Raw genomic sequence first — 113,497 nt, 5'->3', positions numbered from 1 at the left:
TGATGATCTTCTGGCCTTCGTGCATCACGTCGTGGATGGTGAGCAGCGACACGAGGGCCGAGTTCTTGATCAGCGCAATGAATTCGTTGCCAAGCGGCGGGATCATGCGCACGACGGCCTGGGGCAGAATCACCGAGCGCATGGCCATGCCATAGGGCATGCCGAGCGAGCGGGCGGCTTCCATCTGGCCGCGCTCGATCGACTGGATGGCCCCGCGCACGATCTCCGAGACGTAGGCGCCGCTGTAGATGCCCAGGCCCAGCACACCGCACATGAATGCCGGCAGCAGGATGTTGAACTGAGGCAGGCCGAAGAACAGGATGAACAGTTGCACCAGCAGCGGCGTGCCCCGAATGAACGTGACATAGGCGGTGCAGATGCCGTACCGGATGCGGTGCGCCGGGTTCAGGCGCCCCATGCCGACCAGCAGGCCCAGCACACAGCCGAGCGCCAGCGCACAGGCGGTTACCTCGATGGTAACGAGCGCTCCGCGCGCGAGGTCTTGCCAGTTCGCCCACACCGGCGAAAAATCGAGTTCCATGCGTACTCCGTCAGTTGCTCTACTGCCTTGTTGCGTCGGCGGGCGCCGTCACCCCGCATTCTGGGTGACGGAGCGCCCGCCCGGTATTGCGTGTCGAACCGCTCGGCCTTACTTGGCGCTGCCGAAATACTTCGTCACCAGCGCGGTGTAGGTGCCGTCGGCGCGAACCTTCTCCAGCGCCTTGTTGAGTTCGTTGGTCAGTTCGGTGTCGCCCTTGCGCACGGCGAAGCCATAGCGCTCGACGGTCAGCGTCTTGTCGAGCACCTTCACGCTCGGGTTGGCCTTGGCGTACAGCAGCGCGGCCGGCTTGCCGGTCACGGCGGCGTCGGAGCGGCCGATCTTCACGAGCTCGAACATCTGATCGTTCTTCTCGACTTCCACGCGCTCGACCTTCGGATAGCTGTCCTTGAGGAACTGCACCGACTTCGTGCCGACCTGCACCGACACCTTCTTGCCGTTCAGGTCTGCCGGCTCCTTGATCGAGGTGTTGTCCGCCTTGACCATGATCGCCAGACCGCCGGTGTAGTACGGGTGCGTGAAGTTCACGACCTTCAGGCGCTCGTCGGTGATGTAGATGGCCGATGCGGCGACGTCCACGCGCTTGGACAGCACGGCCGGAATCAGGCCCTTGAAGTCGATGTCGGTCCACTCGACCTTCTTGCCCATCGCCTTGCCCAGCGCTTCGATCAGTTCCACGTCGAAGCCGGTGCGCTTGCCGTTTTCCACGTATTCGAACGGCGCGAAGGTGGCATCGGTGGCCACGCGCAGCACGTCGTCGGCGGCGAAAACCTTGCTCGAGCAGGTGACGGCCAGCGCCATCGTGAAGAGGATGTGACGCAATTTCATCTGGGTACTCCTTCGTGTAGTCTCGGTCGGATAACCGGTTAAAAGTACTGCAAGCGATTTGAAATACGTTCTGCTGCCGCCACCGTGAGGCGGATCAGCTCTTCGTGGCGCTGCGCCACGCGCACAGCCGGCGCCATCAGCGTGATGGTGCCTTCCAGACGCTCCTTGGCGGCGAACACCGGGGCCGACACGCCCCAGACGCCGAAGTCGACTTCGCTCTCGGACACCGCATACCGCTGCTTGCGAATCTCCTCGATCTGCGCGGCAAGGCGCTCCTGCGCTACCGGCTGGCCAGCGAGCTGGCGCCCGATCAGCGCTTCGCGCGTGGCCTGCGGAAGGAATGAGAGCAAGGCCTTGGCCGAGGCGCCGTGCACCAGCGGATGCGCACGCCCCTTGGCAAACGAGCAGCGCAGCGACTGCTCGCTCTCGTGCATGTCGAGGCAAACGACCTGGCCGTTGGCCGCGACGAGCAGACCCACGGTCTCGCCGGTGCGTTGCACCAGCGCCTCGATTTCCTCGCGGGCCTGGGTGACGAGATGCGAGTTGTGGTCGAAACCCCACGCCAGTTGCACGCCGACCGGCCCTGGCTCGTAGAGCGCCTCATGGGCGTGCTCCTGCACCAGCCCCCACTTCTTGAGCGGCACGAGGTGGCGATAAACCGTGGAGAGCGGCAGGCTCGTTTGCGCGGCGATCTCGCGTGCCGCGATCGGCCGTCCGTGACGCGCAACGGTCACAAGGACCTGCAGCACGCGCTCGGAGACCGAATGCGCTTCGGTGGTGTCCATCGTCTGAGAAAAACGGAAGAAAGCAGAAAGATCAGCGGAATCAGGGAACTGCGCCGCCGATCACGGCATGGGCGCTATCTTGCTGCGCAATTTCCCAAAACAAAAAATCAAATTCTCACTTAATGATAACAAAGACGAGCTTTACGCATAGGGATTTTCCCTTATGCATCGCGGAAAACGAGGATAAAAAAACGCCGAAGCCATTTCAAATCAATGACTTCGGCGTGTTCCGGGAAAATTGGAATGTCGCTTCCGATTAGCGATTGTCGGTCGACGTTGGGGGGTCCGTGAACGACGATAGCCAGCCGATGAGAATCGGTTTCTGGACTTTCCCAAGGGCGCTCTTCGGCAGCGTCTCGCGAAGGACGACGCGACGAGGCAGTTTGAACCGGGCGATGCGCGTGGACAGGAAGTCGAGCACCGCCTGCTGCGTAACGGGCGAGCCGTCCGACGACGATGAAGCCGGCACGATCACGGCGACGGGCACTTCGCCCCAGCGCTCGTCCGGCACGCCGACGACGGCCGCCTCGAGCACGCCCGGACAGTCGGCCAGCGCGTTCTCGATTTCCGCCGGATAGATGTTCTCGCCGCCGGAGATGATCATGTCCTTGCTGCGACCCACGACCTCGAAGCAGCCGTCCTCGCGCAGCCGGGCCAGATCGCCCGAGCGGAACCAGCCGGCCTCGAAGGACGGATGTGCCGGTGCGCGCCAATATTCGCGCATGACATTGGGCGCGCGAATCACGATCTCGCCCACCTCGCCGGGCGCCGCGTCGGCGCCCGCGACGTCCACGAGTCGCACCTCGACACCGGGGCATGCGCGCCCTACCGCGCCGGGGTGGGCCTTCGCCTCGCCAAAGCGCAACGCGATCGACACCGGCCCGGTCTCCGTCGCGCCATACACCTGGCCGAGCGGGATGCCGCGCGCGTGGAAAGCCTCGATGGCCGACATCGGCACCACCGACGAGCCGGCCATCACCCCACGCAGCGACGAGAGATCGGTCGCCGCCCACTGTGGATGCAGTTGCACCGCGCGCATCGTCGCCGGCACCATCAGCGAGAGCGTCGGCCGATGCGCGGCGACGTCGGCCAGCCAGGCCGCCGGATCGAAACGCGGGTGCAGCGTCACGCTCGCACCGCGCAACAGTGCGGGCAGCGTCTGGATGCACAGGCCGCCGACGTGGAACATCGGCAGCGTGGAGAGCACGTGGTCGGCGGCGCTCATGTCGTGCGCCCACCAGCTGGCATGCGCGTTCGCGAGCAAGCCGGCCTGGGTATGCAGCGCCCCCTTCGGCTCGCCTGTCGTGCCGGACGTGTAAGCGAGCAGCACCGGCGCATCGGCGGCGACCTCGGGATACTCGACCGGCTTGGCCGACGGCACCGCGATCAGACCTTCGATCGGCGCGATGGCCGGCGGCGGCAGATCGGCGATCGGGGTCTGCTCCAGGGCGTGACGGATCTGGCGGGCGGCGGCGCGGTGCATGGCGTCGAACCACAGCACGCGCACGCCGGCGTGGCGCACGATGGCGGCCAGTTCCGGGACGGCCAGACGGAAGTTCAGCGGCAAGAAAATCGCGCCGGCGCGCGCGCAGGCGAACAGCAGCGCGATTTGCAGCTCGTCGTTCAGGCCCAGGCAGGCAACGCGGTCGCCCGGCGCGATGCGCCACGTCTCACGCAAATGCCCGCCCACGCGCTCGATGCGCCGCCACAGCGCGGCGTAGTCCGTCTGCTGCGCGTCATTGCCGGTGCCGCAACGCAACGCCAGCCGTCCGGGCGTGGCACGCGCGTGAGCGGCAAGCGCTTCTACAAAAGGCGTCAACTTGTTCTCCGTGACAAGAGAGGCGGACGAGCGGATTACTCGTCGCGCTCGCCCGGTTCGTAGAGCGCCTCGCGGCCGATGCGGTCGAGACAAAGCTCGGCCGTCCACGGCAGCATCAGCGCGCCGCAGCGCGAATCGCGGTACATGCGCTCGAGCGGCAAGGTCTTGAGCATCGACTGCCCGCCGCAGGTGCGAATTGCGAGGCGGCACAGCTCGTTGGCATTTTCCATGATCGTGTACTGCGCCGCGTAAGCACGCAGCCGCGCTTCCTTTCCGGGGTCGGCGCGGCCGTCCTGCAGCGCGCGCAGGAACAGTGCGCGCGTCTGCTCGAGCATGATGTGCATCTGCGCCACCGCGATCTGCTTGGTCGGGTACATGCGGCGCTTGACCGGCGCGCCCATGCCCTCGGCTTCGCCGCGCAGATAGCGAACGGTGAAGTCATACGCGGCTTGCGCAATGCCCATGTAGGTTGGCGCCAGCGTCATGAACATGTGCGGCCAGCGGCTCGCGGCCTGATAGTAGACGCCGCGCGGCATGAGCTGCAACTCGTCGGGCACGAAAACGTCCTTGAACAGCAGCGTGCGCGAGACCGTGCCGCGCATGCCGAGCGGGTCCCAGTCGCCCGTGACGGTCACGCCCGGGGCGTCGCCCGGCACGGCGATGTAGAACGTGTCTTTCATCGACAGCTCGGGCTTGTCCTCGGTACACAACACGCCGTAATAGTTCGCCGCGCCCGAGAGCGACGCGAAGATCTTGCGGCCGTTGATCTTCCAGCCGCCCGCCACTTTCGTGGCGGTCGTGCCGAACGGCGCCTTGCCCGCTGCCGCCGCGCTTCCTTCCGAGAACGGCTGCGCATAGATCGCACCGTCCTGGATCACGCGGGCGAAGTGATGCTCACGATATTTCTGATGCTCGGCGCGCTGCTCGGGCGTCATGTCGAGATCGTCGGCGAGAATGCCGGTCCACATCATCGAGCAGGTGTGCATGTTGAACGTGAGCGCGGTCGCGCCGCAGTGGCGGCCCAGCTCGGCGGAGACCATCATGTACGTGGCAAAGTCAGCCCCGAGGCCGCCGTGCGACTCGGGAATGCACAGCTTGAGCAAGCCTGCCGCGCGCATGTCGTCGTAGTTCTCGAACGGGAACGACGCTTCGCGATCCCAGCGCGCGGCGCGCGGCGCGAGCGACTCGCGTCCGACCTGCTCCGCGAGCGCCAGCAGGCGCCGCTGCTTGTCCGTGAGCGGATAGTGCTCGCCGACGATCGAAGGGGGCTGATAGGCCACGATAGTCTCCTAGAGTGTTGCGAGAAAAGCGCGCACCTCGGCGTTGAATGCGCCCGGGTGCGTCAGATTCATGAGATGGCCCGCACCCGCCAGGCATACGTAGCGCGCATCGGGAATCGCTTCGGCCATGCGCGCCATCACCTTCGGCGGCGCGTTCTTGTCGTGTTCGCCTGCAATCAACAGCACCGGTACGGCCAGGCGCGCGAGCGCCGCACGTTGATCGAAGCCGACGAGCGCATGGAGCGCCGCGCGATACGCGTGCGGCGTGAGCGCACCCATCGCCTCAACGGCAATCGCATGCGCGTGCCCACGCGCGTCGTCGTCCGGCTCGTCCGGCTCGTCCGGCTCGCCCAGCATGCCCGGCACGATGGCTTGCGCCATCTCGCGAAGTGTCTTGCCCGCGTCGAGCGGCGCAGTGCGCTGGCGCACGAATTCACGCTGGAAGTCGCCGTCCGGCTTGCCGAAGGCGGGCGAGGTGCCGCACAGCACGAGTGCCGCGATGTCACGCGTGAAGGGTTCGCCGCGCGCCATGAGCTCCTGCGCGACCATGCCGCCCATGCTGTGGCCGACGAGCACGAAGCGCGCCGGCGACGCGCGGCGCCCGTCGGACTTGCCAAGCGCATCGAGCAGCGCACGCAGGCTGTCGGCCAGCGCCGCCATCGTCGGTTCGGCCGGCATGGCGCTCTCGCCGTAGCCTGGCATGTCCCATGCGGCAACGCGGTGGCCGGCCGCGGCAAAGGCGTCGAACTGCGCCGGCCACACGCAGCGGTTGCCGCCGATGCCGTGCAGCAGCACGAGCGTGAGCGGCCCCTCCCCCGCAATGCGGCACGCAGGTACGGGAGACGCCATCACGCGAACTCGCCTTGAAGCCGACCGTCGCGCACCACCGCGTCGCCGTCCAGCGCGACCGTGCAGCCGCGCAACGGAAGGTCGAAATGCCCGAGCGTGTGGCGGCCCGCCACTTCGTTGGCGCCCGTCGAGTACAGGAAGTTGCCCGCGAAGGCGCGCTGCTCGGTGCCATTGCAGTCGCGCTTGTCGTAGCAGGCGAGCGCGTCCCAGCGCGCGCGCTGATTGAGCCCGAAGCCGACGTGCGAGACCGCGTAGGCCTCGCGGTCGCCCCAGGCGGCGAAATACTCGCGCATGAGCTCGACGTCCACGCCCTGGCCGTCGATCGCCACAACGTAGTCGTCTTCGATGGTGAGCGCGATGCGATCGCGCACGTACTGCTTGAAAGTGAGATTGATGTCGCCGGGCGCGAGCACGAGCTGGCCGCTCACGCTATGGGCGGCGGGGAACGCCAGCGCGAGGCCGCCCGGCCAATGCGCCACCTGACCGGGCTTCGCGCACCAGCCCCAGACGCCGCCCACGCGTGCGTCGCGCAAGGAGATACGCAGGTCGGTGCCGGCCGCCGAGCTCACGTGCATCTGTGCGGCACTGCGCAATCGCTTGATCGCGGCGCGCACCTTGGGCTCCAGGGCGGGATCGGTGGCGCAGCGCTCCAGAATTTCGGGGTGTTCGTTCGAGACCATCAGCACGCGCGCCCCGCCGCCGAGAATTTCAGGCAGTTCGGGGGCGTGCAGCAGGCCTTCGACCGTACAGTCGACCACGAGGGTGGCGGCCTTGAGCGCCGCGACGACGGGGGCCGACCGGCCCAGCGCGTCGCTCGCGCCGGTCGAGCGCACAGGCACCGGCGCACTCACGCGCGGGCTCGGCACGACCAGCCGGAATGGCCGCGCGCCGAGCGATTCGGCGGCAAGCTGCGCTAATTCCACGTTGACAGGCCGGGATTGCGTTTCGGCTACAATCGCCACCACATCACCGGGTTGTATGTCGCAGCGCCGCAAGGTCTCGGCAAATACGTCGATCCACTTATGCTCGATTCGCTCGATCAGCATATCGTCTCCTGAACGTCTGACCTTTCCGCCAGCCGGGGGCCTTGCCCCGTGGCACACCGTCGGCCGTCACGCGTCTTGTCGATCTGTTGTTCGTGCCATAGTATATGAATATTCATACAAATCAACCCGATCAAATTTGCCGGACGGGAGTGCAGGGACAGTGAACGCCAAACACGCCGCAGCGCCAGACTTCGACAGCGCAGCTTTTCGCCATGCACTCGGCCAGTTCGCCACCGGGGTCACGGTCATTACGACGCGCGCCGACGACGGCTCGCTCATCGGCATCACGGCCAGTTCATTCAATTCCGTCTCGCTCACGCCGCCGCTCATTCTGTGGAGTCTGGCCACGCGTGCGGGCAGCATGCCCGTGTTTCGCGAGAACTCGCATTACGTGGTGAACGTGCTCGCCGCGGATCAGCTCGACATCTGCAAGCGCTTCGCCACGATGAAGGGCGACCGTTTCGCAGGCGTGCCGTATACGCTCAGCGCTTCCGGCACGCCAGTGCTCGATGGTGCGCTGGCGTGGTTCGAGTGCCATAACCGCAGCCGTTACGATGAAGGCGACCATGTCATCTTCGTGGGCGAAGTCGAGCGTTGCGGCATTCACGCGGAAGCGGCCGAGCGCATGCCGCTGATCTTCCATTCGGGCGGCTTCCACAAGCCGCAATCGCTCGGCTAAGCCTTCGGTAGACGCCCGCCATGCCCGCCGCCGCGCCTTTCGTCGACGACTATCTCGCGTATCTGCTCGCGCGAGCCAGCACCTTGGTATCCGACGAGTTCCATCGCGAAGTGGCGGCCGCAGGGCTCGGCGTTTCCGAGTGGCGCGTGCTCGCGACGCTGTCGGACGGGCGGGCGCGCACCATCAATCAGTTGGCGGCCATCGTGCTCGCCAAGCAACCGACGCTCACCAAGGTCGTGGACCGGCTCGAAGCGGCGGGCGACGTGGTGCGCGGCGAAAGCGCAACGGACCGGCGCCAGTCGCTCGTCTCGCTGACCGAAGCGGGGCAGGCGCGAGTGGCGCCGCTGCTCGCCAGTGCGCGACGCCATGAAGCCGGCATCCTGGCGCGCTTTGGCGCCGAGCAGTCGTCGCTGCTCAAGGCGACGCTGCGCAGCCTGATCGACGAGATGGTGGAAGGCTCGGCGCACGGAACGCAAAACCGGAAATAGGCACGTTCCGAACCGTTGGCCGGCGCTTCCCAATTTCCGCCGAGCCGGGCGCGGCAAATCGTCAAAAATTCGATGACTTTGCCATGTCGTCGAATTTTCCTTCAACAAACTCGAAGAATTCACACGTCGATTTCAATTTCGCGCGTCCCAGCCCGCGAATACGCAAGCACTTGCCACGCGAATTCTTCTAAGATGCGCATATCGATTCACGCATTTGCGCCTCTTCATGACCGCACCCCATAAAGCGTTTGCACAAGCGCGCGACGAGCGCCGCATCTGGGACATCAGCGCCCCGCTGTCGAGCGACACGCCTGTCTGGCCGGGTGACACGCCGTTCTCGGAGGAAGCCGTGTGGCAGATCGGCCCGGGCTGTCCCGTCAACGTGGGCCGTATCACGCTCTCGCCGCATACGGGCGCGCATGCCGATGCGCCGCGTCACTACGACGACGATGGCGCGTGCATTGGCGATGTCGCGCTCGAGACGTATCTGGGGCCGTGCCGCGTCATTCATTGTCTGGGCGCCTCGCCGGTCGTGACGCCCGAGATGGTCGCGCCGCATCTGTCCGGCGTTCCGCCGCGCGTGTTGCTGCGCACATATGAGCGTGCACCGCTTGCTCGCTGGGATAGCGGATTCTGCGCGGTGGCACCGCAGACCATCGACCTGCTGGCCTCGCACGGCGTGACGCTGGTGGGCATCGACACGCCGTCGCTCGATCCGCAGGAGAGCAAGACGATGGACGCTCACCATCGCATTCGTGCGCACCGCATGGCGATTCTGGAGGGGCTGGTGCTCGACGAGATCGCACCGGCCGATTACGAACTCATCGCGCTGCCGCTCAAGTTCATGCGGCTCGACGCCAGTCCGGTGCGGGCGGTGCTGCGCGCGCTTTGACGGCGCAGCAGGGGGCGCCTGGCGCGCACGGTCGGCCGGCACGCTTGCCGTTTTTTCGATTCTGTTTCGTATTTTTCGTATTGCTTTTCACGCTACAACGCAAACCATGACGTCTTCTCGCAACGATTGTCTGGCCCTCGACGCGGCCGATCCGCTCGCCCCGCTGCGGGCGCAATTCGACCTGCCTCCGGGCGTGATCTATCTCGACGGCAACTCCCTGGGCGCGCGTCCGATAGCGTCGCTCAAGCGCGCGCAGGAGGTGATCGCCGCCGAGTGGGGCCAGGGGCTCATCCGTAGTTGGAACGATGCCGACTGGTTCACGCTGCCGCGCACCCTTGGCGACGCGCTCGCGCCGATCATCGGCGCCGGCAAGGGCGAGGTCGTGGTCACGGACACCACGTCGAGCAATCTCTTCAAGGTGATGGCCGCGGCCCTCGACGCGCAGCGCTCGCGGGCTCCGAATCGCAAGGTGGTGGTCTCCGAGCGCAGCAACTTCCCGACCGATCTGTACATCGTGCAGGGTCTCACGCGCCTGCTGGACGACGGCTATTCGCTGCGTCTGATCGACTCGCCGGAGGAATTGCCGAGCGCGCTCGGCGAGGACGTGGCCGTGGTGTTGCTCACGCACGTGAACTATCGTACCGGCGCGATGTACGACATGGCGGCGCGCACCGCGCAGATCCATGCGGCGGGCGCGTTGGCGGTGTGGGATCTGTGCCACTCGGCGGGCGCCGTGCCGGTGGACCTCAATGGCGCCGGCGCGGACTACGCGGTGGGCTGCACCTACAAGTACCTGAACGGCGGGCCGGGCGCGCCGGCTTTCGTGTGGGTCCACAAGCGTCACCAGGACACGTTCTGGCAGCCGCTCTCCGGGTGGTGGGGGCATCGCACGCCGTTCGCGATGACGCCCGAGTACACGCCGGACGATGGCATTGGGCGATACCTGTGCGGCACTCAGCCGATCGTGTCGTTGTCGCTGGTGCAGTGCGGGCTGGACATTTTTGCGCAGACGTCGATGCAAGCGCTGCGGCACAAGTCGCTCGCGCTGACCGATCTGTTCATCAAGCTGGTGGAGGAGCGTTGCGCAGAGTTCCCGTTGACGCTGGTGACGCCGCGCGAGCACGCGGCGCGCGGCTCGCAGGTGAGCTTCGAGCATCCGGAAGGGTTCGCGGTGGTTCAGGCGTTGATTGCGCGCGGCGTGATCGGGGACTATCGCGAGCCGCGCATCATGCGCTTCGGCATGACGCCGTTGTACACGAGCTTTGCCGACGTATGGGACTCGGTGGAAATTCTGCGCGACGTGCTGAGCACCGGCGCGTGGGACAAGCCGGAGTTTCATCGTCGCGGTGCGGTGACCTGAACGGGGGTTCTCGGCAATGCGCAAGACATCCTCTTCGGCACACGGTCTACAGGGTCCACACACTCCGGACAATAAGGACAACAGCGACAATAAGGGCGCGAAGCCAGACATGAGAGACGAGTCGATCGCGGGCGGATGCCCGTTCGGGCATCAGGGCGGCGAGGTGGCGGCGGCAGCGTCGGAAGCAGGCGACGCGGCGCGAGCGGCGGGCGCGCGTTCGGACGCGCCGGCCAACGCCACGCAGTGGCATGACGCCAAGCTGGACTTCTCGAAGAGCATGAGCTACGGCGACTATCTGTCGCTCGATCCGATTCTGAATGCGCAGCATCCGCGCTCCACCGATCACAACGAGATGCTGTTCATCATCCAGCATCAGACGAGCGAGTTGTGGATGAAGCTGGCGTTGTACGAGTTGCAGGCCGCGCGCACGGCGGTGCACAACGACGAGCTGCCGCCGGCGTTCAAGATGCTGGCCCGCGTCTCGCGCATCCTGGAGCAGTTGGTGCAGGCGTGGAGCGTACTGGCGACCATGACGCCGTCGGAGTATTCGTCGATGCGGCCGTCGCTGGGCAGCTCGTCGGGGTTCCAGTCGTACCAATATCGCATTCTGGAGTTCATGCTGGGCAACAAGAATCCGGCGATGCTCAAGCCGCATGCGCACCGCCCGGATCTGTTCCGTCAGGTCGAGGCGGCGTTGAATGCGCCGTCGTTCTATGACGAGGTGGTTCGTTTGCTGGCGCGCCGCGGGTTCTCGATTGCGCCCGAGCGTCTGGAGCGCGACTGGACGAAGCCGACGCCGCACGACAAGACGGTGGAGGCCGCATGGCTGGAGGTGTATCGCAACCCGTCGCAACATTGGGAGCTGTACGAGATGGCCGAAGAGCTGGTCGATCTCGAGGATGCATTCCGCCAGTGGCGCTTCCGCCACGTGACCACCGTCGAGCGAATCATCGGCTTCAAGCAGGGGACGGGCGGCACCAACGGCGCGCCGTACCTGCGCAAGATGCTCGACGTCGTGCTGTTCCCCGAGCTGTGGCACGTGCGAACGTTGCTGTGACGCGTGTTGCGGTGATCGTCGGCGCATCGAAATGATCGACGCCACTGCGCATTGCTCGCCAACGCCCGGCTAGCGATGCCAGCCCGGCCCCGACCCGGCCCCGGCCCGGCCCCGGACGCCGCGCCAAGCCAGGGGCCGGGGCGTCGCCCCCCCTTCAGGCCTGCCCGCTCAACCGGGCCGCCAACTGCTTGAGTCTTGGCCCGATTTCCTCCCGAAAGACGGTGTCGGGAATCGACGACGACGGTCCGCTGCAACTGATCGCGAGCCATCGATTCTGGCGCACGTCCCGCAATGGCACGGCGACCGCATTCACGCCTTCATGCCACTCGCGAAACGAATAGCAGCACCCTTCTCGCCTGTACGACTCGATCGCCCTGTCGACCCCCGCCTGCAACGCGTCCCATCCCACGCTGCGCAGCACCGCCGGATTCGCGTCGTAAGCGTCATGCAGATCGGAGAGCAGCGTCTCGCGTTCGGTCGGTGTCATCGCCGCGAGATAGACGCGCCCCATCGAACTCGTCAGCATCGACAGCCGCGAGCCCGCCGTCAGCCCCAGCGTGAGATGCGCGGCATCGCTGCGGATCGTCTCGAGATACATCATGTCGATCCCCTCGCGGCATCCCAGCGAAATCGAGCACCCCATCTCCCTGGCCAATGCCCGCATATGCGGACGCGCCAAAGTCAGCATGTCCGTGCCGTTCAGAAACGCATAGCCCAATGCGAGCACCCCGGCATCGAGCGCGTACTTGCCCAACTCGGCGTCATACCGCAAATACCCAAGCTCGGTGAGCGTGTAGGCGAGCCGGCTCACGGTCGCCTTGGGCAGCCCGGTGCGCGCCGCAAAATCGCGATTGCCGAGCAAGGTGTCATCAGGGCCGAACGCCCGCAACAACTCGAGGCCCCGCGCCAGCGCCGTGACGAACTTGCGCTCGTCGTGCGACGGCGGCACACCATGCGCCGGCGCACCGGCAAAGGCAGACAAGGACGTTTTGACCACAACCATCGCGCTCTCCGGTTCGTAGGGGGCGACCACGGCACCTCGCGCACATCAAGGCCCACAATGCCGTTGCCGGGCAAAAAAGTTTAGTGTTAAACTAACTTCGATTTCAGAACATTGTTCCGCATTGCGGAACTTTCGTCAAGCGTTCGGGCGCCGGTAAAAAGGCAGGAGCCGGCGGGCACGGATCGCGTCACTGCGTGGTTGTGAGTTTTCGAGGACATCGGAGGAGATAGGTCATGGCAGGCAATGCACAGTTCAATTGGGAAGATCCGCTGTTGCTCGACGCGCAGCTCACCAGCGACGAGCGCATGATTCGCGACGCCGCCGCCGCTTACGCGAACGACAAGCTCGCGCCGCGCGTGCTCGAAGCGTTCCGCCATGAGCGCACCGACGCCGCGATCTTCCGCGAAATGGGCGAGATCGGCCTGCTCGGCCCGACGATTCCCGAACAGTACGGCGGCCCCGGCCTGAACTATGTCGCTTACGGTCTGATCGCCCGCGAAGTCGAACGCGTGGACTCGGGCTACCGTTCGATGATGTCGGTGCAGTCGTCGCTCGTCATGGTGCCGATCTACGAATTCGGCAGCGAAGCGCAGAAGCAGAAATATCTGCCGAAACTCGCCAGCGGCGAATGGATCGGCTGCTTCGGCCTGACCGAGCCGAACCACGGCTCGGATCCGGCCGGCATGACCACGCGCGCCAGGAAAGTCCCCGGTGGCTATGAACTGACCGGCGGCAAGATGTGGATTACCAACTCGCCGATCGCCGACGTGTTCGTCGTCTGGGCCAAACTCGCCGACGACGACGGCGAAGAGAAAATCCGCGGCTTTATTCTGGAAAAGGGTTGGAAGGGGCTGTCGGCGCCCGCCATTCACGGCAAGGTGGGCCTGCGCGCGTCGATCACCGGCGAGATCGTGATGGACCAGGTGTTCGTGCCGGAAGACAACCTGATGCCGGGCGTCTCGGGCCTCAAAGGTCCGTTCACCTGCCTGAACTCCGCACGCTACGGTATCGCCTGGGGCGCGCTCGGCGCCGCCGAGTTCTGCTGGCACACGGCGCGCCAGTACGTACTTGACCGTCATCAGTTCGGCCGCCCGCTCGCGGCGAACCAGCTCATTCAGAAGAAGCTCGCCGACATGCAGACCGAAATCACGCTGGGCCTGCAAGGCTGTCTGCGTCTGGGCCGCATGAAGGACGAAGGCACCGCGGCCGTCGAAATCACGTCGATCATGAAGCGCAATTCGTGCGGCAAGGCACTGGATGTCGCGCGTCTGGCCCGCGACATGCTGGGCGGCAACGGTATTTCGGACGAGTTCGGCATCGCGCGTCACCTCGTGAACCTCGAAGTGGTCAACACCTACGAGGGCACGCACGACATCCACGCGCTGATCCTGGGCCGCGCGCAAACGGGCATTCAGGCATTTTTCTGAGAGGCCCGTCTCGCGTTGGATGGCGGGCTCGGCGCATTGCCCGCCTGCCCGTCACGTCTGCCCGGCACGCCTCGCATCAATCGGCAGCATGATGCGAGGCCGCGCGCGGCGCCGAGCCCTGCCGACTTGTCTGGTACGCGTCGTTTCTCAGGCCGCACTCCGCGGGCCGTCAATCCCCCGGGCGACGGCGCGTACCAAACAAAAAGCCAGCGTTTTCACGCTGGCTTTCTCGTCTGCGATGCTGCGCCGGATTACTTGTTCGGCTGCGGCGTGAGACGCAGATACGGGCGCACGGCCTTGTAGCCCTTCGGGAATTTTTCCTTGAGCACGGCCTCGTCCTTGAGCGACGGAACGATCACGACATCGTCGCCGTCCTTCCAGTTGCCCGGCGTGGCCACCGAGTAGTTGTCGGTCAGTTGCAGCGAGTCGATGACGCGCAGCACTTCGTCGAAGTTGCGGCCCGTGCTGGCCGGATACGTGATGATCAGACGCACCTTCTTCTTCGGATCGATCACGAACAGCGAACGCACTGTCAGCGTCTCGTTGGCGTTCGGGTGGATCATGTCGTAGAGCTGCGAAACCTTGCGGTCGCCGTCGGCCAGAATCGGGAAGTTGACCGAGGTATTCTGCGTCTCGTTGATGTCGTTGATCCAGCCCTTGTGCGACTCGACGTCGTCGACCGACAGTGCGATGGCCTTCACGTTACGTTTTTCGAACTCGCCCTTGAGTTTGGCGGTCAGACCCAGTTCGGTCGTGCACACCGGCGTATAGTCGGCCGGGTGCGAGAACAGCACACCCCAGCTGTCGCCGAGAAATTCGTGAAACTTGATCTTGCCGACGGACGAATCCTGTTCGAAGTCGGGAGCGATGTCACCCAAACGCAGAGTCATTTACGGTCTCCTTGAGATCCTTCAACTGAGTGGGTAAAGACTAAAGGATGCTAAGCTTAGCCAGAACGAATAAAAAATTTGTTGCAAATAATTATTGGAAATATAGCCTCGGCGCGGTGTTGTTTTATGGCAACGACACGTCGAAAGGGTTACGATAACAGTCATTCCCCTTCGCATTCTCTTCCCCCAGGAACACGGGCAACGACCATGTCGCAATCGCACACCAACAAGGAGAAGTTCATGACCGATATCAAAACCGTCTTGGCCGACGCCGAAGATTTGCTCAAACAAGCCGCCAACACGACCGGTGAGCGCGCCTCCGAACTGAGCGACAAGGCCCTGGCATTGCTCAAGCAAGCCAAGGAAAAAGCGTCCGACGTGCAAGTCGTCGTCGTGGAAAAGAGCAAGCAAGCCGCTCGCGCCACCGATGACTACGTGCACGACCACCCGTGGCAGGCCGTGGGCATTGCGGCCGGCATCGGCGTGGTGATCGGCTTGCTGCTCAATCGCAAGTAAGCGTGCGCCGGCGTAAGTCTGTCTTCGCCCACTCCGCCCGGGGTGGCGTCCGCCTGATCGGAGCGACGGATCGGGCGGCCACCCGAGCTCAGCTCAAGACCCGCCCATGACCGACAATGATCGCACGAACCCGCCGCGGCCCTCGCTGCGGCGACTTGCCGGTGCGATGCTCGAGATCGTGCAGTCGCGCATCGAACTCATCGGCATCGAACTGACCGAAGAAAAGGAACGCCTGATGGGCGTGGCTTTCCTCGGCCTGACCGCGATGCTCTTTGGCGTGCTCGCCCTCGTGTCCCTGACCGCGCTGGTGATCGTGATTTTCTGGGACACCTACCGCCTGCAGGCCATGACGGGCGTCTTCGTCGTGTATCTGTTGCTCGCCGCGTGGTGTGCCCTGCGCGCCCGCAACATTCTGCGCGATGCTCCGATGCCCTTCGAGGCCACACTGGCCGAGTTCGAAAAGGACCGCGACGCACTGCGTCCGGACTGAAGGAGATCTGCCCGTGCCGCTGGAATCGAATCGCCGCCGCCGCCCCCGGCCGTCGCGACGCTCACGTCACGAACTGCTTGCGATTCGCAAGGAGCTTGTTCTCACGCGTATTGCCGTCGAACGCGCCGAGTTGATTCAAGCCTCGCACGTCACGCGCGAGCGCCTGCGCAATTTCCGCTGGATCCGTTATCTGCTCCCAGGTGGCTTTGCAAAGCTCTCGGGCATTAGCGGCCTCGCCAATTCCGGCCTGAAGCTCGGGGGGCTGCTCGAACGTTATCCGCTCGTGAGCTCGGTCGCCTCCCTGGCTCTCACCGGCCTCTCGCATACGCCCGTCGGGCGCGTGGTACGCCGGACGCTGAAGTGGGGCGGGCTGGGCGTGCTGGCCTGGCAGGGCATCAAGCTATGGCAGGAATCGACGAAGTCCTCGGCGCGCACACCCCAGGATGAGGCCACGGAGGAACAGCCCGGCGGTCCACGCGCTCCCCGAGCCGAAACCCATGGCGGCGGCACACCACCCATGATGTAACGCCATGCCGCCCGGCGCATCCGAGCATCCGGACTAGGGGGCGCAACGCCGGGCGATGCGCGGCCGGCCATAGGCATTGATCGTGATACAGATGCGCCGGCCGTGCCCGGTCACCCGCACAGTGCCCGACACCCAGTTGCGGTGTTCCGTCCGGATAAAGCCATCCTCCGCAAACGCTAGTCCCGGCGTTCCGTACAGTCCCCATCGCGCTTCGATCTGGACGCCCTGCGGCAGCGGCGCGTATCGTCCCAGCAGTCGCTCGCCCGCGTCGAGGCGATCGTTGCGGTTGCTGTCGACGAACGTCATCCATCCGCTGCTCAGCGTTCGCCCGTCGTTCGGCGCCATCGCCACGCGCTGGTGCCTGCCGAGCGCCTCGGCACGGGCGGCCTGCATGGATGCAAGCAACGCGCGCGCGGTGATGTCCACCGACACCCGACGGCGCGCAGACTCGATGGAAGGCGACGCCGCCAGCAGCGCTATGGCCAGCAGGAGTACGACGATGACGCATTCGAGCAGCGTGAGGCCGCGCGCCCCTTGAAGGCGTTGCGATGCGCGCGCCGATCGTGCCGCGCGCTCACGGAACCGTTGGCCTTCACCGGCCCGCTCACGCGTCATCGCAACGCCCGCGATGCTCGGTCCCTGTCGACGATTTGACCGCGCTGTCGTCCCACGACACCACCTCTCGCCAACTGAGCGGGCGCAGCGCAAACGATGGCCCCGCACTGTCGTGCCGCTGCGGCTGGCGGCGACGAACTTCATAGATCGCCTGGAGATAGACGCGTGTGCCCGGCATGTCGCCGCAACCCATTGCACTTACCCGGTAGCGGCGCACGGGGACGTTACGCGCGCCGTCATCCGCCTCGTATGCGGTGAACGCGATTCGCTCGATGAAGTAACGAGCCTTGTGGACCCGCACGACCGCGTCGGCGCGCTCCCAATCGACCGTCTGCCATCGGGACCGCCAGTGCCTCGACCAGTCGGCGTCGCGCTGCTGTGCGGGCAACACGCCGTTCGGCCCGGCCTGGAAGGTCGGCACTCGCGAAATCTCGCTCGCTTCCGGGCCGTCGGTGAGCCGATGACGCGCTTGCGCCAGCGCTCGATCCGCCGCGTCGAAGGCCTTCACGCGATCGCTCGCGAACGCCATGAAACGATTTGCCAACTGCCGATGCTGCATGCCCGACGCCGCCAACGCCATGAGTGCCGCCAGCCACATCACCATGAAGACGCCAACCATGCTGCCGCCTCGCCGATGCCGCCGTCATTGCGACGAGGGATCACCACGTTGAATACATGCAGATGCACGTCGCCGACGCCGTTCATCTGCCGGAAGGTGCGACCACCGGACGACGCGTCAAAGACCTCCACGACGCGCACGGCGCGCACGTTGCCGCCCCGTCGCGGCGCGCCTCGCATGACCAGCGATATCGCCACCGCCGCCACGTTCTCCCAGCCGCCCTCGCCGCGCGGCGCGACCGGTGGCTTGCCGCGCGCGCTCTTGATCGGGTCCGTCCAGCGTAAGGCATCCGACGCGCCCGACCGAAACCCCAGGCGGACGTACATCGCTTCGACCCCGCCCACGAGCACCTGCGCGGGATGCAACCTCGGCGGCAACGTCCGCTCGTCTCCATAACGGCAAAAGAGTGAAGGGACGCCGTCCTCGCCCTTGTCGACATAGAAATGGCTGCGATGACGTTCGCTGGTTCGGGCGATGCCGATGGCACGATGTCCGGCGCAATTCTGAACCGCCCCGTTGCCCTTGATGAAGCCCGCACCGTGGTATTGCACCTCGAGCAGCGAACTGCCTTGCCAGCCGCGACGAGGACAGTTTTCGACCGTGCCGGCGCACTCCGCGCTCGCTCGTATCGATGGCCACTCCCGTCTGCCGCCCTCCGGCGGTGCAACGCCACCTTCGATCGGATCCCAATTCCGGTAGCCCGCCATCGCCACCGCGCGCGAGAGCTGTGTCAGCGCGAAGACTGCACGTTCGTTGACATCGTATCGTTCGGCCTGCGTGCGCCAGAATCGCAGCCCAGCGAGATACACCGCGGTCGCGGCCATCACGATCAACAGCCCCAGCGGCATGGCAACGACGCACTCCAGCAGCGTGAAGCCTGCCGTGCGCCGCCGGCGCGGCATGGCCGGCACGGGTGGCATGGGAAATCTTGGCGAGGCGCGACCGCCCGGGTTCTCGCGTGCCGGCGGCGCCGCCTTGCGGCCTGCCGCGTCAAGTACGAGCGCGCTTCCGGCGAGCATTTGGATGACGCTCACCATGCGCGCCTCGCGCTGCCGTGCGCCAGTGCACCGGCGACCGGTACGGCGCGTGCCGGGCCGATGGCTGCGCTCCCGCCGGGAGGTCCCGTGCGTGACGGCGAAGCCAGTGTCGTCGGCGACGTCGCGCCCGCCGCTTGCCATCGGGAAAAGCCCTCGACGCCGGCCATGAACGCCCCCAGCGTTACCGTGACTTCGAGTAACGCTGCGCCGCGTGCGAGCCGCCCCGATCGCCGCGATCGCCGCGATCGCCCCGGTCGCCCTGATCGCGCGGATCGATCATTGGCACGCTCGCACTGCCCCGTGGCGGCAACCGGTGGCCTCTCGGGCCAAGGCGTGCCTGCCCGGCGGTGCCCGGCGTCTCGCGCCGGCGCGCGCCGCCGACGTTTGGCCAACGCCCCCAGGCACACACCGAGCCGGTCGCGCAAGGTCTGCCGGTCTACACGGCGCTGCTGATGTCGTCGATCCTGTTGCATGGTGCGATTCCTCGTCTCGTTGATGACGAGTCCATCGTCGCGCACCGCCCCTCGCACGCCAATCGGACGACACCGCGAAACCCACCCCTCCATGAGCCACCACACTTCCCGCACGCAGCGCTCCGAAGGTCTTCAGTACCCTCAATGCCCTCACCGCCCGCAGCCCCTCGTCGCCACGACGATTTCTGCACGCGCCAACCGAGCGGGCATGAAAAACGGCGACCGAAGTCGCCGTCCTGGCTTGCCACAGGGCGCGGTCACCGCGTTCCTCACTGGTGCCCGATCCCGCCTCTCAACCCTTGAGCGAATTGATGAGCTCGATGTAACGCTGCTGCACTTCCTCTTTGGGCTGCCCCTTGAGCATCTCCCAGGCGTCGTACTTGGCGCGGCCGACGAAGTCGGTCATGCCGGGGCGCGCACCGCTCACGTCGCCCTCGGTGCCTTGCTTGTAGAGCGCGTAAATGCGCAGCAGCGTGAAATTGTCGGGGCGCTCGGGCAGCGTCTTCGACTGGGCTACCGCCTCGTCGAAGCGGGCTTGCAGATCGCTCATGATGTCTCTCCCTGGAAAAACCGTCAGCTTGTATGTGCCTCGTGCGACACCTCGCCGACGCATCGAAAAGCATGCGAAAGCGTGCAGGAAAGCACGCGCGGCGACGCTCGAGGTGTTGCGAATACAACGCGATCAGGATAGCGACGAAGCGCCGCACGAGGTAGGGGAGAGCGTAGAAGCGTGCATCTAAACCTCTCGGGAACCGAGAGGATCGAAGGCCTTTTGCTGCGCGAGAATGCAAAACGCCCGGGCTCGGCCGGGCGTCTTGATTTTTTTGGACGATCGAGATTTGCGTCACGGCGAGGGCGAACGGGCGGCTCACACCGCCCGCGCACCTCGTGCACTAGCGCACCTCTCGCACTTCTCGCACTTCTCGTACTTCGCCCGCCCCACGTCAACGATCACGACGCAGCGGCGGCCGGCGCCGACGCCGCCTCGGCGTTCGCCGGCGCCGTGCGCTCTTCCCAACCGCCGCCGAGCGCCTTGTACAGCGTGACGAGGTTGGTCCAGCGAGCAAGGCGCGTGGCGATCAGCGTCTGTTGCGCCGAGTACAGCGAGCGTTGCGAGACCAGCGCATTGAGGTAGCTGTCCACGCCGTTGCGGTAGCGCAGCTCCGAGAGCTTGTAGCTCTCCTCGCTCGCCTTGACGAGGGACTCCTGCGCCGCGATCTGGTCGTCGAGCGTGCCGCGGGCGGCAAGTCCGTCGGACACCTCGCGAAACGCCGTCTGAATCGCCTTCTCGTAGTTGGCGATCTCGATGCGCTTTTGCACCTTGGCCAGATCGAGGTTGGCGATGTTCTGCCCGCCCGCGAAGATCGGCAGCGTGATGGTCGGTGCGAACGACCATGCCCCCTGCCCGCCCTTGAACAGGTTGCTCAGCGATGCGCTTGCCGTGCCGGCACTCGCCGTGAGCGAGATCGACGGGAAGAACGCCGCACGCGCTGCGCCAATATTGGCGTTGGCGCCCTTGAGCGTGTGCTCGGCCGCCGTCACGTCCGGACGGCGCAGCAGCAGGTCGGACGGCAGCCCGGCAGGCAGATCGGCCAGCAGGCCCTGCCCGTCGAGCGGACGGCCCGGCGGCAGATCGGCCGGCAGCGGCTGGCCGATGAGCAGCGCGAGCGCATTTTCGTCCTGTGCGACCTGGCGCGTGTACTGCGCGAAATTCGCGCGCGCCGTATCGACCGGCGTCTGCGCCTGGCGCAGGTCCAGCCGGGAAACCGTACCCACGTCGAAACTGCGCCTGGTCAGGTCATACGACGATTGCTGGCTCTTGAGCGTATCGGCCGTGAGCCGCAGCAGTTCCTGATCGGCAAGCCACGTCAGATAGGCCGTCGCCACTTCCGAGACGAGCGTGATGTGCGCCGCCTTGGCCGTGTCCTCGGTCGCGAGGTACGTCTCCAACGCCTGGTCCTTCAGGCTCTGGATGCGGCCGAACAGATCGAGTTCGTATGACGTGAAGCCCACGCCCACCTGATAGCTGCGGCTGATACCCGCACGCCCCGACGCGGACAGGTCGGCCGGCGAGCGCTGCACCGACGCCTGCCCCGCCGCCCCGATCGAGGGCAGCAGCGCCGAGCGCTGGATCTGGTACTGCGCACGCGCGGCTTCGATGTTGAGCATCGAGACACGCAGATCGCGGTTGTTCTGCAACGCGATCTCGATCAGCTTCTGCAGACGAGGATCGGTGAAGAAGTCACGCCAGCCCAGGTCGGCGGCTGCCACCGCATTGGCGTTGGCGGTGCCGTTCTGGTTCGCCCCTGCGGGCGTCTTGTAGGCCGGGCCGTTGGGGTACGTCGTGGCGATCGGCGCCTCGGGCCGCTCATAGTGCGGCGCGAGGGTACATCCTGCCAGGAACGCTGCCGCCAAGGCCATCGGCAATGCTTTGTGCTTCATAGGTCAGTTTCCTTCCTTGGCGGGGCCGTCGGTTGCTTCCGGATTGTCGTGACGCGCTTCCGGATGCTCCACCGTGTCCAGATCCTCATGTGCGAAGCGCTTGCGCACCAGCACGAAGAAGAGCGGCACGTAGTAGATCGCGAGGAACGTCGCCGCGAGCATCCCGCCGATCACGCCGGTACCGATGGCGTGCTGCGAGGCCGAGCCGGCGCCGTTCGAAATCGCGAGCGGCAACACGCCGAGAATGAACGCCATCGACGTCATCAGAATCGGGCGCAGACGCAGGCGCACCGCTTCCATCGTCGCTTCCATCAGGGTGCGGCCCTGCTCCTGCAGATCCTTGGCGAACTCCACGATCAGAATCGCGTTCTTCGCCGACAGGCCCACGGTGGTCAACAGACCCACCTGGAAGTACACGTCGTTCGACAGCCCGCGCAGCGTGGCGGCCAGCAGCGCGCCCAACACGCCCAGCGGCACCACCAGAATCACCGAGAACGGGATCGACCAGCTTTCATACAACGCCGCCAGACACAGGAACACGATCAGGATGGAGATCGCATACAGCGCCGGGGCCTGTGCACCGGAGATGCGCTCTTCGAACGACAGCCCCGTCCACTCCAGGCCGATGCCCGGGGGCAGCTGCTTGGCGATTTCCTCGACCGCCCGCATGGCGTCGCCCGAGGACTTGCCCGGCGCCGGCACGCCCTGGATTTCCACGGCAGGCACCCCGTTGTAACGCTCCAGACGCGGCGAGCCGTAAATCCACTTGCCGGTCGCGAACGCCGAGAAGGGCACCATCGTTCCGCTCGAGTTACGCACGTACAGCTTGTTGATGTCCTGCGGCAACATGCGGTCCTTCGGCTCGGCCATCACGTAGACCTTCTTCACGCGACCGTGGTCGATGAAGTCGTTCACGTAAGACGAGCCCCACGACGCCGAGAGCGTCGTGTACACGTCGGCGATCGACAGACCGAGCGCCGAAGCCTTCTCCTCGTCGACGTCCACCTTGTACTGCGGCGTGTCTTCGAGGCCGTTCGGACGCATGTTCGCGAGGTTCGGGTTCTTCGCGGCCATGCCCAGGAACTGGTTGCGAGCGGCCATGAGCGCGTCGTGGCCCAGGCCGGCACGATCCTGCAGCTCGAAGTCGATACCGCCCGCGTTGCCGAGTTCGGGCACCGACGGGGGGTTGATCGCGAAGATCATCGCGTCCTTCACGCTCGCGAAAGCCTGATAGGAGCGGGCGATCACGGACTGCACCTTGAGGTCGGACGACTGGCGCTCATCCCACGGCCGCATCATCGTGAAGGCGATACCCACGTTCTGACCGCGGCCGTTGAAGCCGAAGCCCGTCACCGTGAAGATCGAACGCACGGCGTCCTTTTCCTGCTCGAGGTAGTGCTTCTCCACCTGCTTCATCACGCCGAGCGTGCGCTCCTGCGTGGCGCCCGGCGGCAACTGCACGATGTTGAAGAAGTAGCCCTGATCCTCGTCCGGCAGGAAGGCGGTCGGCATACGCACGAACAGAAAGCCCACGGCCGCCACGATGACCACGTAGACGATCACGAGCGGCGTGCCGCGCTTGAGAATGCGCTGGACCTGGCCCTGGTATTTCTTCGAACCGTTGTCGAAGGTGCGGTTGAACCAGCCGAAGAAGCCGCGCTTCTCGTGCACCTCGCCCTTCTTGATCGGCTTGAGAATCGTCGCGCACATGGCCGGCGTGAGCACGATGGCCACGAGTACCGACAGCGCCATGGCCGCCACGATGGTCAGTGAGAACTGGCGATAGATGGCGCCGGTCGAGCCGCCGAAGAACGCCATCGGCACGAACACCGCCGAGAGCACGAGCGCCACGCCCACCAGCGCGCCGACGATCTGCCCCATGGCCTTCTTCGTCGCTTCCTTCGGACTGAGCCCCTCCTCGGCCATCACCCGCTCGACGTTTTCCACCACCACGATGGCGTCGTCCACGAGCAGACCGATGGCCAGCACGAGACCGAACATCGACAGCGTGTTGATCGAGAAGCCCGCGGCGCCCATGATGCCGAACGTACCGAGCAGCACCACGGGCACGGCGATCGTCGGGATGATCGTCGCCCGCAGGTTCTGCAGGAACAGGTACATCACCAGGAACACCAGCACGATACCTTCGATGAGGGTCTTGATCACTTCCTCGATCGAGATCTTCACGAACGGCGTGGTGTCGTAGGGGTAGTCGACCTTCATGCCGGCCGGGAAGTACTGCTCGAGCTCGCTCACCTGCTGCTTGACGGCCGTGGCCGTTTGCAGCGCGTTCGCGCCGGTGGCCAGCGTAATGGCCAGACCCGCGGCGGGCTTGCCGTTGTATCGGGCCACGATCTGATACGACTCGCCGCCCAGCTCGACACGCGCCACGTCACCCAGGCGCACCTGCGAGCCGTCCTTGTTGACCTTGAGCAGAATCCGGCGGAACTGCTCAGGCGTCTGCAGACGGCTTTGCGCCATCACGGTCGCGTTGAGCTGCTGGCCCTTTACCGCCGGCGCACCGCCCAGCTCGCCGGCCGAGACCTGCACGTTCTGCGCCTGAATGGCGTTCGAGACGTCGATGACCGTGAGGTTATAGCCGTTGAGCTTCTGCGGATCGACCCAGATGCGCATTGCATACTGCGAGCCGAACAACTGCACCTGACCCACGCCGTTCACGCGGCTGATCGGATCCTGCACGTTGGCCGCGATGTAGTTCGCAAGGTCGATGTCGGACATCGAACCGTCTTCCGAATACGCGCCGATCACCAGCAGGAAGTTCTTGGTCGCCTTGGCGACCTTGATGCCCTGCTGCTGCACCTGCTGCGGCAGCAGCGGCGTGGCGAGCTGCAGCTTGTTCTGCACCTGCACCTGCGCAATGTCCGGGTCAGTGCCCTGGGCGAACGTCAGCGTGATCTGAGCGGTACCCGAGCCGTCGGACGTCGACGACATGTACTCGAGGTGATCGATACCGTTCATCTGCTGCTCGATCACCTGCGTGACCGTATCCTGCACGGTCTGCGCCGAAGCGCCCGGATAGGTCGCGGTGATCTGTACCGAGGGCGGCGCGATCGGCGGGTATTGCGAGACCGGCAGCTTCAGAATCGAAAGCGCACCGGCCAGCATGATGACAATGGCGATCACCCAAGCAAAGATCGGGCGATCGATAAAAAACTTTGCCATGAATGAGGCTCCGCGTTATTGGGCTTTGGCGCTCGAGGCGGCGTTCGCCTGCGATGCGGGGGCGGCGGCGGCCGGCGCGCTCGCACCTGCGGGCGATTGCGCCCCGCTACCCGGCAGTTGCGCCGGAACCGCCTTCACCGGCGCGCCCGGGCGCACCTTCTGTAGGCCGGACACGATGACCTGATCGCCGGCGGCCAGACCCGAGCTCACCAGCCACTTGTCGCCGATCGCGCGATCGGTGACCAGTTGACGCAGCTCGACCTTGCCTTCCTTGTTCACGATCAGGGCCGTCGGCTGACCCTTCTGGTCGCGCGTGACGCCCTGCTGCGGCACGAGCAGGCCGCCTTCCTTCACGCCTTCGGCGAGCCGTGCGTGCACGAACATGCCGGGCAGCAACTCGCGGTTCGGGTTCGGGAAGATGGCGCGCACCGTCACCGAGCCGGTCGCCTGATCGACGGTGATGTCCGAGAACTGCAGCTTGCCTTCGAGCGGATACGTCGTGCCGTCTTCAAGGGTCAGCTCCACGCGCGCGGCGTTCTTGCCCGCGCTCTGCAGCTTGCCCTCGGCCAGTGCGCGGCGCAGACGCAGACCGTCGGCGGCCGATTGCGTCACGTCCACGTACATCGGGTCGATCTGCTGCACGGTCGTCATGAGCGTGGCGGCGCCCGCCTGCACATACGCGCCCTCGGTCACCTGCGACAACCCCGTGCGGCCCGAGATCGGCGCCGGCACGTCGGTGTAGCCCAGATTGATCTTCGCGGTCTCGACCGCTGCCTTGCCGGCCTGGACGTCGGCGTCGGCCTGCAGTGCGGCGGCCACGGCGTTGTCGTAGTCCTGCTTCGACACCGCCTCCACCGCCACGAGCTGCTTGTAGCGATCGGCGAGCAGCTTGGCCGACGCCTGGTTCGCGACCGCCTTGGCGAGCGTGGCCTTGGCGTTCTCGTAAGCGGCCTGATACGTTGCCGGATCGATCTTGTACAGACGCTGGCCTGCCTTGACGTCACCGCCTTCGGTGAAATCGCGCTTGAGCACGATGCCGTCGACACGCGCGCGCACGTCCGCCACGCGGAAAGGCGAAGTACGTCCGGGCAGATCGGTCGTCAGTGTTACGTTCTGGGGTTGCAGCGTCACGACGCCGACTTCCGGCACCATGGCCTGCTGCTGCGGCGGCTTCTTGCCGCACGCGGCCAGGGTCACGACCGCGAGTGTTACGGCAGTGACCATCCCCAGTGAACTTCTCTTGACGTGCATATACGCCCCCGATAAATGGAATGCGGTCAAACAAAATGACAAGTGCTGCGACGATTGCGACGGCGAAGGCCGGTCCGCAATCCCGTCGCGCAAGGCGGGTCGGCGAGTGCCTGAGGCCCGGGTGAGCGGGCTGCCGGACAAAGGCCGCCAAGCGGCCATCAAGACGCCCCCGGGTGCGCGGCCATCGCCGCGCGCTCTGGCACTCGTATGAGATCGTCGAACAGGCTCCGGGACACCAGGGCGATGACGAGAGAGCGCCGCATGGCACTTCCCGGTCGATTCGCTCCTCAGATCATCTGAGGTGTTTCCCTTAGACGGAGGAGCTTAAATGTACCCTGTGCAATAGAGCAAGCGGCTGCTATTATAGATACATTCATGAATGTATGTAAATCATATTGCGTCGCACCAAAGTGCGGCCCGGTTTACATCGCATTTCCATCACATTTGCCTCGCATTTCGCGTAAATCCGGCTGTTTGAGCCGCCCTGTGACGAGAGATGGCCCGCAGAACCAAAGAGGAAGCGATCGAGACCCGCAATCTGTTGCTTGACACCGCCGAGACGGTGTTCGCGCAAAAGGGCGTGTCGCGCACGTCGCTCGCCGACATCGCCGAAGCCGCCGGCCTCACCCGCGGCGCCATTTACTGGCACTTCAAGAACAAGATCGATCTGTTCAACGCGATGACCGATCGCATCCGTCTGCCGATGGAGCGCATGATCGACGAAGAGTGCACCGAGCCCGAGGACGGTGATCCGATGCTGCGCATGCACGAAATCTGCAAGCTCGTGCTCAAGGAAACGGCGCGCAACGAGCGCCGCCGCCGCGTGCTGGACATTCTGTTCCACAAGTGTGAATACACGGAGGAAATGCTCTCGGTGCTCGAGCGCCAGCGCGAGGCCTGTGCCGACGGCAAGGCCCGCATCATGAAGGACATGGAGCGCGCCATCGAGCGAAAGCAACTTCCGGAAAGGCTCGACACCCGACGCGCGGCGATCATGCTGCATGCGCTGGTGGTCGGCATGATGTCGGACTGGTTGTTCCTGCCCGACTACGATCTGGGGCAGGAATGCGACGCCGTGGTCGACGGCTTTTTCGACATGCTGCGCACAAGCCCGGCCATGCTCAAGCCGGACGGCCCGGCGCGCTCGCCCGCCACGACGGCGCCCGGCCCCTCCTGAACTCGCCCGGCGCGGGAGTGGGTCGGCAGGCTCGCGAGTTACTACATATATTAATTAGCAGGCCCCGGCATCCGGCGCCTGTTTTTTCTTCTTCCCCTGGCCCTCCCGGGCAACGGCGGCCGGCCCGCCGAAGCGAAGAACGTCCCGATTTTTCCGCTTGTCCGCGCGCTTGCCCCGCATCCGGGGGTATTCGCGCGAGGTGATACCTCGTATATCTGTACAGTCCCATAGCGTTATATATAATCCTACACAACGCATTGCCGGCGGCCGCCGCCCGGGGCGACGCGCCCACAATGCCCGGTTCCCGACAGCCCTGCGCCGGACCCCGGCAGCCCGGCGGCCCCCGGCCGCCCTGTAGCCACCCTAGCCACCCTAGCCACCCTAGCCACCGTAGCCACCACACCACACGCTGGAGACCATGTCCGTGAAAGCCGCCGTAACCGCGAGTTCCGAATTCCCGTCCCGCGAGCTGCACAGCGCCCGCGCATCCCGCCGCCGTGCCGCGCCGCTGCGCCGCGCCCTGGTCACCGTCGCCACCCTCGCGAGTCTGTGCCTCGCCGGCCACGCTGGCGCGCAGCAGGTCTTCGCTGCCGCCAGCATGAAGGACGCGCTCGACGACCTCTGCGCGGCCTACGCCCGGCAAACCGGCAAGAAGCCGGTGCTGGTGTATGGCGCCAGCTCCACGCTCGCCCGCCAGATCGAAAAGGGCGCACCGGCCGACGTGTTCATTTCCGCCGACCAGGACTGGATGGACTACGCGCAGAAGCACGATCTGATCGACGCGTCCACGCGCCGCAATCTGCTCGGCAATGCACTGGTGCTGATCGCCCCGGCCACGACCACGGGCGAGATCGACCTGAGGCCGGGCACGGACCTCGATGCGAGGCTGGGCAACGGCCGGCTCGCGATGGGCGATCCGGCTCACGTGCCGGCGGGTCTGTACGGCAAGGCGGCGCTCGAGAAGCTCGGCGTCTGGCCGAAGGTGCAGGGCAAGGTCGCGGCCGCCGACAACGTGCGCAACGCGCTGCTGCTCGTCGCGCGTGGCGAGGCGCCTTACGGCATCGTCTACAAGACGGACGCGAACGCTGAAAAGCGCGTGCGCATCGCTGGCACGTTCCCGGCCGACAGTCACGCGCCGATCGTCTATCCGGTCGCGCTCACGAAGCAGGCCAATCGCACCGACGCCGAGCCGTTCTACCAATTCCTGCAGACGCCGGCGGCTCAGGCCACGTTCGAGCGCTACGGCTTCGGGCGTCCGTAATCACGTCGATCACGCCGATCACGTCGATCACATCGATCGCTTCGATCCCGTCAATCGCGTCGATCCCGTCAATCGCGTCGATCGCATCATCGTGCTCTCGGGGGGTGCGCACCACACGAGTCGGCGGCTGACGTACCGCCGCCGGCGTCGTCCGCCGCGATCCGGGCGCGATCCCCGGCGCGATCCCGAGGGAGATTTCGGCGCGACCGACGCTTTTCGGCGCTTTCGGAAGTGTTCCGACATTGCCATGTACCGCGTCGGTGCGTCCCCATGCGCCGATGCCGCAACTTCACTCACCCTGGTCCGTATGTCCATGAGTCTTACACCGGAAGAATGGGGCATCGTCGAACTTAGCCTGCGCGTCGGGCTGTGGGGCACGCTTTGCAGCCTGCCCTTCGCTTACGCCGCTGCCTGGGTGCTCGCCCGTCGACAATTCCCGGGCAAGGCGCTGCTCGACGCCGTCCTTCATTTGCCGCTCGTGCTGCCGCCGGTGGTAGTGGGCTTCGCGCTACTCGTGCTGTTCGGCGCGCAAGGCGCCATCGGCCGGTTGCTGCGCGAGTGGTTCCACTTCACCTTCGCATTCCGCTGGACGGGCGCCGCGCTGGCCGCCGGCGTGATGGGCTTCCCGCTGCTCGTGCGTGCGATCCGCCAGGCGCTCGAAGCCTCCGACACCCGGCTCGAGCAAGCTGCCCAGACACTCGGCGCGGGTCCCTGGCTTACGTTCCTCACGGTCACGCTGCCGCTCACGTCCACGGGCGTGCTGCATGGCTTCGTGCTGGCGTTCGCACGGGCGCTCGGCGAATTCGGCGCGACGATCACGTTCGTCTCGAACATTCCCGGCCAGACGCAGACGCTGCCGCTCGCGATCTACACCGCCACTCAGGTGCCCGACGGCGACGCGATGGTCTGGCGCCTATGCGCCATCTCGGTAGTGCTGGCCGTGGCCACACTCGTCTTCTCCGAAGTGATGATCCGCTTCGGCAATCGCAAGGCCCTCGGTTATGACGGTTGACGTTCGCATTCAGCACAGCTTCGGCGCATTTGCGCTCGACGCCGCTTTCGCGGCCGGCACGGGCGTCACGGCGCTGTTCGGCCCCTCGGGCAGCGGCAAGAGCACGGTCGTCAATGCGGTCTCGGGGCTGCTCAAGCCGGACGCGGGACGCATCGTCGTGGGCGACCAGGTACTGTTCGACAGCGCCGCCAGGGTTTGCCTGCCGGCCTGGCGCCGGCGCATCGGCTACGTGTTTCAGGACGCTCGCCTGCTGCCGCACCTGAGCGTGCGTCAGAACCTGCTGTTCGGGCGTTGGCTGCGACGCCGCGACGTGGCTGCTGCCGGCCCCGGTGCCATCGCGCTCGAGCACGTGGTCGAGGTGCTCGACCTCGGCCATCTGCTCGCGCGCCGCCCCGGGGCGCTCTCCGGCGGCGAGAGGCAGCGAGTGGGCATCGGCCGCGCCCTGCTCTCGTGCCCGCGCCTGCTGCTCATGGACGAGCCGCTCGCCTCGCTCGACCACGCGCGGCGCCTCGAAGTGCTCGACTACCTGAACCGCATTCGTCATGAGCTGAGGCTGCCGGTGCTGTACGTCACGCATTCGCTCGACGAAGTCATGCGGCTCGCCGACCAGGTCGTGCTGTTTCGCGAGGGCAGGACGATCATGCAGGGCGGGCCCGCCGACGTGCTCAACGTGCATCGCGACGCGCTCGACGGTACGGCCGAAGCCCCGGGCACCGTGCTGGAGACGCGCATCGTGGCGCACGACGCGCGGTATGGTCTGACGGAACTGGCCGTGAACGGCAACCCCGCTGTCCGGCTGCGGGTGCCGCACACGGGCGCCGCGGCGGGCGATGCGTGCCGCATTCTCGTGCGCGCGCGCGACGTGGCCGTGGCAAGCTCGCCGCCGGTAAACACCAGCGTGCTCAACGTGCTGCCCGCGCGTGTTGCCACGTTGCGCGAGCTCGGCGACGCAGTGGAAGTGGCCGCCACGCTCGCCGGCGATGCCGCCGGCACGGCGGTGCATGCGCGCATCACGCGCTACTCCGCCGACCAGTTGCAACTCGCTCCGGGGCGCGACGTGTATCTGCTGATCAAGTCGGTCGCGTTGACACGCTAATGCGTTCCTTCGCCGCGCATCGGCAGCATGGCTCAACGGCCAGACTCGACGGCCGGGCCCGACGGAGTAATTCGGCGACGCAACCCAGCGACGCAAGCCAGCGGCGCAAGCCAGCGGCAAAGGCGCCGCGACGGTCCCCCGCGGCGGCGCCTTTGTCGTTCCGCTGCGAGCGCTTACCGGCTTTTGCTCATCGCGTCGCCCTTGCCCATGGCATCGCCCTTGCCCATGGCGTCACCCTTGCCCATGGCGTCGTGCTTGCTCATGGCACCGCCTTTTGACATGGCGTCGTGCCCTCCCATGGCGTCGACCCCGGACATCTTGCCGCGCTTGTCCATGTCCTTGCTCATGGCACCGCCCCGGGACATGGCATCGCCCTTGCTCATGGCATCGCCCTTGCTCATGGCATCGCCCTTGCTCATGGCATCGCCCTTGCTCATGGCCTCCTGCGCGAATGCCGCGCCCGTACCGAGCGCCGCCGCCATCGTCATTGCCATTGCTGCCAGATATCGCGTCTTCATCGTCGTGAACCTCCAGGTGTGAGTGAGTGCAGCGCGAACGCATCGCAGGCGTTCCACTGCCATGCAGTCGTGCGTGCCGGCATTCCCGTGAATTCCGGCGACCGCCTCAACTGCCGCCGAACCAGTTGTAGCCCTGGTCCTCCCAATACCCGCCGGGAAACGTGTCGGTCACGAATATCGCGCGGATATGCTTGGGATTCTTGTAGCCGAGCTTCGTCGGGATACGCAGCTTCATCGGAAAGCCATAAGCCCCCGGCAGCGTCTGGCCGTCGTAGGTGAGCGCGAGCAGCGTCTGCGGATGCAGCGCCGTCGGCATGTCGATGCTCGTGTAGTAATCGTCGGCGCACTTGAAACCGACGTATCGCGCCGTCGTGTCCGCACCGACGCGGCGCAGGAAGTCTGCGAACGTCACCCCGCCCCAGCGCCCGATAGCACTCCACCCCTCCACGCACACATGACGCGTGATCTGGTCGACCATGCGCGGCGCGGCGAAGCGACGCAGACCGTCGAGCGTCCACGGCGCGCGATCGGCGATCCGCCCGGAGAGCTCGAGCCGGTAATCCGACTCGTCGACGACGGGCGCCTCGTCCACCGAGTAAAACGCGTTGAATGGAAACGGACGTGTGATGCGCGACGCGGGAAAGGTCGGTGCGAGCACGTCCTGCCGGAACAGCGCGGCCTGCACGCGATCGTTCCAGCGCGAGAACTTGTCGAGCGCCGATTCGACGCCCGCGTTGTCCTCCAGCGAGCACCCCGAGAGCAGGGCCACGCCGCCGAGCGTGAGGGTGCGCGACACAAACGCGCGGCGCGACGGTTCGGCAACGCGGCGTGTCACCAGGGCGCGGGCTTCGCGCAGGATCGCGTCGCCGTCGCGCACAATGGGTACGCCGGCCGGGGTAGCCGGCCCAGCGGGCTTTCGCTCGAGTGTCATGGCATTTCTCCTGATCGAATGCGCTCACCGGCCGGTAATCATGGTGCGCAGCGTGCGCGGCACGAGCGCCACCATCGCAACGTGGACGGCGACGAATGCGGCGAGAGCTGTCATCGCCAGAAAGTGAATCCATCGCGCTCCCTGAAAGCCGCCGAACAGCATGCACAGCCAGCCGAGCTGCACCGGCTTCCAGATCGCGAGGCCCGACGCCACGAGCAACGCGAGATCGAGCACCGCGAAGAGATAGGCCGCGCGTTGCACCTGGTTGTAGTGGCGCGGATCGTCGTGCGAGAGGCGGCCGTGCAGCGCGGCGAGTGCGTCGCGCAGCACGCCGCGGGCCGTTAGCGGGAAGAAGCGGCGGCCAAAGCGCCCGCTGCCGACGTTCATCAGCAGATAGACCGCGCCGTTCGCGGCGAGCAGCCACATGGCCGCGAAGTGCCAGCGCAGCGCGCCGCCGAGCCACCCGCCCAGCGTGATGCCGTTCGCGAAGCGAAAATCGAACAGCGGCGAGGCGTTATAGATGCGCCAGCCGCTCGTCGCCATCACGATGACGGCGAGTACGTTGAGCCAGTGGGTGATGCGCAGCCAGCCCGGCTGGACGCGGCGCGGCGGCACGCAAGGCGAGGAAGCGCCCGGCGCGGCCGGCGGCGCGGGCTTCGTGAGGGCGGACAGATCGGACATCGGGACCTCCATCGCCGGGTTGGCGTCGATGAAGCCAGTGTCGCGTCAGGCCGGTGACGAAGTCCTCACGGAAATTAAACGTTTTCGTGATAGCTCGGCGCCGCCCGGGATGGCGGGCGGTGCGGCGGTTGCATTGGCGAAAACGGGAGAGGAAAGAAAAGAGAAGGCGCGCGGCGAATGCGAACGGCGAACGGCAAACGGCAAACGGCAAACGGCTGGCACGATGCGTTCACGCGTCAGGATCGACGCTCTTGCCGTCCTTGAGATAGGCGTCGAAGATCGGCACGCGCGCGTCGAGCAGCGAGCGGATGTCTCCGAGCAGCATGTCGTAGTGCGCAGCGAGGTTTTGCGCGAACGGCGTGAGCGCGGCGCCGCCGCCCGACACGCCGCCGATGTGGCGCGTGACGAGGGGCTCGCGAAACTCGTGGTTCATCGCCTCGACGAGCAGCCACGCCCGCCGGTACGACATGCCCATGCGGCGCGCCGCCGCGGAAATCGACCCCGTCGCTTCAATCGCGCGCAGCAGCGCCACGCGCCCCGGCCCGAAGACGGGTGACTCGCCGTCCCGGATGCGAACGCGCAGGTCGTAGTCCGCCGCGCCCGCCGCGCCCGTCGCGGCCGCGAGCGCGTGTGCCGCAGGCTTGCGGCTGCGCCGGCGCTCAACTGGCATGGTTGCCCCACAGCACGATGAAGACGAGGATGAGCGCCGCCACCACCCACGGCCACCAGCGTGCCAACTTGCCCCGCGTGGACGGCACGTCGCGCATGGCGGCGTCGGCAGCGAGCGCCGCGGCCACTTCGCCGTCGGCCGCGACCGGGTCGTCGATCCTGTGGTTCGGTGCGATGAGCCCGACGAGGCGCGTGAAAAAGGTGTCGGCGAGCGCGTTGGCCGCGGCGTCGGCCTGCGGGCTGTCGAGATCGGCATATTCGCCGCCGAACCGCGCCTTCAGGTCATAGGTGAGCAATGTGTTCATCGGTCCTTGCGATAACAGCGCGACGGACGCGCGGCCGCGGGTGAGCCCGGCCGACGATCCCAGCCCGTCGAAATTCAGTGTGTACGACGCGGGCGGGACCACGTCGGTCAACGTGATGCGGGCGCGCCAGCGCCCGCCCACGGGCCCGAGCGTCGCCGCGATGACAATGTCCCAGGTGGTGTCGTCGATGCGCTCGATCGATTCGCACCCCGGAATGCACTGTCGCAACACGCCCGGGTCGTTCAGCGCGATCCACGCAACGTCTCTCGCGACCGGCAACCGCCGGCTGTTCCGTAGTTCCATTGCCCCTCCCTTGCCTTCCCCCGCCCCGGCATCCCGGGCATGGCGAATCCGTCTAGCGTCGAAATATTGTGACACGAGTTACCTCGCGCCACGCGCGCCCGCGACCGCGAGTCCGCTCCCGCGTGCGTGGTGCCAAGGAAAGCCGCGACCGCGACCATCGTCACGGTTTGAATTCGGCGGCCCCGACTTGCACCGAACGGCCGTCCGGCACCGCAGTATCGGGTGGAATACAGCGCACGCCAAGGCGCGATATACTCGGCGCATCACATCGAGCGGCGAAATCTCGGCATCGGCCGGTTCCTCGGCCCGCCTGCGAGCGCATGCCCCGGCGTCGCGAGCGCAGGCAAGGCTTCGCATGCACCGGATGGGCGAAGCGCCGGCCGGGCGCCTCGGCCGGACGGCGCCGCCGCTCACGTATTGGCGAAGGAACCGTGCTATGGACAGTGTCGACCTGGAAGTGCTGAAGTCCGCCGTGCAATGGACCCGCGCGGGCTTTTTCGTCACGCTGGGCACCGTCGTGCGCACCTGGGGGTCCGCGCCCCGCCCCGTGGGCTCGATGCTCGCGATTCGCGAAGACGGCCACATGGTCGGCTCCGTCTCAGGCGGCTGCGTCGAGGACGATCTGATTGCCCGCATCCGCGAAGGCGACTGGCCGCAAGACCGTCCGCAGCTCACGAGCTATGGTGTGAGCGCCGAGGAAGCCCACCGCTTCGGGCTGCCGTGCGGCGGCACGCTGCAACTGGTGCTGGAGCCCGTGCGCGAGGCCTCGCGCATTGCGGAACTGCTCGACGCGGTCGCGCAGTTCCGTCTGGTCGTGCGCGAACTCGACATGACGACCGGCGCAGTGCAGATCGCACCGGGTCACCGCACGCCCCCCGTCGAGTTCGACGGCAAGCGGCTCATCACGTCGCACGGGCCGCGTCATCGGCTCGTCGTCATCGGCGCGGGCCAACTCTCGAAATACGTGGCCGGCATGGCGTGCGCACTCGACTATCACGTGATCGTGTGCGACCCGCGCGAGGAATACGCCGAAGAATGGCAGGTGCCCGGCACCGAGCTCTCGCGCGAGATGCCTGACGACCTGATCGTGCGCCTGCAACTCGACTCGCACAGCGCGGTGCTCACGCTCACGCACGATCCCAAGCTCGACGACATGGCGCTGCTCGAAGCGCTCAAGTCACCCGCGTTCTACATCGGTGCGATCGGCTCGCGGGTGAACAACGCGCGTCGGCGTGAACGCCTGTCGTTGTTCGATCTGAGCACGGCGGAGATCGAGCGTCTGCACGGGCCGGTCGGCATGCACCTCGGCGCGCGCACGCCCGCCGAGATTGCCGTGGCGATTCTCGCGGAAATGACGGCCATCAAGAACGGCATCGCCGTGAAACAGACGTTTGCGATGCGCGGCGCCGAGGACAGTCTCGGCGAAGGCGCCAGACACGGCACGAGCGGCAGTCTGGCCGGTGTCGGCGAGGCGCTGCTGGCGGACGACGCGTCTCGCGCGGCCTGAGGCGGCGGCACACAAAAAAAAGCGCCGCCTTTCGGCGGCGCAACTCGCTCACTCCTTGCAGAGTGCTACTGCCTGGGTTACTTCACCGTACACGCTGCACACCGGTCGCCCAATCGACCGATCGACCGACCGATCGGCACATCAGTCGTGCGGCCACAGGAACGTTGCGGCGGCGTGCCCCTTGGCGGGGACCTGCACCTGTCGGGTCATCGGCCTGCCGTTATAGGTTGCCTTCACGGTGTAGCTGCCCGGCGGCAGCCTGACGAGCATGAAGGGACCCTTGGCACGCGTGTCGAGCACCGTGGTGCTGCCGCGCATGATCTGCACCTGCGCGTCCGCGACGTACTCGTTGGCGCCTTCGCCGCGCGCCGCCATCTCGATGGATAGCGGCCAGCGCGAGGCTTCGCGCTTGAAGGTGCCGGACTCGTCGCTGTCGATACCGCCCGACACATACGACACGTCGCCCTGCTGCATCGCGGGCGGCAGCGTGCCACCGCCCTGCGCATGCGCGACCGATACGGTCGACAGGCCGCCCATTGCCGCTACAGCGGCGGCCGTCGCGGCCGCTGCCGACCAGCGTTGCCATTGTTGCCACCGTTGCCGTCGTTGCTGTCGTTGCTGTCGTTGCTGTCGTTGCCACATATTCGACCTCCCGTTTCATCACGATGCCGGTTCGCGCCGGGCGCGCGAGGCGCTCGCCTGTCGGCCGCCGGCGCCCGGACACATCAGGTAGTGCGTGGCATCCCGTTCGGTACTGCGCTCGACTCAGCCGAGATCGACCGGGATGAAGATCTGCTGCCCGTCGCGCTGCACCAGCAGCGCAACGTTGTTGCCCGCCTTCTTGAGCTTCTCGCTCAGTTGCGCGGCGCTCGTCACCGGCGTGCCGTTGAGCGACAGGATGATGTCGCCCGCTTGCACCCCGGCCTGCTCGGCCGGACCGCCCGCGCGCGCCACCAGCAATCCGCCGGTGACCTGCGCGGCGCGCTTTTCCTGCGGCGAGAGCTCGCGCACCGCCAGCCCCAAGGGCCCGTGCGTGGCCGAGTCGTCGGCGCTCGCGACGTCCTGCTTCTCGTTGAGCGCCGCGACCGTCACGGTCACGTCCTGCTTGCCGCCGTTGCGCCAGACCGTGAGCGTGGCCTTTTGGCCGGGACGCATGTCGGCAATCTTCTCCGGCAACTGCACCGAGTCGTCGATGGTCGTGCCGTTGACCGCCAGAATCACGTCGCCCGGCTTCAGATTGGACTTCGCGGCCGGCCCGTTCTTGTCGATCGACGACACCAACGCGCCCGTGGGCTTGGGCAGGCCGAACGACTTCGCGAGCGACTGGTTGACCTCCTGGATCGCCACGCCGATGCGGCCGCGGCTCACCTTGCCGTACTGCTGGAGCTGCGCCTTGACCTTCATCGCCATGTCGATCGGAATCGCGAACGACAGCCCCTGGAAGCCGCCGGTGCGCGAGTAGATCATCGAGTTGATGCCGATGACCTCGCCGTTCAGATTGAACAGCGGCCCGCCCGAATTACCCGGATTGACCGGCACGTCCGTCTGAATGAACGGCGTGTAGTTCTCGTCGGGCAGGGCGCGCGCCTTCGCCGACACGATGCCCGCCGTCACGGTGTTGTCGAAGCCGTAGGGCGAGCCGATGGCCACCACCCATTCGCCGGCCTTCGATTTCGACGGGTCGCCGATTTTTACCGTCGGCAGGCTCGTCGCCGCGATCTTGAGCAGCGCCACGTCGCTCGCCTTGTCGCTGCCCACGACCTTCGCCTTGTACTCGCGCTTGTCGGTGAGCTTCACCGTGACCTGGCTCGCGCCGTCCACGACGTGAGCGTTGGTCAGGATGTAACCGTCCGGACTCACGATGAAACCCGAGCCGAGACTGCGCGTCGGCCCGCTCTCGCCGCCGTTGTCATCGTCGCCGCCGTCGTTGCCCGGCGCCCCGTAGAAACGACGGAAGAACTGGAACAGCGGATCGTTCTGGTCCATGCCGGGCGGCATGGGGATCGCGGCCGCGCCCCGGCCCGCCGAAGGTTTCCCATCGTGCGTCACACTAATGTTGACTACGGCCGGTCCGTATTGTTCCGCCAGTTGCGAGAAGTCCGGCACCAGCATGCGCGGTGCGGCATTCGGCGCGGTGTTCGACGTGTTGGCCGCCGCTGCCGTTGCCGTCGCCGGCCACGCCGCGTGGGCATCGCTGACCATTTCCGAGGCGAGCGGCGCTTGCCAGTGTTGGCGCCCGGCAACGTAGCCCCCCGTCAATGCGACGAGTACGGCACTGGCCACCAGCGTGCGAGTGAGCTTTGAGGTCCGCATGAGTCTCTCCTTACCGAAGACCACGTTTGAACATGCCTGTGATCGTAGAGAGGCTCCCTTAAGAGAACCTTAAGGCCTTGAGAACCTTAAGGCCTTGAGAACCTTAAGGCCTTGATACCCTTCAGACCCTTGATATCCTTCAGCCCCTTGAGATCTTCACGCGCAAAAGCGTGGTCCCGGCGACGGGCGAGCGTCGCCCGAGGAGGGAGAACGTCACACCTCACGTATGGCACGGAGTTTCGCGCCACGATGCGCGCTATGCGTTACAGCATCGCGCGTTTGAAGGAACTCGACGTGCGGTGTGTCTTGCCCGTCAATGGCCCGCTGTCTACGGTGACTAGGCAGTGCAATCCCGCACCGCACGACCGCTTCACGAGGAGGTTCATGATGCAAACGTTTCGCATGATCCGCACGGCCCACCCGCGCGGCACATTGCTTCGCCACGCCGCACACGCGCTTGGAAGCGCCGCCGCCGTGCTCGGTCTCGTACTGGCCTTCGGCGCGCACGCCGCGCCTGGCGACGGCTCGCCCGGCACGCAGGGGCCCGCCGATTCGTCGATCCCGGGGCAGACGCAACAGCCCCCGTCGGACCAGACTGCGGACCGGACGTCGGGACAAGCTTCGGGACAAGCTTCGGGACATGTGCAGGCGCCCGCGAATTGCACGCCCGATACGCCGACCGATCAGGCCATTCTCGGCAAGTCGCTCGATGAAGTGAAGACGATGCTGCAGGGCTGCCCGTGGCGCATCGGCATGCAGGACGGCAGGGTCCTGCCATCGACGCGCGACTATCGCCCCGATCGCCGCACCCTCACGATCGAGCACGACAAGGTCACGGGCGTGACGCGCGGATGAATCGCGCCCACCGCAGCGTGCCGCCACGGCCGGGCGCGCGACGGCGCGCACGGCACGATGGCGTGGCCGCCGCGCACTGAGCCACGGCGTCGCCCGCTGCCGGACGAGGCGGCGTGACGTGTCAGATCGGCGGTGGCGGGGACTGGGCCGCGCCGCCGAAGCTCACGCGCACGCGCAATCCGCGCCCGCTGCGGGTATCGAGCAGTTCCACGCGCGCACCATGCGCCCGCGCAACATTGCGCACGATGGCAAGGCCGAGCCCGCTGCCTTGGGCGCGCGGCGCTTGCGGATCCTCGTCCTGCCCCGAGAGCGAGCCCGGCCCCGGTGCATCGCCCGGCGCCTGCCCGTCTGCCCCCCGTTCGGGAGCGCCCGCCTCGCCTGACGCCGGCGCCTGCGCCGCGCCGCCACGGAAAAAGCGATCGAACACGCGTTCCCGTTCGGCCACCGCGATCCCGGGCCCGTTGTCCTCGACCTCCACCACGGCCGCGGGCGTCGCCGCCACCAGACGCACGTCGACGTGCCCGCCGCGCGGCGTGTACTTCAACGCGTTATCCACGAGATTGCCGAAGAGCGTTTGCAGCGCATCGGCATCGCCGCGCACATGTGCGATGTCGGCGAGCGCCTCGGGGGCGTCCAGGCCCAGGTCGATGCCGCGCGCCACGGCCAGCGGCGCATGACGCGCCACCACGTCGCGCAGTACCGGCACGAGCGGCATGTCGACGAAGGCCGAGGCGGCACGCGCCGCATCCGGCTCCTGACGCGCCAGCGTGAGCAGCTGCGACACCATGTGCGACGCGCGCTGCACGCCGTCTCGCAGATCCTGCATGGCTTGCGCGCGTTCGGCCTCCGTGTTCGCCCGGTCGAGCAACTGCACCTGCAATTGCAACGCGGCAAGCGGCGTGCGCAGCTCGTGCGCCGCATCGGCGACGAACGCCTTTTGCTGCACCAGCGCCTCGTCCAGCCGGCCCAGCAAGCTGTTGAGCGCGCGCACGAGCGGTCGGACTTCGTCGGGCAGGCCAGCCTCGGGCAACGCTTCGAGGGCGCCCGGCGAACGCTCGTCCAGCGCCTTCGTGACACGCCTTAACGGTTGCAGTCCGCGGCCGACGACGAACCACACCAGCAATGCGAGCAGCGGCATGGCGACAACGAGCGGCAGCAGCGTGCGCAACGCCATCGAGACGGCGAGCGAGTCGCGTATCGCCATCGGCTGCGCCAGTTGCACGACGTTCTCACCCACGAGCGCCGCGTACACGCGCCAGTCGCCGGCGGGCGTCTGCACGGTGGTGAAGCCAAGCTCCGCGCGCGGCGGCAACGGCGTGCGCGGGTGCGAGTAGTACAGCTCCACGCCGTTGCGGCTCCAGATCTGGATGACGAGCCCGGCCGCGTCGCTGTGCTCGCCCGGCGCGCTCGAGAACGGCTCGGCCGGCAGCGACAGGGCCATCTGCTGCAGTTGGAAATCGAACAGTGCGTTCGCCTCGGTGCGGGCCTGGCGGAAGATGGCCACGCCGGCGAGCACGAGCGCCGCCGCGAGCGTGAGCAGCAATCCGACGAGAAGACGGCGACGAATCGAGCGCATTACTCGGCCTCCGATGCCGCGCCGCGCGCGCCCGGCATCTGCGCCGTTTCAGCCGGCATCATGTAGCCGACGCCCCGCACGGTGCGAATGACGTCCGCCCCGAGCTTCTTGCGCAGCCCGTGCACGTGGACTTCCACTGCATTGCTGGCGACCTCCTCGCCCCAGCCGTAGATGCGCTCTTCGAGCTGCGCCTTGGAGAGCACCGCCCCGGGACGGTTGAGCAGCGCTTCGAGCACGGCGTATTCCCGAGCGGAGAGCACGACGGGCACGCCGCTGCACGTGACCTGCCGCGTGGCCGGGTCGAGCACGATGGCGCCGTGGCGCAGCAGCGGCTCGCTGCGGCCCGCCTGGCGGCGCACCAGCGCGCGCAGCCGGGCGGCGAGCTCGTCGAGGTCGAACGGTTTGACGAGATAGTCGTCCGCGCCGGCGTCGAGTCCCTTCACGCGATCGGCGACGGCGTCGCGCGCGGTCGCGATGAGCACCGGAAGCGCCTGACCGCGGGCGCGCAAGGTGCGCAGCACGTCGATGCCGTCGCGGCGCGGCAGGCCGAGATCGAGCAGCAGCGCGTCGTATGACTCGAGGGCGAGTGCATCGAGCGCCCGCTGGCCGTCGCCGACGTGATCGACGGTCCAGCCATCGTGGCGCAGCCCCTTCGTCACGGCCGCGGCGATCATCGCGTCGTCTTCCACCAATAGGATTCGCATGGCTTGTCGGTATCGTTGGGCCTTCGCAGAACTTTTCGCAGAACTTTTCGCAGACTGTCCCGCAGGACTTCTGACGAGCCTTCGCACGCGTCGATCGCCGCGTGCGAGTGCCGCGTCCGGATGTTGCCTGAGGGTGACAGTCACAGGATTTTCGACCCATTGTAGCGACAGTTCGTTGCACGCCCGTCTTACAATGCAGCCAACCACGCGCCGCGCATGTCAGACGCACATCGCGGCGCGGCACTCGCCACATCGCTTCGCCGCCGCGTCCGCACCGCTGTGCCTGAGCGCCTCAGGTCCATACGGTTTCGCAGCGCGCAACACTGGAGAACATCGCCCGTCATGCGCGTCCCCCGCCTGCATCGCTTGCCCCGCCGCCTTGTAGTCGCGCCGTTCGCACCGGCGCGCTCGCCATTGCCGCCCTCCTCCTTGTCGCCCTCCTCCTCGTCGCCCTCCTCCTCGCCGCCCTCCTCCTCGCCGCCCTCCTCCTCGCCGCGCCCCCCTTCGCCACCCCAGTCGTTGCCCTCGTCGCCATCGTGGTTGCCGCCGCCATCGACGCGCGCGTTGGCGTCGTCGCTTGCGTGGGGCGCGTCGGTGCTGAGCCTGGCGCTGCTCGCGAGCGCGCCCGTGCAGGCCAGGCCGGGCAAACACGCGAAGATGCCGAAGGTGCCTGTCGCCGCCGCGCACGCCACGCCGCTGCCCGCGCCCCTTGCCCGCGCGCTGGCCGCGAGCAAGGTGCCCGCCGCGCACGTGAGCGTGGTCGTCGCGCGGGTCGACAACCCGCTGCAGACGCGCGGCAGCATCGCGCCGCCCTTGCTGGCCGTCAATCCAGGCGTGCCGCGCAATCCGGCGTCGACGATGAAGCTCGTCACCACGATCGCCGCCCTCGACACGCTCGGCCCGGACTACCGCTGGCGCACGCAGGCGTTCACCGACGGACAGATCGACGGGCGCACGCTCAACGGCAACCTGTACTTCAAGGGCACGGGCGATCCGAAGCTCGTGCCCGAGGAGATGGAGAAGTTCGTCGCGGAGTTGCACAATGCGGGCGTGGTCAACATCAATGGCGACATCGTGCTCGACCGTTCGGCCTACAGCGCGGACATTGGCGCAACCGCCGCGATCGACGGCGGCGACGATCGCCCCTACAACGTGGCGCCGGACCCCCTGCTCTACTCGTTCAAGGCCGTCTCGTTCAGCTTTACCAGCAACGCGAACGGCACCGTCGACGTTGGCGTGCTGCCGCCGCTGGCCAATCTGCAGGTCGCCAACGAAATGACGTCGACGCCGACGGGCAACTGCGGCGACTGGCTCGCACGCATCCACCCCACGCTCGCCGCCACGCCCGACGGCACTTACGTCGCCCACTTCTCCGGCACCTATCCGGCCGCCTGCGAGGACAAGGGCTGGAACGTGGCGGCACCGGAGCGCGACCGCTTCTTCCTCGGCGGCTTTCGCGCGCTGTGGCAGGCGTCGGGCGGCCAGTTCAACGGCGGCGTGCGCACGGGCGCCGTGCCGCCGGGGGCGCGGCTGCTCGTCACGCATCGCGGTCAGACCCTCGCCGAAGTCGTGCACGACATGAACAAGTTCAGCAACAACGTCATGGCGCGCCAGCTCTTCCTGACGCTGGGCCTCGGCGCCGACGGCAAGACGCCGGCGAGCCTCGCGCGCTCGCGCGAAGTGCTGCGCCGCTGGCTCGACAAGAACGATCTCGCCATGCCGGGCCTCGTCGTGGAGAATGGCTCGGGTCTGTCGCGCATCGAGCGCGTGAGTGCGGCCGAACTCGCGCGGCTGTTGCAGCATGGCGTGAACGGGCCGCACGCGCAGGTGCTCGTCGAATCGATGCCCACGGTCGGCGTCGACGGCACCATGCGCAATCGTCTGAGCAATCGCGACGTGGCGGGCAACGCCCACATCAAGACGGGCACGCTCGACGACGTGAGCGCCGTGGCCGGCTACGTCGGCTCGCGCAACGGCAACATCTATGTCGTGGTCTCGCTGGTGAACGATCCGCGAGCGAGCAATGCGCGTGCGTTCAACGACGCGCTGATTTCGTGGGTGTACGAAAACGCACCGTGAGCGCGGGCGTGCCGCCGTGCTGTTGACGCTTCCTTTTTCGACGTTTCCTTTTTTGACGTTTCCCTCTAACGGGCGCGTGACGCGCGGTCATTCGCGTCAGAATAGACGTTCCATCGGCGTCATCGCCGCCAAGACGGCGGGACGCCGGTTCAGACGACCCTACCGTGAGGAGACGCGCGGTCATGAACGTCGAGTTGATTCTGCTGGCGCTCGCGCCGGTGTTCGTGCTGTGTATCGGCATCGAAGCCTGGTACTGGCGGCGTCGCCGCCCCGGCATGTACAGCCTAAGGGACACCGTGAGCAACGCCACGCTCGCCCTCATGCACCAGGGGGCCGACAAGCTGGCCTGGCTGCTCGTCGTGCCGTTCTATGGATGGCTCTACGACCATTACCGCGTCTATACGATGCCTGGCGGCTGGGCCGGCTTCGTGCTGCTCTTCGTCGTGCAGGACTTTCTCTACTACGTCTTCCATCGCGCCAGTCACCGCGTTCGCTGGCTCTGGGCCGCGCATGTGGTGCATCACTCGTCGGAGCGGCTCAACCTGTCGACCGCGTTCCGCCAGAGCCTGATGTATCCGGTCGCCGGCATGTGGCTGTTCTGGACGCCGATGGCCCTCATCGGCTTCACGCCGGTGCAGATCGTCGGCGTCGTCCTGCTCAATCTGGCGTTCCAGTTCTTCGTTCATACGCAGGCCATTCCGAAATTGGGCTGGCTCGAGTACGTGCTCAACACGCCGTCGATCCACCGGGCGCATCACGCGCGCAATCCGCGTTACATCGACCGCAACTATGCCGGCGTGCTGGTCATCTGGGACCGCCTGTTCGGCTCCTATGTCGAGGAAAGCGAGGACGAGCCGTGCGAATTCGGCATCGTCGACCCGATCCACACCCACAACCCGATCACGCTGACGTTCCACGAATGGCGCATGATGGCGCGTGACGTCGTCACGGTGCCTGGCTGGCGCAACAAGGGGATGGCGTTGTTCGGGCCGCCCGAGTGGCGGCGCGCATGGCTCGCCGCGCAACCCGCGGCGACACCCTCGGCGGTTTCATCGGTGGCGCCCGGGACCGGCGTGGGGAGCATGGCGGGCGCCGAAGCCTCGCGCGAGACGCGCTGACGCAGAACGCCGGCGATTCATGAAAAAGGCGCGGAAACTCCGCGCCGTCTTCGTGAGCCCTCGCACTATCCCCAGGCGCTCATTCTCGCTCGAACGCCGCGGCTGCGCGGCCCAGCCGATCGCCGACGGCGGCCCAGGCCGGCGTATCGGGCAGACGTTCGAACAGGATGTGCGTGACGTTGGCGCGATCGAGCCGGCGCAGCATCGCGTAGAGATCGGTGGCGAGGGCTTCGGGCGTGGCCGGCAACGCGATCTTGAGAACGTCGTCGGATGCCGCGGCGTCGGCCGGCAGCGCCGCGAGCGTCGGTGCAAACGCCGCCACCGCGACACGCTCGCCCGTCGGACGCAATGCCAGCGCCGGGGCGAACTGCCCGGCGTCGCACAGATACAGCGGTGTGCGCGGGGCGTAGTGCGCCTTGAGCGTGCCCGACGCGCGCGGCGCATTGCTGTCCTGTCCCGGCAGTCGTGGCATTTCGCCCAGAACCTGCGCGATCTGCGCTGGCGTGATGTGCCCCGGGCGCAGCAGCGCCGGAAAGCCGCGCGACAGATCCACGATGGTCGATTCGATGCCCACGGCCGCCTCGCCGCCGTCGAGCACGTGAACGCTCACGCCGGGCAGTCCGGCGAATTCGTCGCGCACGTGCTGCGCCGCCGTCGGGCTCACCTGCCCGAAGCGGTTGGCCGACGGCGCGGCAACGCCGCCCTGCCCGCCCGGCCCCGCCTTGAGCGTCGCGAACTCACGCAACAGCGCCTGCGCGACCGGATGCGACGGGCAGCGCAGCCCCACCGAATCCTGCCCGCCGGAGACGGCGTCCGGAATATGCGGTGCGCGCCTGAGGATGAGTGTGAGCGGACCCGGCCAGAAGGCGTCCATCAGCGCGCGCGCGGCGGGCGTGACGTCGTCGCTCCAGTAGCCGGGGTCGCCTTCGGGCGAGAAGTGAACGATGACGGGGTGGTTGGCCGGGCGTCCCTTCGCGGCGTAGATGGCGGCGACGGCCGCCGGGCTCTCGGCGTCGCCGCCCAGGCCATAGACCGTCTCCGTCGGGAATGCGACGAGCTCGCCCGCTGCAAGCTGCGTGGCGGCCCGGGTAATGTCGTCGGCCGACGGCATGACGACGCGCGGCGCTTGGGGCGAGCTCATCGCTCAGTCTTCCAGCGCAATGTCGAGGCTCGCGGCCGCCGAGACGCACGCCTTGCGCGCTTCGTCGAGCGTTGCGGCGGCGAACGTGATGTGGCCCATCTTGCGCCCCGCGCGCGCCTCCTCCTTGCCGTACAGATGCAGGCGGGCGGACGGCAGCGCAACGACGTCGGCCCACGCCGGCGTGCGCGGCTGGTCCTTGCCCTCGCCCTCGAACCACACGTCGCCGAGCACGTTGAGCATGACCGCCGGCGAGTGCTGACGGGTCTCGCCCAGCGGCAGCCCCGCCATGGCGCGCACCTGCTGCTCGAACTGGCTCGCCGCACACGCATCGATCGTGTAGTGACCACTGTTGTGCGGGCGCGGCGCCATTTCGTTGGCGATGAGCGTGCCGTCCTCGAGGATGAAGAATTCGACGCACAGCACGCCGACGTAGTCCATTTGCGAGGCGATTTTCGCCGCGGCCGCGCGGGCGGCGTCGGCCACCGCCGGCGCCGCGTCGGGCGCGGGCACGGTCGTGGTGGCGAGAATGCCGTCGATATGCACGTTCTGCGCGAGCGGATAGGTCGCCACCGCGCCGTCGGCGCCGCGGGCGCTCAGCACCGAGACCTCGAACGCCAGCGCGAGACGTTTCTCCAGCACGCACGGCACGCCGCCGAGCGCGGCATAGGCGCTGCGCGCCTCGGCCGGCGTGCTCACGCGCACCTGCCCCTTGCCGTCATAACCCAGGCGTGCGGTTTTCAGAATGCCGGGCAGCACGCTCGCGAGCGCGGCGTCGCCGATGGCGGCAAGCGCCTCGCCGGACTCGATCACCAGGTGCGGGGCGACCGGCACGCCGCAGCTTTCGATGAAACGCTTCTCCGCCACGCGGTCCTGCGCAATGGCCACGCAACGCCCGGCCGGGCTCACGGTCGAGGTCTTCGCGAGAAAGTCGAGCGACTCGGCCGGCACGTTCTCGAACTCGGTGGACACCGCCGGGCACAGCGCGGCGAGCTCGGCGAGCGCCGCCTCGTCACGATAGTCGGCGACAATCAGGCGATCGGCCACCGCGCCTGCCGGACAACGCGGATCCGGGTCGAGCACGCAGACCTTGTAGCCCATCGACTGGGCGGCAAAACAGAACATGCGGCCGAGTTGGCCGCCGCCGAGCATGCCCAGCCACTGGCCGGGTAGGACGGGATGTGCGGGATGTGCGGGATGCGCGGATGGCCTCGAGTGCGCAGGCGCAGCGGGTGCGGAATTCATCGTTGTGAAGACGGAAAACGGGGACGGTCGTTCTTCTTTTACAGGGCGGGCAATGTCATGCCGCGCGCGGCCTCGGTCTGCTTCGCCCGGAAGGCCTCGAGCCTGTCGGCGAGCGCCTTGTCGCCGGCGGCGAGCATCGCCACCGCGAACAGCGCCGCGTTGGCCGCGCCCGCCTCGCCGATGGCGAACGTGGCGACCGGCACGCCCTTGGGCATCTGCACGATAGACAGCAGCGAGTCCTCGCCGCGCAGGTACTTGCTCGGCACAGGCACGCCAAGTACCGGCACCGTCGTCTTGGCGGCGATCATGCCCGGCAGGTGCGCGGCGCCGCCGGCGCCCGCGATGATCGCCACAAGCCCGCGCTCGCGGGCAGCTTCGGCGTAGCGGAACATGTCGTCCGGCATGCGGTGCGCGGAGACGACCCGCGCCTCGTAAGGCACGCCGAATTCGGCCAGAATCGCGGCCGCGTTCTTCATCACTTCCCAGTCCGAGTTGGACCCCATGACCACGCCAACGCGCGGGGCCGCGGCTTGTTTGTCACTCATGTCGTCGATGCTCCGCTCAGGCCAGTGACTGGCCGGTCAGGCGCTCGAGCGCCTCGCGGTACTTGGCGGCCGTCTTCTCGACGACTTCCACGGGCAGCTTCGGCGCCGGCGGGGTCTTGCCCCACGGCTGGGTCTCCAGCCAGTCGCGCACGAACTGCTTGTCGAACGACGGCGGGTTGCTGCCCACGGCATACGAATCGGCCGGCCAGAACCGCGACGAGTCAGCCGTCAGCGCTTCGTCCATCAGGTGGAGCTTGCCGTCGTCGTCCAGACCGAATTCGAATTTCGTGTCGGCAATGATGATGCCGCGCGTGGCGGCGTAGGCGGCGGCTTCCTTGTACAGACGGATCGAGATGTCGCGAATCTGCTCGGCGAGCTCGCGGCCGATGCGGCTCGCCATCTCGTCGAAGCTGATGTTCTCGTCGTGCTCGCCCAGTTCGGCCTTGGCCGCCGGCGTGAAGATCGGCTCGGGCAGTTGCTGCGCGTTTTGCAGCCCGGCGGGCAGCGTCACGCCGCACACGGCGCCGGTGGCCTGATAGTCCTTCCAGCCGCTGCCGGCGAGGTAGCCACGCACGACGGCTTCGACCAGGATCGGCTTCAGACGCTTGACGACGACCGCGCGGCCGGCGACCTGGGCGACCTCGTCGGCCGATACGACGCTCTCGGACGCGACACCCGTCAGGTGATTCGGCACTACGTGCGCGAGCTTGTCGAACCAGAAGTTGGCCATCTGGTTGAGCACGCGGCCCTTGCCCGGAATCGGCTCGCCCATGATCACGTCGAACGCCGAGAGGCGGTCCGTCGTCACGATCAGCAGCTTGTCGTCGCCGACGGCGTAGTTGTCGCGCACCTTGCCGCGCGAGAGCAGCGGCAGGCTCTTGAGGGAGGATTCGTACAGGGCGTTCAGAGCGGGGGTAGTCACGGCGGGACCCGATATCAGGAAGGGCAAAGGCGTAATTATACGCGCCTCGGGTAACGTTTCGCGAAGATGTCGGCCCTGCCGCCTGCCGCCTGCCGCCATCGCTCCGGTCGCCTCGGCCCACCGGATCCCGCCGGCGGCGTCACGCCGGCGCAGACCGGAACGCCAGCGCGAGCCGCTCCCTTTCCGACGCGTGCACCAGCAACGCCACCACCGGCGTTCGCTGCGTGGGATGCGACATCACGTCCTGCCTCGCGAAACAGGTTCGGTGCCAACTGGCCACGACCCCCGCGTCGTAATACTTGTTGTCGCACGTGAGCCCGTAATCGTCGAGCGACACCAGACGAACGGCATCCGGACTCCGCGGATCGATGGGCTCGAGCGAAATCCGGTCGGTGTGCCCGCTGACGTAGCATGGACTGAGGAAGCGGATACCGCTCAGCACGTTGATCTCCTCGCGCAGCCAGAGCAGCGCCTTGCCGGGCGGCAGGCAGCCCGAGGCGAGCAGCGGCGCGACGTGCTCGAAGTTCGCTTCGAGAATCGCCGCGAGCTTCTGGCGCCCGCGGGCGCTGCGCCAGTCGATGTGTGCACCGGCGACCTCGGGCAGCGTGCGCAGATGCTGTAGCAGCAGATGCGCCTTGCGCTCGCGGTGCATGTCGCCGCGCCCCGACGTGCGCAGCATGTCGACCAGCAGCGCAAGTTCCGCGATGAGGTCGAAGCTGCGGGCGGCGGCATCGATGTAGTGGCTGCTCAACTCGGCGCGCTGGGACGCGACCGCGCCGGAGATCATGCCGCGCAGCCTGGCGTCACCGCCCTGGAGCTGCAGCGCGGCGCTGGCGATCACCGCGCATGGCCTCGCAATGCCGTGCTCCGAGCACACCAGCGCGATCCTGCCGGGATGGCGTCGCAGGTAGTCGGCGACGCCGCGGCCGGCATCCCAGAACGTCCGGCCGGAAATACCTGTCCCCCGGCGCTCCATCCCGACGAACTCCATGAAGCTCACGTGCGCGAGGCTGCCCTCGAGCTCGGCAGACGGTGGCCGAGCATCGCCGCCGCGCGCCGCAACGCGGGCGATGTACGTGCTCACGGGGCGCTGCCGGTAACCCGCGTGGTCGGCCGGCCGAACAGAATCGGCGTCCACGCGCATGGCACCCGGCTCGACGCAGCAGATCGCGCCGATCCTCGGATTGGCCTTGAGCATGCGGGTAAGGGTGTCGGTCTCGGCCGGCGTGGCGGTCGGTCCCGCGATAAACGTATGGCCACCCAGTTCGATCAAGCCATAGCGGGTGCATTGACCGTCCACGCGAATCAGGTTTGTCGTGTTCACGCCGTACCGCGCAGCCCAAGCCTGGGCGACTCGCGCGTTCGCCCAGTCGGGTGTCGGGTCGTCGTGCCCCCAGATGGGGATCGGTGCGGTGAGGTCGATCGCGGGCGCAGCGCCAGGCGGCCGGGGCGCCACCTCGCGCCCGGCCGAACCGGGGGCCGCGCAGGCCGGCGCCGCCGGGACGTTCCCTGCAAGATTCGGTGCGCTCGACACGCGATGAGAGGCGCGTGCGTTCGCGACCCGGGACATGGCCGCCGCCATCGGCGAGTCAGGCGACGAGGATCTCGATGGCGCGTCGGTGCAGGAAAGCCCGAGGCAGTTCGTCAGCGAATCCGGCAGGAATTTCAGTGGCATCGATGTCTCCGTGATGGCCCGTGCGAACGGCCGTCGGCAATCGGCAATCGGCAATCGGCAATCGGCAATCGGCAATTGCCAATGGGCACGGGCATGGGCAAGGGGCAGGTCGGCGAACGGTCGTGAAGCGTGCCACGCGCCGCCGTGCCCAACTTCCGGAATATGCGTGTGGCTGTCGCTTTGCACCGAAGCCGTGCGGGCATCGCCCCCTTCCCGCACCGCACCGGCAGTGAGCGCCGACGCGCCGACGCCAAAGGAAAGGGCCCGGTTTCCGCACCAGCGATCGCTGGCGGGAAACCGGGCCCCGGAGCCGGTGCATCCGCGATGCACCGCGCTGGCCGACAGGCCGCGCGAATACCGCGCGAGCCCGACGCGCCTGATTTACTTCACGATTTGCGCGAGGTCGCCGCTCTTGTACTTCTCGGCCATCTTCTCGAGCGAGACCGGCTTGATCTTGCCGGCCTGGCCTTCGCAGCCGAACGCCAGATAGCGCGCCTTGCAGACCTGCTTCGCGGCTTCGCGGGCCGGCTTGAGGTAGTCGCGCGGATCGAACTTGCTCGGGTTTTCGAACAGATAACGGCGGATCGCGCCCGTCATGGCCAAACGGATGTCGGTGTCGATGTTGACCTTGCGCACGCCGTGCTTGATGCCTTCGACGATCTCTTCGACCGGCACGCCATACGTTTCCTTCATGTCGCCGCCAAACTCGCGGATCTCGGCCAGCAGTTCCTGCGGCACCGACGACGAGCCGTGCATCACGAGGTGGGTGTTCGGAATGCGGCGGTGGATTTCCTTGATGCGGTCGATGGCGAGAATGTCGCCCGTCGGCTTGCGGCTGAACTTGTAGGCGCCATGCGAGGTGCCGATGGCAATGGCCAGCGCGTCGCACTGCGTCTGATGCACGAAGTCGGCGGCCTGATCCGGGTCGGTCAGCAGTTGTTCGCGCGTCATGGTGCCGTCGGCGCCGTGACCGTCTTCCTTGTCGCCCTTCATCGTTTCGAGCGAACCCAGCACGCCCAGCTCGGCTTCGACCGTCACGCCGATGTAGTGCGAGAACTCGACGACCTTCTTCGAGACTTCGACGTTGTACTCGTAGCTGGCAACCGACTTGCCGTCGGCCTCGAGCGAGCCGTCCATCATCACGCTCGAGAAGCCGCTCTTGATGGCGGCCATGCACACGGCCGGCGACTGGCCGTGATCCTGGTGCATCACCACCGGGATATGGGGGTAGGCTTCGACGGCGGCCGAAATCAGATGGCGCAGGAACGCTTCACCGGCGTACTTGCGGGCGCCGGCCGACGCCTGCATGATCACCGGGGCGCCAACTTCGTCGGCCGCCGCCATGATCGCGGAGACCTGCTCCAGATTGTTGACGTTGAAGGCCGGCAGACCATAGCCGTTTTCGGCGGCGTGGTCGAGCAGCTGTCGCATAGAGACTAGGGGCATGATGTTCTCCTTGGAATCACAAAACTAAGTAAATCTTTTCCTCGATCCGCAGGCGCCCCTCATGACGACGGCTCGCGGGCGGCGCGGCACCTGGCCTCGCCGCGCTCGCGCGGCCCCTCTCGTCATGCGTGGCCCACCTGAACGATCTTCAACGTGTTGGTGCCGCCGGGCTGCCCCATCGGTTCGCCGACCGTCAGCACGATCGTGTCGCCGCGCTTGACCACGCCGCTCGAGAGCAGCAGTTGCTCTGCCTGCTTGAGCGCCTGATCGCGGTCGTGCGCCGCATCGGCTCGCATCGCGTAGACGTTGCGATACAGCGCCATCTTGCGATGGCTGCCGAGCTGCGACGTCAGCGCGAAAATCGGCACATGGATCTTGTGGCGGGACAGCCACAGCGCCGTGGCGCCTGACTCGGTGAGCGCCACGATCGCTTTCGCGCCAAGATGATACGCGGTAAACAGCGCCCCGGCCGCAATCGTCTGATCGATGCGCGTAAAAGTTTGGTCCAGCCAGTCGCGGTCGAGTTCCACGGTCTCCGAGCGTTCGGCCTCGACGCAGATCGCCGCCATCGTCTCGATCGTCTCGACCGGGTACTTGCCTGCGGCGCTCTCGGCCGAGAGCATCACGGCGTCGGTGCCGTCGAGCACGGCGTTGGCCACGTCCGACACCTCGGCGCGCGTGGGCACCGGATTGTGGATCATCGACTCCATCATCTGCGTTGCCGTGATGGTCGTCTTGTTCATCTCGCGCGCCAGGCGAATCATGCGCTTTTGCAGCGCCGGCACCGCCGCGTTGCCGACTTCGATGGCCAGGTCGCCACGCGCGACCATGATGCAGTCCGACGCCGCCAGGATCTCCTCGAGCGCCGGAATGGCTTCGGCGCGCTCGATCTTGGCGATCATCAGCGGCTTGATGCCGTAAGGCTCGCCCGCCACGTTCGCCAGGCGCCGCGCCATTTCCATGTCCGTGGCGTTCTTCGGAAACGAGACCGCGACGTAATCGGCGCCCAGCGCCATCGCGGTCTTGATGTCTTCCATGTCCTTGGCGGTCAGCGCCGGAGCCGTGAGGCCGCCACCCTGGCGGTTGATACCCTTGTTGTTCGACAGGTCGCCGCCGACCTTCACCGTCGTGTGAATCTCGTTGCCCAGCACGCGATCGACGATCAGCACGATCAGGCCGTCGTTGAGCAGCAGCACATCGCCCGCGCGCACGTCGCGCGGCAGCTCCTTGTAGTCCAGCCCGACACGCTCGTCGTTACCGAGCTCGCAGTCCGCATCCAGAATGAACTTGGCGCCGGCCTCGAGCGTGGTCTTGCCGTTCTCGAACTTGCCGACGCGAATCTTCGGGCCCTGCAGATCGGCCATGATGGCCACTTCTCGGCCCGCCGCCCGGGCAGCGGCGCGCACCATCTCGGCGCGCTCGATGTGGTCCTGCGCCTTGCCGTGCGAGAAGTTCAGCCTGACAACGTCGACGCCCGCGGCGATCATGCGCGAGAGCACTTCCGGCGTGCTCGATGCCGGACCGATGGTGGCGACGATCTTGGTGGAGCGGTTCATTACTTCCATCTCTTCATCCTCTTTTGGTAACAGCGCGTTCGACATTGCTGGCGCTTAGAGGTTTGTAGCGCATTTAGGCCGTCGCAGGTTAACCAAAAAGTTCGTATTGTCAGTACGAAATCGTTCGATTCGATCTCTGACGTTCGCAATGAGAGGAACAAAACCCTCGCCTTCCGCTCCCGTCAAACGCCGTCCGATCGGCCCGGATGCTCCGCCCCACCTGGTTTTTGCGCGCTTCAGGCGGCCTGAGCGGCGCGTTGTTGCAGCACATCGACCGCCGGCAGCGTCTTGCCCTCGAGGAATTCGAGGAATGCGCCGCCGCCGGTCGAGATGTAGCTCACCTGATCGGCAATGCCGTACTTGGCAATGGCGGCAAGCGTGTCGCCGCCGCCGGCAATCGAAAAGCCTCTGGCGGCCGCGATGGCGCGCGCCAGTGTTTCGGTGCCATGGCCGAACTGGTCGAATTCGAACACGCCGACCGGGCCGTTCCACACGATCGTGCCGGCGCCGGACAACTGCTCGGCGAGCCGGGCGGCCGTTTGCGGGCCGATGTCGAGAATCATGTCGTTGGCGTCCACGTCGGCAGCGGCCTTCACGCTCGCTTCGGCCGTCGGGCTGAATTCCGTGGCGCACACCACGTCCGTGGGGATCGGCACCGAGGCGCCGCGGGCGGCCATCGCGTCGATGATCGCCTTGGCCTCGCCGACCAGATCGGCTTCGGCGAGCGACTTACCGATCGGCAGGCCGGCCGCGAGCATGAACGTGTTGGCAATGCCGCCGCCCACGATCAGCTGATCGACCTTGTCGGCAAGCGACTTGAGAATGGTGAGCTTGGTGGAGACCTTCGAGCCCGCGACGATGGCCACGAGCGGACGGGCCGGCGCGTTGAGCGCCTTGCCCAGCGCCTCGAGTTCGGCGGCAAGCAGCGGGCCGGCGCAGGCCACCGGCGCGTACCTGGCGATGCCGTGCGTGGTGGCCTCGGCGCGGTGCGCAGTGCCGAACGCGTCGTTCACGTACACGTCGCACAGCCTGGCCATCTTCTGCGCCAGTTCGTCGTTGTCCTTCTTCTCGCCCTTGTTGACGCGGCAGTTCTCGAGCAGCACGACCGTGCCCGGCGCCACGTCGAAGCCGCCGTCGACCCAGTCGGCGACGAGCTTCACGTCACGGCCGAGCAGCTCGGACAGGCGCCGCGCCACGGGGGCGAGCGAGTCGGCCGGCTTGAATTCGCCCTCGGTCGGACGCCCCAGGTGCGAGGTCACCATCACGGCGGCGCCGGCGTCGAGCGACATCCGGATGGCCGGCACCGACGCGCGAATGCGCGTGTCTTCCGTGATACGGCCCTCGTCGTCTTGCGGCACGTTCAAATCGGCGCGGATGAATACACGTTTGCCCGCAAGGCGGCCCTGAGCGATCAGATCGGTAAGACGGACGACGGAAGCCATGAGAATCCGGAATGAATGGTGGGAAAAACATGCATTTTAACTGATCCGACCGGCCGAATGCCCATTTTGGCGTTCGCAGTTTCGCCTACAGGAACAGGCGCCCCAGCGTGTAGACGGCCATGCCCACGACGATCATCTCGATCATGTTGCGCCGCCACACGAACCAGCCCGTAGCAGCCACGGCAGCGGCCAGCTTGTGGTTGCCCGGATGCAGCGCGAACTGGTGGTCGAGCAGCAGCACCTCGGGCACCACGATGACGGCGAGCGCCGCCGCGGGCGCGTAGCGCAACGCTCGCTGCAGCCGCGGCGGCAGCGTGACGCGATCGCCCGCGAGCAGGAAGAACGTGCGCGTGACAATCGTCACCACGGTCATCGCCACGAAGGCGAACCAGATTTCGAACGTGCTCATGAGCGCGACTCCCGGGAAGCGGGCGGCTTGCCTGCCGGCGCGAGCTTCTTCGCGCGACGCGCGGCGAGCTCGTCGCACACCATGCCGGCCGCGAGCGCGCCAAGCACGCCCAGCACGAGATTGAGGCGATACGGCAGATCGAACGCGAGCAGCCCGATGACCGACGCCAGCGTGACCACCAGCAGCGTCGAGCGCGTGGTGATGGTGTGCACCATCATGGGAATGAGCGCGAGCGTGCCCGCGAAGCCGAGTCCCCACGTGTCGGGCACGAGCGCGCCGAGCAGAATGCCGATGACCGACGAAACATGCCAGACCACCCAGTTGCTGAGGGTGATGCCGTAATACGTGCCCTCCTTGCCCGGCACGTAGCCGGTGGCGAAGTTCTGGTTCATGAACATCACGAAGCCCAAATCGCCGTTCACGTAGCCCAGCACCAGACGCCGGGGCAGCGACAGATACGAGAAGTGCGGCTGGAGCGCCGCGCTGAAGATCACGAAACGCAGGTTGACGATGCCCACGGTGAGCAGGATGGTCCAAAGCGGCAGCCCCGCGGCGAATAGCGGCAGCGACGCCAGTTGAGCCGATCCGGCGTAGAGCATCAGCGTCATGCCGATGGCCTGCGGCACGGTAAGCACCGACTTGCTCATGGCGACGCCCGTCACGAGGCCCCACGAGAAGATAGCGGGCAACAGCGGGGAAATAATGCGGAAACCGGCCGCGAACCCATCACGTTCAGCGGCAGGCAGACGAAGCATTGGCATGGTCGGTTGGGGGGCGAACGCCGGGGCAAGCGGCGCGGTGTCTGGCATTGCGGGGCGAAGCGGTCCCGACGGCGCCCGGCACGCCCGAGATGACCGCTACGCGGCCACGGCGCCCGCCTGGCTTGCCGGAGTCTGTCCTGAATATATTCGTCATTGGCGGCGGACGACGGTCCATTATAGCCATGGTAAGTAGTTGCTTAGTACGTTCATGGCGTACATCCGCACGTTTTCGCAGACGCAACGGGCGAGGTGTCGCGCGCACGCCACGCGGGGACGAAACCGGTCGGCCATGCAGACGCCGCCGTAGCGGCCCTGCGTCCGCAAAGGGCTGCTGCTGCTTTACAATAGCGACTTTTGGTGAATCGGCCGGGCGCCGGACATGAGGCTTTCCGTGTCGCCGGCCGGGCAATTCCCGAAATCCCGAATACCCATCACGGTCAGAACCCCATGAGCGAAGTCAAAGAAATGCCGGTCGTCGAAGTCGGCGCCGAAGATCTGCCGGTCCATTGTCCGAATCCGAAGATGGAAGCCTGGAGCGCCCATCCGCGCGTGTTCATCGACGTCAGCCACGGCGAAGCCGCGTGCCCCTACTGCGGCACCCGCTATCGGCTGAAGGCCGGCGTCGTGCTCAAGGGCCATCACTGAGCCGTCTGCCCCCCGGACGGGTGGGCGCAGCCCATCTGCGTGACGACGCGCCGCCCGTGCCCCTTTCCGTTTCATCGCTACGCTTAACGTAAGAGTCTCCGCCACGATGCATAAAGCCTTGGTGATCGCCCCCAACTGGATTGGGGACGCGCTGATGGCGCAGCCGTTGTTTACCCTGCTGAGGCGTCTGCATCCGCGTCTGACCATCGACGCGATCGCGCCCGGCTGGGTCGCCCCGGTTCTGGAGCGCATGCCGGAGATTTCGCGCGTGGTCTCGACCGACCTCGCGCACGGCAAGTTGCAGCCGCTCGAGCGTTACCGGCTCGCGAGCGTGCTCGCCGACGAGGGATACGACGCCGCCTACGTGCTGCCGAATTCGCTGAAGTCGGCGCTGATTCCGTGGCTCGCGCGCATTCCGCTGCGCATCGGCTACAAGGGCGAGCAGCGCTACGGCCTGCTCAACGTGCGCCACGCCAACCCGCGCAAGGACGAACGCCCGCCGATGGTGCGCCACTACGCGGCGCTTGCCTTCGCGCCCGGCGCGAAGCTGCCCGAGACGCTGCCCACGCCGCGCATCGAGGCCGACCTGAACGAGTCCGCCCGCGTGTACGCCCGCTTCGGGCTGGATTTGCGCGTGCCGCTCGTCGTGTTCTGTCCCGGCGCCGAGTTCGGTCCGGCCAAGCGCTGGCCGCCGGGGCATTTCGCGCAGCTCGCCCAGTTGGTTCGCCGCTCGTTCCCGTATGCGCAGATCGTCGCGCTCGGCTCGGGCAAGGATGGCGCGCTGGCCCAGCAAATCGCGGCCGACGCGCCGTTCGTGCGCAATCTTTGCGGGCAGACGTCGCTCGCCGAGGCCTGCGCCCTGCTCGCGCGCGCCAACGCCGTGGTGAGCAACGACTCGGGACTGATGCACGTCACAGCAGCGCTGCGCCGGCCGCAGATCGCGCTTTTCGGTTCGTCCGATCCGCGCCACACGCCGCCGCTGTCCGACCAGGCGCATGTCCTGTGGCTACAATTGGAGTGCAGCCCGTGTTTCGCCCGCGAATGCCCGCTCGGCCACACGCGCTGCCTCAACGAGCTGATGCCCGAGCACGTGTTCGCGAACCTGCGCAACATCCTGCTCACGCAGCGCTGAGCCGGCGCCCGCAGCGGATGACGATATGCGCGCAATCATCGCCGTCCGGCCGCAGCCCGCCCCGTAACACTCAACGGTAGATCCTCATGCCACGTTTTGTCCGTCTGTTCGACGCCGCCAGTGAAACCATCACGGCCTTTTACGACGCACTGCGCCGGGGCCAGACGGATCGCGCCATGTCGCTGTGGGCGAACGAGGATTTCGTGAGCTACATCCGCGCCGACGGCACGCGCTGGGATGGCCTCGAGCAGATCCGCAGCGGCCTTGTCGCACAGTTCGCGCAAAGCGTCGTGCTGCTCGACTCGCTCGACACGACCGAGTACGACACGGTTGGCACGGTGGTGCATACGGCGACCGAGGCGATGCGCGTGGGCAACGAAGACGCGGGCCAGACCACCGCCCAGCTCATCCACACGACGTATGTCCTCGTGCACGAGCAGGGCGACTGGCGCTTCGCGCACATCCACTCCAGCCCGTTGCCGCCGCATGCCGTCGAGCAATTCAGCCTGATGATGCACGCGCGTCCGGACGGGCTGCACTGATCGGCGCGGTGTCGCGATGACGGCCCGGCCGGCAGCATTTGTCCCTCAGGATTACCGCGCGCCGCGGTGGCTGCCCGACGGTCACAGCCAGACGATCTATCCGGCCCTGCTCGGCCGCCGTCCGCACGTGCAATTCCGGCGCGAGACCTGGGACACGCCCGACGGCGATTTCGTCGACGTGGACTGGCTCGTGGCGCCGCCGGCGGCCCACCAGGCGCCGCCAACGCCCGAAGGACTCGTCCAGACGCCGCTCGTGGTGCTCTTTCACGGGCTCGAAGGCAGTTCCGGCAGTCACTACGCGCGCACGCTCATGCGCGAAGTCGAGGCTCAGGGCTGGCGCGGCGTGATACCGCACTTTCGCAGTTGCAGCGGGCGCCTGAACCGCGCACCGCGCTTCTACCATTCGGGCGACAGCACCGAACTCGACTGGATGCTGCGGCGCCTGCGCGCCAACACGTCGGGACCGATCTTCGCCGCGGGCGTATCACTGGGCGGCAACGTGCTGTTGCGCTGGCTCGGCGAACGCGAAGGGCAAGCCGCGCAGGTCGTGAGCGCGGCCTGCGCGATCTCCGCGCCGCTCGATCTGCGCGCGGGCGGCCTCGCGCTCTCGCGCGGCTTCAACATGGTGTACACGCGCAACTTCCTGGGCACGCTCAAGAAGAAAGCGCTCGCCAAACTCGAACAGTATCCCGGGCTGTATGACCGTGAGCTGATGATGGCCGCGCGCGATCTCGGCGAATTCGATCATGTGGTGACGGCGCCGCTGCACGGCTATCACAGTGCCTTCGACTACTACACACGCGCATCGAGCAAACCGATCCTGCCGGCCATCGAGGTGCCCACGCTCGTGATCAATGCGCGCAACGATCCGTTCCAGCCGGCCAATGCCCTGCCGGGCGAAGACGACGTCGGCCGCTACGTGCATTTGCTGCAGCCGGCGCACGGCGGACACGTCGGCTTCATGAGCGGAGCGTTTCCCGGCGGCCTCACCTGGATGCCGCGCACGGTCATCGACTATTTCCGCCAGTTTCTGCCGGCTGCCGTCTGAGGTGACGCTATGGATGAAATCGTTCGACAGGCCATGGCCAAATGGCCGAACGTGCCGCATTGCTACGGCTGGCTCGCGCTCGACCGGCGTGGCCAGTGGCGCATGCGAGACGACGCCGCGCAGGCCGCCGGCGCGCCCGGCGACCCGATTCGTCACGCCGCGCTGGTTGCGTTCATCGCGCGCAACTATGCCTGCGACGACGAAGGACGGTGGTACTTCCAGAACGGACCGCAACGCGTGTACGTGGCGCTCGCATATGCGCCGTTCGTCGTGCGACTGACGTGGGACGCCATGGCCCGTGGCGGACGTGGCGCGCCGGTGCTCACCGATCAGCTCGGACGCGCGTTCGCACCGCAAGCCTGCCTGCTCGACGAGGACGGAAACGTCGCGTTCGCCGGCGGGGCAAGCGAGGCGAGAGCGGCGGATGAATCAGAGGCGAATTCGAAAGCCGGCCCGACGCTCGCGCTGCTGCACGATCACGACATCGACCTGCTCACGCAGGTCTCCGATCTCGCGCAGGCATTCGAAGTGTTCGATAGCAGTGAGAGCGATGCGATCCGAGCACGACAGTTCACGCGTCTGCATTGGCGCAACGGCGACTCCCTGCCCTTCGCTTTCGTCCGCGCGGACACCTTGGCGCAGACCTATGGTTTCGAGCGGAATCCACAGATTGGCGCTCAAGGGGCGTGAGCGGTTACTCGGCGGCGTCCCGTTGCACTGGCTCAGCCGTATCGAAGGCTGCGGGATATCGATCGGAATAGAATTTTTCGACGCTACCCTCCGCGTCTTTTACGCCAAGGAGTCTCCATGGCTCACTGGCGAGGCACGATGACAACACGGCAATGCTGACCAGGCCGCCATACAGCCACCATCTGCCTTCCATGGTGTGAGAAGCGTATGAAATGCCATACAGCGCGAACGACAACATACCCGCCAGTTGGGTTGTCAGCAGCGTTGCACCAGCGACTCTGACGCGCACGCGCGATGGCAGCGCGATTACGCGCCGGTCAATACCATTCATCGACAAACAAGCCCCGATGGCCCCTGCCGACATCAAGCTCGCTCCCAGCCAAACGGTGGTATCCGCGACCGTTGCCATTGCGAGGCTGACACCCAGCGCTGCCCAACCGGCAACATAGCCAGGCCTGCGTCCGAATGCGCCGGCAAGCATCGGATGAAGAATCGCAACGCCCGCGACAGATCCGATAACGAATGCAGCGATCAGCCAGCCGGCCTGCGACTCCGGTAGTCGGGCCTGCCGCACGAGTTGAGGAATGAGCACCGGCACGACCCCTGCGGTCGCGACACCCAGCAACATATCCCAGAGCGTGAAGCATCGTTCCGCCGATAGTCGGATTTTTAAGGCGAAGCCGGCAAACGTACGATGCAGTATCGTCTTCGCGGAAATGGGCACCGGCGATTGCCTCCGATCCGGCGACGGCAGTGTCGGCAGTCTTAACAGGATGGGAAGCGCGCAACAACCGAGGGCTGCCAGGCACCCCAAAGCGTATTGCCAGGTATAGAGGAGTAAAGCCGTGCCGGCCAGCAATGGTCCACAGATACGGCCGAGATTGACCACGACTCGTTTCAGTCGAAACGCCGCGAGCACGCGGACCTTTTCGACCGTCTCCGCCGGATAGACGCCAAGCAGCGGTTGCATGGACGCAAATGCGGCGACAGCAATCATGTCGTTCAGCATCCAGAAAGTCAGGCCAAGCGCTGCCCCCGCAATCGCGAGCCGCGAAATGCCGGATAGCACGATGATCGAACACGCCCAACGCATGACCTGCGCCCGCGAAAGCTGCTCGGTCCATAAAGTGGCTACTGGCAGCGCGATGACAGCACATGCGGCAAGCGCAATCTCATAGGCCACCACGCCCGTCGCGCCGAAGCGGTCAAGCAAGACGATAGGAACCACCGCGTTCCACATGCCGAGGTAGACCGCAAGAAGCCAATCCAACGACAGATAAGCGAGAAATAGGGGCACGTTTTGGCAGAAGCGACCACGGCCGGAAATCGGCCGTGGCAACTACGAGGTGAGAAACCAGGTCAGTGAGCGGCTACAAAATGCTCCACGCTTGCGTCAGCTATGTCGACGCCAAATTGACTCAGCAACCGCGTATGCAACGCTCATCCGAACTGCTTGTTGAAGTCCTTCTCGTCTTCCTTGTCTTCCTTGTAGCGACGCTGGAACTCGTGCAGCCGCGCGTCGATGGTCGACATTTCGTAGAAGTCCGCATCGCCGGCGTCGCGCGCGAGCTTGAGCTGGCTGACCGCCGCCATCCATTGCCCCTGCAACGCGTATTGTTCGGCGAGCGCGGAATGCTGGCGCGCCCGCTTGCCAGCCGCCGCCCAGGCCCCCGCGAGAGCGCGCCACCAGATCGGTTCGCTGCGGTAGCGCTCGACCTGCGCCTGGAGGAACTGGGTCGCCTCCGGAATGCGATGGCTTGCGACCAGCGCATCGGCGTAGGCCATGTCGGCCGCCTGCGATAGCGGGAACGCCGCACGGGCCTGCCTGGCAATGCGCAGCGCCTCTTCCGGCCGGCCCGATAGACGCGCGATGTCGGAGTCCAGCACCGCCAGACTGGGTGTGCCCGGCCCCGTGCCGCCGAACGCCGACTTCGCCTTGTCCAGCGCCTCGCGTGCCGGCTCCCAGCGCCGTTGCTTGAATTCCGCGAGGGCCACCGCGTACCAGGCACCCGCTACGCTCGGCGCCGTTTGCGTGCGGATGTGAGTGCGCTGCGCTTCCGCCACGGTGGCATAGTCGCTCGCGGACTTCTGCTGCAGGACGAGCGCGCGCGCCCGCACGAACGCGAACTCCGGCGACTGCTCCGGCTGGCGGTACCCCGCGTTGCGCGAGCGATTGAGCATGTCGGCGATCCGCTCGTTGGTCAGCGGGTGGGTGCGCACGTATTCCGGCACGCCGGCTTCGTTGATGGCATCGGCGCGCTGCAGGCGCTCGAAGAACGTCGGCATTGCATACGTATCGAAGCCGGCCGCCTGCAGCAACTGGAAACCGACGCGGTCCGCCTCGCGTTCCGCGTCGCGCGAGAAGCGTAGTTGACGATCGACGGCCAGCCCCTGCCCGCCCATCGCGATGCCCATCCCGAGGTCGGAACTGCGCGCGCCGATCCCGGCGAGCAGCCCAAGCAACATGCCGCCGAGCGCGATCCACGAGTTCTGCGACTGCGCACCGAGCATTCGCGCGATGTGATGCTGCAGCACGTGCCCCGTTTCGTGACCGACGACCGACGCCAGTTCCGATTCGGTGCGCGTGGTGACGATCAGCCCCGTGTTGATGCCGATGAAGCCGCCGGGCAGCGAGAACGCGTTGATCGCCGCATCGCGCACCACGAAGAATTCGAAGCTCTGGCTCGCGTCGAGTCCGACCTTGCGTGTGGCCGACACGAGCTTGCTGCCAAGCGCGTTGACGTAATCGGAGAGCAGCAGATCGGACAGGTAGTCGGGGTCGGCGCGAATCTCGCGCATGACGCGCTCTCCGAGCTTGCGCTCCATCGCCGGCGAAAGGTCCGCGGCCGAACTCTGGCCGAGGGTTGGCAGCGACTGCGCGGCGGCCTGCGTGGGCAGCACGGCGCCGGCAAAGGTCATGGCGGTCATGACCGGCACGAGCGCCGACGCGATCACGCGTCGCCATGGGGCGGCGGCGGCAGGCGAGTGGCGGGAAAGCGAACGGGACGAGGCGCGGAACGAACGTGGCGAACGCGTCATGGGAAGAGGCGCGACATGGCGCTGGTCATTCGGAGCTGCTGCTATGATAGCAGCCGGACGCGGACGTTCCGCAGCGGGGCTTGCGGCGGCAAATGGCAATGACCGGGCAACAAGCGCTGCACCAAGCACCGGCACCGGCACCGGCACCGATTACCGACACCAATTACCGACACCGATTACCGACACCAATTACCGGCGCCAAGCAGGGCAACAACGGTCAGCCGTGCGCGACGTACCGGTGCACCGGCGGCGACACCGTCCATCGAAGCCTCGGCGCCCGCGCCCTCCCGCAATCTTCCCTGCATCTCACAGTATCGACTCATGGCAGAACTCACCCACTTCGACACCGCCGGTCAGGCCCATATGGTCGACGTCGGCGGCAAAGACAGCACGCATCGCGTGGCCGTCGCGCGCGGCACTATCCAGATGAAGCCGGAAACGCTCGCGCTGGTTCGCAGCGGCACGGCGAAAAAGGGCGACGTGCTCGGCATCGCCCGCATCGCCGCCATTCAGGGCGCCAAGCGCACGGCCGATCTGATCCCGCTGTGCCATCCGCTCGCGCTCACGCGCGTGACGGTCGAGTTCCTCGTCGACGAGGGTGCTAGCGCCGTGCACTGTCGCGCACAGGTCGAAACCGTCGGCCGCACCGGCGTGGAAATGGAAGCGCTCACCGCCGTGCAGGTCGGGCTACTCACGATTTACGACATGTGCAAGGCGGTCGATCGCGGCATGACGATGACCGACGTGCGGGTGCTGGAGAAGCATGGCGGCAAGTCGGGGGACTGGGTGGCGCAGGCCTGAGTGCCGTCTGGCCGAGTCCGGCCGAGTCCGGCCGAGTCTGGCCGAGTCTGGCCGAGTCTGGCCCGATCTGACGCGATCAGCGGCGGCCAGGAACGATCAGCGGGGCGACGCCGTCCACTGCACCGCCAGAATGCTCGCGAACACCATGGCGAGCCCGACGAACGCCAGACCCCGGATCGCCTGATCGAGCAACACCCAACCCAGCACCACTGCCGTCAACGGACTGAGCAGTCCCAGCGACGACACGGCCACCGGCGCCAGACGCGCGATCCCGCGAAACCATAACGCGTAGGCGAGCAGCGCCCCCGCCATCGACAGGTACAGATAACCAAGCGCCTGCCACAGCGTGAGCGAGGGCAGCGGTGGATCGAACCATATCGCCAGCGGCGCGAGCATCAGTCCACCGAGCCACAATTGCCAGCCGGTCAACGCCAGCACTGGCATTTGCGGACGCCAGCGACGCGTGAGATAGGTGCCCGTCGCCATGCTCGCCGCGCCGGCGAGCGCCGCCAGAATGCCGATCGGCTCGAACACCGTGCCAGGCGAGAGCAGCAGCACCGCCATGCCGACGACGCCGGCCACCGCCGCCCACACCGTCGACGACAACGGACGGCGGTGCTCCACGCCCCAGGCCAGCGCCATCACCAATAGCGGCTGGATCGCCCCGACCACCGCGGCGAGCCCGCCCGGCAGCCGATACGCCGCGACGAACAGCAGCGCCTGAAATGCCCCGATGTTGAGCGCCGAGAGCACCAGCAGACGCCCCCACTCGCGGCGCACCGGCCAGCGCCGCGCATAGACCAGCAGCAACAGTCCCGACGGCAACACGCGAATGAGCGCCGCCGTAAACGGCCGGTCGGGCGGCAGCACCTGCGTGGTCACGATATAGGTCGAGCCCCAGATCATGGGCGCAAGCGCGGTGAGCAGTGCATCGGCCCAGCGCCCTCTCGAAAGGGAATCGGCGGTCGTCATGTCAATTTATCTTCAATTCAAGATAAAAACAGTTTGGTATCATTTTGCCTCGACGTCAAGATAAATGAGGCGAAGCATGGCGAACGGACCGGCGAGCAGGGCCCAGGCGCGCACGCGCGAGGTGAGCGCACGGCAGACGGTGGCTGGGGACAATGCCCTCGCGGACATGACCGGGGACGGGGCCGGGGACGGCGACGCCGTCGACGAAATTCTCGCGCAGTGGCGCCGGGAGCGTCCCGATCTGGACATTTTTCCGATGGGCATGGTCGGGCGTCTCATGCGCTGCGCGGCGCTGGTCCAGCAGCAGCTCGACCCGACGTTTGCCGAATTCGGGATGAGCGGGTGGGAGTTCGACATGCTCGCGACGCTGCGTCGCTCGGGCGCACCTTACCGGCTCGCACCGACCACCCTCTTCTCGGCGCTGATGGTGACCTCCGGCACGATGACGCACCGGTTGCAACGCCTCGAAGCGCGCGGCTGGATCACACGCGTGCCGAATCCGGAGGATGCGCGCAGCACGCTCGTCGAGCTCACGGCCGAGGGGTTCGCGTTGATCGAGCGGGCCGTGCAAGCCCACGTGGCAAACGAGCACCGGATGCTCGCGCCGCTCTCGCCGGCGCTGCTGCAACAGATCGACGCCGGCCTGAGCACCTGGTTGCAGGCGCTTGAAGCCCGACGTTGATCTGACGTCAGCCGCACGTCAGCCGGACGTTCGCCCGGCGCTGAAATCAAGCGAAGCCGGTCAAGCGAAGCGGACAGCGTCAATGGCGACGGTGGGCGCGGCGTCAAGCCGCCGCGACGTTGCCCACGCGCTGGCGCTGCGGCCAGAAGTACCACACCGCGCCGAGCACCTGCAGCACGACGAGAATCGTCCAGGCGGTGAAATGCGCGTCGGCACTGTGCGCCGCATAAGCGCCGAGCACCGCGCCCACACCGACCTGACACAGGAAGATCAGCACGAAGATGACGAGCGTGAGCGACGTGTTCACACGTCCGATCAGCGTGCCGTGGAAGTGCTCGGCGAGCACCGCATACGAGAGGATGCCCGTACCGCCGAAGATGCCGTAAGCCGCCCAAAGCCCGACCGGCGCAATCGGAGCGCGCAGCATTAGCAGCAGCTGCACGACGACGAAGAGCACCATGCCCACGCCCGAGAACGCGAACACGCTCACCCCGCGCCGCTCCAGCGAGCGTGCGGCCGCGCCGAACACCACGCTGCCCGCCATCATCGCCAGTCCCACGACCGAAACCAGCGATGCCGCCTCGCCTGCCGACAGCCCTTGCACGTCTCGCATGAACGGCGCCATCCACAGCGACTGCATCGCATAGAACACGCCCTGCGTGATGCCCGAGAGCGAGGTCACCTTCCAGAACATTGCGCTGCCCAGCACCTGACGCACGCCGTCGAGCGCCTCGCGCAGCCCGCCCTGCGCATGCGCGCCCGTCTTCTCCGGGGCGCCGAACCACAGCGTGGCCGACATGAAGACGGTGAGTGCGGCCAGCCCGAACGACACCACGCGCCAATCCGTCATGCCGAGCAGCCAGTTGAGCGGCGTGCCGACGACCACGCCGCCCAGCCCGCCCACGGCCATCACCAGACCGTTGAGCAGCGGCAGACGCGCCACCGGAAACCACTGCGCGAGCGCCTTGAACGCGCTGCCCAGACACACCGACACGCCAACGCCGATGAGCAGGCGTCCCGCCATGAGCATTCCCACGCCTTGCGCCAGCCCGAACAGCGCCGCGCCGGCCGCGGCGAGCAGCAGCACGAGCGAGGCCACGCGACGCGGGCCGAACTTGTCGAGCAGCACGCCCGCCGGGAGCTGCGCGCCGGCGAAGCCCAGGAAATAGAGGCTGGTGAGCAAACCGAGATCGGCGGACGACAGGCCGAGCTCGCGCGTCATGAAAGGCGCGAAACCGATATTCACGCCGCGGTACACGTAGGAGACGAAGTATCCGCAGGCGAACAGTACAAAGATGCGAAGCGCTTTGGACATGAAGCCATACCCTGATCAATTGCCAGGGTATGGATTGTCGGCGCTTCGGCGCGCGCAGGCCAACGAAACCTTTGCGCTCGCATTGTGAGTAGAATTTGACATCATGTTCTCTCATCTGCCTCCCCTTCAATCGCTGCGTGCGCTAGAGGCGGCGGCCCGTCACCGGAGTTTTACGCGGGCGGCCGACGAATTGAATTTGACGCACAGTGCGGTCAGTCATCACATGCGCTCGCTCGAGCAGCAGCTCGGCACGGCGCTGTTTCGCCGCGTCGGCGCGCGCATGATTCCGACGAGCGTGGGCGCGCGCCTCGCGGAGCGCGTGCGCATCGGCATGTCCGAGCTCGATGAGGCATTCACCGAAGCGCGTGCCGGCACCGCGGCCGGGGGCGCGCCCGGCACCGTCAGGCTCGAAGTGAGCGTAATGACCGATCTCGCCTCGCAATGGATGATTCCGCGACTCGCGCGCTTTAGCGAGCGGCATCCGGGCATCGACCTGATGGTGCGCGTGCATGCCGACATCGCCGCGCCCGATCCGTACTCCGTGGACGTCGGCGTGTGGCACCAGCGCGTCGAGGAGACGGGGTTCGTGACGCGCAAGCTGCTCGACGACTACGTCATCGCCGTGTGTCATCCCGACCTGATCGCGCGCGTGCCGGGCTTCACCGTGGCCGACACCCCGAGGCTGCCCATGCTGCGCTTCGCGCATCGCTCGTGGCGCGACTGGCTAGTGGCCGCCGGGCTGCCACCGCATGAACCGACGCGCGGGCCGATCTTCGACGATTCGGGTCTGCTCCTGCGCGCGGCGATTGCGGGACAGGGCGTGGCCACGACGCGCAGCCTGCTGGTTCGCGACACGCTGGCGAGCGGCGAGCTCGTGCAGGTCGGCGACATCCGCATTCCGCCCAGTCTCGAATATCACGTGAGCTGGCGAGAGAATCATCCGCGCGAGCGCGCCATTCATGCGTTCTGGCAATGGATGCAGGATGAAATCGCCGCGACGGCGCCCCTGGGGCCGCCGTCGGTACGCGCGGGCGAGCGCCCCGCGTGAGACGCGCGATGCCGATGCACCGCGCATAAAAAAAGCGGCAACGAATTCCGAAGAACTCGTTGCCGCGGTTGGCGCGGGCTTCGTCGGCGATGCGACGTGCCGTGAAGCCCGGCGACCGGCAGGCGAAGCGTCCCGGATCGCCCGGGCCGCTCCTGCAGTCTCGTGCGAGACTTACATGCCCATGCCCATGCCGCCCATACCGCCCATGTCACCCATGCCGCCAGGCATCGGGGCATCTTCCTTCGGCAGTTCGGCCACGGCGCAGTCGGTCGTGAGCAGCAGGCCCGAGACCGAAGCCGCGTTTTGCAGCGCCGTGCGGGTCACCTTGGTCGGGTCGACAACGCCCATTTCGACCAGATCGCCGTACTCGCCCGTCGCGGCGTTGTAGCCGAAGTTGCCCTTGCCTTCCACGACCTTGGCCACGACCACGCTGGCTTCCTCGCCACCGTTGGCGACGATCTGGCGCAGCGGCTCTTCCATGGCGCGCAGCACGATCTTGATACCGGCGTCCTGGTCAGGGTTGTCGCCCTTGAGACCCGAGACGGCCACGCGAGCACGCAGCAGTGCCACACCACCGCCCGGGACGATGCCTTCTTCCACGGCAGCGCGGGTAGCGTGCAGCGCGTCTTCCACGCGAGCCTTCTTTTCCTTCATTTCGACTTCGGTCGCGGCACCGACCTTGATCACCGCAACGCCGCCGGCCAGCTTGGCCACGCGCTCTTGCAGCTTTTCACGGTCGTAGTCGCTCGTGGCTTCTTCGATCTGGGCGCGGATTTGCTTGACGCGCGCTTCGATGTTCGCAGCCTCGCCGGCACCGTCGATGATGATGGTGTTTTCCTTGCCGATCTCGACGCGCTTGGCCTGGCCCAGCTCGTTGAGCGTGGCCTTCTCCAGCGTCAGGCCGATTTCTTCGGCGATGACCTGGCCGCCCGTCAGGATGGCGATGTCTTCCAGCATGGCCTTGCGGCGGTCGCCGAAGCCCGGTGCCTTGACGGCGCAGGTCTTGAGGATGCCGCGGATGTTGTTGACCACCAGCGTTGCCAGGGCTTCGCCCTCGACGTCTTCGGCGATGATCAGCAGCGGACGGCCAGCCTTGGCGACTTGCTCGAGCACCGGCAGCAGGTCACGGATGTTCGAGACCTTCTTGTCGAACAGCAGAACGTAAGGGTTCTCCAGAACGGCGACTTGCTTTTCCGGGGTGTTGATGAAGTACGGCGACAGGTAGCCGCGGTCGAACTGCATACCTTCGACGACGTCGAGTTCGTCTTGCAGCGACTTGCCGTCTTCGACGGTGATCACGCCTTCCTTGCCGACCTTGTCCATCGCCTTGGCGATGTAGTCGCCGATCGACGTGTCGCTGTTGGCCGAGATCGAGCCGACCTGCGCGATTTCCTTGTTGGTCGTGCACGGCTTGCTGATCTTGCGCAGTTCCTCGATGGCAGCGGCGACAGCCTTGTCGATGCCGCGCTTGAGGTCCATCGGGTTCATGCCCGAGGCCACATACTTCATGCCTTCGCGGACGATCGACTGAGCCAGCACCGTAGCGGTGGTGGTGCCGTCACCGGCGTTGTCGCTGGTCTTGGAAGCCACTTCCTTGACCATTTGCGCGCCCATGTTCTGGAGCTTGTCCTTCAGTTCGATTTCCTTGGCGACCGACACACCGTCCTTCGTCACGGTCGGGCCGCCGAAGCTGCGCTCGAGCACCACGTTGCGACCCTTCGGGCCCAGGGTCACCTTGACGGCGTTAGCGAGGATGTTGACACCCTCGACCATCTTGGCACGAGCGGAATCGCCGAAAACGACTTCTTTAGCTGCCATTGCATTAACTCCTTGAATGCTTTACGTAGATGTCTGTGGGGGACAGACTTACTTGGCCACCACGGCCATGATGTCTTCTTCACGCATGACCAGCAGTTCCTGGCCATCGACCTTGACGGTCTGGCCGGCGTACTTGCCGAACAGAACGCGGTCGCCCACCTTCACGTCGAGTGCGATCGACTTGCCTTGATCGTCTTTCTTGCCCGGGCCGACGGCCAGGATTTCGCCCTGATCCGGCTTTTCAGCTGCGGCGTCCGGGATCACGATGCCCGATGCGGTCTTCGTTTCGTTGTCCAGGCGCTTGACAATAACGCGGTCATGCAAGGGACGAAGGTTCATTACAAGCTCCTCATTTCTCTCTGTGAGATCGTGAAAACTTGAATATGCAACTGTTTGCATATTCGGTGAATTCATGGCGTTAGCACTCTGCGCCAACGAGTGCTAATTATAGGGACGGGGTTTTACGATTTCAAGACTCGGGGTTTTCCCGGAGATGCGCCGAGATTCGCCGAGACGCGGCGCGTGGACGCACGCGGTGACGGACGACCGGACAGGCCCTCTCGTACATGGCGGTGGCGCCCGCCCCGGGGCGCGTTGCCGCCCACGTCGCAGGGCGGCGTCACGTCGGCGACATCGCCGCCTACATCTCGTCGACGGCCGTCGTGGCGGTGGGCTGACCGTCTCGCTGCTCCAGCGAGAAGCGGTTGCGCGTATCGACGTAGAAGCTCGCGCCGAAACGCCCTACGGGGAAATAGTTCTGCAACCGCACGCGCCAGGTCTCGGTATCGATCAGATCGTCGCGCGCATGCATGCGCTCGACACGCCCGATGAAGATGTGGCGGCTCGGCGTCTCGAGCGTCTCCCATAACGTGCATTCGAACGCGACGGGCGCCTCGGCGATCCGGGGTGGCGCAACGAGGCTGCTCGGCGTCGGCGTGAGCCTCGCGTGGGCGAGCTCGCTCTCGGTCGGCGGCAGGCGCTCGCCGCACGCGTGCATGCGCGCGGTCATCGCCTCGTCGCTCAGATGCACGACATATTCCCGGTCGCGCAGAATGTTCGTTGCGGTGTCCTTGAGCGAGTCGTCGTCGCGCCGGTTGATGGAGAGCATCACAATCGGCGGCTCCTCACCGAGCATGTTGAACATCGAGAACGGCGCGGCGTTGACGGTGCCGCCATGGTTGATCGTCGTGACGAGCGCAATCGGGCGCGGCACGATCAGGCTCGCCATCAGCTTGTAGCGCTGATACGCGGTGATTTCGCGAAAGTCGATTTCCATGCGAAGTCCTCAGGCCCGCTTGCGGGCAATGCGTTTGGCCGGGCTCAGGGGCGGCACGTCGTCCGCGAGCGCGGGGACCGGTAAGCCGAGCAGCGAGGCCAGACTCTTCTGCCCGCGCATTCGGGTCGTCTCGATGCGGCGCTCGAGTTCTTCGAGATGCGAGTGCATGCGGGCGATGGCACCGGCGGCGTCGCGTTGCTCGATACAGGCCACGATCGCCGCGTGCTCCTCATGTTCGCACGGCGCATAGCCGGGCGGCTCGTACAGTCCGACGATGAGCGAGCACCGCGAAATCAGCTCGGTGAGGTAACGCAGCAACACGGCGTTACCGGCAAGCGCCGCCACGCGCAAATGGAAGTCGCTCGCCAGCCGCGCCCACGACGGTTGGTCGAAGCGGTGCATCGCTTCGTGCTCGGCGCCCAGTTGGCGGCGCAGCATGGCAAGGTCGTCGTCGGTCACGCGCGACACGGCAAGCGCCACCAGCGAACGCTCCAGCGCGCGACGCGCTTCGAATATCTCGCGCGTTTCTTCCGGCGTCGGCTCGGCGATCACCGCCCCCCGGTTCGGCCTGAGCGTGACGATGCCGTCGTGCGCCAGGCGCTCGAGCACGCGCCGCACGAGCGCGCGTCCCACGTCGAACAATTGGCACAGCTCGGGCTCCGGAAGCTTCGTGCCGGGGGTGAGCCGATGCGCGAGCACCCCATCGACGATAGTGCGATAGATATGCGTTTCGACGCGGGTCTCGGCGCTCTGATCGTCGTCGTTTGCCACGGGCGAATGCAGGGCGAGGAGACGGGATTCGGTCGCGCCTGCGTCGGACCCCGCCCCGCTGGCGCTGGCGGCATTGGTGGCGTGGCGGCGCGCACGCGCGACGGGCTTGTCTGCTGGCATGGCTGGCGAATGCGGCAAAGGTGAACTAGACGGCGAAGGCAATAGAGTCGACGCTCCGGCCCCGGAGTGCGCGGCGCAATCCGGGCAATATGGCTTGAGCGGCATGATGCGCTCATCCCATGACGGCGTGGGGATCGGCCTCGCTCACCGACGCCACGTGCGCGGCGATATCGCCCGGCGTCGCGATCCAGATCTCGCCGCGCCGCGCCGCGCCCGCGATGGGCATGAGCGCACGCCGCAGATGCCGGAGACGATATGGCTGTCCGACCAGGTACGGATGCAGCGCAATACCCATCACGAGCGGCTGGCCCCGCGTCGGATGCTCGGCTTGCGCGTACATCTCGTCGAAGTTGTCGGCAATCATGTCGGCGAACGCGGCGCCGTCCATCTGACGTCCGACAATCATCGGGATGTCGTTCAATTCCTGCGGATACGGCACCGACCACAGCGTGCCGTGCGCCGTGCGCATGCGCACCGGGCGGTCGTCGTGGCACCAGTTCAGCGTGTATCGGTAGCCGGTGCGCACGAGCAGGTCCGGTGTGTGATGCGTCTCCGAGATCCACGGCGAGAGCCATCCCGAGGGCGTGTAGCCGGTCACCTCGGTCATGCGCGAACGGCAATGCGCCAGCAGGTCACGCTCGTGCGCGTACTCGAAATCGCTCTGCCGATGCGCGTTGGTGTGACCGTGTCCGATCAATTCGTCTGCGCGCGCGACGCACGCCTGCACGAGTTCGGGACAGTGATCGAGCAGCGACGTATTGAGCATGACACCGGCCGGCATGGCGAGTTCGTCGAACAGATCGAGACAGCGCCACGCACCGACGCGGTTGCCGTATTCGCGCCAGCTGTAGTTCAGTACGTCCGGCTGCGGCGAGGCGGGGCCGAGGCTTGCGCCCAGCCCTTCTCCAAAGGCGAAATGCTCCAGATTGAAGCCGAGATAGACGGCCAGCCGCGCGCCGTTGGGCCAGCGGTACGTGTCGCGCGCCGTGATCGGCAGGTAGTCGAAGCGGCCGTGCGAGCGAAGCGCGCCGAAGCGGGCGTCTTCGGTGGCGCGGGCCTCGGGTTCCGGCAGAGGAAGTGTCAGGGTCATCGTGTGTCGTCTTGAAACATTCGCGCACCGCCCCAGTGCGGGCGCGTTCCGAATTGGCGCCAAGTGCGTCGTCAACGAACGCCATGACCAATCGTTCGCAATTTCGATGCCAGATCGTCGACACGTTGCCGTTCATATTGCGCGACGCGATTCCTTCGAAATGTCGACGAGGTGGCATGCCTCTTGCGTAAGGCGAGGACATCGCGGGCTGTGCCCGACGCCGGGACGCGCTGCCGTCCTTCCCGATTCGCTTTCGATTGGCTTCCGACACATCGCCCCCGGTGTGTCTTCACGGAGATTGCTCATGCCCGCCTCTGCACGTCACAACGCCTTCTGCACGACTGCCCCGACCTCGCTGTGCGCCCCGTCCCGCCGTCGCTGGCTTCGCGCCGGGGCTGCCGCCCTGGCCGCCGCCGGCATGTTCGCGAGCGTATCGGGCTACGCGGCGGACACGGTCAGGATCGGGCTGGTCACGGCGCTCTCCGGACAGTCGGCACGCGCGGGCGAAGCCCTCACGCGCGGCATGACCATCGCCATCGACGAGATCAACGCCAGCGGCGGCGTACTCGGCGGGCGCAAGCTCGAACTGGTGCGGCGCGACGACGAAGGCAACCCCGCCAAGGGCGTGCTCGCCGCGCGCGAACTCATCTACAAGGACAAAGTGGCGGTGCTCTTCGGGGGGCTGGATACGCCGGTCTCCATGGCCATCGTGCCCATTGCCAATCAGGAGAAGGTGCCGTTCATGGGGCCGTGGGCTGCGGGCACACCGATTACCCACAACGGCGCCAGTCCCAACTATGTGTTTCGCGTGTCGGCCGTCGACGAAATCGTGGACGGGGCGATGGTGAACTACGCGCAGCAGAATTTCGGTGCGAAAAAGCTCGGCCTGATTCTCGTGAACAACCCGTGGGGCGAGTCGAACGAGAAAGGCATCGTCGCCGCGCTGGCGGCCAAGGGCATGAAGCCGGCCGCCGTCGAGAAGTTCGAGGCGAACGACGTGGATGTCACGCCGCAACTCGGACGCCTGAAGGCCGCCGGCGCCGACACCCTGCTGATGGTGGGCAACGTGGGGCCGTCGGCACAGGTGGTGAAGTCGCTCGATCGCATGGGCTGGAAGGTCCCCATCGTCTCGCACTGGGGTCCGGCGGGCGGCCGCTTCACAGAGTTGGCCGGCCCGAACGCGAAGACCGTGCATTTCGTGCAGACGTATAGCTTCTTCGGGGCCACGTCGCCGGTCAGCGCGCGTGTCGTTGCTGCGCTCAAGGCCAAATACCCGGACGTCAAGGGGCCGGACGACATCACGCCGGCAGTCGGCGTCGCCAACGCATACGACGCCATGCGCCTTACCGCGCTTGCCATCGACCGTGCCGGTTCGACCAACGGCGATGCGATCCGCGCCGGCTTCTACAGGATCGACCGCTACGAGGGCCTCATCAAGACGTATGTGAAGCCGTTCAGCGAGCAGCAGCACGACGCCCTGTCGGCACAGGACTACGTGTGGGCGCAGTTCATCGACAACCGCATCGTGCCGGTCTCGCAGGCGGGCGCGAAGGTCGCGGCGAAGTGAGTCGCCGAAGCGGGTCATCGAAGTCAGTCTTATCCCGCAGCCGAACGCCTCTGTCCGATCGACCGTGATCGACGGGGCGGATCGGGCGGACACACCGGCAATGAACGGGCGCTGCCGCGCGGCGTCCCGGAGGATATCTCATGCAATGGATCTCGGCGCTTGTCGCCGGCCTGGGGCTCGGCAGCATGTACGGCCTCATGGCACTCGGCTTTCATCTGACTTTCGCCGTGAGCGCGACAGTCAATTTCGCGCAAGGCAGCTCGATGATGCTCGGCGCCGTACTCGCGTACACCTTCGCGCAGACGCTCGGGTGGCCGATGCCGCTGGCCATCGCTGCGGCGCTCGCGCTTTGCGCCGTCTACGGGCTGGTGGTCGAGCGGCTCGCCGTGCAGCCATTCGTGCGGCGCGGCTCGAGCGCGTGGCTCATGGCGACGGTGGCACTGGGCATCGTGCTCGATAACCTCGTGATGCTGACGTTCGGCACGGAGCCGCGCAGCTTGCCGTCGCCGCTCGCGCAAAGCGCGCTGCAAATCGGCGACGCCGGCCTGGGCGTCTACCCGCTGCAATTGCTGATTCCGGTGGTGGGGCTGGCGCTCGCCGCGTTGCTGCATTACGTGTTGCGCCGCTCGCGCTGGGGCGTGGCCATGCTCGCGGTGGTGCAGAACCGTGACGCCGCGCGGCTCATGGGCATTCCCATCCAGCGCACCATCGCAGGCGCCTTTGCAGTCTCGACGCTGCTCGCCGGCATTGCCGGCGTGCTGATCGCACCGCTGTTCAACGTGCAGGCCGATATGGGCACGGTGTTCGGCCTCAAGGCGTTCGCCGTGGCGATTCTCGGCGGCCTGTCCAGTGCATGGGGCGTGATGATCGCCGGTCTGCTGTTCGGCGTGACCGAAGCGATGATCACCGCGACGCTCGGATCGGGCTACACCCAGATCATTACGTTCGGTCTGGTCATCGTGCTGCTCGCGATGCGCCCGGACGGCATGTTCGGCCGCGCGGAGGTGCGCAAGGTATGAGCGATTCTTCTTTGCGACTGGCCTCGCGCTCCCCCCGGTCGTCGACACGCGCCGCTCGTCGCACCGCACGCAACGGTCTCGCCCTCACCGCGCTGCTCGCCGTCGCGTTGCTGGCGATGGCCGGCGCCGCGTGCGTGGTAAACGGCTACTTCGTGGTGGTGATCGCCGGCGTGGCGCTGCTGGCTGTGTGCGGCGTGGGTCTCAATCTTCTGCTGGGGCTCACGGGGCAGGTTTCGTTCGGCCACGTCGGTTTCTATGCGATCGGCGCCTACGCCGTGGCGATTCTCACGACACGGGCCGGCTGGCCGTTCTGGCCTGCATGGCTCGCCGGCGGCGCGCTCGCCGCTGCCACCGGGGCCTTGCTGGCCTTGCCCGCGCTTCGCGTGCGCGGTCCCGGTCTGGCGATGGTGACGATCGCCTTCGGCTTCATCGTCGAGCACGGTGCAGTCGAATGGCGTGGCCTGACGGGCGGCCAGAATGGCCTGATGGGCGTGATGCCGCCGGGCGTGTTCGGCATGGCAGGCAGCGAGCGGGTCGTGGCCGTGGCAGCACTGACCGTGCTCGCCGTGGCGCTGCTGGTCTATGCGCGCATCTCTCGCGGCGCGTGGGGCGCCGCCATGCGGGCGGTGCGCGACAGCGAAACGGCGGCAGCATCGATCGGCGTCGACCCGCTGATCGTCAAGACGGTGGCATTCGCGTTCTCCGCGTCACTCGCCGGCCTGGCCGGCGGCTTGTTCGCGCCGTTGCAGGGCATGGTCACGCCGGGCATGTTCTCGTTCCTCCAGTCGATTCTGTTCGTGCTGGTCGTGATGATTGGCGGGGCGGGCACGATCGCCGGGCCGCTGGTCGGCGCCGTGATCGTGGGCCTGCTGCCCGAATTTCTTGCCAGTCTCGAAAACCTGCGCCTGCTGTGCTTCGGGGTGTTGCTGCTGGCCGTGTTGTGGGGCGCGCCCAATGGCGTGGTTGGCGTGATCGGACAATGGTGGAAGGCGCGGCGGCGTGGCGTGCCGCACGACGCCAGCGCGGAAGCGGGCGCCACGGCAACCACGGACGCCGCGCTGACGTTGCCCGCGCTCGCGCCGTCACAACGCAAAGGACTCGCCGCGCACGCCCTGGCGATGACCTTCGGTGGCGTGAAAGCCGTGGCGGATCTTTCGTTCGAGTTGCCGCCGGCGCGGGTGACGAGCCTGATCGGCCCGAACGGCGCCGGCAAATCGACCGTCCTCAATATGCTCTCGGGCTTCTACCGGCCGCTCTCGGGCACCCGCTCGCTGGGCGCCGCCGACCTTCCCGCAAGAGGCGCTTGCGACAGCGCGCGGCGCGGCGTGGCGCGCACCTATCAGACGTCCCAGCTGTTCGGTGGCATGAGCGTGCTCGATAACGTGACGCTCGCGCTGAGTGCGGGCCGCCTCGGCGGGCTGCTCGGCATCTCCCGCATGCAGGGCGCGGCGCAGCGTGATGAGGCACTGGCGTTGCTGCGCTCGTGCGGCTATCGCGGCGACGTCGATCTGATGGCGGCCGATCTCGCGCACGTCGACCGCCGTCTCGTAGAGATCGCTCGGGCGTTGGCGACCCGCCCCAGCGTCTTGCTGCTCGACGAGCCGGCCGCCGGTCTTTCGACGCGGGACAAGGCGCAGTTGGGCAAGCTGTTGCGGCAGATCGCCGACAGTGGCGTGGCGGTGGGCCTCGTCGAGCACGATATGTCGCTCGTGATGGGCGTGTCGGATGGCATCGTCGTGATCGACGCGGGCCGCTTTCTCGCGCATGGCACCCCCGCCGCGATCCGCCACGACGAGCGCGTGCGGCAGGCCTATCTTGGGGTGTCCGCGGCGCAGGTGGGGACGCAGGCGGGAGCGCAAGTGCGGCGTGCGGCGTCCGCGGCGTCCGAGGTGCTCGGGGTTGGCAAGCTCACGGCCGGCTACGGCGCAGCGCCGGTGCTGCATGACATCTCGATTCAGGTGCGCGACGGGGAACTCGTCGCATTGCTCGGCGCCAACGGCGCGGGCAAGTCGACGCTCATGCGCTCGCTCGCGGGGCTGCATCGACCGGTGAGCGGCGGCATCACGTTCGATGGGCACGACCTGTCGCGTCTGGACGCCGCCAGGATCGCCGCATTGGGCGTCGTGCTCGTGCCCGAGGGACGTCAGGTATTTCCCGAGCTTTCGGTGCTCGATAACCTGCGGCTTGGCGCTTTTCCCTGCGGGCGGTTGCCGCGCGCCACGCTCGATGCCCGCGTCGAACAGATGTTTGCGCGCTACCCCCGCCTGCGAGAGCGTCAGCATCAGCGCGCCGGCCTGCTCTCCGGCGGCGAGCAGCAGATGCTGGCGATCGCGCGGGCGTTGATGTCGGCGCCCCGGGTCCTGTTGCTCGACGAACCGTCGTTGGGGCTGGCGCCGAAGGTCATCGCCGAGTTGTTCGCGTCGCTCGATGCATTGCGTCGCGAATCGCTCTCGATGCTGCTCGTCGATCAGATGGCCGCCATGGCACTGTCGATTGCCGAGCGCGGCTACGTGCTCGAGGAGGGGCGCGTGACGGTGAGCGGGTCGGCGAGCGAGCTCGCGGGTGACGCACGCCTTGCGGCCGCCTATCTCGGCGGCGCGCACGAGGCGGGAGCGGCGGCATGACGGCGCGTGACGGGGCGGGAGGAGTGAACGGCCCGGTGAACGGCCCGGTGAATGATCCGGTGAAGGGAACGGTAAATGGCGCTCGGCCTGCATCCGCGAGCGGACGCGCCGGTCTGGTGACGAGCCCGCACGGGCTGGCCAGCGCCGCGGGGCGCGATGTGCTGCGCCAGGGCGGCAACGCCATCGAAGCCGCCATCGCGATCGCGGCGGTGTTGTGCGTAACGATGCCGCACTTCACTGGCCTGGGCGGTGACGGCTTCTGGTTGCTGGCCGACGGAGCGTCCGGCGACGCGGCACCGCTCGCCATCTCCGGCATTGGGCAGGCAGCACGAGACCTGCCGCCGGGGCTGTCCAATGGCGATCCCATTCCCGTGCGAGGGCCGGCTTGCGCGCTGACGTCGGCCGCCACGGCCGCCGCGTGGGAGGCCGCGTACCGGGTGAGTCGCGAGCAGTGGGGCGGCACCCTGTCGTGGGCGTCGTTGTTGGCCCCGGCCATCGCCGCCGCCGACGACGGTTTCGCGACGAGCCGCTCGCAGGATTTCTGGTACACGTATCGCGCGGCCGAGATGGTCGACGCGTCGATCTGGCATGGCTTCGCACGGACGTTTCTGCCGGAGGGCCGCGCGCCCGCCGCCGGGGAGCGGTTCCGGCAACCGGCACTGGCGTGTACGCTACGGCGGCTGTCCGATGGCGGGCCACGCGAATTCTATGAAGGCGAACTGGCCGCGCGGATCGCGCGCGGGTTGCAGTCGGCCGGCTCGCCACTGACTCGCGAAGACCTTGCCGCAACGCGTGTGCATGTGTCACCCGCGCTGACGATGCCCTATGCCGGCGGCTTGCTGGCGACGTTGCCGCCGCCGACACAAGGGGTAACCACGCTGCAAATCATGGGCATTCTCGCCCGCAAGGGGCTCGAAGATTGCGCGCACGGTAGTGCAACGTACTACCACCGGCTGGTCGAGGCGGTCAAACAGGCGTTCATCGATCGCGACCGCTACGTCGCGGACCCGGAGTTCGCGGACGTGCCCGTGACGACCATGTTGTCGGACGCCCGGCTCCGCGCGGCCGCATCGCGCATCGACGACGGTGCGGCGCTCGCGTGGCCGCATCGTTTTCGCGAGGGCGACACCGTCTACTTCGCGGCGACGGACGCCGCCGGTCGCGCCGTCAGCGTATTGCAAACGATTTATTTCGACTGGGGCAGTGGCGTGATGGCGGGAGACACCGGTGTGCTGTGGCACAACCGGGGCGCGGCGTTTCACCCCGCAGGCAGTGCGCATCCGAACGCGCTCATGCCCGGCAAGCGGCCATTTCACACCCTCAATCCGGGCATGTACCTTCAGGGCGGCCGGCCGCGTTTGCTCTACGGCACTCAGGGCGCTGACGGCCAGCCCCAGACACTGAGCGCGCTGCTCACGCGCCTGATCGACTACGGGATGGCCCCGCACGAGGCGTTATCGCATCCCCGCTTCCTGCTCGGCCGAACATTCTCCGACAGCCGGGACAATCTCAAACTGGAAAGCGATGCCGGGCCAGCCGTGTTCGCGGCACTGGCCGAACTCGGCCATGCCGTGGCGCCCTTGCCGGGCCATAGTCCGCTCGCGGGTCAGGCCGGTGTTATCGCCATTGCAAACGACGGTCTCGCAACAGGGGCTCACGATCCGCGCAGCGATGGGGCGGCGATGGCGGTGTAGCGTCCGCGCGCACCCCTGGGCCACGCGAGCGGCCCGCCCCACGGAGCCGGTACAATCGGGGGCAAATAGCTCAGGCCACCACTTGCGATGACGTCTGCTTCACCTGTCCGATTCCTGTCGTCCCCCCTCTTGTCCACGCCCTCGCCAACCCCCTCATCCACGCCCTCGTCCGCCATTTCGGGGCGCTCCGTTTCGCCTTGCCGTCGGGTATGGAGCCTCGCCGCGCTCGCCACGCTCGCCGCAGCACTCGCTGGCTGCGCCGGCCCTCGGCCGGGCGCCACGTCGCCCGCCGCGAGCGCGCCGGTGGCCGCGCCAAGCCCGCCCGGCGCAAGCGCACCGGCGGCCGAGGCCCCGCAAGCGTCCGCGCCGCTGCCCTGGTGCGTGCAAACCGCCCTGCGCGAGGAAGACGACCTCATGCGCAACTTCGGCGGCATCCCCGCCGGCGTTCGGCGCATCGAGGAAACGCGCTTCATCGCCAGCTACGATCGCAGCACCGGCAAGGTCGGGCCGCTCGACAACGGCAATCGCTTCGTGATGGAGTTCGACCCGCAGGGCCACCTGCTCACGAGCACCGACCGCGGCCACTACGCCTACGATGCGGCGGGCCGCCTGCGCAGTATCGACGGGGCGCCCGTGGACTGGGAGGGCGCCGACACCTGGGTCGTGCATGGCGCCTCGCGACGCGAAGCGTGGAAGGAACAGGTGCGCGTGCAAGGCGATCACCTCGAGTGGACCCGCCGCACCATCGCCGGCGGGAACGGGCCGCACCGCCGCCGTCCGGGCAGCCTGCAGGCGCGACGCTTCGACGATGAGTGCTTTGCATTGTCGCGCCAGTGGGACGCGCCCAACGAAGCGCGCCAGGTCGTCACGGCAGACGGCAAGGTGCGCGCTGCCCCGAAGGTGGTGTCCTATCGCACGTTCTCCAGCGTCGAGCGCAAGCCCGACGGCGGCCGCGTGGTGCGGGACAACGGCGCCGCGGCCTTCATCGACGGGCAATGGCTGCCGCTCGCATGGGACAACGAGGTCGCCGAATATTCGCCGCGTCACGAGTTGACGCGCGTCACGCGCACCGATGCGGCCACGGGCGAGCGCCATGTGTCCGAATACCACTACAGGCACGACAGCCGCGGCAACGTCGTGCGCGTGGTCATCACGTCGCCTGGCGCGCCGGGCGAGCGCATCGACCCGTTCGCCAACGTCTTCGTGCGCAAACTGACGTACTACGACCCGGCGCCGGGCGCCCGTCCGGCCGACGGCCCGCTTACGTCGGCAAGGTAAACCGGAAGGTCGCTCCCTGCCCGCCGGGGGCGGGGGTCTCCACCAGGGAGATACGCCGTCCGTGCAGTTGCAGGATGCGATGCACGATCCGCAATCCCAGCCCGCCTTCGCGGCGGGCGCCCCCCACCGTGAAGGGCCGCTCGAAGAGCCCTTCGCGCGCGCTCTCCGGAATACCCGGCCCCGTGTCGCTCACCAGCACTTCGATCTCTGCCCCCATCGGCGCCACGGCCACGGTGATCGCCCCGCCTGCGGGCGTATAGCGCAGCGCGTTGTCGAGCAGGTTCGTCAACACGCGCTCGATAAGGCCGAGGTCGGCGCGCGCAGGCGGAATCTGCGGCGCGAGCGCCGCACGCAGGGCCACGCCGCGCGACTCGGCGCTCAGTTCGAATTTCTGGAAAACGTCCTGAATCAGATCGGTGACCGAGAACGGTTCGGCCTCGGGCTGCACGAAGCCGTGCTCGAGGCGCGCCAGCTCGAATAGCGACTGCGCGAGCGCCCCTACCTTGCGACTCTGATCGAGCGCGATGCCGAGATAGCGCCGCCGCTCGTCGGGGGTGAGTGCGGCGTCCTTGAGCGACAGCGTCTCGAGGTAGCCGTGCAGCGACGACAGCGGGGTGCGAAGGTCATGCGAAATATTGGCGATCAGCTCGCGCCGCTCCTGGTCCTGCCGCGTAAGCGTGCGCCACTGCTCGCCAAGGCGCTCGACCATCTGCCGGAACGCACGCTCGAGCACCATGATCTCGTCGTTCGGGCGCGCCTGCTGCGACGCCAGCGCATCGGCCGACATGGCCGGCAACGGTACGGGCGCCGCGTCGATGTCGAACTCGCGTACAGTGTCCGTGAGTCGCCGCAACGGCCGCGTGATGAGCGCGAAAGCGGTCAGGCCGGCCAGCAAACACAGCGCGGCCACCATGCCGATCGACCACAGCGCCGTATTGAGCGCCACGCTCGTCGCGCCGCGCGCGGCAAAGCGATCGTGCGCCTCGCCGAGCAATACGACATAGACGTAGCCGACGTCGCGCCCATCCACCCGCAGCGGCGCGGCGCTGAACACTTTGCGCGCCTGGGCATTGCGCGGGTCATCGCCGTAGATCGGCAGAGCGCCGCCGTCGAGCAATCGGCGCACGGGCGCCAGATCGACCTGCATGCGACGCAGGTGTCCCTGCGGCGCCGCATGTCCCGTGATGCGTCCCTGCTCGTCGAGCAGATACACCTCGACACTCGGGTTGACCACCATCAGCTGGCCGAACAGACGCCGCACGGCGTCAGGCTTCATGCCGTTCGCGTCCATGAGTTGCGCATTGGCTGCGATGTGTTCCGCGAGTCCTCGCGAGAGACCCTGAATGACCTCGGCTTCATGCATGCGATTGGCGCGCACCTGCATCCAGGCGGACGTGCCGCTGCACACCAGCAGCAGCAGGGCGAAAACGAGCGACAGGCGCTGCGTGAGGGAGAGGTTCCAGCGGCGCATCAGACGGCTCCCGCGTCGGCGCCCGGCTCGCCCTGCGCGCCCGGGCCGTCGGCGGCGAACCGGTAGCCGCGGCCCCAAACCGTAAGGATGCGCGCGGGCTGCGCCGGGTCCGCCTCGATCTTCGCGCGCAGGCGGTTGATGTGCGTGTTGACAGTGTGCTCGTACCCTTCGTGCTGATAGCCCCATACGGCATTGAGCAGGTCCATGCGCGAGAACACCTTGCCGGGCTGGCGCGCGAAGAAGTAGAGCAGGTCGAACTCGCGCGGCGTGAGATCGAGTCGCCTGCCCGCCAACGACGCCTCGCGGGCGATCGGATCGATGAACAGGCCCGCGATCGCGAGGCTGCCCGCCTCCATGCGAGCGTTGCGTGCGAGCGCATCGACGCGGCGCATGAGCGCCTTGACGCGCGCCACGAGCTCCAGCACCGAGAACGGCTTGGCCAGATAGTCGTCCGCCCCCAGCTCCAGCCCGAGAATCCGGTGGACTTCGCTCGAGCGCGCGCTCGTGATGATGATGGGGGTGTAGCGCGTCATTTCCCGTGCGCGACGGCAGATCTCCAGGCCGTCCACGCCGGGCAGCATCAGATCGAGGATCAAGGCGTCCCAGCCGCCTTCGGCGAGGCGTCGCAGACCTTCGTCGCCGTCGGCGCAGTGCACGACTTCGAAGCGCTCATCGCGCAAATGCAGCGTGAGCAGGTCGGCGATATGCACGTCGTCTTCGACGAGCAGGACACGGCGCGGCGATTCCATCGGCTGGACGGCTCCCGGGAGAGTGGGTCTTGGAGGCCCCATTGTGCGCAGATCGGGCACCGTGAGGTATCACGAATTGTTTAATTTTACGTGAGGACTTCGCCATCGCCGGCGCACTACCCTTCAGTCATCGTTCAATCATCGATCCGGCGCCGCGCTGCGCCGTGTGCCACGAACGGCCCGCGCCCCACGCCGGATTCGCCACTCACCGGAGGATGTCATGAAGCTGTCTCATCGCCGCCCGCCCGACACCCGGCGCGCGGCCATCACCCCCGCCGGGCGGAGCCCCTCGCGGCGCGTCTTCCTGCTCAGCGCCACCGCCGCGGCCGCGGCTGTTGCCGCGGGGCTGGCGCCGCGCCTCGCGCGCCCGGCGCGCGCCGAGGACGCTCGCGGCGCGCGGCCGGTAGAGCGTTTCGAGGTGGCCCTCAGCGACGCCGAATGGCGCCAGCGTCTGAGCCCGGCGCAGTACGAGATCCTGCGTCGGGAAGGCACGGAGCGGCCGTATTCGAGCCCGCTCAACGACGAACACCGCGCCGGCATCTTCGCGTGTGCCGGCTGCGCGCAAGCGCTCTTTTCCTCGCGCACGAAGTTCGAGAGCCACACTGGCTGGCCGAGCTTCTGGACGCCGCTCGAGCGCGCCGTGGGCACACGCGCCGACCGGAGCTTCGGCATGGTTCGCACGGAAGTCCATTGCAGCCGCTGCGGCGGGCATCTGGGCCATGTGTTCGATGACGGTCCGAAACCGACCGGCCTGCGCTATTGCATGAATGGGCTGGCCATGACGTTCCATCCGCAAGCCGCCTGAACGTCCCCCCGCCACCGGACATCGGTGCGCCGCCGGGGCGCCTGTCCTCGAAAAACCACGCGTCGCCCACAAGAGGCGACGCCCCAAGGAGCGCTTCATGACCTTGCTCGTCCTCGCCTACCTCGGCGGGATTCTGACCATCGTCAGTCCATGCATTCTGCCGGTGCTGCCGTTCGTGTTCTCGCGCGCCGGCCAGTCGTTCTCGCGCAGCGTGCTGCCCATGCTCGCGGGCATGGTGGCGATGTTCGCCCTCGTCGCCACCCTCGCCGCCGTGGGCGGCAACTGGGTAGTGCAGGCGAACCAGTACGGCCGCTGGCTGGCGCTCGCCCTCGTTGCCCTGTTCGGCGCCACGCTGCTGTTCCCGAAGCTCGCCGAACGCCTCACGCACCCGCTCGTCTCCTATGGCGACCGTCTGTCGCAATCGGCGCGGGACCGCGCCGGCGAGGCTGCCGACGCCCGCGCACGGCCCGGGGCGTCGTTCCTGCTCGGCATTGCCACCGGCCTGCTGTGGGCGCCGTGCGCCGGGCCGATCCTGGGGCTGCTGCTCACCGGTGCGGCACTGCAAGGTGCGAGCATTGGCACGACGCTGTTGCTCGCCGCCTATGCCGCCGGTGCCGCCACCTCGCTCGCATTGGCGCTGCTCGTCGGCGGGCGCGTGTTCGTCGCCATGAAGCGCTCGCTGGGCGCCGGGGAATGGATACGCCGCGGGCTCGGCGGCCTGATGCTCGCCGGCGTTGTCGCCATCGCGCTCGGTCTCGACACCGGCTTGCTCGCCCAGCTCTCCACCGCTTCGACGGGCGGCATCGAACAGAAGCTCGTCGAACGACTGGGCACGCGACGCCCCCCGGCGGACCCACCGCGAGGCGACACCCTCTCGAACGCCGGCGCGGATGCCCGCGCGAACGCCAACGGCGGCGGTGCCGCCATGGCCGCAGCTAACACCCTGAACGCCCTGAACACCGCGAACGATGCGAACGGTGCGAACGGTGCGATGGCGCGCACCGCTGCCGCGGCTGCCAACGCCGCACCGCTGCCGGTGGAGGGCCGGCTTCCCTCGCTCGACGGCGCCGTGCAATGGCTCAACTCGCCGCCGCTCTCGGCGCAGGCGTTGCGCGGCAAGGTCGTGCTCGTCGACTTCTGGACGTACTCGTGCATCAATTGCCTGCGCACGCTGCCCTACGTGAGAGCGTGGGCGCAGAAATATCGCGACCAGGGCCTCGTCGTCATCGGCGTTCACGCGCCGGAATTCGCCTTCGAGCGCAATATCGGCAACGTCAGGAAAGCGGTGGCCGACCTTGGCGTCAACTACCCGGTGGCGATCGACAACGATTACGCCATCTGGCGTGGCTTCAATAATCAGTACTGGCCGGCGCACTACTTCGTCGACGCGCAGGGCCGCGTGCGTTATCACCATTTCGGCGAGGGCAACTACGCCGAATCCGAGCGCGTGATCCAGCAGTTGCTGCGCGAAGCCGGCGCCACGCACGTCGCCGGCGGCATTGCCGCGGTGCGAGCCGACGGCGTACAGCAGGCGGCCGACATGCGCGACGTTCGCTCGCCGGAAACCTATCTGGGCTATGCGCGCGCGGAGAACTTCGCGTCGCCCGGCGGCGCCGTGCGGGACCGGGCGAGCGACTATCGCGCGCCCACCTCGCCGTCGCTCAATGCCTGGGGGCTGGCCGGCAACTGGCGCGTGGGCCCCGAGCAGGCGACGGCAACGCAGGCCGGTGCTCGCATTGTCTACCGCTTCCACGCCCGCGATCTGCACCTCGTGCTCGGCCCGGACGCGAGCGGCAAGTCCGTGCGCTTTCGGGTGCGCGTCGACGGCGAAGCGCCCGGCGACGCTCATGGCGCGGACGTCGCCGCCGACGGTACGGGCACCGTGACTTCACAGCGCCTCTATCAACTGGTGCGCCAGCCCGGCGATGTGCACGACCGCACCTTCAGCATCGAGTTTCTCGATCCGGGCGTGTCGGCTTACGCCTTCACCTTTGGTTAAACGCGCGGTATTGCCCGCCGCGCAAGGCTCATGAGCCGACTATCGTAGCTAACGAGGCGTCCGCCGACGCCGGGAGATTTCCAGATGAGACCCTTCGATCCGCTTCAATCGTCAGCGCCGTCCCCGGCATCGGGACACGATCAGCGCCATCCGCAACCGTCGATGCACCGCAAGCCGCCTGCCCTGTCGCCTGCCCCCCGTGCCGTGCGCCGCGCGCTTCTCGGCGCCGCAGCGCTCGCGGCCGGTGTTCTCGCGTGGCAAGTCGGCGCGTTTGCGTCTGGCGGGTCCGAGCCGGCCGTCGTGATTGCGGCGCCCAAGCTCGACGAACCGGCCAGCGGCGCGCGCACCGAAACGGCGGTGTTTGCCGGCGGCTGCTTCTGGGGTGTTCAGGGCGTGTTCCAGCATGTGCGCGGCGTCACGCGGGCCGTCTCCGGCTACGCGGGCGGCACGGCTGGAACCGCTGACTATGAGACGGTGAGCAGCGGCACGACCGGGCACGCGGAATCGGTGCAAGTCACGTTCGATCCGCAACAGGTCTCTTACGGGAAGCTGCTGCAAATCTACTTCTCGGTCGCGCACGACCCGACCGAACTCAACCGGCAGGGGCCCGACACCGGCACGCAATATCGCTCGGCCGTCTTCCCCATGAGCGACGCGCAGCGCCGCGTGGCCGAAGCCTATATCGCACAGCTCGACGCCGCCCGCGCCTACGGCAAACCGATCACGACGAAAGTGGAGAAGTACACGGGCTTCTACCCCGCGGAGGCCTACCATCAGGACTTCCTCACCGAGCATCCGACGTATCCGTATATCGTCATCAACGATCTGCCCAAGGTGAAGGCGCTCAGGCAGCACTTCCCTGCCCAGTATCGGGATACGCCGGCGCTGGTGAAAACGGCGTCAGCAAAGTGACGCGAGCATGAGGGGCGCACGCACGACGGGCGCACGCAGGAGGAGCGCACGCAGGAGGGGCGCATGCACGAGGGACAGCCGCCCCGCTCCTCGCTCCGTGCGCCTCGCGCTTCTCACTTCGGCGCGTCGGCGAGCTTGTAGACGCGCAGACGGTGACCATCGGGGTCGGACGCCACGAACGTGCGGCCGAAGTCCATCGTCGTCGGCGGTTGCAAAATCGTGATGCCGCGGCGGCTCCAGTCCTCCCAGGTCGCGTCCACGTGCGCATTGGACGCGACCGGCAGAACGACCTCGCTGCCGCCCGGCGGCGCAATCACGGTGGGCGCCACGCCGTAGCGCGCCCATAGTCCGAGCTTCAGGCCCGACGGGAAGACGAACAGCGCGAAACCGGGCGACGCCTCGACCGGCTCGAGATCGAACAGATCGGCGTAAAACGCCGCGCTTTCGGGGGGACTTGCCACATACAGAATGACCATGTTCGGGTGCAACATGACGAAGCTCCTGTCGTTTTGAATGACTGACATGTCGCCGCCGGGCCGCCGTTCGCGGCGTCGCCGTGCGCTGTCATGAACGCCATCCTACGAAGGGCTGCTGTCAGTTTTTGTCAGCAGTCGAACGTCGATGTGAAACGTCGGGCGGCATGCGCGGCGCCCGACCGGCACGCCGGCTCATTCGCGTCCCATCGTCTCGCGCCAGTGCTTGAGCAAGGCGCGTCGGCCGCGCGGATAGCGGATGTCGGTCACGGTCATCGTCTCGATGCGGTCGGCCCGGAAGTGACGGAACCCGTCGCGCAATTCACACCACGCGACGATCATGCGCACGCGTTCGAAAAAGCCCAGCGCGAACGGCCAGATGATGCGCTCGGACACGCGTCCCGCCTCGTCGCGGTATGAGAGCTGGAGCTTGCGCTCTGCGCGGATGGCCTCGCGGATCACGGTCAGATCGACGATCATCGGCGGCAGCGGATCGCCGGGTCCGATGAGCAGCGTCGACGTTTCGAGCGACGCCCGCAAATCGGGCGGCAGCACGGCCGCGATCTTGGCGAGCGCGTTGGCGGCCGCTTCGGCCAGCGCGCCGTCGGTGCGCCTGGCCACCCAACGCGAGCCAAGCACGATGGCTTCGATCTCCTCCTCGGAGAACATCAGCGGCGGCAGCATGAAGCCCGGTTTGAGTACGTAGCCGAGTCCCGGCGCGCCTTCGATGTGCGCGCCCTGCGCCTGGAGCATGGCGATGTCGCGATACAGCGTGCGCAAGCTCACGCCGAGCGCATCGGCCAGCGCCGCCCCCGCCACCGGGTAGCGATGACGGCGCAGTAGCTGCATCAGGGCAAAGAGGCGTTGTGTGCGGGACATGGCGCGTCATTATGCGCCATGTCCGGGCGTGCGGCATGTCACGACGGGGCGTCGTGCCGACTTACTTCTGCCGCAGTTGCCGCACGATTTCCGAGTTCACGTCGCCCGGCTGTCCGCCGTAGGCCACTCGCAGGTAGTTGCTCAATTCCGCGATCTGGGCGTCGGTGAGGCGCTTGTCGAAACCGGGCATGTCCTGCATCGCTTCGAGGCCCGGGAATTTCTGCGGCTCGATGCCGTCGAGAATGGCCACGATCAGGTTACGCGGGTCCTTCTGGCGCACCGTCGAGTTGCCGAGCATCGATACCGCAACGTGCGGCTTTCCCGTGCCGTCCGCCGCGTGGCAGCCCGCGCACACGGCGAGATACAGGTTGCGGCCCGCGGCGAGCTTGCTCGTGTCCGGACTTTGCGGCAGAGGCGAAGGCGCGGGCGGGGCGTCGCCGAGCAGGTAGGTCGACAGCGCGCGCAGATCATCGGGCGTGAGGTATTGCGTGCTCAGATGCACGACAGGGTACATCTCGCCGAACGCTGAGCCCTGCGGTGCGATGCCCGTACCGAAGAACGTCTGCAGGTCCTTGACCGTCCAGCCGCGCGCCGCCAGCGCTTCGGGTGTCAGATCGGGCGCGGCGATACGGGCGAGTGCGGCGCCGCCGAGCGGCTTCGCACCGTCGAGCTGCCCGAAGGTGCCGCGCGGCGTGTGGCACTCGGCGCAGTGGCCCAGCGCGTTCGCCAGATAGCGCCCGCGCAGCCAGTCGGCCGACTGGCCCTTCGAGGCGTCGGGCAGCGAGTCCTTCAGAAACAGCCAGTCCCATGCGCGCATGCCGAAGCGCATGTTGTACGGGAAGGACAGCTCGTGCTTGCGGTTGGGCACCGCCGCGGGCCTCACCGACATGAGGTAGGCGTAGATCGCATCGCTGTCCGCGCGCGTCATCTGCCGGTAGGACGTATACGGCATGGCCGGGTACAGCGTCTTGTCGGGTGCGACGCCCTCGTGCAGGGCACGATAGAAATCGTCGGACGTCCACTTGCCGATGCCATGGTCCTTGTCCGGCGTGATGTTCGTGCCATAGAACGTGCCGAATGGCGACTTGAGCGGCACGCCGCCCGCGAACGGTGCGCCGTCCGCACTGGTGTGACACGCCGCGCAGTCGGCCGCGCGCGCCAGATACTTGCCGCGCGCGATCAGCTCGGACGGCGCTTTCGCGCCCGAGGGCGGCGCGCCGGATGCGCCGGATGCGCCGGATGCGTCGGATGCGCGGGGCGTAGCGGGCGAGGTGGCTGCCGCGGCAGACGCGCCTGGAGACGCCTGCGCCTGCGCGGCCGTCGCGCTCGTGACGAGCGAGGGCATCATCGACGTCTTCGGTCTGGGCGGCTGCGCCGGCTCGGGAGGCTTGGGAGCGTTCGAGTCGTTGCACGCCGCAACGAGCAGCACGACGGCAAGGCTCGCGACGCGTGCGCTCCACCGGGTGGCGCGATGTCGGTTCATGACGTGCCCTCTCATTTCGCATCCTTCACGCAACCGGGCGTCTTGAGAATGACATCGCGCACGGCTTCGTAGTAACGCACGTAGCCGGTGCACCGGCAGATCTGGTCGTTCAGGCCTTGCGTGATCGTGGCTTCGAGGTCGGCCCGCGCCACCGGCTCACGCTTGAGCCGCTCGATCAGTACCGTGGCCGCGTTCACGAAGCCCGGCGTGCAATAGCCGCACTGGAAGCTGAAGTGATCGAGAAACGCCTGCTGGATCGGCGTGAGCGTGAGTTTGCCGTCGGCGTCGCGCGTGGCGTGGCCTTCGACGGTGCGCACCGTCTTGCCGTCGAAATAGTTCGCCCCGGTGATGCAGGTGCGCACGGTTTCGCTGCTGCCGTCGGCGTGGTCGACGATCACCACGCACGCGTGGCAAATGCCCTGCCCGCAGCCCAGGCGCGAGCCGGTCAGGCCCAGCGTCTCGTGCAGGAAGTCGATCATCATCATGCCGGCCGGCACCTCCATGGGGCCATGGGATACGCCGTTCACCTTGACCGTCACGGGCAGCGTCTCCCACGGCTTCTTGCTCCCGCCCGGGCCTTGCGAGCCCTGCGTGCCTGGCGCGCCAGGCGGCCCGACCGGCGCCTGCGTCATGGGTTGGGCCGCCGGCGCCGACGCGGCGCTTGCCGCGGTCGGCGCCGAAGCGGCGTGGCCGCTATTGCTGCTATTGCCGTTATTGCCGGCATTGCCCGCCGGATTCGTGCTCTGTCCCGCCGCCGCGCTCCGGGCGTCCGACGCGGCCTGCGGCGCGCTCGTTGCGTCCGTCATGCCAGTACCTCCTGGATCTTCTCCGGTGTCACCGGCAAGTCTGTAAATCGGTGGCCGATCGCATGGGCGAGGCCGTTCACGATGGCGCCCACTACGGGGATCATCACCACTTCGGCAATGCCCTTGGGCACATCGGTTTCGGAGATCGGCGGCAGCACTTCGCCCGTCTGCGTCCACACCGCAACATCCACCGCGCGCGGCAAATGGTAACGGTTGAAGTTCCACGTGCCATTGCCGGGGCCGTCCTCGTAGAGCGGCAGGTATTCGTACAGCGCGTGGCCGATGCCCATCGCGAGACCGCCCTGCAACTGCCCCGACACCAATTGCGGCGAGATCTGGTTGCCGCACTCGACGATGGAGTGATGCGTGAGCAGCTCGACCTTGCCGCTCGCCTCATGCACGCAGAGCTCGACGAGCGTGCCCACGGCGCTGTAGTAGGTGACCGCCGCATTGTTGCGCTGGACGGGGGGGTAGTACACCCGCTTGCGATCGAACACGCGGTAGCCGGTGCCCGGCGTGGGCGCCGTCACCTGTATGCCGGCGATTCCGGCGTGAGGCGACGGCGCGCCCCTGGCGCCCTGCGCCCCGCCGGCGGCGGCCGCGGCGAGCGCGGGCGACGCGGACTTTGCGGGCGCATTGCCGCTGCGCCGCGCACCGCGCGCGAGCGGCGTCTGCAGCGACTGCGCCTGGGCGGCGTCCGGGCTGCCCTCTCCATTGCCGCCCGCACTCCCATGGGCGCCCGCACCGCCCTTGCCGAAGCGCAGCGCGATACCGTCGACCGGCAGGCGCTGCGTCACCCCGTCGCCGAGATCCCAATCGGCCTCGGCCCACTGCCAGCGGTTGAACACGTGCACGGTCGCGCCCGTCGCGAGGCCGAGCTCATGCGCGGTCTTTGCCAGCAGCGGCAACGGCAGCGCCTCCAGCCCGGCGGCGGAGAGCTTGCCCTCGACCCAGCGCGCGTCTTCGGCGCGCACGACGAGCGGCGCCGCCTGGCCGCCGCCCAGCCCGCGACGCCAGATCGACAGCGCCGCCGGCCACAGGCCCTGCAGAAACAGCAGACGGGCAGCCTCGCGCGTGCTGTGCGTGAAATAGAACGCCGAATTCGTCGCGCTCGAGGGCGACGCATATCCCGGCGACCACCGCGGGTTCGCGGCGAGCCTGTCCTGATCGGCCTGCGACATCAGGTACGGATCGCCGCTCGTCACGACCGGCAACTCCGGCCATTCGGTAATGCCGACGTGTACGTCCGTGGCCGGCATGCCGAGCCATTTCGCCACGGCCACGGCCTGCGACGTCGACGTGCCCGTGCCGATCTCGGTGCCGGTGTGGTGCAGCGAAATCTTGCCCGTCTCGTCGATCTCGACGCGCGCGAACGAGGTCTCGGCGCCCGTGCCGAAGTCCTTTTGCACGCACGCGAAGCCCACGCCGTAGCGACGCCCCGGGTGCGCCGCCTCGTATTCGGCCTTCTTCTTGTCGCGCCCGGTCCACAGCGGATGCGCCTTGGCACGCGCGAGCACTTCGTCCACTCGCACGGCGCCCGCCGGAATGGCGCCCTGCGTATTCTTCATGCCCGAGCGCAGCGCGTTCTTGAGGCGAAAATCGATCGGATCCACGCCGAGCTGTGCGGCGATTTCGTCGATCATCATCTCGGTGGCGGCCATCGACTGCAGCGTGCCGTAGCCGCGCGCCGAGCCCGCGTCGATGGCGCGCGACGCGATCGCCACGCTCGACAGGTCGCTGCGCGGGAAGTAGTAGATCGACTGCGCGGCCGTCGCGCCGACCATGGCAACCGACGGAGAAAAGTTCATGCGACCGCCGCCGTTGCACTCCATGTCGCCGGCAAAGGCCTGCAGCAGCCCGCTTTCCTTGTCCACGCCAATGCGATAGCGCATGGTGAATGCGTGACGCTTGAGCGACGTCTGGAACTGCTCGTAGCGGTCGTTGGCGAGGCGCACGGGCAGGCCGTCGCCATACATCGCGGCGGCCAGACCGTAGTACGGCATGTTGTAGTGGTCCTTCGAGCCGTAACCGACCGTGTAGCACGGATAGACGATGAGCCGCTTGACCGGGAAATGCCCCTTCGCAGCCATCGTCGCCGCGTTCTCCGCGACTTCGGACGGCGACTGCGTAGGCACGACCATGTGCAGGGTCTGCGTGGCGGCGTCGTACCAGCAGTTCGCGTTGTCGGGCTCGAGCGCCGCCGTGTCGATCGACTGCGTCCTGTATTCGCGCGACATCACCAGCCAGTTCTCCGGCGGATGCGAAAGCGCCTCGCCGATCCTGGCCGCGTGCGCCATGCCCTGTTCGTCGAGCTTGCCATGGTCGTTGCCGTCGGGCCACACCGGCAGGTGCTTGCGCATCATGCTCGGGAAAATCGGCGCGTCCTTGAGGCTGGAATAGACGTCGTCGTCATAAGGCGTCTTGCCGCCCACGCGCACGTAGCGGAAGCTGCCCCACGGATCGCGCTCCAGCGGGCCGGTCACGTCGCCATAGCGAATGATCTCGTCGCGGAACTTGAGCCGGTCCTTGGCGAAGCGAAAACGCGTGAAGTCGCGATAGATCAGGATGGCGACCGCGTGGCCGAGATAGGCGGGCGTCTTGCCCACCGGCAGCAACATGTCGTCGCCATAGAACTCGGGGAACGCGAGACCGTCGCGCGCGAGATCTTCGGCCGTCACGATGCGATCGGGCTGCAGGCCGTCGTCCAGGCGCGAGAGGTCGAAGCCGAGATACGGCCGGTCGGCCAGCGTCGTGCGCAGCACGAAGGCGTGCGCCTGCTGCGCGGGCCAGCCGGGCATGTCGCGCGCGCGTATGTCGCGCGCGAAGATCTTCGCGCCGCTCACCTTGGCCGTGCCGTCGATGCGGAACCGGGCCTGGCCCTTGGCTGCGTCCCACGCCACCGGCGTGAGGTTCTTGTCCTCGAACAGCGCGGCAAACGCGCGGCTGCCCATTGGCGCGACGTACACGGAAATGCCGGCAACGACCGACGCTTTCAGAAAGCCGCGGCGCGACATCGCCAACCCGGCGGACGTTTCGGCCTGCGGAGACGATCGGGGAGAGTCGGGGAATTCGGCAGCAGCGAGTGTGCGAGCGTCGTCGCTCGACACCGCCGCCGCGGGACAGTGTTTTCTTGGCAGGCGCGGCATATGCGTTCCGTCCGTCTTGTTTTGGGGGGACGTATCAGCAACACGAAGCGCGAACTCGCGGACCCGCGAACTGCTTGGCGACGATCACGGGGTCACACGACGTCGGAGACGTCGATGACCACGAGGCATGTTCACACTGCGTGACATTCACCTGCCGTGACGTGCTAGTGAAGTTCTATGGGACCACGCTTCATGAGTGACACCGGACGTTCCAAGGCTACACGCCGACCATGGGAATGACAAGGTTGGAGATGACGCACTGCGTGAGAAAGCGGCGTGCGCGCTGCGCGGGTGGCCCCACACGGCGGGCGAGAGCGACGGATATTCGCGTGGTGTGATGTTGGCCATGCCCAATGCGGAATGACGCTATATCCGAAACAATACAGCGTAGTCCTGAGTTTTGTGCAGTGCGTGCCCCTCGCTCAGTCGAGGCGCAATTCCATGCACGTCAGATCGAGCCAGCGACCGAACTTCGTGCCCACTTCGCCGAACGTGCCGACCACGCGAAAGCCAAGTTTCTCGTGCAGGCGGATCGACGGTGCGTTCTGCGCTTCGATGGCCGCGATCATCACATGCACGCCGACGGCGCGCGCACGGGCGATCAACTCGCGCATGAGCGTCTCGCCGAGGCCGGCGCCACGCGCGCGTCTGTCGACGTAAATGGAGTGCTCGACCGTGTGGCGATAGCCGTCGAACGCGCGCCAGTCGCCGAACGACGCGTAGCCCAGGACCTCGCCGTCGCGCTCGGCAACGATGACCGGGTAACCGCGCCTCGCGCGCGCCGCAAGCCACTCGCGTCGGTTCTCGATGTCGACGAGCACGTCGTTCCAGATGGCAGTGGTGTGTTCCACGGCCTCGTTGTAGATGTCGCGGATGGCGGCAAGGTCGGCGTCGGTGGCATCGCGGACGATGAGCTGGGCAGTCATGGGGATCTTCGGTGAAATGGGCGGGAAAGCGGCAACGATAGCATCGGGCAACGACAAAACGGACGACCATGGAGCGCACAGCAATATAGCGAACAACGACATGGCGGACATCGGCGAACTCCAGTTTACTGGAAATTTATTTCCAGTAAACTGGATGACATGGACATCAATGAACGCATCGCCCGCCGTGTACGCGAGTTGCGCAGCAAGCGCGGCTACTCTCTCGATACGCTCGCCGAGCGCAGCGGCGTGAGCCGCTCGAGCATTTCGCTCATCGAGCGCGCGCAGACGAGCCCCACGGCCAACGTGCTCGACAGGCTTGCCACGGCGCTCGACGTCACGCTCGCTTCGCTCTTCGACGCGCAGACGGGTGAGGACGCGCCGCCCTCGCCCGTCTCCCGCCGCGCCGACCAGCCGGTATGGACGGATCCCGGCTCGGGCTACGTGCGGCGTAATCTGTCGCCGGCGCAGTTCTCGCCGATGCAGCTCGTGGAAGTGCAGTTCCCGCCCGGCGAGCGCGTGGCATACGACACGGGTGCCCGCGAGAACGAGGTGTGGCAGCAGATCTGGGTAATCGACGGCACCCTCGAAATCACGCTGGCCGAGACGACATGGCGGCTCGAGGCCGGCGACTGCCTCGCCATGCGGCTCGACCAGCCAATCGGCTATCACAACCCCACAGCGGCGACCGTGCGCTACCTCGTCGGGCTCGTGACGCTGCCGTTCATGCCTGCCAGGAGAATCCCATGACGTCTACCATTGCCGTGCAACGCCTCGATGGGCCGCAGGCCGCCGCCGCCGTCGACGCCCTCGCCGACGTGCTGATCGATTGCGTGGAGGGCGGCGCGTCGGTGAGCTTCATGCTGCCGCTCGCGCGCGAGCGCGCCGTCGCGTTCTGGCGCAAGGTGGCCGACGGCGTTGCGCGCGGCGAGCGCGCATTGCTCGTCGCGCGACGCATGCGCGATGGCTGCGGGGCGCGGTCTGGCGCCGCGGCCGATGGTGCGTCCGATGGTGCGGCCGATGGTGCGGCCGATGGTGCGGCCGACGGGACGTTCGATGGAACGTTTGATGAGACGCGCGATGGCGAGATCGTCGGCACCGTGCAGCTCGTGCTCGATCTGCCGGAGAACCAGCCGCATCGCGCCGACGTGGCGAAGATGCTCGTGCACCGCTCGGCACGGCGTCAGGGCGTGGCGCTGCGGCTGATGCAAGCGCTCGACGCGGTGGCGCGCGCGCAGGGCCGCCACGTGCTCGTGCTCGATACGGTCACCGGCGGCGATGCCGAGCGACTCTACCAGCGAGCCGGCTGGCAGCGCGCCGGCGACGTGCCGAACTACGCCCTCATGCCCGACGGTGCATTCTGCTCGACGACGTTCTACTACAAGCACCTCTGAGGCGCGGGGGGCGCGAGCCCGGCTCGCCCCGAGCGCCGGGCGCAACATCTGGCACGTGAGCGCCAGGCAAGGCGCGTCAGCATAACCCCTCGGGTCCGAGGGGTATTCGCGGGCCGCGCAACGCCGACATTTCATATCGTCATCAGTCCTCCGGGTTCCCTCTTCGCACCTATGTTTCGGCCTCCGCAACGCTATCCTGGCGGCGCTCACCTTTCGAACGAGCCAAAGTAAGTGAGTGCAAACCCCGACATGGCGGGGCTCAGGGCCTTCGACCGCGACTTCAAACGATCGTATAACTCAGTTCTCACTTCGGAAACCGAAAGCGTTGCGCGAAACCGAACGTCATTCTTGCGCCGCGCGCATGGCCGCCCCAACGCTGACGCGCCGTGGACGGTTTTCGGACGACGGACCGAAACTCGGTAAAATCCGCAGCGGCAGAAGGAGCAAACACGGAGCAAACACGGACCGAACAACGGGCGGCAGAGGGCGGCAGAGGGCGGCAGAGTACGGCCGGGGGACGGCCAGGGAGCGCAGGCACGCAGCGCTGCCGGCAGCCCCGCCCCGACGCGGCGTCTCGCCGAAGTCTGCGGCGCGCCCGCCGCCCAATGGAATACATGTCTCAGATGAAAGCGCCCAGCAACCTGATTACCGGTGACGTCCGGACGAAAATCCGCAGCATGATTCTCGACTCGGAATTCAGGCCGGGGCAGCGCCTCATCGAGGATGAACTGATCCGGTTGCTGAACGTGGGCCGCACGCCCGTGCGCGAAGCGTTGCTGATTTTGCAGGGCGAGGGCTTCATTGCCCGTCATCGCGGCTGGGAGGTACAAGGCGTCGACCATCTCGAGGTCCAGGCCATCTTCGAGAGCCGCGCGGCGATCGAAGCGGAGACCGCGCGCCTGGCCGCGCGCAAGATCACCCCGCAGGCCTGCGACGCGCTCGCCGCGCTCATCGAGCAGATGACGCCCGAGAGCCACCGCCCGCGGCGGGTGCTCAATCGCCTGAACACGGAATTCCACGAACGGGTCGCGAAAGCGGCCGACAACGTGGTGCTCGCCCAGTTTCACGAACGCACCCAGTTCCATTACTGGGCGCTGCGCGTGCCCGTCATGTTCTCCGACGAGCAACTCGTCGCCACCAACCACGAGCACCGCGAACTGCTCGCGGCGCTGCGTGCGCATGACGAAGACGCAGCGGAACGCCTCGCCCGCGCCCACGTCGAGACGACGCGCGCCATCGTCGAGCCGGCGCTGGCGCGCTGATCGGGCGCTTTTCCCGGGCCGCGAAGACGGCGCCGCGAACCTATCTCACCAGATAACCGGCGACGCGCCAGCGCCCATCCACGCCGAAGACCATCGTGACCATTTCGTGGGCTTCGGCCTTATGCTCGAACACGGTGTCGTACTGGATCACCACATACTCGCCGTCGGGTTGGCCGGGAATGGTGCGCGTGAAGACGGCGTCGTTCGTTTTGCGCGACTTGACCTTGCCCAGCGGCGTTCGCGCGACTTGCAGGTTGTCGGCCCACGCCTGGGCAGAAATCGCGCGCTGGAACACCGGTGCGGCCTGCTGCCAGCTTTGTGCCGCGCGATTGACGTCGACCAGCCCCAGCCACAGATTCGCCGCCTCGAGGGCCGGGCGCACGTCGCGATTGATATCGGTCGCGGGCGCGGTGGCATTGCTCGCCGGCGCGGCAAACAGCGGCGGCTGCGCGGAGCGCCGCTGCATTGGCTCCTGTGCGTGCGCCAACGCCATTACCAACGCGGCGGCGCCGAATGCGAGCGTCCGCGGGTAAAACGAGCGCGAACGCGGCCAACGCGACGCGAGCGAGGAACGAAAGTCGCCGGAAAGGCGAGCATGTCGGGAAAAGCGAAACAACGGCATTGACGCAGGCTCCTGGAAACCGGATGGACGCACCCGTGCATTCTACTGGTGCAGCGCCTTCTCGCGCTGCCATGGTGTCACGCTGTAACGCTGCCATGCGGCGTACATTACAATGCACGAACACATGCCGCTCCCCCCGCTGTCATCATCATGTTGACGACGTCCCTGCTCGCGATCACCTCACTGCTCAGCTTCATGATGTTGCTGATCGTGGGCTCGCTGCTGCGCTCGCGCGTGGCGGGCGTTCGTGAATGGTGCGGCGCCAACGTCGCGGTGCTCGTGGCCCTGCCGCTCTTCGCCCTGCGCGGCACCGTGCCGGACTTCCTCTCGATTCCCGTTGCCAACGTCACGCTCGCGGGCGGCTTGCTGCTCTATTACGCGGGCTGCGCACGCTTTCTCGGGCAGCCGCCGCAATGGCATACGCTCGGGGCGTCGCTGGGCCTGCTTGCGGCCGCCATCCTGTTCTGGTCCTATGGGAGCCACAATCCGCAGGCGCGCGTCGTCGTCGTCTCCGCTTTCCACGCAGCGGTCCTGCTCGCCACGGCCGTGCTGATCGTGCGGCACATCCCGCCGCGCCGGCACCCGTACAACTATTGGCTCACCGCAGGTCTGGCAACGGCGTTCGCCATCGGTCATGCGATACGAGGCCTGATCTTCGGCATGGCGCCCGCTCCCGGGCCCGAGGTATTCGCCCCGACAACGTTCAATGCCGTCATGCTGACCATCGGCACGATCGTGATGCCCGCGATGACGATGGGCTCTGTGCTGATGATTCACGACGCCATGCTTGCCACGGCCGAGGAGGCCGCCAATCGCGACTATCTGACGGGGGCGCTCTCGCGCAAGCACTTCGACCTGCTGGCGCGCCAGGAAATGGGACGCGCCCTGGCGCGCGGCTGGCCGCTATCGATCATCGTCATCGATCTCGATCACTTCAAGCAGATCAACGACACACATGGTCACGCGGGAGGCGACACGGTCCTGCGCGAGTTCGTGAAGCTCGTGCGCGACAGTCTGCGCGAGGGCGACGTTTTCGGGCGTCTGGGCGGAGAGGAATTCGCCGTGCTGCTGCCCGGCACCGATACCCCGGGAGCGATTCGCATCGCCGAGCGTCTGCGCACTCAGGCGAGCCGCCATCTGGTGGCCGGGCCGTTCGGCGTCTGCCACTACACGCTGAGCGGCGGCGTGGCCACGTGGCACGAGCACGAGAGCCTGGAAGCGCTGTGCATGCGCGCCGATCGCGCGCTGTATGCCGCCAAGATCTCGGGTCGCAATCTGGTGCTCTCCGACGTGTTGTCCAACGACGAAACGGCCCCCGAGGCGGGCTGAGCCCACGCCGCCGGGCCGCCCCGGCTACGGCGCCGCACGCCGTCTGCCGCCCGCCGCACGCGACTTGGCCCTCCCGGTGCTCCACGCCCCCGTGTCGGCACCGCGCTCACTTCGCCGAGCCGTCCGAGCCGTCCGGGAAGAACTCGGCGCGCATGCGCTGCACGTATGCGCTCAGGTTTGCGTGCTTTTCGGTCTCGTGCCGCAGCGTCATCTCGAAGTGCGGCGACACCGCGCTCGCGATGAAACCGAAGGCCGTGGCGTCCGCGCCGCATGGCTTGTCGCCAAAGAAATACGGTTTGTCGCCGAGCAGTTCCGCGGCCGCCTGTGCGCCGCGCGCGAGGATTTGCGACTGCTCCTGGGGCGTGAAGCGCGACGTGCCCTGCCCATGCAGCGTGCCGCGGATCTTGCGGCGAATGAGCGTCTGTACGAGGGGGCGCACCGGCCAGGGAATCGCCTTGAAGAACGACGCCGGTCCCCTGGCGAAATTCCCGTCGTCGCACCAGCGCGCCTGCACCACATGCCAGTAGAAGTGGTCCTCCAGCGCCTTTTCGAACATCCATGCCGCGCCGCGTTGCTCGGGCGTGAGTCCCGCGTCGAAATCGAATCCGTACTTGCGTTCGATGTGCAGCCGGATCAGCGTCGAGTCGGCCACGATCTGCCCGCCGTCGTCGATATACGGCAACTTGCCCTTGGGAGCGCGCCGGAATCCGCTGCGGTCGGTGCGATAGGGCAGCCCGGCCAGCTTGAGCAGCATCTCGGCCTTCACCACGAACGGACTGGCGTCGGGCATGCCGAAGGCGGGGCCGAAGGTGTACAGGGTCAACATCGGAGGCAGCTCCTGTGCGTTGGGAATGGCGCAGAGTATTACACGGGACGATTGCGCGTCGAGAAGCGGCGCGCCGTAGGGCGAAGGCAACGCACGGGGGGCCCGGCTACGTGACAAGCACACTGTGGATTTATACAGTATCATGTTACCCAATCGAGGAACGTCTTATGGAAATCATCGACTGGGATCAACTGGCGCTGAGCGCCGCCGAACGCGACCTTGCCGGCATCGTGCGCGAGATCGCCGCTCGTTACGAGCGTCGCCGTCTGACCGGGCAGGACACATTCGCGGGAGATGCCTCCGCCTCCACCGCCGGTTCCGGCCCCGCCCATGCAGAGACAGCGCGCGCCTGTGCGCCGGCCGTCGGGCTGGACTGGCGCACGCTGCTTGCCATCGCTGACGAGGCGGAAGCCGATCTCGGCCTGCACGCCCGGCACGAAGCCTGGGTGCTGGCGAGCGTGCTGCGTCTTCCCGGCGACGAGGCCCTGCGCCGCGCCGGCGAACTGCCGGCGCTCGACGCGCCGGTCGACCTGCAGTGGCCCGACGCGCCGACACCCGCCGTGTTCCGCGCCATCGTCGCCGCGTTCGCCGGCGAGGACCTGCACGCGGACGAGGCCGCGGCACACCACCGCGCCGGGTCTGCCGCACCGCCCCCGTCCAGCGCGCTTGCCGGCGGCCCGCAGTGCACGGCGCGGGCGTCCTGAGCGGCACGATACGCGGGCGCTACGGCGTCTGGGAGCAACACACAGCAAGTTGATGGAAAACGCCGTCGAATCCGAACCCACGAATGCCGCGCCCGAAGCGGTCGACCCTGACGCGCTCGCGCGTTCGCTGCCCGCGCCCATGGTTTTCGTCGATCTGGAGACGACCGGCGGCAATGCGCTCGACGATCGCGTCACCGAAATCGGCGTGGTCGAGGTCGGGCCGCACGGCGTGGAACCATGGAGCACCCTGCTCGACCCCGGCGCCCCGATTCCTCCCTTCATCCAGCAGTTGACCGGCATCACGAACGACATGGTGCGTGGGCAGCCATCGTTCGCCACGCTGGCCGAGGGCCTCGCGGAGCGGCTGCACGGCAAGCTGTTCGTGGCGCATAACGCGCGCTTCGACTACGGCTTTCTAAAGAACGAGTTCAAGCGCGCGGGCATCCGCTTTCAGGCGGATGTGCTATGCACCGTGCGTCTGTCACGCCTGCTGTTTCCGTCGGCCGCCAGGCATGGCCTGGACGCCCTCATCGCGCGCTTCGGCCTCGCGCCGCTCGGGCGCCACCGGGCGCTGGCCGATGCCGATCTGCTGTGGCAGTTCTGGCAGAAACTGCACACGATCTACTCGCCCGAACTGATCGGGCAGGCGGTGCAGCGCGTCACGAAACGATCGAGCCAGCCGCCACAACTGCCCGACGAAGCGATCGACGCACTGCCCAATGGTCCCGGCGTGTATCTTTTCTATGGCGAGGGCGACACGCTGCTCTACGTCGGCAAGAGCGTCGATATCCGCGCGCGCGTGCGCGCGCACTTCTCCGGCGATCACCAGGTGGCCAAGGACCTGCGCATCTCGCAGGAGATCCGTCGCGTGCAAGCGCGGCGCACGGCGGGCGAGCTTGGCGCGCTGCTGCTCGAGTCGCAACTGGTCAAACAGCTGAAACCGGTTCACAACCGGCGGCTGCGCCGCGCGTCGAGTCTCTATAGCTGGCAGCTCCGCCCAGAGGACGACACGCCGCAACTCGTCAATGCGAAGACGCTCGACTTCGCGAGCGCCGACACGTTGTACGGCACGTTCACGTCGCGCAACAGCGCCCAGAGCGCACTGCGCGCGCTGGCCGACGAGCATCGGCTGTGCTGCGCGCAGCTCGGGCTGGAGACGGTCGCGGCGGGCCGGCCATGCTTCGGCTATCAGGTGAAGCGATGCGACGGCGTGTGCGTCGGCGAGGCGCCGCTCGATGCCCACACCTCGCGCATGCGCGAGGCCCTGTGCGCGATGCATCTGAAGACCTGGCCGTTCGAGGGCCCCATCGCCATCGAGGAACGCAGCACGTCCGGCGCGGCTGACGGCGGCCCGGAGGTCGAATATCACGTCATCGACCGCTGGCAATACCTGGGCAGCGTAACGTCGCAAGCGGCGCTCGATGCACTTCTCGACGACATGCCGGCCGTCACGGGTTTCGACCCAGATATCCATCGCCTGCTCGGACGGCGCCTTGCCGCCTCGCTCGCACAGGACAGCGCCGCGGCAAGCACGCCGGGCGGCCTCGCACCGCTCGCCGTGTGGCGGCTGACGCGTCCCGCGTTTCGCCTCACCCCGGACGAGCCGCCCGAGGCGACACCCGCAAAGCCGCATCACCCGGCGCTGCTGCGGCGCCGGCCGCCACGCCCCGAAAATCCCGCCCAGTACCGACTGCCGTTCGACGCCCGTTGACCTCCATGAACGCCCATGGACGCACATTGGCGCCCATTGACGCTCATTGACGCCCGCAGGGCGATCTCCCCTTTCCACCGCCATTCGGCGCTATTGGGCACTATTGGACACTATTCGCCGCTATTTATTTCTCTCCGCCGTCACCTAGGCAAAACCCGCCTTTGCACGCCCAGGCATGAGCATATAAATATTAAGTATTTGCAAGACGCATGCTAAAGGTCGAAGAATACGCAATCCGAATACAGCGCGGTCGGCGGGGTCAGCGCCGTGGCGTCGTCGACGTCGAGGGGCGGCGCATGCGTCACGCGGGGTGGGTGCCGTAGGCGCGCCCAACCTGCCGTCCGTGCGGGGCGCCCTTCCCCACGGCCGCCGCACTCACCCTCGTCGCCACAGACAGCCAGATGGAACTACGACAACTCGAAGCCTTCGCGGCAGTCATGTCGACCGGTAGCGTCACGGCCGCCGGGCGTCTGCTCGGGCGCTCGCAGCCTGCCATCACACGCATGATTCAGGAGCTGGAGGCCGAAATCGGCTACGCCCTGTTCGCGCGCAGCGGGCCGCGCGTCACGCCGACCGAGCAAGGCTTTCTGTTGTTCGAAGACGTCGAGCACGTGCTGGCCGGACTGCAGCAGATTCGCGCCCGCGCCGACGAAATCGCGCGCGGCCAGCGCCGGCCGCTGCACGTGGCCGCCACGTCGGCACTGGCGGCCGGGCTCGTGCCGGCAGCGCTTGCGCGGCCGGGCCTCGCGCACGACACGGCTCAGGTCCAGATGCGCAGTACCTCGCCCGAACAGGTCGTGCACGCGGTACTCACCGGCGCGGCCGACATCGGCGTGACGAGCCTGCCGCTCGAACATCGCGGCATCGTGGTGCACTGGATCGGCGAATCGGCGTGTGTGGCAGCCGTGCGCAGCGACGATCCGCTCGCCGGACACGACCGCCTACCGCTCGCCGCATGCGCGGGGCGGCGCATCATCACCATGCAGAATCCCTACCGCCTGCGCCGACGTCTCGATCAGGCCTTCTCGCAAGCCGGCGTGACGCCGGTGGGTCTCATCGAAACCAACGCGTCGATCAACGCCATGAGCGCCGTGCGCGCCGGCCTCGGCGTGGCCGTGCTCGAACCCGTGACGGCCTACGGACTGCCGCTCGACGGCGTGGCCGTGCGGCCCATCGATGCGCACATCCCGTTTTTCTTCGGCGTGATCACGCGCGACGCGCGCGAGCCGTCGCCCGCCGCCCTCGCCTTCGTGGACGCCCTCGCCGAGGCCGCGCGCCAGTTGCTGCCCGACTTCGCGCGGCGCGCCGCCACCGAACACGCCCAAGTCCTGCAGTCGCTCTACGGCGATTTGCCCGCACCCAAGGAAGCCTCGTCGTCATGACCCAGTCCCCGACATCCGCCACCGGCCTGCGCGCGCTCGAAGCGCGTCTGCGCCAGGACCTCGCCTGGCTCGAACTGCCCGCCCGGCGTTGGGTGCCCGAGCGCACGTTCCGCGACCAGCCCGTGCTCGACGTCGCCATCATCGGCGGCGGCATGGCGGGGCTCGCGGCCGCCGCGTCGCTTGCGCATCTCGGCGTTGGCGCCGTGATCTTCGACCAGTCGCCGCGCGGCTTCGAGGGTCCCTGGGCCACGACCGCGCGCATGGAAACGCTGCGCTCGCCCAAGCAGTTGACCGGCCCCGCGCTCGGCCTGCCCGCGCTCACGTTCCGCGCCTGGTTCGAAGCCCAGTTCGGCCTCGACGCGTGGGAGGCGCTCGACAAGATCCCGCGTCTGCAGTGGATGGACTATCTGCGCTGGTATCGCGAGGTGCTCGCCATCGACGTGCGCAACGAACATCGCGTGACGGCCGTGACGCCGCTTGGCGCCGACGGTGTTGTGGCGCTGTCGATCGTGTCGCCCGAAGGCGAGCAGACGGTCTACGCGCGCCACGTGGTGCTCGCCACGGGCCGCGACGGTCTCGGCGGGCCGAGCGTGCCGGCCTTCGCTCGCGACTTGCCGCGCCGCTTCTGGGCGCACTCGTCGGACGTCATGGACTACGGCACGCTGCGCGGCAAGCGCGTGGGCGTGATCGGCGCGGGCGCGTCGGCGATGGACAGCGCCGCGACGGCGCTCGAAGCCGGCGCGGCCAGCGTCGACCTGCTGATTCGCCGCGCCGACATTCCGCGCGTCAACAAGGGCAAAGGGGCCGGCAATCCGGGCCTCACGCATGGCCATGTCAACCTGCCCGACGAATGGAAGTGGCGCATCCGTCACTACATCAACGTGCAGCAGGTCCCGCCGCCGCGCGGCAGCACGCTGCGCGTGTCGCGCCACGAGAACGCGCGCTTCAATCTCGGCGCGCCGATTCTCGGCGTCACCCCGCTCGGCGACGTCCTGCACGTGCGCACCGCGAAGGGCACCTTCGTGCTCGACTTCCTCGTGTTCGCCACCGGCTTTCGCATCGATATCGCCGGCCGCCCCGAGTTCGCGTCTTTCGCCGGATTCGTGCGCAAGTGGAGCGATCGCTACACGCCGCCTGCCGGCGACGAAGACGTCGAGCTGTCCGACTCCCCGGACCTCGGCCCGGCCTTCGAGTTTCTCGAAAAGACACCCGGCACCTGCCCCGGTCTCGAGCGCATCCATTGCTTCTGCGCGCCTGCCACGCTCTCGCACGGTGCGCTCTCGGGCGACATTCCGGCCGTGAGCGAAGGCGCGAAGCGCCTGGCGCAGGCGCTCGCCGGCACGTTCTATCGCGAGGACGTCGAACATCACTACGCGAACATGGAAGCCTACGCCGAGCCCGAAGTCTACGGCGACGAGTGGACGCCGGCCCCACCGCCGCCGGCCGTGCCATCGCCGTCGTCCGTTGCCGAAGCCGACGCCGAAGCCGGCAGGGAGCACACGGCATGAGCGCGTGGATCCTGCGTCGCGTGCTGCAGGCGGTGTTCGTCGTCTGGCTGATGACGCTCATCGTATTCGTCGGCCTGCACGCCATCGGCAATCCGGTCGACATTCTGATCGGACAGGACGTCGATCAGGTCGATCGCGCGCGGATCATCGCGCAGCTCGGCCTCGACCAGCCGTTGTGGCGCCAGTACCTGTCCTTCGTCGGCGGCGCGCTGCGCGGCGAGCTCGGCAACAGTTTCGTGTACAACGTGCCGGCCATCGAGCTGATCCTGCAGCGCCTGCCCGCCACGCTCGAACTGGCCTTCGCCGCGCTCGTGCTCGCGGTGTTCATCGGCATTCCGCTCGGCCTGTTCGCCGGTCTCTATCCGCGCAACCCGATCTCGAAGCTGCTCATGACGGGCAGCATCGTCGGCTTCTCGCTGCCCACGTTCTGGGTCGGCCTCATGCTCATCATGTTCTTCTCGGTGCACCTGGGCGTGCTGCCGGCGAGCGGGCGGGGCGAGACGGTGCGCGTGTTCGGCGTGGAATGGTCGTTTCTCACCGCCGATGGTCTGCGTCACCTGATCCTGCCCGCGCTCAATCTCGCGCTGTTCAAGATTTCGCTGGTACTGCGCCTCACGCGTGCGGGCGTCGCCGAAGTGCTGCCGCAGGACTTCGTGAAGTTCGCGCGCGCCAAGGGGCTCTCGCCGCTGCGCGTGGTGCTCGTGCACGTGCTGCGCAACACGCTGATTCCGCTGGTCACCGTGCTCGGCATCGAATTCGGCTCGACCATCGCCTTCGCCGTGGTCACCGAAAGCGTGTTCGCCTGGCCCGGCGCCGGCAAGCTCATTCTCGACAGCATCAACTCGCTCGACCGCCCCGTGATCGTGGCGTATCTCATCGTGGTGGTGTGCCTGTTCGTATCGCTCAACCTGATCGTGGACGTGCTCTACAAGTGGCTCGATCCACGAGTGCGCGTGGAGGCCGCCGCCTGATGCCGCTCAATCCGCCCTCTCATTCCTCGCCCGGCGGCCAGCCGGCGGCGGCCTTCGTCGCCGAGCCGGTCCCGACGCGCCGCGAGTCGCCCTGGCAGCAAGGCATGCGGGAGTTCCTGCGCTCGAAGAGCGCCGTGCTCGGACTCGTGCTGCTCGTGGTGCTGGTGGCCGCCGCGCTCGCCGCGCCGTGGATCACACCGCAGAATCCGTATGACCTGATGCAACTCGACGTGATGGACGCGCGTCTGCCGCCGCTCGCCGCCAACGGCGCGGCCACGTACACCTACTGGCTCGGCACCGATGGTCAGGGCCGCGACCTGCTCTCCGGCATCGTCTACGGTCTGCGCATCAGTCTCGGCGTCGGTGTCGGCTCGGCGCTCATCGCCGGCATCCTCGGCACGATCCTCGGTCTCGTGGCGGCGTATGCCGGCGGGCGCGTCGACGCGTCCATCATGCGCCTCGTCGATCTGCTGCTGTCGTTCCCGTCGATTCTCGTCGCGCTGATGATCCTCGCCTACGTCGGCAAGGGCATCGGCAACGTGGTGCTCACACTGGTGGTGCTCGAATGGGCGTACTTCGCGCGCACGGCGCGCGGGCAGGCGCTCGTGGAGTCGCGCCGCGAATATGTGGAAGCCGCGCGCTGCCAGGCCATTCCGAACTGGCGCATCGTGCTCGGCCACATTCTGCCGAACTGCCTGCCGCCGCTCATCGTGGTGGGCTCGCTGCAGGTCGCGCGCGCCATCACGCTCGAAGCCACGCTATCGTTCCTCGGCCTGGGCGTGCCGATCACCGAGCCGTCGCTGGGACTGCTCATCGCCAATGGCTATCAGACGATGCTCTCCGGCGAATACTGGATCAGCGTGTATCCCGGCCTTGCGCTGCTGCTCACGGTCGTCGCCATCAATCTCGTGGGCGACCGCCTGCGCGACGTGTTCAATCCGAGGTTGCAAAAATGAGCGGCGCCGTGTCTTCTCCATCCTCCACGTCGCGTGCGCTGACGCTGGAGGTGCGCAATCTGCGCACCCAGTTCATCACGCGCGCGGGCACGCTTCCCGCCGTCGACGACGTGTCGTTCTCGCTGCCGCCCGGCCACATCATGGGCCTGGTCGGCGAGTCGGGGTCCGGCAAGTCCGTGACCGGCTTCTCGATCATGGGGCTGGTCGACGCTCCGGGTCGCATCGTCGGCGGCGAAGTGCTCTTTCAGGGGCGCGACCTCACGCGCCTGTCGCCCGCGGAGTTGCGCCACCTGCAAGGCAACCGCATCGCAATGATCTTTCAGGATCCGATGATGACGCTCAACCCGGTGTTGCGCGTCGACATGCAGATGATCGAGGCGGTACGTGCGCATCAGCGCGTATCGAAGTCGCAGGCGCGCGATCTGGCGCGCGACACGCTGGGCATGATGGGCATTCCGAGTCCGGACGAGCGCCTGCGCGCGTATCCGCATCAACTCTCGGGCGGCATGCGCCAGCGCGTGGCGATTGCCATCGCGATGCTCCATCGCCCGGATCTGATCATCGCGGATGAGCCGACCACTGCACTCGACGTCACGATCCAGGCGCAGATCCTCTCGGAAGTGCAGAAACTCTCGCGTCAGCACGGCACGGCGCTCATCTGGATCACCCACGACCTGTCGGTCGTGGCGGGTCTGGCCGACACGGTCGCCGTGATGTACGCGGGCCGCATCGTCGAGCAAGGCACCGTCGACGCAGTGCTCGACGCGCCGCAGCACCCCTATACGGCCGGCCTCATCGGCAGCTTGCCGAGCCTGAACAAGCGCGGCCAGCGCCTGCGCCAGATTCCGGGCATGACGCCGAACCTGCTCGCCATGCCGGCCGGCTGTGCGTTCGCCTCGCGCTGCGCGTATGCAAGCGCGGCGTGCGCGCAGCGGCCCGAGATCACGCAGACGTCGCCGGGCCGCCTCGTGCGGTGCTTCCACCCGGGCGCCGCGCTGCACAAGGAGATGGTATGAATTCGCCGCTGTCCCAAAGTCGCCACGGCCAGCCCGGCCAGGTTGGGAATGCCGGCCACGGCAAGTCGAACAGCCCGAGCGCGACGTTGCCGGCACCGATCGTGTCGCTGCGCGGCGTGAGCAAGCGCTTTGGCGAGCGTCGCGTGGGCCCTGCCGGACGTCTGCTCGAGCGCGCGGGCCTCGTGCGTGCGCCGGCCGTGGTGCGCGCCGTCGATAACGTCGATCTGATCGTCAAGCCGGGCGAGGTCGTCGGCCTGGTCGGCGAGTCGGGATGCGGCAAATCCACGCTCGGGCGCATGCTCGCCGGACTGCTCGAGCCGTCGTCCGGCGAAATCCAGATTCATGGCCGTCCGGCCGAATCGCTGTCCGCCGAGCAACGGCGCGACGCGCGCCTGAAGATCCAGATGATCTTCCAGGACCCCTACGCGAGCCTCAACCCGCGGCTGCGCATCGACCGCATCGTCGGCGAAGGCGCACTCGTGCATGGCCTGACCGACCGGGCGGGCTTCGACGACTACGTGAGCGCCCAACTGCAGCGCGCCGGCCTCGATCCGGCGCTGCGCCACCGGTATCCGCATCAGTTCAGCGGCGGGCAGCGCCAGCGCATCGGCATTGCGCGGGCGCTGGCCGTTGCGCCGGATCTGCTCGTGTGCGACGAAGCCGTCGCCGCGCTCGACGTGTCGATTCAGGCGCAGATTCTCAATCTGTTCATGGACCTGCGCGAGCAACTGCGTCTCACCTACGTATTCATCAGCCATGACCTGGGCGTGGTCGAACATCTGTCCGATCGCGTGGTGATCATGTATCTGGGGCGCATCGTGGAGAGCGCGCCGGTCGAGGAAGTCTTTCGCCGCGCAAACCACCCGTACACGCAGGCGCTGCTCGCCGAGATTCCGCGCATCGACGTGCGTCACAAGACGTTCTCGGCGATTCGCGGCGAGATCCCGAGCCCGATCGCGCCGCCGGGCGGTTGCCACTTCCACCCGCGATGTCCGCATGCCATGCCGCGGTGCCGCACGCAAGCGCCCACGCTGCGCGGCGTGGCCGTCAACCATGTGAGCGCCTGTCACCTGAACGACGCCTGATATGCCCGCGGACGCGCGACGTCTGCACCTTCTTTCACTCATCAACGACCAGGATTGATAATGAAACGCTTCTTGTTGTCCTCGCTGGCAGCCGCATTGCTCGCGACGAGCGCCGCGGCCTCCGCCCAGACGCTGCGCATCGCCTTTGCCGACCCGCTGTCCTCGCTCGATCCGCAGCTCAACAACCATGCGGGCGACCGCTCGGTCGACCTGCACTTCTGGGATCTGCTCGTCGAGAACAAGTGGAACAAGCTGCAGCCGGGCCTTGCCGTGTCGTGGAAGGCGCTTGACGCCAGAACGTGGGAATTCAAGCTGCGCCCGAACGTGAAGTGGCACGACGGCCAGCCGTTCACCGCTGCCGACGTGATCTATTCGTATCAGCGCGCCCGCAACGTGCCGGGCAGCGTGGCGACGTTTGCGGGCTACCTGCGCACCATCGACACGATGAACGCGCCCGATCCGCTCACGCTCGTCATCAAGACGAAGATCCCGAATCCCGATCTGCCGCTGAATCTCGCATCGGTGCATATCGTGAGCAAGCACGTGGGCGAGAAGTCGAACACCGACGACTACAACGCCGGGCGTGCAATGGTCGGCACCGGCCCGTTCAAGTACGTTTCGTACACGCCGGGCGATCGCGTCGAGATGGTGCGCAACGACAACTATTGGGCCGGCAAGTCCGAGTGGGAGAAGGTCGACTACCGCTACGTCAACAATGCCGCGGCGCGCACGGCAGCGCTTCTCGCCGGTGACGTGGACGTGATCGACAAGGTCTCGGCGTCGGACATCCCTCGCCTGAAGAAGTCACCCAACGTGACCGTGTTCCCGTACCCGGGCCTGCGCGTGATGCTGCTCCAGCCGTCGTTCCGCGAGGGTTCGAACCAGTACATCACCGACAACGCCGGCAAGCCGCTCGCCAAGAATCCGCTGCTCGACGTGCGCGTGCGCCGCGCGCTCTCGCTCGCCATCAACCGCGAGGCCATCGTCACGCGCATCATGCAGGGCACGGCCAGTGTGGCCAACCAGTGGATGCCGAAGGACACGTTCGGCTACAACCCCGAGGTGAAGGACATTCCGTTCGACGCCGCCCAGGCCAAGAAACTGCTCGCCGAGGCCGGCTATCCCGAGGGCTTCAAGCTGACGATGCACGTGCCGAACGATCGCTATCCGCAGGGCCCGGAAACGGCGCAGGCAGTCGCGCAGTTCTGGACGCGCATCGGCGTGAAGACGCAGGTGGAGGTGGTGCCCTGGGCTGTCTACTCGAGCCGCGCGAACAAGAACGAGTACGCCATGTCGATGCTCGCCTGGGGCAATGGCACCGGTGAAGCGAGCTACGCGCTCGTGAACGTGCTGGCCACCGTCGACGCCAAGAAGGGGCTCGGCGCCTCGAACTGGGGCCACTACAGCAACCCGGCCGTGGACAAGGCGCTCGATGCGTCGACCGCCGAGTTCGACGAGGGCAAGCGCGAAGCGATCCTGCGCCAGTCGGTGAAGGTGGTGTCGGACGACGTCGGCGTGATCGCGCTGTACCACTACCAGAACATCTGGGCCGCGCGTAAGGGCCTGAAGGTCACGCCGTTCACGAGCGATCGCACCGTCGCGATGCAAGTGACCAAGGCCGCCAAGTGAGCCGGCGCACCGAATCATGACGTCTTCGCTCTTTCTCACGGCGACGCCTGCCGATGCGCTGATCGACGTGCCGCGCCGTCTCGTGGTGCAAGGCGCCGCGCCGGGCGCGCACGTCACGCTGGCCGCGAGCACGCCTCGCGCGGGCGGCGTGCTCTGGCAGGCCGAAGCCACGTTCGTCGCCGACGCCCAGGGCGTGGTCGATCTCACGCGCGACGCGCCCATCGGCGGCAGCTATCGGGGCGTGTCGCCGATGGGGCTCGTGTGGTCGCAGGTGCCGGAAGACGGCAAGAGTCGCGAAGTGTTCGCGCAGCCGGTCACCCGGCCGCTCGTCACCACGGTGACGGCGCTGGCGGCGGGCGACGGCGGCGAGGCTCTCGCGCCGTCGAGCGTGTCGTTCGTGCAACGCCTCGCCGCCGATGGCGTAACGCGGCGCGACGTGCGCGAAGACGGGCTCGTCGGCACGTTGTATCTGCCGCCGGGCGACGGCCCGTTTCCCGCCGTCATGATCCTCAACGGCTCGGGCGGCGGCATCAACGAGCCGCGCGCCGCGCTCTATGCGTCGCATGGCTACGCGGCCTTCGCGCTCGGCTACTTCAAAGGACCGGGCCTGCCCGACTATATCTCCAACACGCCGCTCGAGTACTTCGCGAAGGGCATGGACTGGCTGCGCCGCACGGTGCGCCCCGCCCACGATTTCGTGGCGCTCTCGGGACAGTCGCGCGGCGGCGAGTTGGTGCTGCTGCTCGGCGCCACCTTCCCGGAAGCCGTCAGCGCGGTGATCGGCTACGTGCCTAGCGCGTTGATCCACAGCGCGCAGAACGCCTGCGATCCGGCCATCGGCCGAGAAGGGCCGACGTGGTTGCTCGACGGCAAGCCATTGCCGCACATCTGGGAGAACAATCGGACCGCATCCTGGGCGCCGTTCGACGAAGGGCCGCCGCCGCACCGGCACACGAACGCGATGCTGACGGCGCTCGACGATGCACAGGCCGTCGAGCGTGCCCGCATCCCCGTCGAGAAAATCCGCGGGCCTGTCATGCTGCTCTCCGCCGAAGACGATGGGTCGTGGCCCTCGAGCCGATATTCGCGAATGGTGACCGAACGGTTGGCGGCGCATTCGCATCCGTATGCCGTCGAGCATCTCGATTTCGAAAAGGCCGGACACGCCATCGTCTTTCCGTATGTGCCGACGACGCAGCTCGTCTACGCGCATCCGGTCTCCGGCAAGATCAGCACCGGCGGCGGACAGCCGGACGCCAACGCAATCGCCGACGAACGTTCGTGGCGCGCCGTGCTGGCCTTCCTCGCACGGGCCGTGGCCGAACGCGCTCAATCACAAGGACAATCATGACCGCCAATACTCAGTACGCCCACTACGACATCGCCAATGATCTTGTGGATCGCGTCGCCGGCCTGGCTGCCGGATCGGCCACGCATACGCTGCGACACGCGCGCGAGAAGGTCGCCGCCGCCACGCAGGGCAGTTACGACGGGCTGTTCGATCCGAAGCTCGAAGGGCTCTCGCTCGTGGAGCGTCTGCTCGTTGCGCTCTATGCGAGCCGTCTGACGCCTTCGCCGTCGCTCGCCGCACACTATCGCGCCGAGCTCGCCAGGCATACTGTCGACGCCGCGCAACTCGCCGCCGTCGAGGCCGGGCAGCCGGAGGATGTGACGGATGCGCGCCTGCGCGCAATGCTGACCTTCACGCGCACGTTGATCGAAAATCCCGTGGAAGGCGACAAGGCAGCGCTGCACAAGCTGCCCGCGGCGGGGCTCACGACGCCGGCCATCGTCGCACTCGCGCAGTTGGTCGCATTCCTGTCGTACCAGACGCGTCTGGTCGCAGGTCTTCAAACCCTCAAACAATTGGCCCCGCAGGAGACGGCAGCATGAGCGACATCATCCGTTCGCACGGTTTCACCAACGAGACGCTGGACTGGGATGCGTGGCTCGACGTCGTAACGCTCGAGAACGCTACGCCCGAGCAGATCGCCGTGCTCGAGGAAAGTCATCCGAAGGCAAAGACGTCGGATTATTACCTCTTCCTCGTGCATCAGCCCGAGATTCTGCGGCAACGTTCCGCGGCGTTCAACGCCATCATGTACGCGCCGGGCGGTATGCCGCGCGCTGAACGCGAATTGTCGACGACCGTCGTCTCACGTATCAATGGCTGCGTGTATTGTGCGTCGGTGCATGCGCAGCGCTTCGAGCAGTTGGCCAAGCGCAATGACGTGATTCGCGAGGTGTTCGACGATCCGCGCACGGCGGGCACGACGCCGCGCGAGAAGGCCATCGCGCAGTTCTCCATCGCGTTGACGGAGAAACCGGGCGACGTGCGCGCCGAACAGCTGCAGGCGCTGCGCGACGTCGGACTGACCGACGCCGAAATCCTCGACCTGATCCACTCCATCGCGATCTTCGCCTGGGCCAACCGGCTCATGCTCAACCTCGGCGAGCCGGTGTTTCCGGACACGGCGGCTACGGTGTGAGACGGGGGGCAGTGGCCTAGCGGTTTAGTGTCTTGCTGGCTTAGTGGTTGGTGGTTTGCCGCCGGTGGTCTGCGGCAATTGACGCCGATGCCGGCTGCGTGCGGTGGATGCCAGCTCGAGGTCCCGACTGCCGGACAGACGCCGTCGAAACAAAAGCGCGGTCCGAGCCGCCGCGCTCCACTCGGCGAGTGCGTAGATTGCGACGTCGAAAGTCCCCCCAGCGCATTGCGCCCGTGCCGGCATGAGGTCGTCCATGCATACCGAGGCTTCATTTTCGGAGGCAGGCAAAAGCAACACTCAAGCGCGCCTGCAAAGCAAAAACCCCTTGCCAGGCGACTGGCAAGGGGTTTTTAAGGGGAGCCTGACGATTACCTACTTTCACACGGGAATCCGCACTATCATCGGCGTGGAGTCGTTTCACGGTCCTGTTCGGGA

Annotated in this window: 102 protein-coding genes and 1 pseudogene (1 of these 103 cut by a window edge); 49 read left to right on the top strand and 54 right to left on the bottom strand. The window is 67.1% G+C overall.

Going from position 1 to position 113,497, the window contains the following annotated elements; translation table 11 throughout:
- From CDN36_RS09650 to CDN36_RS09620, 7 genes are all read right to left on the bottom strand, one after another.
- Nucleotides 1–541, bottom strand: partial view of an amino acid ABC transporter permease gene (locus CDN36_RS09650; RefSeq protein ID WP_150556997.1) — the 5' portion only. It extends 128 nt beyond the left edge of the window; the window shows 541 of its 669 coding nt (coding positions 1–541); the start codon lies at nt 539–541; the stop codon falls past the left edge of the window.
- 108 nt (nt 542–649) lie between these two features.
- On the bottom strand, nt 650–1,387 hold the full coding sequence (locus CDN36_RS09645) for a transporter substrate-binding domain-containing protein (protein WP_150556998.1): 738 nt from the start codon (nt 1,385–1,387) through the stop codon (nt 650–652).
- A gap of 38 nt (nt 1,388–1,425) precedes the next feature.
- Complete coding sequence (locus tag CDN36_RS09640; protein ID WP_150556999.1) at nt 1,426–2,172, bottom strand: IclR family transcriptional regulator; 747 nt, start codon at nt 2,170–2,172, stop codon at nt 1,426–1,428.
- 256 nt (nt 2,173–2,428) lie between these two features.
- Nucleotides 2,429–3,991 carry a class I adenylate-forming enzyme family protein gene (locus CDN36_RS09635; protein WP_287496613.1) on the bottom strand — a complete coding sequence of 521 codons (1,563 nt, stop codon included), beginning with the start codon at nt 3,989–3,991 and terminating at the stop codon, nt 2,429–2,431.
- A 35-nt stretch (nt 3,992–4,026) separates the two neighbouring features.
- Nucleotides 4,027–5,271: an acyl-CoA dehydrogenase family protein gene (locus tag CDN36_RS09630; RefSeq protein WP_150557001.1), complete on the bottom strand. Its 1,245-nt coding sequence runs from the start codon at nt 5,269–5,271 to the stop codon at nt 4,027–4,029.
- Nucleotides 5,272–5,280: 9 nt separating this feature from the next.
- Nucleotides 5,281–6,120: an alpha/beta fold hydrolase gene (locus tag CDN36_RS09625; protein WP_150557002.1), complete on the bottom strand. Its 840-nt coding sequence runs from the start codon at nt 6,118–6,120 to the stop codon at nt 5,281–5,283.
- The gene (locus CDN36_RS09620; protein WP_150557003.1) at nt 6,120–7,166 is read right to left on the bottom strand and encodes a 2,5-dihydroxypyridine 5,6-dioxygenase NicX family protein; all 1,047 of its coding nucleotides are present in this window, start codon (nt 7,164–7,166) and stop codon (nt 6,120–6,122) included. Before CDN36_RS09620 ends, CDN36_RS09625 begins: the two co-directional genes overlap by 1 nt.
- A 160-nt stretch (nt 7,167–7,326) precedes the next feature.
- Here CDN36_RS09620 and CDN36_RS09615 point away from each other — a divergent pair, with 160 nt between their 5' ends.
- The 5 genes from CDN36_RS09615 to kynA all read left to right on the top strand — a co-directional run bounded on the left by CDN36_RS09615 (nt 7,327) and on the right by kynA (nt 11,642).
- On the top strand, nt 7,327–7,845 hold the full coding sequence (locus tag CDN36_RS09615; protein ID WP_287496612.1) for a flavin reductase family protein: 519 nt from the start codon (nt 7,327–7,329) through the stop codon (nt 7,843–7,845).
- A 20-nt stretch (nt 7,846–7,865) separates the two neighbouring features.
- Nucleotides 7,866–8,333 (top strand): MarR family winged helix-turn-helix transcriptional regulator, encoded by a 468-nt coding sequence (locus CDN36_RS09610; protein ID WP_287496611.1) that lies wholly within the window; start codon nt 7,866–7,868, stop codon nt 8,331–8,333.
- 226 nt (nt 8,334–8,559) lie between these two features.
- Entirely contained in the window at nt 8,560–9,225 is a 666-nt protein-coding gene (gene kynB, locus CDN36_RS09605; RefSeq protein WP_150557006.1) for an arylformamidase, read from the top strand.
- 106 nt (nt 9,226–9,331) lie between these two features.
- Complete coding sequence (gene kynU, locus CDN36_RS09600) at nt 9,332–10,585, top strand: kynureninase (RefSeq protein ID WP_150557007.1); 1,254 nt, start codon at nt 9,332–9,334, stop codon at nt 10,583–10,585.
- A 109-nt stretch (nt 10,586–10,694) separates the two neighbouring features.
- Nucleotides 10,695–11,642 carry a tryptophan 2,3-dioxygenase gene (gene kynA / locus CDN36_RS09595; protein WP_287496610.1) on the top strand — a complete coding sequence of 316 codons (948 nt, stop codon included), beginning with the start codon at nt 10,695–10,697 and terminating at the stop codon, nt 11,640–11,642.
- A 154-nt stretch (nt 11,643–11,796) separates the two neighbouring features.
- On the opposite strand, the gene CDN36_RS09590 is transcribed toward kynA, so the two are convergent.
- On the bottom strand, nt 11,797–12,645 hold the full coding sequence (locus CDN36_RS09590; protein WP_287496609.1) for an IclR family transcriptional regulator: 849 nt from the start codon (nt 12,643–12,645) through the stop codon (nt 11,797–11,799).
- 233 nt (nt 12,646–12,878) lie between these two features.
- Between CDN36_RS09590 and CDN36_RS09585 the strand changes: the two genes are divergently transcribed.
- Nucleotides 12,879–14,072: an acyl-CoA dehydrogenase gene (locus tag CDN36_RS09585; protein WP_150557009.1), complete on the top strand. Its 1,194-nt coding sequence runs from the start codon at nt 12,879–12,881 to the stop codon at nt 14,070–14,072.
- Nucleotides 14,073–14,323: 251 nt separating this feature from the next.
- Here CDN36_RS09585 and CDN36_RS09580 read toward each other — a convergent pair whose 3' ends face one another.
- Nucleotides 14,324–14,962, bottom strand: a complete 639-nt coding sequence (locus tag CDN36_RS09580) for a peroxiredoxin (RefSeq protein ID WP_150557010.1) — start codon at nt 14,960–14,962, stop codon at nt 14,324–14,326.
- Nucleotides 14,963–15,169: 207 nt separating this feature from the next.
- Between CDN36_RS09580 and CDN36_RS09575 the strand changes: the two genes are divergently transcribed.
- The 3 genes from CDN36_RS09575 (at nt 15,170) to CDN36_RS09565 (ending at nt 16,494) form a co-directional block, all read left to right on the top strand.
- A complete protein-coding gene (locus CDN36_RS09575; protein WP_150557011.1) occupies nt 15,170–15,478 on the top strand; it encodes an ElaB/YgaM/YqjD family protein in 309 nt (102 codons plus the stop codon).
- 106 nt (nt 15,479–15,584) lie between these two features.
- A complete protein-coding gene (locus CDN36_RS09570) occupies nt 15,585–15,968 on the top strand; it encodes a phage holin family protein (protein ID WP_287496608.1) in 384 nt (127 codons plus the stop codon).
- A gap of 13 nt (nt 15,969–15,981) precedes the next feature.
- Nucleotides 15,982–16,494: a DUF3318 domain-containing protein gene (locus CDN36_RS09565; RefSeq protein ID WP_174966471.1), complete on the top strand. Its 513-nt coding sequence runs from the start codon at nt 15,982–15,984 to the stop codon at nt 16,492–16,494.
- Between the two features lie 33 nt (nt 16,495–16,527).
- On the opposite strand, the gene CDN36_RS09560 is transcribed toward CDN36_RS09565, so the two are convergent.
- The 7 genes from CDN36_RS09560 to CDN36_RS09530 all read right to left on the bottom strand — a co-directional run bounded on the left by CDN36_RS09560 (nt 16,528) and on the right by CDN36_RS09530 (nt 26,114).
- Entirely contained in the window at nt 16,528–17,109 is a 582-nt protein-coding gene (locus CDN36_RS09560; protein ID WP_287496607.1) for a GspH/FimT family protein, read from the bottom strand.
- Nucleotides 17,099–17,728, bottom strand: a complete 630-nt coding sequence (locus CDN36_RS09555) for a pilus assembly PilX family protein (RefSeq protein WP_287496606.1) — start codon at nt 17,726–17,728, stop codon at nt 17,099–17,101. Before CDN36_RS09555 ends, CDN36_RS09560 begins: the two co-directional genes overlap by 11 nt.
- On the bottom strand, nt 17,707–18,576 hold the full coding sequence (locus tag CDN36_RS09550; protein WP_287496605.1) for a PilW family protein: 870 nt from the start codon (nt 18,574–18,576) through the stop codon (nt 17,707–17,709). Before CDN36_RS09550 ends, CDN36_RS09555 begins: the two co-directional genes overlap by 22 nt.
- A 954-nt stretch (nt 18,577–19,530) precedes the next feature.
- Nucleotides 19,531–19,788 carry an acyl-CoA-binding protein gene (locus tag CDN36_RS09545; protein WP_150557017.1) on the bottom strand — a complete coding sequence of 86 codons (258 nt, stop codon included), beginning with the start codon at nt 19,786–19,788 and terminating at the stop codon, nt 19,531–19,533.
- Between the two features lie 401 nt (nt 19,789–20,189).
- A complete protein-coding gene (gene adeC, locus CDN36_RS09540) occupies nt 20,190–21,680 on the bottom strand; it encodes an AdeC/AdeK/OprM family multidrug efflux complex outer membrane factor (protein WP_150557018.1) in 1,491 nt (496 codons plus the stop codon).
- 3 nt (nt 21,681–21,683) lie between these two features.
- Nucleotides 21,684–24,863, bottom strand: coding sequence for an efflux RND transporter permease subunit (locus tag CDN36_RS09535; RefSeq protein WP_287496604.1), 3,180 nt, complete (start codon nt 24,861–24,863; stop codon nt 21,684–21,686).
- Between the two features lie 15 nt (nt 24,864–24,878).
- Nucleotides 24,879–26,114, bottom strand: a complete 1,236-nt coding sequence (locus CDN36_RS09530; protein ID WP_150557020.1) for an efflux RND transporter periplasmic adaptor subunit — start codon at nt 26,112–26,114, stop codon at nt 24,879–24,881.
- Between the two features lie 496 nt (nt 26,115–26,610).
- Here CDN36_RS09530 and CDN36_RS09525 point away from each other — a divergent pair, with 496 nt between their 5' ends.
- The 4 genes from CDN36_RS09525 to modC all read left to right on the top strand — a co-directional run bounded on the left by CDN36_RS09525 (nt 26,611) and on the right by modC (nt 30,660).
- On the top strand, nt 26,611–27,291 hold the full coding sequence (locus CDN36_RS09525) for a TetR family transcriptional regulator (protein ID WP_150557021.1): 681 nt from the start codon (nt 26,611–26,613) through the stop codon (nt 27,289–27,291).
- A gap of 424 nt (nt 27,292–27,715) precedes the next feature.
- The gene (modA, locus tag CDN36_RS09520) at nt 27,716–28,552 is read left to right on the top strand and encodes a molybdate ABC transporter substrate-binding protein (RefSeq protein ID WP_287496603.1); all 837 of its coding nucleotides are present in this window, start codon (nt 27,716–27,718) and stop codon (nt 28,550–28,552) included.
- Nucleotides 28,553–28,865: 313 nt separating this feature from the next.
- Nucleotides 28,866–29,564 (top strand): molybdate ABC transporter permease subunit, encoded by a 699-nt coding sequence (gene modB / locus CDN36_RS09515; protein ID WP_150557023.1) that lies wholly within the window; start codon nt 28,866–28,868, stop codon nt 29,562–29,564.
- Nucleotides 29,554–30,660, top strand: coding sequence for a molybdenum ABC transporter ATP-binding protein (modC, locus tag CDN36_RS09510; RefSeq protein WP_287496602.1), 1,107 nt, complete (start codon nt 29,554–29,556; stop codon nt 30,658–30,660). Before modB ends, modC begins: the two co-directional genes overlap by 11 nt.
- A 173-nt stretch (nt 30,661–30,833) precedes the next feature.
- On the opposite strand, the gene CDN36_RS09505 is transcribed toward modC, so the two are convergent.
- The 5 genes from CDN36_RS09505 to CDN36_RS09485 form a co-directional block, all read right to left on the bottom strand.
- Nucleotides 30,834–31,241 carry a hypothetical protein gene (locus CDN36_RS09505; RefSeq protein ID WP_287496601.1) on the bottom strand — a complete coding sequence of 136 codons (408 nt, stop codon included), beginning with the start codon at nt 31,239–31,241 and terminating at the stop codon, nt 30,834–30,836.
- 43 nt (nt 31,242–31,284) lie between these two features.
- Nucleotides 31,285–32,109: a molybdopterin-dependent oxidoreductase gene (locus tag CDN36_RS09500; protein ID WP_287496600.1), complete on the bottom strand. Its 825-nt coding sequence runs from the start codon at nt 32,107–32,109 to the stop codon at nt 31,285–31,287.
- A gap of 24 nt (nt 32,110–32,133) precedes the next feature.
- On the bottom strand, nt 32,134–32,790 hold the full coding sequence (locus CDN36_RS09495) for a cytochrome b/b6 domain-containing protein (protein ID WP_287496599.1): 657 nt from the start codon (nt 32,788–32,790) through the stop codon (nt 32,134–32,136).
- A 229-nt stretch (nt 32,791–33,019) separates the two neighbouring features.
- On the bottom strand, nt 33,020–33,460 hold the full coding sequence (locus tag CDN36_RS09490) for a winged helix-turn-helix domain-containing protein (protein WP_287496598.1): 441 nt from the start codon (nt 33,458–33,460) through the stop codon (nt 33,020–33,022).
- The gene (locus CDN36_RS09485; protein ID WP_150557028.1) at nt 33,450–34,067 is read right to left on the bottom strand and encodes an SRPBCC family protein; all 618 of its coding nucleotides are present in this window, start codon (nt 34,065–34,067) and stop codon (nt 33,450–33,452) included. Before CDN36_RS09485 ends, CDN36_RS09490 begins: the two co-directional genes overlap by 11 nt.
- 436 nt (nt 34,068–34,503) lie before the next feature.
- On the opposite strand from CDN36_RS09485, the gene CDN36_RS09480 reads away from it, so the two are divergent.
- The gene (locus CDN36_RS09480; protein WP_241014002.1) at nt 34,504–35,574 is read left to right on the top strand and encodes an XdhC family protein; all 1,071 of its coding nucleotides are present in this window, start codon (nt 34,504–34,506) and stop codon (nt 35,572–35,574) included.
- Nucleotides 35,575–35,715: 141 nt separating this feature from the next.
- Here CDN36_RS09480 and CDN36_RS09475 read toward each other — a convergent pair whose 3' ends face one another.
- Together CDN36_RS09475 and CDN36_RS09470 are read right to left on the bottom strand one after the other, a co-directional pair.
- The gene (locus CDN36_RS09475; RefSeq protein ID WP_287496597.1) at nt 35,716–36,216 is read right to left on the bottom strand and encodes a peptidase associated/transthyretin-like domain-containing protein; all 501 of its coding nucleotides are present in this window, start codon (nt 36,214–36,216) and stop codon (nt 35,716–35,718) included.
- A gap of 123 nt (nt 36,217–36,339) precedes the next feature.
- Complete coding sequence (locus tag CDN36_RS09470) at nt 36,340–37,887, bottom strand: DegQ family serine endoprotease (RefSeq protein ID WP_287496596.1); 1,548 nt, start codon at nt 37,885–37,887, stop codon at nt 36,340–36,342.
- A gap of 384 nt (nt 37,888–38,271) precedes the next feature.
- Between CDN36_RS09470 and CDN36_RS09465 the strand changes: the two genes are divergently transcribed.
- Nucleotides 38,272–38,742 (top strand): hypothetical protein, encoded by a 471-nt coding sequence (locus CDN36_RS09465; protein ID WP_287496595.1) that lies wholly within the window; start codon nt 38,272–38,274, stop codon nt 38,740–38,742.
- Between the two features lie 121 nt (nt 38,743–38,863).
- On the opposite strand, the gene CDN36_RS09460 is transcribed toward CDN36_RS09465, so the two are convergent.
- Entirely contained in the window at nt 38,864–40,318 is a 1,455-nt protein-coding gene (locus CDN36_RS09460) for an ATP-binding protein (RefSeq protein WP_287496594.1), read from the bottom strand.
- Complete coding sequence (locus CDN36_RS09455; RefSeq protein WP_287496593.1) at nt 40,318–41,022, bottom strand: response regulator; 705 nt, start codon at nt 41,020–41,022, stop codon at nt 40,318–40,320. Before CDN36_RS09455 ends, CDN36_RS09460 begins: the two co-directional genes overlap by 1 nt.
- 564 nt (nt 41,023–41,586) lie before the next feature.
- Between CDN36_RS09455 and dacB the strand changes: the two genes are divergently transcribed.
- The gene (gene dacB, locus CDN36_RS09450; RefSeq protein ID WP_287496592.1) at nt 41,587–43,101 is read left to right on the top strand and encodes a D-alanyl-D-alanine carboxypeptidase/D-alanyl-D-alanine endopeptidase; all 1,515 of its coding nucleotides are present in this window, start codon (nt 41,587–41,589) and stop codon (nt 43,099–43,101) included.
- 182 nt (nt 43,102–43,283) lie between these two features.
- Nucleotides 43,284–44,219, top strand: a complete 936-nt coding sequence (locus CDN36_RS09445; protein WP_287496591.1) for a sterol desaturase family protein — start codon at nt 43,284–43,286, stop codon at nt 44,217–44,219.
- A 79-nt stretch (nt 44,220–44,298) separates the two neighbouring features.
- Here the strand turns inward: CDN36_RS09445 and CDN36_RS09440 are convergent, their stop codons facing one another.
- From CDN36_RS09440 to CDN36_RS09395, 10 genes are all read right to left on the bottom strand, one after another.
- Nucleotides 44,299–45,360, bottom strand: coding sequence for an L-threonylcarbamoyladenylate synthase (locus CDN36_RS09440; RefSeq protein ID WP_150557034.1), 1,062 nt, complete (start codon nt 45,358–45,360; stop codon nt 44,299–44,301).
- 3 nt (nt 45,361–45,363) lie between these two features.
- Nucleotides 45,364–46,602: a 5-(carboxyamino)imidazole ribonucleotide synthase gene (locus CDN36_RS09435; RefSeq protein ID WP_150557035.1), complete on the bottom strand. Its 1,239-nt coding sequence runs from the start codon at nt 46,600–46,602 to the stop codon at nt 45,364–45,366.
- A 38-nt stretch (nt 46,603–46,640) separates the two neighbouring features.
- On the bottom strand, nt 46,641–47,147 hold the full coding sequence (gene purE / locus CDN36_RS09430) for a 5-(carboxyamino)imidazole ribonucleotide mutase (RefSeq protein WP_150557036.1): 507 nt from the start codon (nt 47,145–47,147) through the stop codon (nt 46,641–46,643).
- Between the two features lie 16 nt (nt 47,148–47,163).
- Nucleotides 47,164–48,054, bottom strand: coding sequence for a phosphoribosylaminoimidazolesuccinocarboxamide synthase (locus CDN36_RS09425; protein ID WP_287496666.1), 891 nt, complete (start codon nt 48,052–48,054; stop codon nt 47,164–47,166).
- A gap of 154 nt (nt 48,055–48,208) precedes the next feature.
- A complete protein-coding gene (locus tag CDN36_RS09420) occupies nt 48,209–49,930 on the bottom strand; it encodes a hypothetical protein (RefSeq protein ID WP_287496590.1) in 1,722 nt (573 codons plus the stop codon).
- Between the two features lie 195 nt (nt 49,931–50,125).
- Nucleotides 50,126–51,190, bottom strand: coding sequence for a class II fructose-bisphosphate aldolase (gene fba / locus CDN36_RS09415; protein WP_150557038.1), 1,065 nt, complete (start codon nt 51,188–51,190; stop codon nt 50,126–50,128).
- A gap of 122 nt (nt 51,191–51,312) precedes the next feature.
- The gene (gene pyk, locus CDN36_RS09410) at nt 51,313–52,746 is read right to left on the bottom strand and encodes a pyruvate kinase (RefSeq protein ID WP_150557039.1); all 1,434 of its coding nucleotides are present in this window, start codon (nt 52,744–52,746) and stop codon (nt 51,313–51,315) included.
- A gap of 236 nt (nt 52,747–52,982) precedes the next feature.
- The gene (locus tag CDN36_RS09405; RefSeq protein ID WP_287496589.1) at nt 52,983–54,188 is read right to left on the bottom strand and encodes a phosphoglycerate kinase; all 1,206 of its coding nucleotides are present in this window, start codon (nt 54,186–54,188) and stop codon (nt 52,983–52,985) included.
- Between the two features lie 85 nt (nt 54,189–54,273).
- Nucleotides 54,274–54,597 (bottom strand): AzlD domain-containing protein, encoded by a 324-nt coding sequence (locus CDN36_RS09400; RefSeq protein WP_287496588.1) that lies wholly within the window; start codon nt 54,595–54,597, stop codon nt 54,274–54,276.
- Complete coding sequence (locus tag CDN36_RS09395) at nt 54,594–55,352, bottom strand: AzlC family ABC transporter permease (RefSeq protein ID WP_287496587.1); 759 nt, start codon at nt 55,350–55,352, stop codon at nt 54,594–54,596. Before CDN36_RS09395 ends, CDN36_RS09400 begins: the two co-directional genes overlap by 4 nt.
- A 453-nt stretch (nt 55,353–55,805) precedes the next feature.
- Here CDN36_RS09395 and CDN36_RS09390 point away from each other — a divergent pair, with 453 nt between their 5' ends.
- The 5 genes from CDN36_RS09390 to CDN36_RS09370 all read left to right on the top strand — a co-directional run bounded on the left by CDN36_RS09390 (nt 55,806) and on the right by CDN36_RS09370 (nt 59,415).
- Entirely contained in the window at nt 55,806–56,003 is a 198-nt protein-coding gene (locus CDN36_RS09390; protein WP_150557043.1) for a zinc-finger domain-containing protein, read from the top strand.
- A 106-nt stretch (nt 56,004–56,109) separates the two neighbouring features.
- Complete coding sequence (waaF, locus tag CDN36_RS09385; RefSeq protein WP_150557044.1) at nt 56,110–57,135, top strand: lipopolysaccharide heptosyltransferase II; 1,026 nt, start codon at nt 56,110–56,112, stop codon at nt 57,133–57,135.
- A gap of 86 nt (nt 57,136–57,221) precedes the next feature.
- Nucleotides 57,222–57,677, top strand: coding sequence for a nuclear transport factor 2 family protein (locus CDN36_RS09380; protein ID WP_150557045.1), 456 nt, complete (start codon nt 57,222–57,224; stop codon nt 57,675–57,677).
- Between the two features lie 16 nt (nt 57,678–57,693).
- Complete coding sequence (locus CDN36_RS09375) at nt 57,694–58,725, top strand: hydrolase (protein ID WP_150557046.1); 1,032 nt, start codon at nt 57,694–57,696, stop codon at nt 58,723–58,725.
- A gap of 9 nt (nt 58,726–58,734) precedes the next feature.
- Entirely contained in the window at nt 58,735–59,415 is a 681-nt protein-coding gene (locus CDN36_RS09370; RefSeq protein WP_287496586.1) for a DUF2946 family protein, read from the top strand.
- 4 nt (nt 59,416–59,419) lie between these two features.
- On the opposite strand, the gene CDN36_RS09365 is transcribed toward CDN36_RS09370, so the two are convergent.
- Both CDN36_RS09365 and CDN36_RS09360 read right to left on the bottom strand, forming a co-directional pair.
- On the bottom strand, nt 59,420–60,712 hold the full coding sequence (locus CDN36_RS09365; protein WP_287496585.1) for an MFS transporter: 1,293 nt from the start codon (nt 60,710–60,712) through the stop codon (nt 59,420–59,422).
- 143 nt (nt 60,713–60,855) lie between these two features.
- A complete protein-coding gene (locus tag CDN36_RS09360) occupies nt 60,856–62,454 on the bottom strand; it encodes a M48 family metalloprotease (protein ID WP_287496584.1) in 1,599 nt (532 codons plus the stop codon).
- Nucleotides 62,455–62,775: 321 nt separating this feature from the next.
- On the opposite strand from CDN36_RS09360, the gene moaC reads away from it, so the two are divergent.
- Nucleotides 62,776–63,255: a cyclic pyranopterin monophosphate synthase MoaC gene (gene moaC, locus CDN36_RS09355; RefSeq protein ID WP_150557049.1), complete on the top strand. Its 480-nt coding sequence runs from the start codon at nt 62,776–62,778 to the stop codon at nt 63,253–63,255.
- A 96-nt stretch (nt 63,256–63,351) separates the two neighbouring features.
- Here the strand turns inward: moaC and CDN36_RS09350 are convergent, their stop codons facing one another.
- Nucleotides 63,352–64,227: an EamA family transporter gene (locus CDN36_RS09350; RefSeq protein ID WP_287496583.1), complete on the bottom strand. Its 876-nt coding sequence runs from the start codon at nt 64,225–64,227 to the stop codon at nt 63,352–63,354.
- 166 nt (nt 64,228–64,393) lie between these two features.
- On the opposite strand from CDN36_RS09350, the gene CDN36_RS09345 reads away from it, so the two are divergent.
- Nucleotides 64,394–64,909: a MarR family winged helix-turn-helix transcriptional regulator gene (locus tag CDN36_RS09345; protein WP_150557070.1), complete on the top strand. Its 516-nt coding sequence runs from the start codon at nt 64,394–64,396 to the stop codon at nt 64,907–64,909.
- A gap of 103 nt (nt 64,910–65,012) precedes the next feature.
- On the opposite strand, the gene CDN36_RS09340 is transcribed toward CDN36_RS09345, so the two are convergent.
- Nucleotides 65,013–66,224, bottom strand: a complete 1,212-nt coding sequence (locus tag CDN36_RS09340) for an MFS transporter (RefSeq protein ID WP_287496582.1) — start codon at nt 66,222–66,224, stop codon at nt 65,013–65,015.
- Nucleotides 66,225–66,327: 103 nt separating this feature from the next.
- Here CDN36_RS09340 and CDN36_RS09335 point away from each other — a divergent pair, with 103 nt between their 5' ends.
- On the top strand, nt 66,328–67,272 hold the full coding sequence (locus tag CDN36_RS09335) for a LysR substrate-binding domain-containing protein (protein WP_150557052.1): 945 nt from the start codon (nt 66,328–66,330) through the stop codon (nt 67,270–67,272).
- Between the two features lie 171 nt (nt 67,273–67,443).
- Here CDN36_RS09335 and groL read toward each other — a convergent pair whose 3' ends face one another.
- The 5 genes from groL to CDN36_RS09310 all read right to left on the bottom strand — a co-directional run bounded on the left by groL (nt 67,444) and on the right by CDN36_RS09310 (nt 72,347).
- Nucleotides 67,444–69,090: a chaperonin GroEL gene (gene groL, locus CDN36_RS09330; RefSeq protein ID WP_150557053.1), complete on the bottom strand. Its 1,647-nt coding sequence runs from the start codon at nt 69,088–69,090 to the stop codon at nt 67,444–67,446.
- 48 nt (nt 69,091–69,138) lie between these two features.
- On the bottom strand, nt 69,139–69,429 hold the full coding sequence (groES, locus tag CDN36_RS09325; protein ID WP_150557071.1) for a co-chaperone GroES: 291 nt from the start codon (nt 69,427–69,429) through the stop codon (nt 69,139–69,141).
- 301 nt (nt 69,430–69,730) lie between these two features.
- On the bottom strand, nt 69,731–70,366 hold the full coding sequence (locus CDN36_RS09320; protein ID WP_287496581.1) for a flavin reductase family protein: 636 nt from the start codon (nt 70,364–70,366) through the stop codon (nt 69,731–69,733).
- A gap of 9 nt (nt 70,367–70,375) precedes the next feature.
- Nucleotides 70,376–71,257 carry a GntR family transcriptional regulator gene (locus CDN36_RS09315; RefSeq protein WP_287496580.1) on the bottom strand — a complete coding sequence of 294 codons (882 nt, stop codon included), beginning with the start codon at nt 71,255–71,257 and terminating at the stop codon, nt 70,376–70,378.
- Nucleotides 71,258–71,369: 112 nt separating this feature from the next.
- The gene (locus tag CDN36_RS09310; protein ID WP_287496579.1) at nt 71,370–72,347 is read right to left on the bottom strand and encodes a polysaccharide deacetylase family protein; all 978 of its coding nucleotides are present in this window, start codon (nt 72,345–72,347) and stop codon (nt 71,370–71,372) included.
- A 418-nt stretch (nt 72,348–72,765) separates the two neighbouring features.
- Between CDN36_RS09310 and CDN36_RS09305 the strand changes: the two genes are divergently transcribed.
- The 5 genes from CDN36_RS09305 to CDN36_RS09285 all read left to right on the top strand — a co-directional run bounded on the left by CDN36_RS09305 (nt 72,766) and on the right by CDN36_RS09285 (nt 80,529).
- Entirely contained in the window at nt 72,766–73,914 is a 1,149-nt protein-coding gene (locus tag CDN36_RS09305; RefSeq protein WP_287496665.1) for an ABC transporter substrate-binding protein, read from the top strand.
- 140 nt (nt 73,915–74,054) lie between these two features.
- Nucleotides 74,055–74,933 (top strand): branched-chain amino acid ABC transporter permease, encoded by an 879-nt coding sequence (locus CDN36_RS09300; protein WP_287496578.1) that lies wholly within the window; start codon nt 74,055–74,057, stop codon nt 74,931–74,933.
- On the top strand, nt 74,930–77,557 hold the full coding sequence (locus CDN36_RS09295) for a branched-chain amino acid ABC transporter ATP-binding protein/permease (RefSeq protein ID WP_287496577.1): 2,628 nt from the start codon (nt 74,930–74,932) through the stop codon (nt 77,555–77,557). The genes CDN36_RS09300 and CDN36_RS09295 overlap by 4 nt, the downstream gene beginning before the upstream one ends.
- Entirely contained in the window at nt 77,554–79,251 is a 1,698-nt protein-coding gene (locus CDN36_RS09290) for a gamma-glutamyltransferase family protein (protein ID WP_287496576.1), read from the top strand. Before CDN36_RS09295 ends, CDN36_RS09290 begins: the two co-directional genes overlap by 4 nt.
- Nucleotides 79,252–79,554: 303 nt before the next feature.
- Nucleotides 79,555–80,529 carry a hypothetical protein gene (locus CDN36_RS09285; protein WP_287496575.1) on the top strand — a complete coding sequence of 325 codons (975 nt, stop codon included), beginning with the start codon at nt 79,555–79,557 and terminating at the stop codon, nt 80,527–80,529.
- Here the strand turns inward: CDN36_RS09285 and CDN36_RS09280 are convergent.
- Both CDN36_RS09280 and CDN36_RS09275 read right to left on the bottom strand, forming a co-directional pair.
- Nucleotides 80,513–82,000, bottom strand: a complete 1,488-nt coding sequence (locus CDN36_RS09280; protein WP_287496574.1) for a HAMP domain-containing sensor histidine kinase — start codon at nt 81,998–82,000, stop codon at nt 80,513–80,515. The genes CDN36_RS09285 and CDN36_RS09280 overlap by 17 nt on opposite strands.
- The gene (locus tag CDN36_RS09275) at nt 82,000–82,749 is read right to left on the bottom strand and encodes a response regulator transcription factor (protein WP_287496573.1); all 750 of its coding nucleotides are present in this window, start codon (nt 82,747–82,749) and stop codon (nt 82,000–82,002) included. The genes CDN36_RS09280 and CDN36_RS09275 overlap by 1 nt, the downstream gene beginning before the upstream one ends.
- A 220-nt stretch (nt 82,750–82,969) precedes the next feature.
- Here CDN36_RS09275 and msrB point away from each other — a divergent pair, with 220 nt between their 5' ends.
- The 3 genes from msrB (at nt 82,970) to msrA (ending at nt 86,465) form a co-directional block, all read left to right on the top strand.
- A complete protein-coding gene (msrB, locus tag CDN36_RS09270; RefSeq protein ID WP_287496572.1) occupies nt 82,970–83,554 on the top strand; it encodes a peptide-methionine (R)-S-oxide reductase MsrB in 585 nt (194 codons plus the stop codon).
- Nucleotides 83,555–83,651: 97 nt separating this feature from the next.
- Nucleotides 83,652–85,553: a cytochrome c biogenesis protein DipZ gene (locus CDN36_RS09265; protein WP_287496571.1), complete on the top strand. Its 1,902-nt coding sequence runs from the start codon at nt 83,652–83,654 to the stop codon at nt 85,551–85,553.
- A 162-nt stretch (nt 85,554–85,715) separates the two neighbouring features.
- Complete coding sequence (msrA, locus tag CDN36_RS09260; protein ID WP_287496664.1) at nt 85,716–86,465, top strand: peptide-methionine (S)-S-oxide reductase MsrA; 750 nt, start codon at nt 85,716–85,718, stop codon at nt 86,463–86,465.
- Between the two features lie 113 nt (nt 86,466–86,578).
- Here the strand turns inward: msrA and CDN36_RS09255 are convergent, their stop codons facing one another.
- The 6 genes from CDN36_RS09255 to CDN36_RS09230 form a co-directional block, all read right to left on the bottom strand.
- Nucleotides 86,579–86,956: a VOC family protein gene (locus CDN36_RS09255; RefSeq protein WP_150557472.1), complete on the bottom strand. Its 378-nt coding sequence runs from the start codon at nt 86,954–86,956 to the stop codon at nt 86,579–86,581.
- Nucleotides 86,957–87,133: 177 nt separating this feature from the next.
- Nucleotides 87,134–87,817, bottom strand: a complete 684-nt coding sequence (locus CDN36_RS09250; protein ID WP_150557465.1) for a helix-turn-helix transcriptional regulator — start codon at nt 87,815–87,817, stop codon at nt 87,134–87,136.
- A 61-nt stretch (nt 87,818–87,878) separates the two neighbouring features.
- The gene (locus CDN36_RS09245) at nt 87,879–89,162 is read right to left on the bottom strand and encodes a c-type cytochrome (RefSeq protein ID WP_502920356.1); all 1,284 of its coding nucleotides are present in this window, start codon (nt 89,160–89,162) and stop codon (nt 87,879–87,881) included.
- 149 nt (nt 89,163–89,311) lie between these two features.
- Nucleotides 89,312–90,106: a (2Fe-2S)-binding protein gene (locus tag CDN36_RS09240; protein ID WP_502920354.1), complete on the bottom strand. Its 795-nt coding sequence runs from the start codon at nt 90,104–90,106 to the stop codon at nt 89,312–89,314.
- Nucleotides 90,103–93,120, bottom strand: coding sequence for a xanthine dehydrogenase family protein molybdopterin-binding subunit (locus CDN36_RS09235; protein WP_287496663.1), 3,018 nt, complete (start codon nt 93,118–93,120; stop codon nt 90,103–90,105). Before CDN36_RS09235 ends, CDN36_RS09240 begins: the two co-directional genes overlap by 4 nt.
- A gap of 554 nt (nt 93,121–93,674) precedes the next feature.
- Nucleotides 93,675–94,178 (bottom strand): GNAT family N-acetyltransferase, encoded by a 504-nt coding sequence (locus CDN36_RS09230; protein WP_150557464.1) that lies wholly within the window; start codon nt 94,176–94,178, stop codon nt 93,675–93,677.
- Nucleotides 94,179–94,337: 159 nt separating this feature from the next.
- On the opposite strand from CDN36_RS09230, the gene CDN36_RS09225 reads away from it, so the two are divergent.
- The 3 genes from CDN36_RS09225 (at nt 94,338) to CDN36_RS09215 (ending at nt 96,834) form a co-directional block, all read left to right on the top strand.
- Nucleotides 94,338–94,928 carry a helix-turn-helix domain-containing protein gene (locus tag CDN36_RS09225; RefSeq protein WP_287496569.1) on the top strand — a complete coding sequence of 197 codons (591 nt, stop codon included), beginning with the start codon at nt 94,338–94,340 and terminating at the stop codon, nt 94,926–94,928.
- The gene (locus tag CDN36_RS09220) at nt 94,925–95,572 is read left to right on the top strand and encodes a GNAT family N-acetyltransferase (protein WP_287496568.1); all 648 of its coding nucleotides are present in this window, start codon (nt 94,925–94,927) and stop codon (nt 95,570–95,572) included. Before CDN36_RS09225 ends, CDN36_RS09220 begins: the two co-directional genes overlap by 4 nt.
- Nucleotides 95,573–96,186: 614 nt before the next feature.
- Nucleotides 96,187–96,834, top strand: coding sequence for a GntR family transcriptional regulator (locus tag CDN36_RS09215; protein WP_287496567.1), 648 nt, complete (start codon nt 96,187–96,189; stop codon nt 96,832–96,834).
- A gap of 40 nt (nt 96,835–96,874) precedes the next feature.
- On the opposite strand, the gene CDN36_RS09210 is transcribed toward CDN36_RS09215, so the two are convergent.
- The gene (locus tag CDN36_RS09210) at nt 96,875–97,300 is read right to left on the bottom strand and encodes a DUF4019 domain-containing protein (protein WP_174966494.1); all 426 of its coding nucleotides are present in this window, start codon (nt 97,298–97,300) and stop codon (nt 96,875–96,877) included.
- Between the two features lie 306 nt (nt 97,301–97,606).
- Here CDN36_RS09210 and CDN36_RS09205 point away from each other — a divergent pair, with 306 nt between their 5' ends.
- Nucleotides 97,607–98,785: a GGDEF domain-containing protein gene (locus CDN36_RS09205; protein ID WP_287496566.1), complete on the top strand. Its 1,179-nt coding sequence runs from the start codon at nt 97,607–97,609 to the stop codon at nt 98,783–98,785.
- Nucleotides 98,786–98,891: 106 nt separating this feature from the next.
- Here the strand turns inward: CDN36_RS09205 and CDN36_RS09200 are convergent, their stop codons facing one another.
- The gene (locus CDN36_RS09200) at nt 98,892–99,611 is read right to left on the bottom strand and encodes a glutathione S-transferase C-terminal domain-containing protein (protein WP_150557458.1); all 720 of its coding nucleotides are present in this window, start codon (nt 99,609–99,611) and stop codon (nt 98,892–98,894) included.
- Nucleotides 99,612–99,778: 167 nt separating this feature from the next.
- On the opposite strand from CDN36_RS09200, the gene CDN36_RS09195 reads away from it, so the two are divergent.
- The 12 genes and pseudogenes from CDN36_RS09195 to CDN36_RS09135 form a co-directional block, all read left to right on the top strand.
- Complete coding sequence (locus tag CDN36_RS09195; RefSeq protein WP_287496565.1) at nt 99,779–100,315, top strand: DUF2471 family protein; 537 nt, start codon at nt 99,779–99,781, stop codon at nt 100,313–100,315.
- A gap of 52 nt (nt 100,316–100,367) precedes the next feature.
- Nucleotides 100,368–102,026 (top strand): exonuclease domain-containing protein, encoded by a 1,659-nt coding sequence (locus CDN36_RS09190; RefSeq protein WP_287496564.1) that lies wholly within the window; start codon nt 100,368–100,370, stop codon nt 102,024–102,026.
- A gap of 401 nt (nt 102,027–102,427) precedes the next feature.
- Entirely contained in the window at nt 102,428–103,408 is a 981-nt protein-coding gene (locus CDN36_RS09185; RefSeq protein WP_150557455.1) for a LysR family transcriptional regulator, read from the top strand.
- On the top strand, nt 103,405–104,916 hold the full coding sequence (locus CDN36_RS09180) for an NAD(P)-binding domain-containing protein (protein ID WP_287496563.1): 1,512 nt from the start codon (nt 103,405–103,407) through the stop codon (nt 104,914–104,916). The genes CDN36_RS09185 and CDN36_RS09180 overlap by 4 nt, the downstream gene beginning before the upstream one ends.
- Nucleotides 104,913–105,887: an ABC transporter permease gene (locus tag CDN36_RS09175; protein WP_150557453.1), complete on the top strand. Its 975-nt coding sequence runs from the start codon at nt 104,913–104,915 to the stop codon at nt 105,885–105,887. Before CDN36_RS09180 ends, CDN36_RS09175 begins: the two co-directional genes overlap by 4 nt.
- The gene (locus CDN36_RS09170; protein ID WP_150557452.1) at nt 105,887–106,843 is read left to right on the top strand and encodes an ABC transporter permease; all 957 of its coding nucleotides are present in this window, start codon (nt 105,887–105,889) and stop codon (nt 106,841–106,843) included. Before CDN36_RS09175 ends, CDN36_RS09170 begins: the two co-directional genes overlap by 1 nt.
- 8 nt (nt 106,844–106,851) lie before the next feature.
- Nucleotides 106,852–107,859 carry an ABC transporter ATP-binding protein gene (locus CDN36_RS09165; RefSeq protein ID WP_370750494.1) on the top strand — a complete coding sequence of 336 codons (1,008 nt, stop codon included), beginning with the start codon at nt 106,852–106,854 and terminating at the stop codon, nt 107,857–107,859.
- 86 nt (nt 107,860–107,945) lie between these two features.
- The gene (locus CDN36_RS09160) at nt 107,946–108,944 is read left to right on the top strand and encodes an ABC transporter ATP-binding protein (RefSeq protein WP_287496662.1); all 999 of its coding nucleotides are present in this window, start codon (nt 107,946–107,948) and stop codon (nt 108,942–108,944) included.
- 60 nt (nt 108,945–109,004) lie between these two features.
- Nucleotides 109,005–110,573: an ABC transporter substrate-binding protein gene (locus CDN36_RS09155; protein WP_150557450.1), complete on the top strand. Its 1,569-nt coding sequence runs from the start codon at nt 109,005–109,007 to the stop codon at nt 110,571–110,573.
- Nucleotides 110,574–110,589: 16 nt separating this feature from the next.
- Nucleotides 110,590–112,466 (top strand): annotated as a pseudogene (locus tag CDN36_RS09150) (acyl-CoA thioester hydrolase/BAAT C-terminal domain-containing protein).
- Nucleotides 112,463–113,062, top strand: coding sequence for a peroxidase-related enzyme (locus tag CDN36_RS09140; RefSeq protein WP_150557447.1), 600 nt, complete (start codon nt 112,463–112,465; stop codon nt 113,060–113,062). Before CDN36_RS09150 ends, CDN36_RS09140 begins: the two are co-directional and overlap by 4 nt.
- Nucleotides 113,063–113,315: 253 nt before the next feature.
- The coding region (locus CDN36_RS09135; RefSeq protein WP_287496560.1) for a hypothetical protein at nt 113,316–113,497 on the top strand (182 nt) is incomplete at its 3' end.

The sequence above is a fragment of the Pandoraea sp. CB10b_02 genome (assembly GCF_002216225.1).
Taxonomy (GTDB): Bacteria; Pseudomonadota; Gammaproteobacteria; order Burkholderiales; family Burkholderiaceae; genus Pandoraea; species Pandoraea nosoerga.
The sequence above is the reverse complement of the archived record's forward strand: the minus strand, read 5'-3'. Positions and strand labels throughout refer to the sequence as shown.

Excerpts from the sequence above, each read along its gene's own strand:
- msrA (WP_287496664.1), top strand. The coding sequence starts at position 85,716 with ATGCACCGCAAGCCGCCTGCCCTGTCGCCTGCCCCCCGTGCCGTGCGC.
- CDN36_RS09335 (WP_150557052.1), top strand. The coding sequence starts at position 66,328 with ATGTTCTCTCATCTGCCTCCCCTTCAATCGCTGCGTGCGCTAGAGGCG.
- CDN36_RS09380 (WP_150557045.1), top strand. The coding sequence starts at position 57,222 with ATGCCACGTTTTGTCCGTCTGTTCGACGCCGCCAGTGAAACCATCACG.
- CDN36_RS09180 (WP_287496563.1), top strand. The coding sequence starts at position 103,405 with ATGACCCAGTCCCCGACATCCGCCACCGGCCTGCGCGCGCTCGAAGCG.
- CDN36_RS09645 (WP_150556998.1), bottom strand. The coding sequence starts at position 1,387 with ATGAAATTGCGTCACATCCTCTTCACGATGGCGCTGGCCGTCACCTGC.
- CDN36_RS09560 (WP_287496607.1), bottom strand. The coding sequence starts at position 17,109 with ATGACGCGTGAGCGGGCCGGTGAAGGCCAACGGTTCCGTGAGCGCGCG.
- CDN36_RS09275 (WP_287496573.1), bottom strand. The coding sequence starts at position 82,749 with ATGGAATCGCCGCGCCGTGTCCTGCTCGTCGAAGACGACGTGCATATC.
- CDN36_RS09305 (WP_287496665.1), top strand. The coding sequence starts at position 72,766 with ATGTTCGCGAGCGTATCGGGCTACGCGGCGGACACGGTCAGGATCGGG.
- CDN36_RS09340 (WP_287496582.1), bottom strand. The coding sequence starts at position 66,224 with ATGTCCAAAGCGCTTCGCATCTTTGTACTGTTCGCCTGCGGATACTTC.
- CDN36_RS09580 (WP_150557010.1), bottom strand. The coding sequence starts at position 14,962 with ATGACTCTGCGTTTGGGTGACATCGCTCCCGACTTCGAACAGGATTCG.
- CDN36_RS09155 (WP_150557450.1), top strand. The coding sequence starts at position 109,005 with ATGAAACGCTTCTTGTTGTCCTCGCTGGCAGCCGCATTGCTCGCGACG.
- CDN36_RS09175 (WP_150557453.1), top strand. The coding sequence starts at position 104,913 with ATGAGCGCGTGGATCCTGCGTCGCGTGCTGCAGGCGGTGTTCGTCGTC.
- CDN36_RS09255 (WP_150557472.1), bottom strand. The coding sequence starts at position 86,956 with ATGTTGCACCCGAACATGGTCATTCTGTATGTGGCAAGTCCCCCCGAA.
- CDN36_RS09485 (WP_150557028.1), bottom strand. The coding sequence starts at position 34,067 with ATGGAACTACGGAACAGCCGGCGGTTGCCGGTCGCGAGAGACGTTGCG.
- CDN36_RS09300 (WP_287496578.1), top strand. The coding sequence starts at position 74,055 with ATGCAATGGATCTCGGCGCTTGTCGCCGGCCTGGGGCTCGGCAGCATG.
- CDN36_RS09535 (WP_287496604.1), bottom strand. The coding sequence starts at position 24,863 with ATGGCAAAGTTTTTTATCGATCGCCCGATCTTTGCTTGGGTGATCGCC.
- CDN36_RS09525 (WP_150557021.1), top strand. The coding sequence starts at position 26,611 with ATGGCCCGCAGAACCAAAGAGGAAGCGATCGAGACCCGCAATCTGTTG.
- CDN36_RS09315 (WP_287496580.1), bottom strand. The coding sequence starts at position 71,257 with ATGCCAGCAGACAAGCCCGTCGCGCGTGCGCGCCGCCACGCCACCAAT.
- CDN36_RS09495 (WP_287496599.1), bottom strand. The coding sequence starts at position 32,790 with ATGTCCGATCTGTCCGCCCTCACGAAGCCCGCGCCGCCGGCCGCGCCG.
- pyk (WP_150557039.1), bottom strand. The coding sequence starts at position 52,746 with ATGAACCGCTCCACCAAGATCGTCGCCACCATCGGTCCGGCATCGAGC.
- CDN36_RS09185 (WP_150557455.1), top strand. The coding sequence starts at position 102,428 with ATGGAACTACGACAACTCGAAGCCTTCGCGGCAGTCATGTCGACCGGT.
- CDN36_RS09310 (WP_287496579.1), bottom strand. The coding sequence starts at position 72,347 with ATGACCCTGACACTTCCTCTGCCGGAACCCGAGGCCCGCGCCACCGAA.
- CDN36_RS09395 (WP_287496587.1), bottom strand. The coding sequence starts at position 55,352 with ATGCTTCGTCTGCCTGCCGCTGAACGTGATGGGTTCGCGGCCGGTTTC.
- CDN36_RS09350 (WP_287496583.1), bottom strand. The coding sequence starts at position 64,227 with ATGACGACCGCCGATTCCCTTTCGAGAGGGCGCTGGGCCGATGCACTG.
- CDN36_RS09290 (WP_287496576.1), top strand. The coding sequence starts at position 77,554 with ATGACGGCGCGTGACGGGGCGGGAGGAGTGAACGGCCCGGTGAACGGC.
- modC (WP_287496602.1), top strand. The coding sequence starts at position 29,554 with ATGACGGTTGACGTTCGCATTCAGCACAGCTTCGGCGCATTTGCGCTC.
- CDN36_RS09205 (WP_287496566.1), top strand. The coding sequence starts at position 97,607 with ATGTTGACGACGTCCCTGCTCGCGATCACCTCACTGCTCAGCTTCATG.
- CDN36_RS09470 (WP_287496596.1), bottom strand. The coding sequence starts at position 37,887 with ATGCGGACCTCAAAGCTCACTCGCACGCTGGTGGCCAGTGCCGTACTC.
- CDN36_RS09475 (WP_287496597.1), bottom strand. The coding sequence starts at position 36,216 with ATGTGGCAACGACAGCAACGACAGCAACGACAGCAACGACGGCAACGG.
- msrB (WP_287496572.1), top strand. The coding sequence starts at position 82,970 with ATGAAGCTGTCTCATCGCCGCCCGCCCGACACCCGGCGCGCGGCCATC.
- CDN36_RS09345 (WP_150557070.1), top strand. The coding sequence starts at position 64,394 with ATGACCGGGGACGGGGCCGGGGACGGCGACGCCGTCGACGAAATTCTC.
- purE (WP_150557036.1), bottom strand. The coding sequence starts at position 47,147 with ATGAGTGACAAACAAGCCGCGGCCCCGCGCGTTGGCGTGGTCATGGGG.
- CDN36_RS09320 (WP_287496581.1), bottom strand. The coding sequence starts at position 70,366 with ATGGAAATCGACTTTCGCGAAATCACCGCGTATCAGCGCTACAAGCTG.
- CDN36_RS09585 (WP_150557009.1), top strand. The coding sequence starts at position 12,879 with ATGGCAGGCAATGCACAGTTCAATTGGGAAGATCCGCTGTTGCTCGAC.
- CDN36_RS09575 (WP_150557011.1), top strand. The coding sequence starts at position 15,170 with ATGTCGCAATCGCACACCAACAAGGAGAAGTTCATGACCGATATCAAA.
- groL (WP_150557053.1), bottom strand. The coding sequence starts at position 69,090 with ATGGCAGCTAAAGAAGTCGTTTTCGGCGATTCCGCTCGTGCCAAGATG.
- CDN36_RS09245 (WP_502920356.1), bottom strand. The coding sequence starts at position 89,162 with ATGCCCTCGCTCGTCACGAGCGCGACGGCCGCGCAGGCGCAGGCGTCT.
- CDN36_RS09610 (WP_287496611.1), top strand. The coding sequence starts at position 7,866 with ATGCCCGCCGCCGCGCCTTTCGTCGACGACTATCTCGCGTATCTGCTC.
- fba (WP_150557038.1), bottom strand. The coding sequence starts at position 51,190 with ATGCCCCTAGTCTCTATGCGACAGCTGCTCGACCACGCCGCCGAAAAC.
- CDN36_RS09505 (WP_287496601.1), bottom strand. The coding sequence starts at position 31,241 with ATGGCAGTGGAACGCCTGCGATGCGTTCGCGCTGCACTCACTCACACC.
- groES (WP_150557071.1), bottom strand. The coding sequence starts at position 69,429 with ATGAACCTTCGTCCCTTGCATGACCGCGTTATTGTCAAGCGCCTGGAC.
- CDN36_RS09530 (WP_150557020.1), bottom strand. The coding sequence starts at position 26,114 with ATGCACGTCAAGAGAAGTTCACTGGGGATGGTCACTGCCGTAACACTC.
- CDN36_RS09280 (WP_287496574.1), bottom strand. The coding sequence starts at position 82,000 with ATGCGCCGCTGGAACCTCTCCCTCACGCAGCGCCTGTCGCTCGTTTTC.
- CDN36_RS09465 (WP_287496595.1), top strand. The coding sequence starts at position 38,272 with ATGATGCAAACGTTTCGCATGATCCGCACGGCCCACCCGCGCGGCACA.
- CDN36_RS09360 (WP_287496584.1), bottom strand. The coding sequence starts at position 62,454 with ATGACGCGTTCGCCACGTTCGTTCCGCGCCTCGTCCCGTTCGCTTTCC.
- CDN36_RS09215 (WP_287496567.1), top strand. The coding sequence starts at position 96,187 with ATGTCTCAGATGAAAGCGCCCAGCAACCTGATTACCGGTGACGTCCGG.
- CDN36_RS09460 (WP_287496594.1), bottom strand. The coding sequence starts at position 40,318 with ATGCGCTCGATTCGTCGCCGTCTTCTCGTCGGATTGCTGCTCACGCTC.
- CDN36_RS09375 (WP_150557046.1), top strand. The coding sequence starts at position 57,694 with ATGACGGCCCGGCCGGCAGCATTTGTCCCTCAGGATTACCGCGCGCCG.
- CDN36_RS09640 (WP_150556999.1), bottom strand. The coding sequence starts at position 2,172 with ATGGACACCACCGAAGCGCATTCGGTCTCCGAGCGCGTGCTGCAGGTC.
- CDN36_RS09440 (WP_150557034.1), bottom strand. The coding sequence starts at position 45,360 with ATGAGCTCGCCCCAAGCGCCGCGCGTCGTCATGCCGTCGGCCGACGAC.
- CDN36_RS09555 (WP_287496606.1), bottom strand. The coding sequence starts at position 17,728 with ATGGTTGGCGTCTTCATGGTGATGTGGCTGGCGGCACTCATGGCGTTG.
- CDN36_RS09400 (WP_287496588.1), bottom strand. The coding sequence starts at position 54,597 with ATGAGCACGTTCGAAATCTGGTTCGCCTTCGTGGCGATGACCGTGGTG.
- CDN36_RS09545 (WP_150557017.1), bottom strand. The coding sequence starts at position 19,788 with ATGAGCGATCTGCAAGCCCGCTTCGACGAGGCGGTAGCCCAGTCGAAG.
- CDN36_RS09265 (WP_287496571.1), top strand. The coding sequence starts at position 83,652 with ATGACCTTGCTCGTCCTCGCCTACCTCGGCGGGATTCTGACCATCGTC.
- kynA (WP_287496610.1), top strand. The coding sequence starts at position 10,695 with ATGAGAGACGAGTCGATCGCGGGCGGATGCCCGTTCGGGCATCAGGGC.
- CDN36_RS09405 (WP_287496589.1), bottom strand. The coding sequence starts at position 54,188 with ATGGCTTCCGTCGTCCGTCTTACCGATCTGATCGCTCAGGGCCGCCTT.
- CDN36_RS09140 (WP_150557447.1), top strand. The coding sequence starts at position 112,463 with ATGAGCGACATCATCCGTTCGCACGGTTTCACCAACGAGACGCTGGAC.
- CDN36_RS09370 (WP_287496586.1), top strand. The coding sequence starts at position 58,735 with ATGGATGAAATCGTTCGACAGGCCATGGCCAAATGGCCGAACGTGCCG.
- CDN36_RS09550 (WP_287496605.1), bottom strand. The coding sequence starts at position 18,576 with ATGCCGCTGGGGCTGTTGATCGTGATGGCCGCGACCGCGGTGTATCTC.
- modB (WP_150557023.1), top strand. The coding sequence starts at position 28,866 with ATGAGTCTTACACCGGAAGAATGGGGCATCGTCGAACTTAGCCTGCGC.
- kynU (WP_150557007.1), top strand. The coding sequence starts at position 9,332 with ATGACGTCTTCTCGCAACGATTGTCTGGCCCTCGACGCGGCCGATCCG.
- CDN36_RS09455 (WP_287496593.1), bottom strand. The coding sequence starts at position 41,022 with ATGCGAATCCTATTGGTGGAAGACGACGCGATGATCGCCGCGGCCGTG.
- CDN36_RS09210 (WP_174966494.1), bottom strand. The coding sequence starts at position 97,300 with ATGCAGCGGCGCTCCGCGCAGCCGCCGCTGTTTGCCGCGCCGGCGAGC.
- CDN36_RS09250 (WP_150557465.1), bottom strand. The coding sequence starts at position 87,817 with ATGTCCCGCACACAACGCCTCTTTGCCCTGATGCAGCTACTGCGCCGT.
- adeC (WP_150557018.1), bottom strand. The coding sequence starts at position 21,680 with ATGAAGCACAAAGCATTGCCGATGGCCTTGGCGGCAGCGTTCCTGGCA.
- CDN36_RS09445 (WP_287496591.1), top strand. The coding sequence starts at position 43,284 with ATGAACGTCGAGTTGATTCTGCTGGCGCTCGCGCCGGTGTTCGTGCTG.
- CDN36_RS09170 (WP_150557452.1), top strand. The coding sequence starts at position 105,887 with ATGCCGCTCAATCCGCCCTCTCATTCCTCGCCCGGCGGCCAGCCGGCG.
- moaC (WP_150557049.1), top strand. The coding sequence starts at position 62,776 with ATGGCAGAACTCACCCACTTCGACACCGCCGGTCAGGCCCATATGGTC.
- CDN36_RS09620 (WP_150557003.1), bottom strand. The coding sequence starts at position 7,166 with ATGCTGATCGAGCGAATCGAGCATAAGTGGATCGACGTATTTGCCGAG.
- CDN36_RS09390 (WP_150557043.1), top strand. The coding sequence starts at position 55,806 with ATGAGCGAAGTCAAAGAAATGCCGGTCGTCGAAGTCGGCGCCGAAGAT.
- CDN36_RS09625 (WP_150557002.1), bottom strand. The coding sequence starts at position 6,120 with ATGGCGTCTCCCGTACCTGCGTGCCGCATTGCGGGGGAGGGGCCGCTC.
- CDN36_RS09435 (WP_150557035.1), bottom strand. The coding sequence starts at position 46,602 with ATGAATTCCGCACCCGCTGCGCCTGCGCACTCGAGGCCATCCGCGCAT.
- CDN36_RS09225 (WP_287496569.1), top strand. The coding sequence starts at position 94,338 with ATGGACATCAATGAACGCATCGCCCGCCGTGTACGCGAGTTGCGCAGC.
- waaF (WP_150557044.1), top strand. The coding sequence starts at position 56,110 with ATGCATAAAGCCTTGGTGATCGCCCCCAACTGGATTGGGGACGCGCTG.
- kynB (WP_150557006.1), top strand. The coding sequence starts at position 8,560 with ATGACCGCACCCCATAAAGCGTTTGCACAAGCGCGCGACGAGCGCCGC.
- CDN36_RS09490 (WP_287496598.1), bottom strand. The coding sequence starts at position 33,460 with ATGCCAGTTGAGCGCCGGCGCAGCCGCAAGCCTGCGGCACACGCGCTC.
- CDN36_RS09570 (WP_287496608.1), top strand. The coding sequence starts at position 15,585 with ATGACCGACAATGATCGCACGAACCCGCCGCGGCCCTCGCTGCGGCGA.
- CDN36_RS09220 (WP_287496568.1), top strand. The coding sequence starts at position 94,925 with ATGACGTCTACCATTGCCGTGCAACGCCTCGATGGGCCGCAGGCCGCC.
- CDN36_RS09480 (WP_241014002.1), top strand. The coding sequence starts at position 34,504 with ATGGACAGTGTCGACCTGGAAGTGCTGAAGTCCGCCGTGCAATGGACC.
- CDN36_RS09190 (WP_287496564.1), top strand. The coding sequence starts at position 100,368 with ATGGAAAACGCCGTCGAATCCGAACCCACGAATGCCGCGCCCGAAGCG.
- CDN36_RS09200 (WP_150557458.1), bottom strand. The coding sequence starts at position 99,611 with ATGTTGACCCTGTACACCTTCGGCCCCGCCTTCGGCATGCCCGACGCC.
- CDN36_RS09295 (WP_287496577.1), top strand. The coding sequence starts at position 74,930 with ATGAGCGATTCTTCTTTGCGACTGGCCTCGCGCTCCCCCCGGTCGTCG.
- CDN36_RS09235 (WP_287496663.1), bottom strand. The coding sequence starts at position 93,120 with ATGTCGCGCCGCGGCTTTCTGAAAGCGTCGGTCGTTGCCGGCATTTCC.
- CDN36_RS09500 (WP_287496600.1), bottom strand. The coding sequence starts at position 32,109 with ATGACACTCGAGCGAAAGCCCGCTGGGCCGGCTACCCCGGCCGGCGTA.
- CDN36_RS09240 (WP_502920354.1), bottom strand. The coding sequence starts at position 90,106 with ATGACGGACGCAACGAGCGCGCCGCAGGCCGCGTCGGACGCCCGGAGC.
- CDN36_RS09230 (WP_150557464.1), bottom strand. The coding sequence starts at position 94,178 with ATGACTGCCCAGCTCATCGTCCGCGATGCCACCGACGCCGACCTTGCC.
- CDN36_RS09590 (WP_287496609.1), bottom strand. The coding sequence starts at position 12,645 with ATGGTTGTGGTCAAAACGTCCTTGTCTGCCTTTGCCGGTGCGCCGGCG.
- CDN36_RS09195 (WP_287496565.1), top strand. The coding sequence starts at position 99,779 with ATGGAAATCATCGACTGGGATCAACTGGCGCTGAGCGCCGCCGAACGC.